Origin of the sequence: Agrobacterium sp. SOY23, assembly GCF_027212525.1 — a bacterium.
In the GTDB taxonomy this organism is placed as follows: Bacteria; Pseudomonadota; Alphaproteobacteria; order Rhizobiales; family Rhizobiaceae; genus Agrobacterium; species Agrobacterium tumefaciens_I.
Map to the genome: position 1 here is coordinate 1 of NZ_JAPWDT010000008.1, position 115,343 is coordinate 115,343.

Here is a 115,343-nt window from a genome sequence, read left to right on the forward strand (position 1 = left end):
CGACTGTAATTAAAAGGTAATTTGAGATTTATCGTATAAATTAACGGCTTTTAACGATTTCAGGCTCGCGGGCCGCAAGCTATGATGGGCTTCCCCTATATAGGGTTTGTATTTGGCCCTAACAGGCCAGCGGCCCCATGCGGAAATCAATCGGAAGATGGGCTGAAACGGGCGACCAGCGCATGCGCATTTCCCGGATAGGTAAAACGCACATAGGTGACCGCGCCTGAATTGCTCCAGGTGCGACGCTCCACGACAAGACAGGCCTGCCTGTCCGAAATAGCGAGCAGGCGCGCGATCTCCTTGGATGGCGTTTCGGCGCTGATCCGGTGTTCGGCGGTACTCCATGGCACATGGCCAAGCAGCCAGGGGCCGGGTGCGATTTCGCTGAAGTCGGTTTCAGCCGCTTCCGGCACGGCGGCCAGATTGATGAGGCGCTGTTCGACACAAAATTCGCGCGCGCCCGCGAAATGGATGCAGATGATTTCGAGCAGGTCTGTGCCGGCGGAAACGTCGAGCCTTTCACGATCCCCGCTTTTGGCGCTGCGTCTCGTGCCTTCCAGGACTTTGAAACCATAGTCGAGACCGAGCGATTCAACCTCGGCCCCGATGTCATGAATCTGAAGAACGGCGGACTGGATCTGCGGCTGGCGAACGAAACTGCCGGATTTCTTGCGGCGTTCGATCAAACCGGCCTTGGCGAGCTGACCCATGACCTTGTTCACGGTCATGCGCGAACAATGATATTGATCGGCAAGGTCCACCTCGAAAGGCAGCCGATGACCCGGCGGCCATTCTCCCGAAACGATCCGGCCCTCGATGTCGCTGAGGATTCGCTGGTGCAGCGTCTGCCCGGCCGATGCTTTCGTCACGTCCGAAATGCCTTTCCCCACTGGCTTTTTTCCGTTGCTGCCGAGGCCATATCAGCTATCGAGGAGTTCGGCCATGACCTTGTTAAAGCGACCGGATATTTCACGGCGATGGATATGCTGGCCGGCCTGCACCAGTTTTTTGCCGCGTACCCAGACGGAATCGACCGCGATGCCACCGGCAAATATCCACTGATCGAGAATCTGGGAAGTTGGAAGATAGGAAACGGCGGACACATCGAGAGCAACAAAATCGGCGCTTTTTCCCTTTTCCACGCCATTTGGCGATGCCAAAGCCCTGCCACCACCTTCGAGCGCCTGCAGGAAGAGTTTTTCACCCGTGGAGCAACCGGCATCGGCGATGACGTTGCGCGCCCGAAGCGAGAGGCGCTGCGAATATTCAAGCGTCCGCAACTCTTCCGGTACGGAAATCAGGATATTGGAGTCGGATCCAACACCGTAATGGCCGCCTTCGGCGAGAAAGACCGGGGCCGGGAAGATGCCGTCACCAAGGTTGGCCTCGGTGATCGGGCAGAGACCGGCAATGGCACCCCTTTGCGCCATACGTCTCGTTTCGGTTTCCGTCATATGCGTCGCGTGAATAAGGCACCAGCGGCCATCGACTGACGCATTGTCCAGCAGCCATTCCACCGGCCTGGCGCCGGAAAAGGCGAGCGAATCGTCCACTTCCTTCGTCTGTTCCGCCACATGAATATGGATCGGCCCACCCTTTGCCAGCGGTTCGATGGCCGCCAGCTCGTCGCCGGTCACGGCGCGCAGGCTGTGCGGCGCGATGCCAAGCATGGCGCCCGGCAGGCTGTCCACCACGGCTTGGGCGCCCTGCATCAGCTTTCCGTAACTGTCGAGCGAATGGATAAAGCGTCTCTGCCCGTCGATCGGCGCCTGACCGCCAAAACCGGAATGGGCGTAAAAGACCGGCAGCAATGTGAGACCGATACCCGTTTGCGAAGCGGCCGCGCCGATACGCTCGGCCATTTCTGCGATATTGCCGTAGTGCGAACCGTCCCTGTCATTATGCAGGTAGTGGAATTCGCCGACCCGGCCGAAACCCGCCTCGAGCATTTCCATATAAAGCTGGGCGGCGACCGCCTCGACATGGTCCGGTGTCATGGAGAGCGCGAATTTATACATGACCGTGCGCCAGCTCCAGAAACTGTCGTCACCGGGGCCGCGAATTTCGGCAAGCCCGGCCATGGCGCGCTGAAAGGCGTGACTGTGGAGGTTGGGCATGGCCGGAACGATGACGGCGTGGCGCTCATCCTGGGGCTGCGGAGAAACGCCGGTTTCGACGGATGAAATAACGCCGTCCTCGCAGATGATGCGAACATCTTTCGCCCATCCACCAGCCAGAAGCGCCGCGCCCGCGTGAATTGCCGTCATGCCACCTTCTCCTTTGGTTCTTTCCGGCAAGGCCATTTCAAACCCGAAATTGCAGCTTGCCAAGCCGATTATTATGTATATACATTTAACTCACAAAGGAAAGGCGAAAAGCAAATGCCAGGGAACAATTCTACGAAGGGAACGGCGATGGGGAACGCCACGGCTTTGTGGCGCAACGCCCGGCTGGCGACTTTCAATCCTGCCATTGCCGGCATCGGCGCTGTCGAAAATGCCGTTATTGCCGTGCGTAACGGCCGCATTGCCTTTGCCGGCCCGGAAAGCGATCTGCCCGCCGAGCTCTCGACAGCCGATGAGACGACCGATTGCGGCGGCCGCTGGATCACACCCGCCCTGATCGACTGCCACACCCATCTTGTCTTTGGCGGCAATCGCGCCATGGAATTCGAGATGCGGCTGAATGGCGCCACCTATGAAGAGATCGCCAAAGCGGGCGGCGGCATCGTTTCTTCGGTGCGCGACACGCGCGCGCTTTCGGAAGAGGCATTGGTCGCGCAGGCGCTGCCGCGTCTCGACACGCTTCTTTCCGAAGGCGTTTCCACCATTGAAATCAAATCCGGTTACGGTCTCGACATCAAAACCGAGCTGAAAATGCTGCGTGTCGCCCGCAGGCTTGAGACGCTGCGCCCGGTGCGCATCGTCACCAGCTACCTCGCCGCACACGCGACACCCGCAGACTATAAGGGCCGTAACGCCGATTACATTACTGAAGTCGTTCTGCCCGGGCTGGAAGAGGCCCATGCGGAAGGACTGGCGGATGCGGTGGATGGTTTTTGCGAAGGCATCGCCTTTTCCGTCGCGGAAATCGACCGGGTTTTCGCGGCAGCGAAGCAGCGGGGGCTCCCCGTCAAACTGCATGCCGAGCAGCTTTCCAATCTCGGCGGTGCCGAGCTTGCGGCATCCTACAACGCACTTTCGGCCGATCATCTGGAATATCTCGACGAGGCCGGTGCGAAGGCGCTGGCAAAAGCGGGAACGGTGGCCGTGCTTCTGCCCGGTGCCTTCTATGCGCTCAGGGAAAAGCAGCTGCCACCGATGCAGGCGCTGCGTGATGCCGGAGCCGAGGTTGCGCTCGCAACGGATTGCAACCCCGGCACCTCGCCGCTCACCTCATTGCTGCTGACCATGAATATGGGCGCCACGCTTTTCCGCATGACCGTGGAAGAGTGCCTGACGGCGACGACGCGCAATTCGGCAAAGGCGCTCGGTCTGCTTGCGGAAACCGGCACACTGGAGGCCGGAAAATCCGCCGATTTTGCCATCTGGGATATCGAGCGCCCGGCCGAGCTCGTCTATCGCATCGGTTTTAACCCGCTCCATGCCCGTATTTTCAAGGGACAGAAGGTTTCCCCATGACCATGAAAACCATCACGCTTCATCCAGGCGCCGTGACGCTTGCCGATCTTGCCGCGATCTACTGGGAAAACGGTTCGGCAAAGCTCGACCACTCCTTCGATGCCGGCATTAAAAAAGCGGCTGCCCGCATCGCCGAAATCGCCGCCGGCAATGCGCCGGTCTATGGCATCAATACCGGTTTCGGAAAGCTTGCTTCCATCAAGATCGACGCCGCCGATGTGGCGACGCTGCAGCGCAATCTCATCCTGTCGCATTGCTGCGGGGTCGGCGCACCGCTTCCTGAAAATATCGTGCGGCTGATCATGGCGCTGAAGCTGGTTTCGCTCGGCCGCGGCGCGTCCGGTGTAAGGCTGGAACTGGTTCGGCTGATCGAAGGCATGCTGGAAAAGGGCGTCATCCCCGTCATTCCCGAAAAGGGTTCGGTCGGCGCATCCGGCGACCTCGCGCCGCTTGCCCATATGGCCGCCGTTATGATGGGCGAAGGCGAGGCCTTTTATGAGGGCGTGCTTCTTTCAGCCGGCGAGGCACTCGCTAAAGCCGGGCTGACCCCGGTGGTTCTTGCGGCAAAAGAAGGGCTGGCGCTGATCAACGGCACACAGACTTCTACGGCGCTGGCGCTGGCCGGTCTTTTCCGCGCCCATCGCGCCGCACAGGCAGCTTTGATTACCGGCGCGCTTTCCACCGATGCCGCCATGGGCTCATCCGCGCCTTTCCATCCCGATATTCACAGCCTGCGTGGTCACAAAGGCCAGATCGACGCCGGTGCAGCTTTGCGCCGGCTGCTCGAAGGTTCGGAAATCCGCGTCAGCCATATCGAAGGCGACGAGCGGGTGCAGGATCCCTATTGCATTCGCTGCCAGCCGCAGGTCGACGGCGCCTGCCTCGATCTTCTGCGGCAGGTGGCCCGCACACTGGAAATCGAAGCGAATGCGGTGACCGACAATCCGCTGGTACTATCGGACAATTCGGTCGTTTCCGGCGGCAACTTCCACGCCGAACCGGTGGCCTTTGCCGCCGACCAGACGGCGCTTGCCATTTGCGAAATCGGTGCGATCGCCCAACGCCGCGTGGCGCTGCTGGTCGATCCGGCGCTTTCTTATGGTCTGCCCGCCTTTCTTTCCAAGAAGCCCGGACTGAATTCCGGCCTGATGATCGCCGAAGTCACCTCCGCTGCGCTGATGAGCGAGAACAAGCAGATGGCGCATCCGGCCTCGGTCGATTCGACACCGACTTCGGCCAATCAGGAAGACCATGTCTCCATGGCCTGCCATGGTGCGCGGCGCCTGTTGCCGATGACCGACAATCTCTTTGCCATTCTGGGCATCGAGGCGCTTTCCGCCGTTCAGGGTGTGGAACTGCGCGGGCCGCTGAAAACCAGCCCCGAGCTGCAAAAGGCGATTGACGTGTTGCGTGCGGCGATCCCTTCGCTGGAAGAAGACCGCTATATGGCGCCGGATTTGAAAGCGGCGGCAGAGCTGATCGCCTCCGGCGCGCTGGTCTCAACCATTTCGGGCGGCATTCTGCCGAAGCTGGAGGTTTGAGATGATGGACGTTTTATCCTCCTCCAACGCCGTTTGTGCAATGGGGTTACCCCCGACAGAAAGGGCTGATCGATGACCACCCCTTTTTCTCTTCACCAGGGCACCTCGCCCATCATCCTCGGCCTGCCTCACACCGGTACGGATGTGCCGGTGGAAATTTGGGATCGCCTGAATGACAACGGCAAAATTCTCGCCGATACGGATTGGCATATCCATGAGCTTTATGCCGGGCTTCTCGACAACGCCACGACCGTGCGGGCCACCTTCCACCGCTACGTGATCGATGCCAACCGCGATCCGGCCGGCGTGAGCCTTTATCCGGGCCAGAACACGACCGGCCTTATCCCGGAAACGGATTTCGACGGAAAGGCCATCTGGAAAGAGGGAGCGGAGCCGAACGAAGCCGACATCGCCTATCGCCTTGAAAACTTCCACGCGCCCTATCATGCAGCGCTTGCGGCGGAAATCGAACGGGTGAAATCCATTCATGGCATCGCCATTCTTTATGATTGCCATTCGATCCGCTCGCATATCCCCTTCCTGTTCGAGGGAAAGCTGCCAGATTTCAACATCGGCACGGATATGGGCAAGACCTGCGATCCGGCGATCGAGACAATCGCCGTCGAGGTGACCGCAGCAGCAAAGGGCTATGACAGCATTCTGAACGGCCGCTTCAAAGGCGGCTGGACGACGCGCCATTACGGAAAACCGGAAATCGGCGTGCATGCCATTCAGATGGAGCTGGCGCAATCCACCCATCTTCAAAACGAGCACCCGCCTTTTGCCTATGACACGGGCAAAGCCGAACGGCTTCGCACCCATCTCAAGACCATTCTCACGCGCATGGAAAAATTTGCGCTCGACACGAAATGATAAGGGGAAAGCACATGAACAATCCACGCCACAATATTCGCGACGTCCGCGCACCGCAGGGCACTGAACTCAATGCCAAAAGCTGGATGACGGAAGCGCCGCTGCGCATGCTGATGAACAATCTCGATCCTGACGTCGCCGAGCGCCCACATGAGCTGGTGGTTTATGGCGGCATCGGCCGCGCCGCCCGCACCTGGGACGATTTCGACCGTATCGTCGCGACGCTGAAGGACCTGAACGAGGACGAAACCCTCATCGTACAGTCCGGCAAGCCGGTCGGCGTGTTCCGCACCCACAAGGATGCACCACGCGTGCTGATCGCCAACTCCAATCTGGTGCCGCATTGGGCGAACTGGGATCATTTCAACGAGCTGGATAAGAAGGGCCTTGCGATGTACGGCCAGATGACGGCCGGTTCGTGGATTTACATCGGCACGCAGGGCATTGTGCAGGGCACCTATGAAACCTTCGTCGAGGCCGGCCGCCAGCATTATGACGGCAACCTGAAGGGCAAATGGATCCTGACCGGCGGCCTTGGCGGCATGGGCGGTGCGCAGCCGCTGGCCGCCGTCATGGCTGGCGCCTGCTGCCTTGCCGTCGAATGTGATGAAACGCGCGTCGATTTCCGCTTGCGCACCCGTTATGTCGATGCGAAGGCGCATACGCTGGATGAGGCGCTGGCGCTGATCGACCAGTGGACCAAGGCAGGCGAGGCGAAATCCGTCGGCCTGATCGGCAATGCCGCGGAAATCTTCCCGGAACTCGTCCGTCGCGGCGTCCGCCCCGATATCGTCACTGACCAGACCTCGGCACACGATCCCGTGCATGGCTATCTTCCCGCCGGCTGGACCGTTGCCGAATGGCGCGCCAAGCAGGAAAGCGACCCGAAGGCCGTTGCCGCTGCCGCCCGCGCCTCGATGAAGGTGCATGTCCAGGCCATGGTCGATTTCTGGAACGCCGGCGTTCCGACGCTCGATTACGGCAACAATATTCGCCAGGTCGCCAAGGATGAGGGACTGGAAAACGCCTTCGCCTTCCCGGGCTTCGTGCCGGCCTATATCCGCCCGCTCTTTTGCCGCGGCATAGGCCCCTTCCGCTGGGCTGCCCTTTCCGGTGATCCGGAAGACATCTACAAGACCGATGCCAAGGTGAAAGAACTGCTGCCCGACAACAAACACCTGCATAACTGGCTGGATATGGCGCGCGAGCGCATCGCATTTCAGGGTCTGCCGGCGCGCATCTGCTGGGTTGGGCTTGGTGACCGCCATCGCCTCGGGCTTGCCTTCAACGAAATGGTCAAGAACGGTGAATTGAAGGCGCCGATCGTTATCGGCCGCGACCATCTCGACAGCGGCTCCGTCGCCTCGCCCAACCGCGAGACCGAAGCCATGAAGGACGGCTCGGATGCCGTTTCCGACTGGCCGCTTCTCAATGCGCTGCTCAACACCGCATCCGGCGCGACCTGGGTTTCGCTGCATCACGGCGGCGGCGTCGGGATGGGTTTCTCGCAGCATTCCGGCATGGTCATCTGCGCCGATGGCACGGATGATGCCGCTCGCCGCCTGGAACGGGTGCTGTGGAATGATCCGGCAACCGGCGTCATGCGCCATGCCGATGCCGGTTACGACATCGCCGTGGAATGCGCCAGGGAGCAGGGCCTGCGCCTGCCCGGCATTCTCGGCAATTGATCCGCCCACGGCCGGAAATGGAATACCATTTCCGGCCGGTCCTTCTTAGAGATGGAAACCATGACCCTGCTGCGCGCAAGCGACTACAAGCGAATGCCCTGGAAAAATGGTGGCGGCGAAACAGTGGAAATCGCCATTTTTCCGCCCGGCTCTTCCGTGGAGGACTTCGACTGGCGCATCAGCATGGCGGCGGTTGCGAATGATGGGCCGTTTTCGATCTTTCCCGGCATAGACCGCACTCTGTCGATTCTTCAGGGAAACGGCATGGCGCTGGCAATTGCGGCTGGCGATCCGCTGCTGCTGACAATGGAGAGCTCGCCCCTGCCCTTTCCGGCCGATGTTCCCGTGAACGCGACCTTACCGGATGGCCCGATTACCGATCTGAACGTCATGACCCGGCGCGCAACCTTTCGTCATGTGGTGGAAAGGCATTCCGGACCATTTTCAGGCGAAGCAGCCGGGAACATCACACTTGTTCTCGCGCTGGAACCTCTGACGGTCTCCACCGGTGACAGCAAGAACCGTCTGGAGAAACTCGATGGCCTGCTGATCGAAGGCGGTTTGTCGTTCGTCATCGAAGCGGATCAGAGCGAAAGCGCGTTTTTTCTGATCACGCTCGAGCATATCTGAAGTCTTTCCAGAACATGCGTTGCGGTTCCGCCTAGACAAGGCGCAAACTGCTGACGCCTCAATCCAGACCCAGCGGATCAGCCACGCGCGGCCAGAGTTCAAGGCTCGCCTTGCGATAGGGCGTTTTCGCCGGATCGGTCGGATAGGACGTCGGAGCCGCTATATAAACGATTTCGGAGGCGACCGGCGCAAAGCCGGCGTGGAAATGGTTGGTCGATTTGACCAGCAGCACATTCTTCTTCGCGAAATCGATGCCGAGATTGGAAAAGATATCCGGCTCATAAGTCTGCGTTCGGCTGGTGATGAGGATAATATCGATCTCCGTGCCGAGCGGCCGGACGACAGCGGCGCGGCCAAGCGTTACGCGGCTATTGCGGAAACTCTGCCAGCCGGCCTCGGCCGTGCGCATCACCCTTATGTGGAAATCGAGCGGCTCCCCGCCCTCGGGGCTGGATTTGCCTCCGATGCGCAGATCGATCTCGGCCCCCTCGCCTGCGGCGTGACAGAAAGACACTGCAATCGGATCCCAGATCGTCGCGACGGCAAAATTGTCCATGCCGCGCTCCACCATGCGCCGCAGAATATGAGTGGCGTCGCCGGCAACACCGCCGCCGGGATTATCCCATATGTCCGATACGACGACCGGCTTCTCCGGGTTGTTGCTGCGAAGGTTGAGAACGAGGTCGAGGCCCGATTCCGTATCCAGCATCGGCATCGCGGTCAGCTTGCGCATGGCATAAAGCTCGTGGCCGAGTTTTTCGGCCAGCGCATCACCCTTTGCCTTGTCATTGTCGGTGACGACAACGATCCGGGTCCCCATATCCGGTACGTCGCCGGCCATGAAGCCGTGAATGACGGAAATCGACAGGACACCGTCCTTGCCCTCCATCGCCTTCAATCGGTCGACATAAGAACGCATCGGTTCGCGGCTGGTCGGGTAGATGGTGATCATGCGGCAATCGAAAGTGGAGATGACCGGACTGATCTCCCCCCGAAGCGTACGCAGCGCCATTTCCACGACATGCTCGCCGCGTTCCTCAAAATCCGTATGCGGAAATTCCAGAAATGTTGCCATGATATCGAGATTTTTGACCCGAAGCGCCGTCAGATGGCTGTGCGGATCAAACTCCGCCGCGACCAGCACATCCGGTCCGACCAGAGCCCGGACACGGGACAGGAAATCCCCTTCAGGGTCGTCATAACCCTGTGCCACCATGGCGCCATGCAAGCCAAACACCACGGCATCGACCGGCAGGGCCGCAGCAAGCTCGGCAAGAATGGTATCCCGCAACGTTTCATAGGTCTGGCGCTGGATGAGACCCGCCGGTTCCGCCCAGCAGGAGGTACCTTCGATCACCGTAAACCCTTCCGCCTTGCCGCGACGGCGCAAAATCGGCACGGGTGACGAGCAAAGCGTCGGCGTTTCCGGATGCTCCCCCGGTCCGGCATAAAAAGCCGCGCGAAATGCATCCATATCCGTCGGGACGGGTGAAAACGTATTGGTTTCCGTGGCGAGCGACGCCGTGAAGATGCGCATGTCTTTCGATTCTCGTTGCCGGTATCTGCATTCCCGCAGCTTCCGATTCAAAATTTACTTAGCCGGGTAATTTTACCAGACCGTTCCCCGCGCCGCGACCTCTTCAACCCGCGTTACAACGCCGTTTCGATGAAACACCATCCGGTCGAAAAGATTGCTGACGACGCAGGTGTGGTTCGGCACGACCTGGAGCACATCACCGATTTCAGGCCGACCCCCGGTGCAGCCGGATAGATCGACAACCGCATGCTCTTCAGAAAGCGAGATGATTTTTGCGCCCTCGTAACCCTCGATCAGCCCATAATCACTGAAACCCAGAAGATCTGAGGTCAGGGCCTTGGAACCGCAATCCAGTACCGCCCGATCGGCGGTCGGCCTTGATACGACCGTGGCGAGAACATGCATTGCGAGATCGCCAGCGCTGCAATGCCCGGCGCGCAGCATCGAACGGTCATTATAGACATAGGTGCCGGCCCGATGTTCGGTGGCGGAAGGAACGAGATGGGCGGAATAAAAATCCGGTGAGCCGCCGCTGGATCGAACCGGGCAATCTACTCCCCTTGCCGCAAGCAACGCCATGGTCTCACGAATGAAGTTTTCCACCGTCTCGGCGCCGCCCGGTGCCGGATAGGTCAAAATGCCCTTGAATGTCAGGCCCGGTGCCGCAACGATCTGTTCCGCAAGCGCCAGTGCCGCTTCCGGCGTCTGCACACCACAGCGCTTGCCGCCCGTATCGCATTCAACGAGCACGGCCAGCGGTCTTTCCACATCGAATGTATCGGCAAGGCCGGCAATCGTCACGGCGCTGTCGGCCACGACACTCAGCCTGCCGATGCGTGTATTCAGCACCTTCAACCGCGAAAGCTTTACCGCACCGAGAATATTATAGGTGATCAGGATATCATCGAACCCGGCATCCGCGAAAACCTCTGCCTCACTGACCTTCTGGCAATTGATGCCGATCGCGCCCACCTGAAGCTGCTGTTTGGCAACGGCGGGTATCTTGTGTGTCTTGATATGCGGCCGGAACGCCTTGCCATGCGCATCCAGATAGGATTGCGCCCTGAGGATATTGGCGGCGAGCCTGTCCTCATCAATGACGGGCATGGGCGTCGAAATCGCGTTGAGGGCTGTGCCCGCATCAGGCCAGGGATAGCTCATGATCTACTCGCAAAATTGCAAAATCGGAGGCTTAAGCCAGCGGCTTATAGGCGATAACGTCCATTTCCACCTTGGCATCCACCATCAGCGGCGATTGCACGGTCGAGCGCGCCGGCGGATGATCGATGAAATGTTTCTGGAAAACGGCGTTAAAGCTTGAGAAATCCCGCGCATCATCCAGCCAGACATTGACCTTGACCACATCGGCAAGCGTACAATCGGCAAGCGCCAGAACATCCCTGATATTGGCGACGACCTGCTCCGTCTGCGCGACGATGCCGCCAGTCACGACCTCACCGTCGACGGTCGGCACCTGACCGGACACGTAAACGAAATCGCCAGCCCGCACGGCCTTGGCAAAGGGCCGACGCTGTCCGCCCGCCTGATTATCGGCCGTCTCGTATCTTACCAGTTTCTGTTTTTCCACGCGCCCTCGCAAATTATTTTCATAATCTCAGAATATTTCAGCTTTTGTAGCCGATTTTATGGCGCATTTCCATAAGTCATGTAAATTATTTAGCGCACCGCAATCGTGCGCGCATGTCGTACCGTTGGGCCTCATTCTCATTTACAGGCATGAAATACGCGGTTCGCTTACGGAAGCGGGCTCTATCTCAATAGGAATACCGCCCTTCTACAGCGCGCGCCAACCTGCGCAATACCTTCACGCACGGTTCTCCAGCTCGTGACCGGCATGTCGCAAGCTTCCACACACAAGCGCGAAAAGTTTGCCGCGGCTAACATGGCGCGAGATCTTTACCGCCCGCCCGCGACAAGAGGCTATATGTTTCAGCTGGCCCTTTCAGCCCATCAGCCCCGCGCGGAAACCCGATCGATTGTCGAAACGACCTTGTCGGTGACGATCTGCGCAATCTTCTGCGCCTGCACGCGAATATCCGGAACAGCGGTTATTTCCCAGAACCGGCCCGCCGTCAGCGCACCGGCGGCAAACAGACCGAGCCAACGTTTCCCGTCTGTCCGCAACAAACGGGACTCATCATCCACCTCGACCCCCAGCCCGAAGGGATCGAGCACAAGAACCCCGTCATCCCGCATGGTTTCAAGAAGGCGCGAGTGGCCGATACCGGCCCGCTCCATGCCCGTGCAGTTGATGACCCAATCCACCTGCAGCTCCTTCAGCACCTGCGTGTGCCTGCGGCGATAACGCACCGCAATCCCCTCCTCCTGTTCCTCAATCGCGCGAAGGTAACCCGCATGGATCTCCAGAACGCCATCCGAGAGCAATTTCGCGAAAGCATCGGAAACTTCAGGCGCGATGCGGTGCCGGTGAATATTCCACCATGGCAGGGCATGCCGAAGGAAACGGCTGCGTTGCGCCGGTGTAAGGCTCTGCCAAAGCGTTTGCGTTCTTGGCCGCAAACCATCCATCACGGCGCGCCACGGCGTTCCCTCTCCCACCTGCCTGCGCAGGGTCTGCAATATCCGGCTGATTTCCAGCGCACCCTGCGGCAAGTTCGGCTCCGCGGGAGGCGATGGCGGACTGACATGTGGGTGCGGTACTAATCCACGACGGGACAGGACATGGATCGGCCCCTGATGCCCCTTCCCCCGTAGCGTCAAAACCTGATCGATCATCGTCAGGCCTGAACCCAGAATGCAGATGCGATCACCCGCTTTCACTTTGGACAGCCATCCCGGCTGCCAGCAATGGCTGACGATACGGTGTGTCTCACCTTCGTCCTTCGCAACAGTTTGCACCGGCAAACTGGCCGAGCCGACGCCGAGACATAAAATCACATTCTTCGCATGTAGCTGCTCGTCATTTTCCAGGACAAAAGAAAAGCCACCGACACCGTCCGGCCGACAGGCGGAAGCCTTGGCCCGGATGAAATCCACCCTTGCGCGCTGCTCCCTGCTTCTCAGCAGGTTTGCCAGTCTGTCTCGAAGATAGAGGCCATAGTCCCCGCGCGAAGCGAAGGCCAGCGGGTCTCTCGTGATACCGTTCTCTATCAGCCAGTCGACAAAGTCTTGGGGCCGATCGGGAAAGACGCTCATTCTTCCCGCTGGCACATTCAGCCGGTGATAGGGCAACTCCGTACGATAAGCAGTGCCACGACCGAAATCCGATTCATCACCAACGATGGCAATCGACGCCTCCGCCGGCAATGAGGATAAAAGATGAGCGGCCGTACAGATGGCCGAGAAACCCGACCCGACAAGAGCGACATCATAGGACATTCATTCCTCCAACCTGCGACAGTTTAGACAAGCGAGCGGCGGGCGCCCAACTGAACAATACCCTAGTCAACAAGTAGAGATTAAACGCCCGCCAATGTCTACCCCACACTTTCCGCCATTATGATTCATTGTATGGGGCACAGATCGAGCCAAAAGTTAGCCGCGGCAAACTTCAGTGGCAGGCGCTAGCCACCCGGAAACAATCCAGCCGTTGCTCCATTATTGACGTCGAGAAAGAAAAGTTAGCCGCGGCTAACCGTCAAACCGTCAAACCGTCACAAAAACCAAATGTGATTCTTCCACAATGCCTTAGCGGCACTTTCGCACCTGAGAAAAAAGCCTATTGCGCCAAAAAGAGAATCGGCGCTTATATCTCAGTTGCGGAAAAAACCGCCTTTTTCGAAAAAAACCGCTACTGCAATTTCGAGCGAAAGAAGACCGATGACACAGAGTGCCGATTTAAGACGTGCCGCAGGAGCACCGGACCTGACCAGTCTTATACAACAGCATTCGGCTGCGTTGTCAGCCCAATTGCAGGCTCATAATGCAAATACATTTTCACCGCATACCGAAAAGAGCATGCGCCATTTTTCGCCGGCCGAAACCGCACGGTTGATCGGCATTGGCGAGGCCTATCTGCGCCAGATCGCCGCCGAGCGTCCCGAGCTTGACGCAGCGCAGGCTTCCGGCCGCCGTTCCTATTCGGTTGAGGATATGGACGAGATCAGAAAACTGCTTGATCAGGGTGCACGCGGCACCCGCCGTTATCTGCCGCATCGCCGGGACGGCGAAGAGTTGCAGGTCATCGCGGTCATGAATTTCAAGGGCGGTTCGGGGAAAACCACGACCTCGGCGCATCTGGCACAATATCTGGCACTGCGCGGTTATCGCGTGCTTGCCATCGATCTCGATCCGCAGGCCAGTCTCTCCGCCCTCTTCGGCCATCAGCCGGAGATCGATGTCGGCCCGAACGAAACACTTTACGGCGCGATCCGCTACGACGATGAGCGCCGCCCGATCGCCGAGATCGTTCGCGGTACCTATATTCCCAATCTCCATATCGTTCCTGGCAACCTGGAACTGATGGAGTTCGAACATGATACGCCCCGCGCGCTGATGCGCCGCGCTCCCGGTGATACGCTGTTTTTTGCCCGCATCGGCCAGGCCATCGCCCAGGCGCAGAACTTCTACGATGTCGTCGTCATCGATTGCCCGCCGCAGCTCGGTTATCTGACGCTTTCAGCGCTGACGGCCGCCACATCGGTTCTCGTCACCGTTCACCCGCAGATGCTGGACGTCATGTCCATGAACCAGTTTCTTGCCATGACCGGCGATCTTCTCGCGGAAATCGGCAGGGCCGGTGCGCGTTCGGATTATAACTGGATGCGTTACCTGATCACCCGCTTTGAGCCGAGCGACGGGCCACAGAACCAGATGGTCGCTTTCCTTCGCTCTATCTTCGGGGAAAACGTCCTCATCCACCCCATGCTGAAAAGCACGGCGGTTTCGGATGCGGGACTGACCAACCAGACACTTTTCGAAGTCGAAAGAACCCAGTTCACCCGGTCTACCTATGACCGCGCGCTGGAAGCCATGAACAATGTAAACGCTGAAATCGAAGGACTGATTAAAAAAGCGTGGGGTAGGGCAGCATGAGCAGAAAACAGATCTTCGCCAATCTTGGCACCCCGGCCGCAGATAGCAATGACACCGCAGCCGAGCGGTCGCGTCCGCGCATCAGGCCCATTCTCGGCTCTCCTGAGCTCGTGACGGATGTTCTGAATTCACCGGTCGGCATGATCGGCCAGTCGCTCAACGAAGTCTCCGAACGCGCCAAGCGGGCGGAAGAGATCGAAAAGCAGCTTGCGGAAGGCCTGACGATCGTTTCGCTCAGCCCTGCGGATATCGATCCATCCTTCATACCGGATCGCATGCCGGCTTCTGAAGAGGCCGATGCGGGTCTGGTGGAAGCCATTCGCGAGCAGGGTCAGCAGGTTCCCATTCTGGTTCGCCCGCATCCCGATTTCCCCGGCCGTTATCAGGTCGCCTTCGGCCATCGCCGTCTGCGTGCGGTTTCGAGCCTCAGTATTCCGGTCAAGGCGGTCGTTCGCGATCTGAGTGACGAACAGCTGGTCGTCGCCCAGGGTCAGGAAAACAACGAGCGCCGCGATCTCACCTATATCGAAAAGGCGCGCTTCGCCCAGAAACTGCAGATGCGGTTCCCGCGCGACACAATCATGGCTGCCATGTCGCTGCACAAGGGCGATCTTTCCAACATGCTGTCGGTTGTCGGCCGCATTCCGGAGGATCTCGTCGATCTCATCGGCCCGGCGCCAAGTGTCGGCCGCCGCAACTGGATGGACCTTGCCGACCAGCTTTCCTCATCACAGGTCAAGGAAGCGGCCCGCGCCTATGTAAAGGATGCGTCCGTTGCTGCTCTGCCATCGGAAGAACGGTTCAAGTCGCTGCTCGATTTTCTGAAGCCCAAGGCACAGGCCAAAAAAATGGGCGTCTGGTCTTCGGAAACCGGCGGCCGGCTTGCAAAGGTGGTCGAGAGTGACCGCAAGCTGGATATCTCGATCGACAAGAACGAAGCCCCGGAATTTGCCGAATTCGTTCTCGAACATCTTCAGACGCTGTTTGCCGAATACCGGTCCAAACAGTGAGTTTTAACGCGAACGACTAACAGGAGACGCATCACAAAAGAAAAAAGCCCCCGAACGTTGCCGCGCGGAAGCCTTTCTTTGATTTAAGCACCCGAAGAATCTCATTTCCGCGAATCATAGTCAAGAGTCTTGGCATCGAATTTTTCGGTGAGCGATTTTCTTTTGCCTTGTGAAAGGTGAAAGACATGGACAGCACATGTGTAACGACGCCCTTTGGGCGGCGAGCGATGTCGTTTGGCGTCCTCGCAACTCAGTTTGCCGCGCAGAAAACCAGGAAGGTTGAAGCGGTCGACAAATGGAAACTCTATCGTTCGGTCTGTGAAGCCCGGCCTCTGCTCGGTGTGACCGATCGTTCCCTTGCGGTTTTGAACGCGCTTTTGAGTTTTTATCCAAAGAACGAACTTTCCAGCGAAGCCGGCCTGGTCGTGTTTCCATCAAACACGCAATTGTCGCTGCGTGCACATGGCATGGCCGAGCAGACATTGCGCCGGCATCTTTCGGCGCTTGTCGAAGCCGGTCTCATCATTCGCAAGGATAGCCCGAACGGAAAACGCTACGCCCGCAAACACAGGGGAGGGGAGATCAGTGAAGCCTATGGTTTTTCGCTGGCGCCGCTTCTTGCCCGCAAAGCGGAAATCGAGGAACTGGCCGAGCGTATCATTCGTGAACGGCTCGATCTTCAGCGGCTTCGTGAAAGCATCAGCCTTTGCCGCCGCGATATCCAGAAACTCTGCGAAATGATTGCCGCGCGTGGTGATGTCGAAATCTTCGAAGGGTTTCAGACCCGCTATAATGCCATTGCACGCTCTCTCGGCCGCAATTCGAAGCCTGCGGAACTCAAGGAAATCGCCGGTTTTCTGGCATCCTTGCGTGCGGAGGTAACCAACTATCTGGAAAATATTGAAAAATCGGAAAAATCGGGCGGCAATGACTGCCAAAATGAGCGCCTCATAAAGAATTCAGAATCCGAATCCATATCTGAACGGCCAGATTTGCGTGAGGCGGTTACGGTTGCACCTGCCAGCACCGCCATCGTCCAGCCAGCATATGCGGCTCCCGTCACCGCAAAAGCTGAACCACCATCGCCAAAGGCTGTTCTTCATAAGCAATTTTTTGTTCCTGATATTGTTTTGGTTTTGAAGGCTTGCCCGGATATCTCGCTCTATGCGCCCGGTGGAGCCATCACTGGCTGGCGTGATCTCGAAGTCGCGACCTCGGTGATCAAAACCATGTTCAACATCAGCCAGTCGGCCTATCAGGAGGCACTTACCACCTTCGGCCGGCAGGGAACGGCGGCCATTCTTGCCTGCCTGTTGCAAAAGGCGGACCAGATAAGCTCGCTCGGCGGATATCTGCGTAATCTGACGCGCAAGGCCCAGGACGGTAGTTTCGAGGTGCAGACCATGCTTCTGGCGCAGCTGCGCGGGCGTCAGGACAAGATGGAGGTGAACATGACGAGCTGAGTTCGTGAGGGCCTGTAAAACGTCCCGGCTTGCGGAAAAACCAGTCCGAAGTTACATTAACGCCGTTTCCACAGGTACCAGAGATTCGCTTGCAGGCTGCTGACATCAAGGGTCCAGCCAGGGGCTTCCTATGGTTAATGCAAAGTAATGAAAGTTAATTGCGATTTAGCTTTCGTTTGCGTTTTTCCCTGATTGGTTTCAATCGCTTGAGTCTGCGTGATTTTTGCCGGGAACTGCGCCGGCAGGGGTAGAATGAGACGGGTTTCCGTATCAATCTCACTTCGGAATTCGCGCATGACGCCGGTTGAAACATGAACCTGCTACCTCCGATGCCGTGATTTGGTTGTCGGAAGTAACCCTTCAGTATGAAGGCAATCCATTCCCCCACCGGAATGCGCGGTGGTTGAACCTTCTGCAGGGTTCCGCGTTTGCCTCGATTGTTTCAAGGGATCGTCGCTGATGATTTTTCCAGATGATGTGGAACTGGCTATCGCTCTCTACATGGCGGACCATGCCTTGCCCCGTCATGGGGCCATTGAAAAACTCGTGAAAGCAGAGCTTGAAAAGACAGGCCATCTGCCCGGCGGTGAAGGACGGCCACCCGAAATTGTCGATGGGCGGCCAAGCGCCGATTATGTGCAATATCGTTCCTATCTTGAAGGAGACAGCTGAAAGGGTGGCGGAACCAGAGCCGCCGCAGGCTGTACTCACTTCACAGCACCACATTACGGATGTTTATGTGGTCTGGTCGGGCCGCGTTCTTATCCCGACAGTGTACCGGCGCTGAAAAGAGCGGTGGCCAATGCCTGAGCCGGATCAGGCTTGAACCAGATTGCGGGCCCTATTGTTCCAGAGCTGCAGGCTGCGGGCATAAGCTTCCTCAAAGGGCAGGGCCATATCCTTGACCAGCATCAGCGCGATGGCGGCCGTGGAAATGATGATGGTTTCCGCCCGCTCGTCCCTGGCCGCCCCCGTCCAAACTGCCCGCCAATATTCGAAGGTGGTGAACATGGTCGGCATTTCGGCGGGCGGGGTTTCGCGGGCGGGAATGAGCAATTCGACATCCCTGCCTTTTGAAAGGCAGAAAATCCGGGTGGCGCGGAACGGTGTGAACTGCGCAAAATCCCGGGTATTGCCGAGAATGGCAAGGTTCTCCACCGAAAGCAGCCGCGCGGTATCGCGGTGGAGTTCCTGATAGGAGGGGCGGGCCACACCGATCATGGTGCTTCTGGCACGAAGCGGATTGAGGAGATGGACGACCGTGTTGAGCGGCAGGCGCATTTCCAGAATACCATGCAGGCCAAGCAGGCTCTGGAATTGCAGAGACAGGCCGCCGATCGGCAGATAGGCGATGCGCTGCGAGGACGTAGCCTCCCTCGCCTCGGAAAGAGAATGGCAAAGGGGAATGCCGCAGGCCTGTGCAGCGAGTTCCAGCTTGCCGCCATTGTCCCCCTGGCCGACATGGCCGTGCAACAGGACGTTATATCCCGCCATGGAAACCAGACGGGCGGAATGCAGGAACCACGGCGCATCGCGATGTTTCGGCGACATATAGGCCGGCCAGTCGAGATCGACGGATGCGGGCGGCTGCCGGTCCCTGTCGATATGCTGCCACATGGCTTCGATGAAGCCCGCAAGTTCCGCCGCGGTCACGCCGCGATAATGCATGGTAGCGAGCAGTGCGCCGACCTGTATGGGGTCGGCTTCGCCGTCGAGAATGATCGACAGCGCATCCATTGCCTCTTCCTGGGCAAGCGGGCGGCTGTTGCCTATGCCCATCGCCGAGGTCGCAATATATTTTGCGAGCCGGTGTAGCGGATCGGCATTGTGGCCGATGCGCGCGAGCCGGTCGGCAATGTGCTCCGGTGTCGGCTGGCCTTCCAGAAGAACGCTGGGACGAAGCGAAAGCGGTGGCGCCTTCATCAGCACCGGCTGTTCCCACCCGCTTTTATCCGGTGCCGCAGGCCCTTCCGGTTTCTCCTGCGAATACTCGATCAGATTTTCCGCTTCCGCGGCCAGCGAGCGGATACGCAGCCGCATGTTTTCGGCAAAGGGGGTGGGGCGCAGGCCCTGGCCGGTGCGCAGGAAAAGCTGGTCGCCATATTTTTCCCGGAGTTGCTGCAATATCCGGCTCATGGAAGATGTCGGCAGTCCCATACCGGCCGCAGCCCGGCTGACGCTGCCTTCCCGTAACAACGCATCGAAAGCGACAAGTAATTTCAGCTGTCCAAGCCTGTCGGGTTTTACCGTGGAGGCTGGTTCTTCTTTTCTCTTGCCGGTTGTCATCTTGCGATTTTTTACTCCGCCGCTTTATCCGGGGAGCCCTTTTTGCAATTTCTGGAATTTAGAACTGTTCGAAAACAAACGCATTGCGCCCGCATCCCCTCCTAAATAAGTGGGGTCTAATTCTCAAGTTAAATGCGGGGGCATAACATGGAATTGAAGTACCGCAGCCAGAACAGGACTGCGACAATAATAAAAGCCGGTGTTTCGGCCGCAATGGCGGGCACTGCTTTGGGTTTTGCTCTGCCGGCTTTTGCGCAGCAGGCATCCAACGGAACCACGGTTCTTCAGCAGATTGTTGTTACCGCATCCGGCTTCGAGCAGAATGTGAAAGATGCACCGGCCAGCATCACGGTCGTGACGCGGGAGGATCTGGAAAAGGGGTCCTATCGCGATCTGACCGATGCCTTGCGGGAAGTGCAGGGTGTGTCCGTCACCGGCATCGCCAATGAAAAGGATGTTTTCATTCGTGGCCTGCCCGGCGCTTACACGTTGATCCTCGTCGACGGCAAAAGGCAGAGTACGCGCGACGCCCGCACCAATGGCAATTCCGGCTTCGAACAGAGTTTCGTGCCGCCGGTCTCGGCAATCGAGCGCATTGAAGTGGTGCGCGGGCCGATGTCCTCGCTTTATGGTTCGGATGCCATGGGTGGCGTCATCAACATCATCACCCGCAAGGTCGGCGATGTCTGGTCCGGCACCGTCACTACCGAGGGCACGGTTCAGCAACATTCTAGGTTCGGCAATAGCGGCCAGGTTTCCTGGTATGCCAACGGGCCTATCCTGAAGGATCAGCTTGGCCTGCAGGTCTGGGGCAGGGGCTTCACGCGCGGCGAGGACGGCATTCTGAACGGCACCACGGGCGCCAAGGAATATGATTTCAACGGCCGCCTGACGTTTACGCCGAATGAAGACCACGACATCTATCTGGAAGGCGGCAAGACCCGCCTGCGCCGCGACGCCGAACCCGGCGAGACGCTGGCGGCGACGGATGCCAACAGCACCTACAACACCAATACACGCGATCACTGGTCGCTTTCGCATACCGGCCGCTGGGGACCGACCACGTCGGAATTCTCGTTCCAGCAGGAATGGGCGGAGCGTACCAATTTCACCAGAAACACCCGTACTGGCAGGGTTACGGAAAATCCGCGCTCGCCGGAGGTCCGCAACACCGTCCTCGATGGCAAGTTCACCACGCCGTTCGAACTATTCGGCAACCACACGCTGGTGACCGGCGGGCAATATTTCGAGGCGCGGCTGACGGACCAGAATCCGGGCCGCCGCACAGGCCGTGACGAAACCTTCTCCGCAACGCAATGGGCGCTTTTCCTCGAGGATGAATGGCGCATCGTTGATAATTTTGCGCTGACGGGCGGTCTTCGTCTCGATAATCACGAGAAATATGGCAATCATTTCAGCCCGCGGCTTTATGGCGTCTGGAGTGCCACTGAAGAGCTGACCATCAAGGGTGGCGTTTCCACCGGTTTCCGCGCTCCCGAAATCCGCCAGATCGCGCCGGGTTACGCCTATACGACGGGCGGCGGCGGTTGCAGCTATGGCCCTAGCGGCACCTGCGGCGTGATCATTGGTGACCCGAATCTCGAAGCGGAAAAGAGCACGAGCTATGAAGTGGCCGCTCTTTGGGACAATGGCGACGTTGCTCTCGGCGCCACCTATTTCTACACCGATTTCAAGGACAAGATTTCCAACGCGCTGGTGCTCAACCCGGATGGGACGCCGGCCCGCTGGAGCGAGGACCGCAACTATCGTCTCTGGTATAATTACAACATCGACGATGCGGTCATTCAGGGCGTGGAACTGACGGCGACCTGGTATGCGACGCCGGAACTGACGCTGCGCGGTAACTACACCTATACGCATTCCGAACAGAAGACCGGCGATTATGAAGGTTTCCCGCTGGCGCGGACACCTGAACATATGGCCAATCTGCGCGGTGACTGGGTAACTCCGATCGATGGGCTGGAAGCATGGGCTTCGCTGAATTACCACGGATCGGAAATCAATGCCGGCCCGCGCATCGGCACCAACGGTACGCCGGTGACGATCAACGGCAAGGCCGGACGGAAATACGACGCCTACACCACGCTGGATATCGGCGCGAAATATGCGGTCGCTGAAAATGTCGACCTCAATGCAGCCGTCTATAATGTCTTCGACAAGGATGTCGGCACCGACGACTTCAACACCGTCATGGAAGGCCGCCGTTTCTGGATCAGCATGACGGCGAAGTTCTGACTGCGCCATCCTCGCCGAATTTCAGGGGCGCCCACCGGGCGCCTCTTTTTTTGACCATTCGCCTATTGACCTCAACTATAGTTGAGGAATTATACCGGCTGCTCTTCAACGCGTTTTCGCATTTCCCGCGCGGAAATCGTTCCGGAAGCAGGAGCCAGAATGGAAAATACCATATTCAAACACAGCCTCTCGGTGGGCGATGTCGCGCGCCGCAGTGGTATTGCCGTTTCCACCATCCATTTTTATGAGGCGAAGGGGCTGATCGAAGGCTGGCGCACCGCCGGCAACCAGCGTCGTTATCACCGCGCTGTCCTGCGGCGCATCGCCATCATTCGCATTGCGCAGCGCGCCGGCATCCAGCTCAGCATCATCAGGGACGCGATGGCGGATCTGCCGCAGGACCGGGTGGCGACGACGGCGGACTGGCGCAGGTTCTCACAGTCCTGGCGGGAAATGCTGCAGACTCGCATCAACAATCTGGTGATGTTGCGGGACCAGCTGACCGGCTGCATCGGTTGCGGTTGCCTGTCGCTGGATGATTGTCCGCTGCGCAATCCGAACGATGTTCTGGCCGATGACGGCGCCGGTCCGCGCCGCCTCGTCTCCGCAGAATGATCGCCCATCCGTGCTGAGACGGACGCCTCTTATTCGGAATCGGCGGGAACCCAGACGCTGACGCTGCCGCCATTTGTGGGGAATGTGCCTTTGCCGCTTTCATCAAGCGTTATCTGTTCTTCCCGGTGACCGAGAAAATCGCGCCAGACCGATCCCGCACGCTCCGGGCCGAGGTCGGCCTGCTTTTCGCCCGGTTCGCCGTTCGACATCACCACCACGCAGCCCGCCGCATCGGCAGTGCCGTGGCGGATAAAGGCGACGCAGCTGGCATCGTCGAACATATCCGTCTGGGGACCGTTGGCAAAGCGGCTGCGGGCCTCGATGAGCTTCGGCAGGCATTCGATAGCGGGCATATCGATCTTATACTCGTTGCCGTCATTGCCGGTGTCGGTGTAACCAGTGCCGAACAGATCGGGATAAAAGACGCAGGGAACGCCCTCTTCGCGCAGCAGGATGATCGCGTAGGCGAGGGGTTTGAACCAGGGTTCCACCGGCGCTTCGAGCGATTGCAGCGGCTGCGTGTCGTGATTATCGACCAGCGTGACGGCATGGTCGGGAACGGCAGAGACGAGCGAGCCATCGAAGATGCTGCGCATATCGAAATCGCCGCCCTGTTTCGAAGCATCGTGGAAACTGTGGTGAAGGGCGACGTCGAAAAGCATCAGCTGCTTGTCGACCAGCTCCAGATAGCTTTTCAGCGCCTCCAGATCGGGGTGCCAATATTCCGCCACGACGAAAAGATCGGGATCGACCGTCTCGCGCATATGGCCCACCCAATCGCGGAAGAACCATGCCGGAATGTGTTTGGCGGCGTCGAGACGGAAGCCGTCCACCTGCACCTGCTCTGAGAGCCAACGGCCCCAATATTTAAGTTCTTCGTAGACTGCCCGGTTTCTGAACTCGACGTCCGCGCCCATCAGATAATCGAAATTGCCGTTTTCCTCATCGACTTCTTCATTCCATTCGCCGTCGCCATATTCGTTGACGAGGCGGAATATGCCGTCTTCGGTCGGCTCCTCGATGTGGTCGACGCCGCTAAAGCACTTGAGGTCCCAGATGAATTTGGAATGTTTGCCGTTGCGGCCGGGAAAGGTGAAGCGCGTATAGGCGAGCGCTGCAAAATCCTCGTCGTCGATATCGGTGCGGTCTTCGGGATTGACGCGGCGAACCCGGACCTTTTCCTTCTCGTCGGCACCCATCTTGTGATTGAGAACCACGTCGTGAATGACACGGATGCCATTCTCTTTCAGCGTCTTGCCGGCATGTTCAAGAGCGCCACGATCACCGTATTTGGTCGCGACCGTGCTCTTCTGGTCAAATTCGCCGAGGTCGAAGAGATCGTAGGTGTCGTAACCCACCGAATAACCGCCGGCGGCACCCTTGTATGCCGGCGGTAGCCAGACGTCGGTGACGCCCATTTTGGCAAGGCTTTCGGCCTTTTCGGCCACCTCGCTCCATAATTTCCCTCCGTCCGGATAATACCAGTGGAAGAATTGAAGCAAGGTGCGTCCGGCCATATTTCCCTCACGATGGTTAGCAGGTCGCGCCATAAACGGACCGGCGGCGAAAGGGTTCCGCCGCCGGTGCTGTGCGATCTGCGATTGTGAGGCCGGCGCGCCGGCTGTATTAGCCGGCTATATCGATAAGGGATGCTCCCGCCTGCAGGTAATCGCCTTCCTTGACGATCAGGCGGACCTTGCCGGCCCTGGTGGCGACAATCTGCGTTTCCATCTTCATGGCTTCCATGACCGCCAGAAGATCACCTTCGGAAACCGTGTCACCGTCCTTCACCTTGAAAGATTGCAGTGTGCCGGAAACGGGGGCGGTGATTTCGCCTTCCTTTTTCTCGACCGCAGCACCGGAAGCGGATGCATTGCCGCCGCTGACGCTGCCGAGGCTGGAGAGCAGAATGCTGGGCAGGCCAACCGAAACACGCTTGCCGTCGATCTCGAGATAGGTCCGGGTGATCGACGGATCATCGGCCGGTGCCGGGCGCTCCATGGCGTCGGGCATGGCGGCGAAATCGGTCTCGATCCAGCGGGTGTGAACCTTGAAACCCTCCGTTCCGATGAAATCATCCGTCTCGATCGCGGCGCGGTGGAATGGCAGAACGGTGGCTATGCCCTCGATGCGGAATTCCTTGAGCGCACGGCGGGCACGGCGCAGAACCTGATCGCGGTCAACACCTGTCACGATGAGCTTCGCCATCAGTGAATCGAAGACACCAGGCACGCTGGAGCCGCTGACGACGCCGCTATCCATGCGAATGCCGGGGCCGGAAGGTGCATCGAAAACCGAGATCGAACCGGGCGTCGGCAGAAAGCCGCGGCCCGGATCTTCGGCATTGATACGGAATTCCATCGAATGGCCACGCGGTTGCGGCGTTTCAAGCACACGAAGCTTGTGGCCTTCGGCAATGCGGAACTGCTCGATGACGAGATCGATGCCGGTGGTTTCTTCGGTAACGGGATGTTCCACCTGCAGGCGGGTATTGACTTCGAGGAAGGAAATCGTGCCATCGACACCGAGCAGGAATTCGACGGTGCCGGCGCCGGAATAACTGGCTGCGGCGCAGATCGCCTTGGCAGCCGCATGGATTTTCTGGCGCTGTTCATCCGACAGGAACGGGGCGGGCGCCTCTTCGATCAGCTTCTGGTTCCGGCGCTGCAGTGAGCAGTCGCGGGTGCCGAGGACCAATACATTGCCGTGCTTGTCAGCGAGAACCTGCGCCTCGATATGACGCGGCCGGTCGAGGAAGCGTTCCAGAAAACACTCGCCGCGTCCGAAGGCAGCCGTTGCCTCGCGCACGGCGGATTCATAGAGATCGGCGATCTCCTCCATCTTCCACGCGACTTTCAGGCCGCGGCCACCGCCGCCATGGGCCGCCTTGATGGCGACGGGCAAGCCGTGTTGTTCGGCAAAGGCGGTGACTTCGGCGGCGGAAGAGACGGGGCCATCGCTGCCGGCGACCAGTGGCGCGCCAACACCGGTGGCGATGCGCCGTGCCTCGACCTTGTCGCCCAGTGCCTCGATGACTTGAGGATCGGGGCCGATCCAGATCAGTCCGGCATCAAGAACAGCCTGGGCAAATTCGGCGCGTTCGGACAGGAAGCCATAACCGGGATGCACGGCATCCGCGCCGGCGCGTTTGGCAATCGCGATCAGCTTGGTGATATCGAGATAGGTCTCGGCGGGCCGCACGCCCTCCAGCGCATAGGCCTCATCCGCCAGCCGGACGAAAAGCGCGTCCTGATCGGGGTCGGCATAAACGGCGACCGATTGCAGGCCGTAATCGCGACAGGCGCGGATGATGCGCACCGCGATCTCGCCGCGATTGGCAATCAGCACTTTTTTCATCGCTTTTCTCCTCGGAATTCTGTGTTTTGGGCCGCGATTTCGGCAAAGGGGCCGATCGGGCGGAATTTGATTTTGGCGTTGACGGGGATCTGCCCGGCAAGATCGAGATGATATTCCGCCACCGCGCCGATGACGGGATAACCGCCGGTCAGCGGGTGATCGGCGAGGAAAAGAACCGGCTGACCGCTATGGGGAATCTGGATCGCCCCTGTCGCGGTGCCTTCGCTCGGCAATTCGGCGCTGTCCTTGCGTTCCACCGGCACGTCGCCGGCAAGGCGAATGCCGACGCGGTTCGATTGAGGGGTGACCTGCCAGAGCTGGCCGGTCAGTGTCTCGATACCCTTTTGCGTAAACCAGTCGGCGCGGGGCCCTAGTACGACATCGAGCGTCACGACTTCGCCGGTTGCCGGTGGTTCAAAGGCCGGAATCTCGCCGATCGATACGCTGGAAAGACCAGACTTTTCGTTCTTAAGCGGCAGGATGGCACCGGTACCCACCGGCTCTGGGCCGACGACAGCCAGCGTATCCGTCGCAAAACTGCCGAGCACCGGCTCGACATCGAAGCCACCACGGACGGCAAGATAACAGCGCATGCCCTTGGGCGGCTGGCCGAAAGTGACCTCGTCACCGGCCTCAAGAGAGACCGGGCCATGGGTTTTGGCGGCGAAGCTGCGTTCCGCCGTCTTGATCGTGACGGGGCAGGGGGCGCCGGTTATGCCGATGACGGCGCGGCTCGTACTTTTAAAGGAAAAGCCGCCGAGCGTCAGTTCAAGGCACGGCGTATTGACCGGATTGCCGACGATGCGGTTTGCGGCATTGAACGCACCGCGATCCAGCGCGCCGGAGGCGGAAACACCCTGGCCGGTCTGTCCGAAACGGCCGAGATCCTGAAAGATGGCGGGCATGGGTGCGGCAAGCACCTCGAAATGCGGGCTGTCCTTTTTCGGTTCTTTCCTGTCCGGTGCCGGGGCAGGGATTTCGACCGTTCTGCCGGCCTTGTCCATGTCGAAGAAACGCACCCGGTAACCCGGCTGGAACAGCGCGCCGGGATCACGATCTATATCCCACATCTTGACCGGCGTGGTGCCGATGATCTGCCAGCCGCCGGGGCTGTTTTGTGGATAGACGCCGCTGAAAGCACCGGCCAGCGCCACGGAACCGGCGGGAATGCGGGTGCGCGGGCTTTGCCGGCGCGGCACATGCAGGGTCGGGTCACCGCCGACCAGATAACCGAAACCGGGGGCGAAACCGCAGAAGGCGACGGTGAATTCGCTTTCGGTATGGCGGCGGATGACCTCTTCGACGCTCATGCCGGTCAGTTCGGCGACGTCGGCGAGGTCCTCGCCGTCATAATGGACGGGGATTTCAACGAGATTGTCCGAAGGCGCAATTTTTGCCGAAAGATTGCGGCTTGCGAGCTGCGTGGCCAGCATCTCCGCGCCGATCTTTTCGGGGCGGAAACGGATCATCAGGGTGCGGGCAGCCGGCACGGTTTCTTCGATGCCTTCGACCGGGTCACTCTGAAGCGAGGCGAAAAGCGCCAGCGTTTCATCGAGATCGGCGAGTTCGACAAGAATGGTGGTGAGGCTGACGGGGAGAAAACGCATCATATCCTCACGCGTGATAGGCGGAATCGGGAATATCGGTGATGAACATGTGGCCCGGCGCATGGGTGATGGCAAAGGGCACACCCGACGCCATCACGGCGGCCTGCGGGGTCACGCCGCAGGCCCAGAAGACCGGAACTTCACCCGGCTCGATCCGCACCGCATCACCGAAATCAGGCTTGGCAAGGTCGGAAATACCGATTTCCTCCGGCGCACCGACATGCACGGGCGCACCGTGCACGGCCGGAAAACGCCCGGAAATCGTGGCCGCATCGGCGACGCGCGATGCCGGGATCGGCCGCATGGAAACGACCATGTTGCCCTTCAGCCGTCCGGCCGGGCGGCAGGGTCGGTTCGTCAGATACATCGGCACATTGCTCTTGTCGGTCATGTGGCGGATTTCGATACCCGCTTCCACCATCGGCGTCTCGAAGGTGAAGCTGCAGCCGATGAGGAAAGCGACGAGATCGTCGCGCTCCGCCCAGGCGGCCGTCGCATCCGCGGTTTCTTCGGCAAGCTTGCCGTCGCGCCAGATGCGATAGAGCGGCAGGTCGGTTCTCAGATCGGCACCGGGCGCCAGAAGCGTGGTGGGCGAACCGGGATCGGAGACGTCAAGCACCGGGCAGGGTTTGGGATTGCGCTGGGCATAAAGCAGGAAATCGAAGGCCCAGTCACGCGGCAGCACAATCATGTTCGCCTGCGTGAAGCCGGGTGCGATGCCTGATGTGGGGGCGACAAGGCCGTCGCGATAGGTGGCACGCGCCTTGCGCGCGGCCTCGGCGTCCGTGTGGTTGAGATAGGATGTTGGTATCGTCATCGGCTATCCTTTCAGCGATCGGAAGCGAAGGAGCGGATTGCGATACCATCAGCTTCGAAACGGCGGCGGATTTCCTGGGCGATGGCGACCGCGCCGGGGCTGTCTCCATGCACGCAGATGGATTGCGCCTCGATTTTTATGATGCTGCCATCGATCGCCTCCAGCGTACCTTCGCGGGCAAGCTGCACCATGCGGTCGGCGATTTTCGCCGCATCATGCAGCACGGCACCGGCTTCGCGGCGGGAGACGAGCTGGCCCTGAGGCGTATAGGCGCGATCCGCGAAAGCCTCGGCAACGACGGCAAGGCCCGCCTTGCGGGCAAGATCGAGAATGGGCGCGTTGGCAAGGCCCATCAGCACCAGTGAAGGATCGATGGCCTTGATGCCGTCGATCACGGCCTGCCCCTGTTTCGCATCATTGGCGATGCGATTGTAAAGCGCGCCATGTGGCTTCACGTAACGCACCGTGGTGCCGGCAGCTGCGGCGACACCTTTCAGCGCGCCGATCTGGTAAATGACGTCTGCAATCAGCTCTTCCGAGGTTGCGTCCAGATCGCGACGGCCGAAGCCGACGCGGTCCGGATAGGAGACATGGGCGCCGACAACCACGCCTTTTTCGGCAGCGGCCTTGACGGTGCGGTAGATGCCGGCCGGGTCACCGGCGTGAAATCCGCAGGCGATGTTGGCGCTGGAGACGATGGCGAGCATCGCCTCGTCATCGCCCATGCGCCACGCGCCGTAGCTTTCGCCAAGATCGCTGTTGAGATCGATAGCGGCCATGTTTGCCTCCCTTTGATTTTATCAGTAGCCGAGCAGGGCAAAGATCGCGCCCGCCGACTTATAGGCCATATACCAGGTGAGTGCGCAGGTCAGCACGCCAAGCACCAGCAGCCAGCGCGGGTAATGATACCCGTGCATCAGATCAGCGCGTTTCCAGGCGGCATACATGAAGATCGAAAGGCCGATTGGCAGAACGAGACCGTTGAGGCCGCCGACGAAGACGAGCATGGCTGCAGGCGGTGTGGTGATGATGATATAGGCGATCAGCGAGATGGCGATGAAGCCAACCGTTGCCAGATTGCGCTGGCGCTCCGTTATGTCAGGCTTGAAAGCGGTCAGGAACGACACGGAGGTATAGGCCGCACCGATGATGCTTGTCATGGCCGAGGCGAGGAAAACCGCGCCGAAGAGGCGGAAGCCGATATCGCCGGCAGCGGCATGGAAGGCCTGGCCTGCGGGGTTTGCTGCCTTGCCCGAGAGATCGATGACCACGCCGCTGGCGACGACACCGAGGATGGCGAGGAACAGGATGTAGCGCAGCACGCCGGTGATGGCGATGCCGCTCAGCGCCGCGCGATTGACCGCGTTGATATTTTCAACGCCCACCATGCCCTTGTCCAGCAGGCGATGCGCGCCGGCATAGGTGATGTAACCGCCCACCGTGCCGCCGACGATGGTGGTGATGGTGACGAAATCGATGGTATCAGGCAGGAAGGTCTGACGGAAGGCTTCCGCCACCGGCGGGCCGGAGACATATGCCGCATAAAGGATCAGCGCCAGTTTGACGAAGGCAGCCACAAAAACCACGCGGTCCATGGCGATGCCCGCCCGGCGCGACAGGAAGATGCCGATGGCCGCCAGCGCGCCGATGGCGCCGCCGATCTTCGGATCGAGATCGATCATGGCGTTGAAGCCGAGGCCGGCGCCGCCGATATTGCCGATGTTGAAGAACAGGCCGCCGATGATCACGAGGATGGCAAGCAGGTAACCCGAGCCCGGAATGGCGGCATTGGCAATCGCCGGCGCCCGCATGCGGGTGATGGTGACGATGCGCCAGATATTGGCTTGCACGACGAAGTCGATCAGGATGGAAATGATGATAGCGAATGCGAATGCGGCGCCCAGTTTCACCGTGAAATTCGCAGTCTGGGTGATGAAGCCCGGCCCGACGGCCGACATCGACATCAGGAACATTGCCGAAAGCAAGGCATAACGCTGATTCTTCGCCTTGCGCGCAACCTCGTTCGGGTCGGCGGGCGTGGGCATTTTCTGCTCCATGGATTTTCTCCGCTCCAATCGCAATCCGCCCCTCGCGGATGCTTTATGCGGTCGAGTTTGTCCTGTTCCGTGAAATTGTCAACATTGTTCAACAATAAATAATAATCGTTCTCTCATTTTGTCTATTTGTTGGACGGTATGCGCATGAATTCATCACGTTTTTTTCGTGCTTTGCTAATGCTTTGTGCTATGGGCAGATCATGCCGTGTCCGAACATGCCTGTCACGGAATTCCCGATGCTGCATTGCTCTTAAGAAAGGAGCGCCATGACGGAAACGATAGAGGGTCTGCCGCTTGCGGATCGATTGGCCAAGGGTATCCGCACCCTGCTGATCTCCGGCGAGCTGGCGCCGGGGCAGCGCCTTTCAGAGGCAGCCTTCAGCGAACGTTTCGACGTCTCCCGTAATTCGCTGCGCGAAGCCTTCCGGCTTTTGACCAAGGATGGCCTGTTGCGCCACGAGGCCAATCGCGGCGTGTTCGTCGCCGTGCCCACCATGTCTTCGGTCATCGATATCTACCGTGTGCGGCGCATGGTGGAATGCGGCGCGCTGCGTCAGGCCTGGCACAAGCACCTCGCCATAAAGGCGATGCGTGCAGCCGTCGAGGATGCCAAGGTCAAGCGCGAGGTTGCCGATTGGCTGGGTGTGGGCAGCGCCAACATGAAATTTCATGCGGCGGTGGTCGATCTCCTCGACAGCGCCCGGCTCAGCGATTTTTACGAGCGCATCGCCGCCGAACTCAGGCTTTGTTTCGGCCTCTTGAAAGATCCCGAACAGCTTCATTCCCCCTTTGTCGACATGAACAGCAAGATCCTGTCGCTGATGGAGGAAGGCAAGGCGCAGGAAGCGGGCGACGAGATGGAAATCTATCTCAATCTTTCCGAGCGCACTGTCCTGAAGGCGCTTGAGCGCGCTGTCGAACACGCATCCTGAGATGACGGGCGGCAGGTGGGAAAACCTCCCTTGCCGCTCCGCTCCATTTTTGCCCGCTCAGGCGATTGCCAAGTTTGCTGCGCTGCGTCATCAATGCTGACATGACGCTTCGCGACCTGACCATTCTTGTCATAGACGAAAACGCGATCCGCGCCTCCATCATCGAGGAGGGATTGCGCGAGGCCGGCTATCAGCGCGTCACCGTCATCCATGAAGTGAACGGGGTGGCGCGCACCATCGAGACGCTGCAGCCCGACGTCATTTTCATCGATCTCGAAAATCCCAACCGTGACATGATGGAGCATCTGTTCCAGCTGACCCGCACGGTCGGCCGCCCCATCGCCATGTTCGTCGATCGTTCCGATACCGCCTCCATCGAGGCTGCCGTCGAGGCGGGGGTATCCGCTTATGTGGTCGACGGGCTGAAGAAGGAGCGGGTGAAACCCATTCTCGATATGGCGGTCAGCCGCTTTAATGCCTTCAGCCGCCTGCAGCGGGAACTTGCCGATGCCAAATCGGCGCTGGAGGAACGCAAGGTCATCGAGCGGGCCAAGGGCATCTTGATGAAGATGCGCGGCCTTTCCGAAGAGGAAGCCTTTGCGCTTCTGCGGCAGACGGCGATGAACGAGAAAAAGAAGATTTCCGAGATCGCGCAAAGCGTGGTCACCGCGGCCGGTCTGTTGATGTGACGAACCCGCCGGTCGGACAGTGTGGAGTGTAGGATATGGCGGCACCGGAAAAAACGGCTGGATCGGGAAGCGCGGCAACGTCGGCCCTCGGCGCACCCACGCTGGTGGGTAGCGACCGACAGAAAATCCTGCGCGCCGGTTTTATCCCGCTCGTCGATGCATCCGTTTTGATTGCCGCCGCCGAATTTGGTTTTGCCGAACGCGAAGGACTGGTGCTCGATCTCGTCAAGGATGTTTCCTGGGCGAATGTGCGCGACCGGCTGGCCTTCCGGCAATTCGATATCGCCCATATGCTGTCGCCCATGCCGGTCGCCTCCATGCTTGGGCTCGGCTCCAATCCGTCGCCGACGATCACGCCCTTTTCGCTTGGACGCGGCGGCAACGCGATTACGCTTTCGACCCGTCTCTTTGCCCGCATGAAGGCCTTGACCGGGCTTTCCGAGGTGGCGGGAGCGCTCGAAAATGCCAAGGCCTTGAAGCGGGTGCTCGATGATATGCGGGCGCGTGGCGAACCGCCGCCGACGCTTGGTATGACCTATCCGTTTTCCTCGCATAATTACGAATTCCGTTATTGGCTTGCTGCCGGCGGCATTCATCCAGATCATGACGTCAAGCTGGTGGTGGTGCCGCCGCCCTTGACCTCGGATGCGCTCGCTGCGGGGGCCATCGATGGTTTCTGTGTCGGTGCGCCGTGGAACATCGTCGCCGCCGAGCGTGGCGTTGGCCGGATTGTGGCGGCCAAGCAGGATTTGTGGCCTTCCGCACCGGAAAAGGTCATCGGCATGCGACCCGAATGGGCGGAAAGTCAGCAGGAAACGGTCGGCCGGCTGCTGACAGCGCTCGACGCCGCCGCCCGCTGGTGCGACCTGGCGGACAACCACGATGCGTTGAGCCGGGCGTTGGCCGACCCTAGTTATATCGGCGCGCCGGAAAGCATCATCCGTCATGTGCTTGCCGGTGAATTCAGCATCGACAGTCAGGGCAACCGACGGGTGATCGACAAATATTTCACCTTCCATGGTGACCATGCCAATTATCCCCGGCAAAGTCAGGCATTGTGGATTTACAGCCAGATGATCCGCTGGGGGCAGGCAGAACTGTCTCAGGCGGGCGCAGATGCCGCTCTTTCCGCCTATCGCCCGGATATTTATCGGGCGGCATTGGGCGACGGGAAAGCGCCTGACGATGCCGATATCCGCATCGAAGGGCAGGAAGGGGGAGACCGTTTCGTGGATGGTATGGTCTTCAACCCTGCTGACATCGAGGGCTATGTGAACGGCTTTTCCGTGCGCACATCCGCGCCGGTTTCTCCTGCTTCGGGAGAGGCATGATTGGCTTCCCGCTTCGCAGGCTGCGCAAATTTCAAGCGTGAATTTTTCCAGTTTGCACAAACAGAAGACAAAAAAATCGCTGATTAAAATTTAATCACGTATTTTGTTTTCGCAAATTACCATCTATTTTCAATATCTTATAATTTATTTTTTAAACTGGCACGGCTCTTGCTTCTTCCTGTTTGCACCGGTCAACGGCGATCGGAGCAAGCAGGGCGCGGCATAGGCGCCTTCAGAAGACACAGACGTCGCAAGGTTTTGCTGCCCGGAACACCTCCCGTTCCGCCGGTGCAAACACCGAGCGGCGTTTTTTTATTTTCAGGTTTTTTCGCAAGCGAAAACGTCACCCGCAGAGGTGGCCCAATAAGGGGAACATGCGAATGAAAAAGATATTCTCCGGCACTGTCAGCCGCCGCACGATACTGAAGACGACAGCCACCGCAGCCCTTGTCAGCGCCGTGCGCACGGCCTTTCCATCCGGTGCTTTTGCGGCCACTGCAGAGCCTGAAGTGAAGGGCGCTAAACTCGGCTTCATTGCGCTCACCGATGCCGCGCCGCTCATCATCGCGGCCGAGAAGGGACTTTTCGCCAAGCACGGCATGCCTGACGTCGAGGTTCTGAAACAGGCCTCCTGGGGTGCGACGCGCGACAATCTGGTACTCGGCGGTGCATCGAACGGCATCGATGGCGCGCATATCCTGACGCCGATGCCCTATCTCATGCATACCGGCAAGGTGACCCAGAACAATGTGCCGGTGCCGATGACAATCCTCGCCCGCCTCAATCTCGACAGCCAGGGCATTTCCGTCGCCAAGGAATATGCAGAGACCGGCGTCCAGCTCGATGCTTCCAGGCTGAAGGCGGCTTTCGAGAAGAAGAAGGCCGAAGGCAAGGAAATCAAGGCTGCCATGACCTTCCCCGGCGGCACGCATGATCTGTGGATCCGTTATTGGCTCGCCGCCGGTGGCATCGATCCCGACAAGGATGTTTCCACCATCGTCGTTCCGCCGCCGCAGATGGTCGCCAACATGAAGGTCGGCAATATGGACGTCTTCTGTGTCGGCGAGCCGTGGAACGAGCAGCTCGTCAATCAGGGCATCGGTTTTACCGCCTGTACCACCGGCGAACTCTGGAAGGGCCATCCGGAAAAGGCGCTCGGCATGCGCGCCGACTGGGTGGAAAAGAACCCCAACGCCACCAAGGCGCTGCTGATGGCCGTCATGGAAGCGCAGCAATGGTGCGACGAGATGGCGAACAAGGAGGAGATGTCCACCATTCTCGGCAAACGCCAATGGTTCAACGTGCCGCCGAAGGATGTTCTTGGCCGCCTCAAGGGCAATATCAATTACGGCAACGGCCGCGTGCTGGAAAATACCGGCCTGCAGATGAAGTTCTGGCAGGACCACGCTTCCTATCCTTTCCGTAGTCACGACAGCTGGTTCATCACCGAAAACATCCGCTGGGGTAAATTTGCCTCTGACACCGATGTGAAGGCGCTGGTGGAGAAGGTGAACCGCGAGGATATCTGGCGCGCGGCGGCCAAGGATCTCGGTGTTGCCGATCTTCCCGCCTCCACCTCGCGCGGCAAGGAAACCTTCTTCGACGGCAAGGTCTTCGACCCTGAAAACCCGTCGGCTTATCTCGAAAGCCTGTCCATCAAGGCGGCCTCCTGAGGAGGAGACCCGGGGGTCGCCCTTCATCCGCCAGCGCCTGCCGGTCAACGGCCGAAACTGAAGACCGGATGAGGGGCGAGCCCCAGACCGCAACCGAAATCAAGAGGAAATGCCCATGTCCGCATTGGCCCGAAAATTCAAGGAAGAGCCGCAGCAGCCGGTGGCGCAGAAGGCAAACGTCGTGGCGCTTGCACCGAAACCCGCATCGCGGATCGACCTGCGTAAATGGGGCGTCGCTGCCGCGCGCAATGTCATCCCGCCATTGGTTGTCCTCGCCATCCTGCTCGGTATCTGGCAGTTGCTCTGTTCCGCCACCGGCGCATCCCTGCCGCCGCCGAGCCAGGTTTTCGAGGAAAGCTACGATCTCATCGTATCGCCGTTTTTCCATAATGGTTCGCAGGATATCGGGCTTGGTCTGCGTGTGCTGGTGTCGCTCGAACGGGTGGCTTACGGTTTCGGCCTCGCTGCCATCGCCGGCATCGTGCTCGGCGCGGTGATCGGCCAGTCGGTCTGGGCGATGCGCGGTCTCGATCCGATCTTCCAGGTGCTGCGCACCGTGCCGCCGCTCGCCTGGCTGCCGCTTTCGCTGGCCGCATTTCAGGACAGCAACCCTTCCGCCATTTTCGTGATCTTCATCACCTCCATCTGGCCGGTCATCATCAATACAGCGGTCGGTGTGCGCAACATTCCGCAGGATTACCGCAACGTGGCGAAGGTGCTGCGGCTCAACCAGCTCGAATTCTTCTTCAAGATCATGCTGCCATCGGCAGCACCCTACATCTTCACCGGTCTGCGCATCGGTGTCGGCCTTTCCTGGCTCGCAATCGTCGCAGCGGAAATGCTGACCGGTGGCGTCGGCATCGGCTTCTTCATCTGGGATGCGTGGAACTCCTCGCGCCTGCCCGACATCATCGTGGCACTCGCCTACATCGGCGTCGTCGGCTTCATGCTCGACAAGCTGGTGGCGGCGCTTGGCAAGGTCATCACCCGCGGCGCTGCGGCCAACTGAGAGGGCGACCATCATGAACGCTTATCTGAAGCTCGATCATATCGACAAATATTTCGACAAGGGCGGTTCGCGCGCTGAGGTGCTGAAAGGCATCAACCTCACCATCGAAAAAGGCGAATTCGTCTCCGTCATCGGCCATTCCGGCTGTGGCAAGTCCACCATGCTTAACCTCATCGCCGGTTTGACGAAGGTTTCGGCAGGTGCCGTGCTTCTCGAAAACCGCGAGGTCAACGAGCCGGGTCCGGAGCGCGCCGTCGTGTTCCAGAACCACAGCCTGCTGCCGTGGCTTTCGGTCTATGAAAACGTCAATCTCGCCGTCGACAAGGTGTTTCGCAACACCAAGACCCGGACTGAGCGGCACGACTGGGTCATGCGCAATCTCGACCTCGTGCAGATGGCCCATGCGAAGGACAAGAAGCCGTCCGAAATTTCCGGCGGCATGAAGCAGCGTGTCGGCATTGCCCGGGCGCTCGCAATGGAGCCGAAAATCCTGCTGCTGGATGAGCCTTTCGGTGCGCTCGACGCCCTGACCCGCGCCCATCTTCAGGATGCCGTGATGGAAATTCACGCCCGGCTCGGCAACACCATGGTCATGATCACCCATGATGTCGACGAGGCGGTGCTGCTCTCGGACCGCATCGTGATGATGACCAACGGCCCCGCCGCCCATATCGGCGAAGTGCTTGATGTGTCGCTGGCCCGCCCGCGCAACCGTATCGAGCTCGCATCCGACAAGACCTACCTCAAATGCCGCGAGGCCGTGCTGAAGTTCCTTTACGAACGTCACCGCTTCGTCGAAGCTGCGGAGTAACGACCATGACGCAAAAACTCGTCATCATCGGTAATGGCATGGCGCCAGGGCGCATGCTGGAAAACCTGTTCGAGACCGCCCCCGGCCTTTACGACGTCACCATTTTTAATGCCGAGCCGCGCGTCAATTACGACCGCATCATGCTCTCGCCGGTGCTCTCCGGCGAAAAGAGCTATGAGGATATCGTCATCCATAATGACGAATGGTACGCGACCAATAATGTGACCCTGCACAAGGGCGCGAAGGTCACCGGCATCGACCGGGACAAAAAGACCGTCACCAGCGAGAACGGCATCACGGTTTCCTACGACAAACTGGTGATCGCCACCGGCTCCTTGCCCTTCATCATCCCCGTTCCCGGCCATCAATTGTCTGGCGTACTCGCCTATCGCGATCTCGACGACGTCACGACGATGCTCGAAATCGCCGAGGGGAAAGGCCGCGCCATCGTCATCGGCGCCGGTCTTCTTGGGCTGGAAGCGGCCTATGGCCTCAAGCGTCAGGGCATGGATGTCACCGTCATCCACCTGATGCCGACGATCATGGAGCGTCAGCTCGATCCGGCAGCGGCCTATCTCCTGGAAAAGGCGCTGAACGAGCGTGGCATCGACATCATCACCAAGGCCAACACCAAATGCATCCTCGGTGAAGATAAGGTCGAAGGCATAGAGCTGGAAGACGGCCGCGTTATCAGGGGCGATATGGTGGTGATGGCGGTCGGCATCCGTCCCGCCTCCGGTCTCGCAAAGGAAGCCGGCATCGCCGTCAATCGTGGCATCGTCGTGGATGACGGCATGATGACGTCCGACGCTTCGATTTACGCGCTCGGCGAATGCGCCGAGCATCGTGGCATGTGTTACGGGCTGGTCGCGCCGCTTTATGAATCGGCCCGCGTGCTCGCCGACCGGCTTTGCGGCGGTTCGGCCGAATATCACGGCTCCGTCACCAATACGAAGCTGAAGGTCACCGGCATCAACCTTTTTTCCGCCGGTGATTTCGCGGAGGGTGACGACCGCGAGGAAATCGTGCTGCGCGACGCTACCGCCGGTGTCTACAAGCGCCTGATCCTCAAGGAAAATCGTATCATCGGCGCGGTGCTTTACGGTGAGACGGCGGACGGATCGTGGTTCTTCGATCTGATGAAGAAATCGACCGATATTTCCGCCATGCGCGAAACCCTGATCTTCGGCCAGGCCTATCAGGGAGGGTCACCGCTGGACCCTATGGCGGCCGTTGCAGCCTTGCCGGATGATGCGGAAATCTGCGGCTGCAACGGCGTTTGCAAGGGTAAGATCACCTCGGTTATCACCTCCAAGGGGCTGACCTCGTTGGATGATGTGCGCGCCCACACCAAGGCTTCCGCCTCCTGCGGCAATTGCACCGGCCTTGTCGAGCAGCTGATGACGCTGACGCTCGGCGACAGCTACAACCCCGCCGCCGTGCAGCCCATGTGCAAATGCACCGATCTCGGCCATGACGATGTGCGCCGTCTCATCAAGGCCAAGGGCTTGAAAACCATTCCCGCGGTGATGCAGGAACTGGAATGGAAGACCTCCTGCGGCTGCGCCAAGTGCCGGCCGGCGCTCAATTATTACCTCGTCTGCGATTTCCCCGACGAATATGCCGACGATTACCAGTCGCGTTACATCAATGAGCGCGTCCACGCCAATATCCAGAAGGACGGCACCTATTCCGTCGTGCCGCGCATGTGGGGCGGGGTCACCTCCTCCTCCGAACTTCGGGCAATTGCGGATGTGGTCGACAAGTTCGATATCCCGATGGTGAAGGTGACCGGCGGCCAGCGCATCGATCTTCTCGGTATCGAAAAAGAGGATCTGCCCGCCGTCTGGGCGGATCTCGGCAAGGCCGGTTTCATCTCCGGGCAGGCCTATGCCAAGGGGTTGCGCACGGTAAAGACCTGTGTCGGCCAGCAATGGTGCCGCTTCGGCACGCAGGATTCCACCGGCCTCGGCATCCGCATCGAAAAATTCATGTGGGGCTCATGGACGCCCGCCAAGCTGAAGCTTGCCGTTTCCGGCTGTCCACGCAACTGCGCGGAGGCCACCTGCAAGGATATCGGTGTCATCTGCGTCGATTCCGGTTTCGAGATCCATTTCGCCGGTGCCGCCGGTCTCGATATCAAGGGCACGGAAGTTCTGGGTCTTGTCCATACCGAGGACGAGGCGCTGGAGCATATCGTGGCGCTGACCCAGATGTATCGTGAACAGGCGCGGTATCTTGAGCGCATCTACAAATGGGCCAAGCGCATCGGTTACGACGAAGTCCGCCGCCAGATCATGGACGATGCCGAAAAGCGCAAGGCCTATTTCGACCGCTTCGTCTTCAGCCAGAAATTCGCGCAGGTCGATCCCTGGTCGGAACGTGTCTCCGGCCACGACAAGCATGAATTCAGGCCTATGGCGGCAATCGGTTTCAATCAGGCAGCGGAGTGAGAACGATGGACAGCAACTGGATCGATATTGGCGACATTTCCGATATTCCGCTGCGCGGAGCGCGTTGCGTGAAGACGCCGATGGGCAAGATCGCCGTGTTCCGCACGGCGGAAAATCAGGTCTTCGCCATCGAGGACCATTGCCCGCATAAGGGTGGGCCTCTGAGCCAGGGCATCGTGCATGGGGCTTCGGTGACGTGTCCGCTGCATAATTGGGTCATTTCGCTGGAGACCGGCAAGGCGCTGGGGGCAGACGAGGGCGAGGTGCGGACCATTCCGGTGCGCAATCTGGATGGACGGCTTTCCATCGCGCTTGAAACTTTGATGATTGCGGCGGAGTGAATTGCGATGGCGGCGATGGCGAAGATACCCCCCTCTGTCCTGCCGGACATCTCCCCCACAAGGGGGGAGATCTATTGCCGAACAAACTTCGCTCTACAATTTGCGTCGCCGACCATAGAGATGAGGCGGAAAGGCCGCAGCCTGTCGATCTCCCCCCTTGTGGGGGAGATGTCCGGTAGGACAGAGGGGGGTGCAAGCCGCAGACTGAGAGGGCAAGCCCATGCCCGCTGAAACAAAAACCACCTGTCCCTACTGCGGCGTAGGCTGCGGGGTTATCGCTACCGTTAACGATAATGGCGTCGTTTCCGTCAGGGGCGATCAAGACCACCCCGCCAATTTTGGCCGCCTGTGTTCCAAAGGTTCGGCTCTGGCGGAAACCATCGATCTCGACGGTCGCCTCCTCCACCCGGAAATCGCCGGCCGGCGGGTGGCATGGGATGAAGCGCTCGATCTCGTCGCTTCCCGGTTTTCCAAGGCAATTGCCGAACACGGCCCGGATTCAGTCGCCTTTTACGTCTCCGGCCAATTGCTGACGGAAGATTATTATCTGGCGAACAAGCTGATGAAGGGTTTCATCGGCTCGGCCAATATAGATACCAATTCAAGGCTCTGCATGTCGTCCTCCGTCGCCGGCCACCGCCGCGCCTTCGGGGCGGATACGGTGCCGGGAACTTATGAGGATATGGAGCTTGCCGATCTGGTGATCCTCACCGGTTCCAACCTCGCATGGTGTCACCCCGTTCTCTATCAACGTCTTGCCGCAGCCAAGGCCGCGCGGCCGGAGATGAAGGTGGTCGTCATCGATCCGCGCCGGACGATGAGCGCTGATATTGCCGATATGCACCTTGCTATCCGCCCGGATGGAGATGTGGCGCTGTTTACCGGCCTGCTGGCACATCTCTCGGGCGGTAGTGCGATAGACCGCGCTTATGTCGAAAGCCACACGGCCGGTTTTGAAACCGCGATGTGGGCCGCAAGCGAGCACAGCCTGCCGGAGATCGCCGAGGCGACCGGCCTGACGCTTGCGGAGCTTATCTCCTTTTACGAATTGTTCGAGCGCACGCAAAAGACCGTCACCTGCTACAGCCAGGGCGTCAATCAGTCTGAAAGCGGCACCGACAAGGTCAACGCCATCATCAATTGCCATCTCGCCACTGGCCGCATTGGCCGGCCGGGCATGGGGCCGTTTTCATTGACCGGTCAGCCGAACGCCATGGGCGGACGCGAGGTCGGCGGGCTGGCGAACATGCTGGCCGCCCATATGGCCATCGAAAGTGCTGAAGATCGCAACCGCGTGCAGCGCTTCTGGGCCTCACCTGCCATCGCGCAGAAACCCGGCCTCAAGGCGGTGGATATGTTCCGGGCGGTGGCCGATGGCAGTATCAAGGCGCTGTGGATCATGGCCACAAACCCGGTCGTATCCATGCCGGATGCCGGTGCCGTCGAGGCGGCGATCAAGGCCTGTCCTTTCGTCGTTGTGTCCGATGTCACGGCCGATACGGATACCGCCCGCCACGCCCATGTTCTTCTGCCCGCACTCGGCTGGGGCGAAAAGGACGGCACCGTCACCAATTCCGAGCGGCGCATTTCCCGCCAGCGCGGCTTTCTCGATGCGCCCGGCGAAGCGAAGGCCGACTGGTGGCAGATGGCGGAAGTGGGCCGGCGCATGGGTTTCGACGCTGCCTTCACTTTTGGTCAGGCATCGGAGATTTTTGCAGAGCATGCGGCTCTTTCCGGTTTCGAGAATGCAGGGAGCCGCGATTTCGATATCAGCGGCATCGATGGGAATTCCTACGATGGGATGGCACCCTTCCAATGGCCGAAAGTCGGCCCCGGCGAGGCTGAAGTGACCCGCTTTTTCGCGGATGGTCGGTTTTACCATGCCGATGGCAAGGCCCGCTTCATCGCCACCGCCTTGCCGAAGACAGGCAGGACATCGGCAGACTATCCGCTGACGCTGAATACCGGCCGCATTCGCGATCAATGGCATACCATGACCCGCACCGGCAAAAGCGCCCGCCTCACCGCCCATATCGCCGAGCCTTTCGCCGAGCTTCATCCGCGCGACGCGCAGGCACTGGGCATAAAAAGTGCTGATCTGGTGGAGCTGGAAAGCCCGCATGGCAAGGTGCTGCTGCGGGCGCTGGTAAGCGAAAGGCAGGCGCGCGGCTCGGTCTTCGCGCCGATGCACTGGAACGATCAGTTTGCCTCGAAAGCGCGGATCGATGTGGTGGTCGCGCCGGTAACGGACCCGCATTCCGGTCAGCCCGCTTCGAAAAACGTGGCGGTGAAGGCAAGGCGTTTCGAAGCGAATGCCTATGGTTTTGCCATTTGCCGCAGCCAGCCCAACGCACCGGATTGTGCCTATTGGGCCATGGCCAAAGCGGATGGCGGCTATCGCATGGAGCTTGCTTTCGAGAGCGAGCCCCAGGACTGGACGCTCTGGGCGCGGCAGGTTTTCGGCATCGATGTCCGCATCGAACCGCTTGGTTACAACGACCGGCAGACGGGTGACCTGCGCCTCGCCTTCTTCGATGGTGAGACACTGCTTGCGGCATTGTTTATCGCCAAAGAGCCGGTCGCCGTTGCCCGCAGCTGGGCGATATCGCAGTTGAACGAGCGCCACGAGGATTTGCGCATGCGTTTTGCGCTGGTCGCCGGCCGTCCCGGTGCCGGCCGTGCCGATCCGGGCGCAACTGTCTGCTCCTGCTTTAATGTCGGGGTGAACCAGATCACCGCCGCCATCCGTGATGGTTGTCACAGTGTCGAAGCCATCGGCAAGGCGTTGAACGCCGGAACCAATTGCGGCTCCTGCCGCGCCGAAATCAGGGGGATCATCGATGGATGCCTTAAAACCGCAGCGGAATGAACCGGCCCGCATGGAAAGACTGGCCAAGCTGCCGGTCTTCTGGGGGCTCGAGGGCAAGCGTGTGGTTCTGGCGGGCGGATCGGAAGGCGCCGCCTGGAAGGCGGAACTTCTGCTGGCCTGCGGGGCGGAGGTGCATGTCTATTGCAGCAAAGGCGATTTGTCGGAGACTTTTGCGGCTCTTGTCGCAAGAAACTCATGCCTGAACATCCATGACCAGCCTTGGCATCCGGGCATATTCGAAAATGCCGAACTTGCGCTGGCGGATTGCGAAACGGATGTGGAGGCTGAAGCCTTTTATTCCGCCGCACGGGGGGCCGGTGTGCCCGTTAATGTCATAGACAAGCCGGAATTCTGCCAGTTCCAGTTCGGCTCCATCGTCAATCGCTCGCCGGTGGTGGTGTCGATCTCCACCGATGGCGCCGCCCCCATCTTGGCGCAGGCCATCCGCCGGCGCATCGAGACGTTGTTACCGCTGTCGCTGAAAGATTGGGGCGCGCTTGCCCAGACAATCCGCGAGCGCGCCAATCGACGTCTCGCGCCCGGACCGGCGCGGCGGTCTTTCTGGGAAAAATTCGTCGATCGCGCCTTTACCGAAAGGCTGGATGAGGACACCGAAGAGCGGCTGCTTGCGGATATCGCAACGCAGGCCGGGCGGAGGGAGCCGGCTGGCGGAAGGGTGACGCTGGTGGGCGCCGGACCGGGGGATGCCGAACTGCTGACGCTGAAGGCGGTGCGCGCCCTGCAGGCGGCGGACGTCATCCTGTTCGACGATCTCGTCTCGGCAGAGGTGCTGGAACTGGCGCGGCGGGAAGCCAAGCGCATGCTGGTCGGCAAACGCGGCGGCCGGGAAAGCTGCAAACAGGAAGACATCAACGATATGATGATCCGTCTCGCCAAGGCCGGCAAACGGGTGGTGCGGTTGAAATCCGGCGATCCGATGATCTTCGGTCGCGCCGGCGAGGAGATTGCGGCGCTGGAGGCCGAAAACATCCCGGTCGAGATCGTGCCCGGCATCACTGCCGCAAGCGCCATGGCCTCGCGCCTTGGTGTTTCCCTGACACATCGAGATCATGCCCAGTCGGTTCGCTTCGTCACCGGCCACTCCCGGCAGGGAAAGCTGCCGGAGAATATCGACTGGAAATCGCTTTCCAACCCCTCGATAACCACCGTCTTTTATATGGGCGGGCGAACCGCAGCCGGGATTCAATCCTCCCTGCTTGCTCATGGCATGCCTGCCTCAACGCCCGTTGCGATCATGATTTCCGTCAGCCGTTTAAATGAACGGCGCTGGTGCGGTTCGCTCGAGCAATTGGCTGCAGCGATTGAGAGGCTGGGCGTGAACGAGCCTGTGCTGATCGGCATCGGTGATGCGTTTGGTGTCGCATCCCCGGCAGTTTCGGGCCTTGGTACTGAGGGGTCGGTTGCGGCACCAGTTCAAAGAGCCGGCTAATAAGTTTACCAGGTGGTACGGGCGTGTCTTTCGCGCGTGCCCGCAAGTTGGTTGTTTTTGCCGCCACAAGACCCTCCCTTGACATTGGTTTTTCGTTCGCTCTTCAATAAAACGAAAAATTTGAAAGAGGAGGGAGGGTGAAATGCTGCTCACACCGCGTCAGGATGAAATCGTTGCGCTGGCGAAAGCGAACGGGCGGGTGCTCGTCGATGAGCTGGCGGCGCGGTTTTCCGTCACCCCCCAGACGATCCGCAAGGACCTCAACGATCTTTGCGATACGCGGGTGCTGACGCGCATCCATGGCGGCGCGCTTTTCCCGAGCGGCAATGAAAACGTCAAATACGAGGCGCGCCGGGCGATTGCTTCTGTCGAGAAACAGGCAATCGGGGCCGCTGCCGCTGCTCTCATCCCCAACAACTCGTCGCTTTTCATCAATATCGGCACGACGACCGAAGCGGTGGGCGAAGCGCTGGCGGACCATCACGAATTGATGGTGATCACCAATAATATAAACGTCGCCAACAGGTTAAGGGTATTTCCGGGCATAGAGGTGGTGATTGCCGGCGGCGTGGTCCGGGGCTCCGATGGTGGTATCGTCGGCGAGGCGGCGGTGGATTTCATCCGCCAGTTCAAGGTCGATTTCGCCGTCATCGGCGTTTCGGCGATCGATGAGGACGGGGCTCTGCTGGACTTCGACTTCCGGGAGGTCAAGGTGGCGCAGGCGATCATCTCCAATGCCCGCCATGTCATTCTGGTGTCGGATTCGCTGAAATTCGAACGCACCGCGCCGGTACGCATAGGCCATCTTTCGCAGGTTCACACCTTCATTACCGATCATTGTCCGGTTGATTCCATCCGCAGCATCTGTGCCGATCATGATGTCCGGTTGATCGAAACAGAGGCCCGCGACGCCTGATTCACGGGGCGTCGGAATTTCGTTTGACATTCGTTTTGTCTTCGAATTAGATGGTCATGCTTTCAATATATCGATGAGGAGAGCATCGATGAAAGCACGGGAGGGTGCATGTCTGACGAGGCAATTCACGATATTTTCGTGATCGGCGGCGGTATCAATGGCTGCGGCATTGCGCGCGACGCCGTCGGCAGAGGCTATTCCGTCGCACTTGCGGAAATGAACGATTTTGCCTCCGGCACCTCATCCGCCGCCACCAAGCTCATCCATGGCGGTTTGCGTTATCTCGAACATTATGAATTCCGCCTCGTGCGTGAAGCCCTGATGGAACGCGAGGTCCTGTGGGCCATGGCGCCGCACATCATCTGGCCGATGCGCTTCGTGCTGCCGTTCCAGAAGGGGGGCGTGCGTCCGGCCTGGCTCGTGCGGCTCGGGCTTTTCCTTTACGATCACCTCGGCGGCCGCAAGCTTCTGCCGGCCACCCGCTCGCTCGACCTGCGCCGTGATCCTGCCGGAAAGCCGTTGAAGCCGATTTTTGCCCGCGCCTTCGAATATTCCGACGGCTGGGTGGACGATGCCCGTCTGGTGGTGCTGAACGCCCGCGATGCCGCCAATCGCGGTGCCCTGATCCTTAACCGCACACAGGTTGTTTCCGCACGGCGCGAAGGCGGCTTCTGGTGGGTCGAAACGAAAAATGCGGACGGCGAAAGCAGGACCCACCGGGCGCGTATGCTGGTGAATGCTGCAGGCCCATGGGTCGACAAGGTTCTGTCTTCGACCTTCGGCAAGAACAATGTCCACAATGTCCGCCTCGTGCAGGGCAGCCACATCATCGTTCGCAAGAAATTTTCCGATCCGCGCGCCTATTTTTTTCAGAATCCGGACGGCCGCATCATCTTCGCCATCCCCTATGAACAGGACTTTACCCTGATCGGCACGACGGATCGCGACTATACCGGTGACCCCCGGGCTGTTAAGATCAGCGATGAGGAAATCAGCTATCTCTGCAGCGCGGCGAGCGAATATTTTTCCGAACCGGTGAAGCCGGCCGATATCGTCTGGACCTATTCCGGCGTGCGGCCGCTTTTTGATGACGGCGCTTCGAAGGCACAGGAGGCGACCCGCGATTATGTGCTGAAAACAGAAGGGGCGGAGGGCGAGGCGCCGCTTCTCAATATTTTCGGCGGCAAGCTCACCACCTATCGGCGGCTTGCCGAACATGCTCTTGAAAAAATCGGCGATGCATTGGGTAAAAAGGGCGCGCCCTGGACGGCGGGTTCACATCTGCCAGGCGGGAATTTCGGTGCCGAGGCCTATGGCGCGGAGGTTACCGCCTTGCGGTCGCGTTATCCCTTTCTCGACGAGCGTCATGCCAAGCGGCTTGTCCGCTGCTATGGCACGGATGCGGCGGCGATGATCGGCAATGCGGCAGATGTGGCAGCGCTGGGCCGGCATTTCGGCGGCACGCTTTATGAGGCTGAGGTTCGCTGGCTGATGGCGCGGGAATGGGCGCTGACGGCGGAAGATATTCTGTGGCGCCGCACCAAACAGGGGCTTTTCCTGACCTCTGAAGAGGTGCGCGGGCTGGAAAGCTATATCGAAGACATTGCAGGTGAACGCTTGAAGGCAATCTGACGATCCGATCGAAAAGCGGAGGAGGCTTTGGATCACCATGCTTGAATTGCGAAACGTCTCGAAGATGGTGGGTGGTGAATATCATATTCATCCGACCGATCTGACGTTGCAGCGCGGAAGTCTGAACGTCCTGCTTGGACCGACGCTTTCGGGCAAGACGACGCTGATGCGGCTGATGGCCGGGCTGGACAAGCCGAGCGGCGGCTCGATCATCTTTAATGGTGAGGATGTGACCGGCTGGCCGGTGCAGAAGCGCAACGTCGCCATGGTCTACCAGCAGTTCATCAATTACCCGGCGCTGAGCGTTTATGAGAATATCGCTTCGCCGATGCGGGTTGCCGGCAAGGATCAGTCGACCATCGACCGGGAGGTGAGGAAGGCCGCCGAGCTTCTGAGGCTGACGCCCTATCTCGACCGCACGCCTCTCAATCTTTCTGGCGGCCAGCAGCAGCGCACGGCGCTTGCCCGCGCCATTGTCAAGAACGCCAATCTGGTGCTGCTCGATGAGCCGCTCGCCAATCTCGATTACAAGCTGCGCGAGGAATTGCGCGAGGAGCTGCCGCGCATCTTCGCAGAGTCCGGCGCGATCTTCGTTTATGCTACGACGGAACCTTCCGAAGCGCTGCTTCTGGGCGGCAATACGGCGACCCTCAACGAGGGAAGGGTGACGCAGTTCAGCCGCACGATCGAGGTCTATCGGCAGCCGGTGGATATTGTGACTGCGGAAATCTTTGCCGATCCGCCGCTCAACACCATCGAGGTCATCAAGACGGGTAACGCCTTCACGCGCGCCGATAAGGCTGTGGTTGCGGTGCCGGCGCATCTTGCCGCCGTGCCGGATGGACCTTTGACCATTGCCTTCCAGCCGCATCATCTTTTCCCGCATGCGAAGGGCGAGGCACGGCAATCCATCCGCGCGCGGACGCTGATTTCGGAAATCGCGGGATCGGAGAGCTTCGTGCATGTGGAATTTTTCGGCCGGCGCTGGGTGATGCTGGCGCATGGTATCCACGACATTGAACCGGACAGGGATATCGAGCTGTTTCTCGATACAAAACACCTGATGGCCTTTGACGCGAATGGTCGCGCCATCGGCGAAGCGGCCTGAGGGGAGATCGGTCATGGCACGTATCACGCTCGATCATATCCGCCACGCCTATAATGCCAAGGCGCAGGCTGCCGGCGATTATGCGCTGAAAGAAGTGCATCACGAATGGGAGGATGGCGGGGCCTATGCGCTGCTCGGGCCTTCGGGCTGCGGCAAGACCACGCTGCTCAACATCATTTCCGGCCTGCTGCGCCCCTCCGAAGGCCGCATCGCCTTCGACGGAACCGACGTGACCGATTTCGCCACCGAGGACCGAAATATCGCTCAGGTGTTCCAGTTCCCGGTCGTCTATGACACGATGACGGTCTATGACAATCTCGCCTTTCCGTTGCGCAACCGGCATGTACCGGAAGCGGAGGTCGACCGACGGGTCCGGGAAATCCTTGAGATGACCGATCTCTCCGGCATGGCCAAACGCCATGCTCGCGGGCTGACGGCAGACCAGAAGCAGAAGATTTCGCTGGCGCGCGGTCTGGTGCGCTCGGACGTCAACGCCATTCTTTTTGACGAACCGCTGACGGTCATCGATCCGCATATGAAATGGGTGCTGCGCTCGCAGCTGAAGCGCCTGCACCGCCAGTCCGGTTTCACCATGGTCTATGTCACGCATGACCAGACCGAGGCGCTGACCTTCGCCGACAAGGTGGTGGTCATGTATGACGGGCAGATCGTTCAGATCGGCACGCCCGCCGAGCTTTTCGAGCGTCCGGGACATACATTCGTCGGTTATTTCATCGGCTCGCCGGGCATGAATGTATTGCCCGCCAGCATCGAGGGGACGACGGCTGTGGTCGGCGGTCTTGGTGTACCGCTTGCCGGTGCGCCAAAGGTTGACGCGGCGCAACGCATCGAGATCGGCATCCGTCCGGAATTCGTCCGGCTGGAGCGCGGCGGCATGCCGATCAGCATCGACAAGGTCGAGGATATCGGCCGACAGAAGATCGTCCGTGCCCGGTTTGCCGGCCAGAAGCTGGCAATCGTTGTCGCTGAAGACGAGGAAATTCCGGCGGAAGCGGGTGTGCGCTTCGACCCTGCTGCGATCGGCGTCTTCGCTGATTCCTGGCGTGTGAAGATGGGAGCCTGACCATGGAAAAAAGCTGGAACAACAAGGCGTGGTTCATGGTGCTGCCGGTGCTGGTGCTGGTCGCCTTCTCCGCCGTCATTCCGCTGATGACCGTCGTGAATTATTCGGTGCAGGATACCTTCGGCAACAACCAGTTCTTCTGGGCAGGAACGCAATGGTTCGAGGAAATTCTGGCATCGGACCGTTTCTGGGATGCGCTTGGGCGCAATCTCCTGTTCTCCGGTATCATCCTGGCGATTGAAATTCCGCTCGGCATCTTCATTGCGCTCAAGATGCCGAAATCCGGCATCGGCGTGCCGATCTGCCTCGTTACCATGGCGCTGCCGCTTTTGGTGCCGTGGAACGTCGTCGGTACAATCTGGCAGGTCTTCGGCCGCAGCGATATCGGGCTGCTCGGCTATTATGCCAATCAGCTCGGGCTGGACTACAACTATGTCAACGATCCGGTCGATGCATGGATCACGGTCGTCATCATGGATGTATGGCACTGGACGAGCCTTGTGGTCCTCCTGTGTTACGCCAGCCTCGTCTCCATACCTGATGCCTATTATCAGGCGGCACGGATCGACGGCGCGTCGCGTTTTGCGGTGTTCCGGTTCATCCAGCTGCCGAAGATGAAGCGTGTTCTGCTGATCGCCTTCCTGCTGCGTTTCATGGACAGTTTCATGATCTATACCGAGCCCTTCGTCGTCACCGGCGGCGGTCCGGGTAACTCGACCACTTTCCTGTCCATCGATCTCGTGAAGATGGCGCTCGGCCAGTTCGACCTCGGGCCGGCGGCGGCCATGTCGCTGATCTACTTCCTCATTATCCTGCTGTTGTCCTGGGTGTTCTACACCGTGATGACCAGCCACGACGCGGAGACCTGAGACATGAGTGCCTCCAATGTCACCACAGGTGTGGAACGCAACGGCATCGGCAATTCGCCGGTGAGAGCGGCAGCCACAGGGCGTTCCGGCCTCGCCGTCAATGCGCGGCGTCGCCACCATGGGCCGTCGCGTTTTTCCTGGCTGGTGCCGACGATCTATATTCTGCTGCTGCTGGTGCCGATCTACTGGCTCGTTAATATGAGCTTCAAGACGAACACGGAAATCGTGTCTTCCATGACGCTTTATCCACACCAGCCGACGCTGCAGAACTACAGGACGATCTTCACAGATTCGTCCTGGTATTCGGGCTACATCAATTCGATCATCTACGTTGTCATGAACATGGTGATCTCGGTGGCCGTGGCGCTGCCGGCGGCCTATGCCTTCTCGCGTTACCGGTTCCTGGGCGACAAGCACCTGTTCTTCTGGCTTTTGACCAACCGCATGGCGCCGCCCGCCGTTTTCGCGCTGCCGTTCTTCCAGCTTTATTCGGCCTTCGGGCTGATCGACACGCAAATCGCCGTGGCACTCGCACATTGCCTCTTCAACGTGCCACTCGCGGTATGGATTCTCGAGGGCTTCATGTCCGGCGTGCCGAAGGAAATCGACGAGACCGCCTATATTGACGGCTATTCCTTCCCGAAATTCTTCGTGAAGATTTTCATGCCGCTCATTGCTTCCGGCATCGGTGTCGCCTGCTTCTTCAGCTTCATGTTCTCGTGGGTCGAGCTTCTGATCGCCCGCACGCTGACGACGACGGACGCCAAGCCGATTGCCGCGACGATGACGCGTACCGTCTCCGCCGCCGGCATGGACTGGGGCCTGCTTGCCGCTGCCGGCGTACTGACGCTCATTCCGGGCGCGCTGGTGATCTGGTTCGTGCGTAATTACATCGCCAAGGGCTTTGCGCTGGGGAGGGTTTGACCATGACGAAGATGCCCGATTTTACCTGGATGGCATGGACCTGGCAGACGGCTGCGTTCTTCGCCGCCATTGCCCTGCTGCTCGTCGGCATGTGGTTCTGGGAATATCTTTCGCCCGGCGGCAATCCCCGCTTCGGCCTTTTGCGCTTCGAGACAACGCGCGGTGACAGGCTGTTCATCTCGCTGCTTGGCAGCGCCTTCATTCATCTCGCATGGCTCGGGCTGGTTGGCCCGAACCTGTGGTGGGCTCTTGCTCTATCCTTGGTCTACGCCATCGGCGTTTTCCGTTTTGTCTAGAGCAGAAAAGAAAGGTGCGGCGGAGGAAAACCGCACCCGGGAGACTTCATGCAATCGCAACCCTTGGGAGGATTGATATGCGACGGCATCTGATGACGACGACGGCAGCCATGCTGCTGGCAATGACGGGTTCCGCTTTCGCCGGAATGGAGGAAGCAAAGCAGTTTCTGGACAAGGAAATCGGCGACATGTCGTCGCTTTCGCGTGGCGATCAGGAAAAGGAGCTGCAATGGTTTGTCGATGCCGCGAAACCTTTCGCGGGCATGGAAATCAAGGTCGTTTCCGAATCGCTCACGACCCATGAATATGAATCCAAGGTTCTGGCTCCGGCCTTCACCGCCATTACCGGCATCAAGGTCACGCACGACCTGATCCAGGAAGGTGACGTCGTCGAAAAAATCCAGACCCAGATGCAGACCGGCCAGAACCTTTATGACGGCTGGGTCAATGACAGCGACCTCATCGGCACCCATTGGCGCTACCAGCAGGTGCGCAACCTGACGGACTTCATGGCCAATGAAGGCAAGGACGTCACCAATCCCGGCCTCGACCTCAAGGACTTCATCGGCAGCGCCTTTACGACGGCCCCGGACAAGAAGCTCTACCAGCTTCCCGACCAGCAATTCGCGAACCTTTACTGGTTCCGTTACGACTGGTTCAACAACGAAAAGAACAAGGCCGATTTCAAGGCCAAATATGGTTATGACCTCGGCGTGCCGGTCAACTGGTCGGCCTATGAGGATATTGCTGAATTCTTCACCGGCCGTGATGTCGACGGGAAGAAGGTCTTCGGCCACATGGATTACGGCAAGAAGGATCCGTCGCTCGGCTGGCGCTTCACCGATGCCTGGCTTTCCATGGCCGGCAACGGTGACAAGGGCCTGCCGAACGGCTTGCCTGTCGATGAATGGGGCATCAAGGTCAACGACAAGTCGCAGCCGGTCGGCTCCTGCGTGGCGCGCGGCGGTGATACCAACGGTCCGGCTTCGGTCTATTCCATCGAGAAATATCTTGAATGGCTGAAGAAATATGCGCCGCCGGAAGCGCAGGGCATGACCTTCTCCGAATCCGGTCCGGTGCCGGCGCAGGGCAATATCGCCCAGCAGATCTTCTGGTACACGGCGTTTACCGCTGATATGGCCAAGCCCGGCCTGCCGGTCGTGAACGAGGACGGTTCGCCGAAATGGCGCGTCGCACCTTCGCCGCATGGCGTCTACTGGAAGGACGGCATGAAGCTCGGTTATCAGGATGTGGGTTCGTGGACGCTGATGAAATCCACGCCCGACGACCGCGCCAAGGCCGCCTGGCTCTATGCGCAGTTCGTGACCTCCAAGACCGTGGATGTGAAGAAGAGCCATGTGGGTCTGACCTTCATTCGTGACACCACCATCCACCACAAGAGCTTTACCGACCGTGCATCCAAGCTCGGTGGTCTGATCGAGTTCTATCGCTCGCCGGCCCGTGTGCAGTGGTCGCCGACCGGCACCAACGTTCCGGATTATCCGAAGCTGGCGCAGCTGTGGTGGCAGGCAATCGGCGATGCTTCGTCGGGTGCGAAGACCGCGCAGGCGGCGATGGACTCTCTCTGCGCCGAGCAGGAAAAGGTCATGAGCCGTCTGGAACGCGCTGGTGTGCAGGGCGATATTGGCCCGAAGCTGGCGGAAGAACATGATATCGAATACTGGAACAAGGACGCCGTTTCGAAGGGCAATCTGGCGCCGCAGCTGAAGATCGCCAACGAAAAGGAAAAGCCGGTCACCGTCAATTACGACGAACTGGTCAAAAGCTGGCAGAAATAATTCTGCATGAAATCTTAAACCGGGGCGGCTTTGCCGCCCCGTCATTGTGTTTGAAAGGGAGTGACATGATGGGCGGTTATATTCTGGCGATCGATCAGGGAACGACATCGACCCGGTCGATGGTCTTTGATCGCGACATGCGGGTCATCGGTGTCGGACAGCGAGAATTTCCGCAACATTTCCCGGCCTCCGGCTGGGTCGAACACGATGCCGAGGATATCTGGAAAAGCGTGCTTGAAACGATCCGGCTGGCGCTTGCCGATGCCGGTATCGCCGCGTCCGATATTGCGGCCATCGGCATCACCAACCAGCGCGAAACGACCGTGCTCTGGGACCGCAACACCGGCGAGGCCGTGCATCGTGCCGTAGTCTGGCAGGATCGGCGTGCCGCACCCATCTGCGAAGATCTGAAACGCCGCGGACTGGAGCCGCTTTTTTCCAAAAAGACCGGGCTGCTGCTCGACCCCTATTTTTCCGGCACCAAGCTGAAATGGCTTCTCGACAGCGTCAGTGGCCTTCGCGAAAAAGCCGTGAAGGGAGAAATCTGCTTCGGCACGGTCGACAGTTTCCTGATCTACCGTCTCACCGGCGGCCGACGCCATGTGACCGACGCCACCAATGCCTCGCGCACGCTGATCTACAATATCGAAGACAACGCCTGGGATGACGAACTGCTGTCGATCCTCGACATTCCGCGCGCGATGCTGCCGGAGGTGCTTGATTGCGCCGCCGATTTTGGCGTCACGGACAAATCGCTGCTGGGCGCGGAAATTCCGATCCTTGGCGTCGCCGGCGACCAGCAGGCGGCGGTGATCGGCAATGCCTGCTTCGAGCCGGGCATGATGAAATCCACCTATGGCACGGGCTGCTTCGCGCTCCTTAATACCGGCACAGACCGGGTAGCATCCACCAACCGGTTGCTGACAACGATTGCCTATCGTCTCGATGGCGTGACGACCTATGCGCTTGAAGGTTCGATCTTCATTGCCGGTGCCGCCGTGCAATGGCTGCGTGATGAGCTTGGTTTCATCTCGGTTGCGTCTGAAGTCAGCGCGCTTGCCGAAAAGGCCGATCCCAATCAGCGTGTTTATCTGGTGCCGGCCTTTACCGGTCTTGGCGCGCCCTATTGGGATGCCGAGGCGCGCGGCGCGATTTTCGGCTTAACGCGCGGCACCGGTCCCGCGGAATTTGCGCGCGCGGCGCTGGAAAGCGTTGCCTACCAGACCTTTGACCTTCTGGATGCCATGCGCAAGGACTGGGCGGGTGACAATGGCAAAACGGTGCTGAGGGTCGATGGCGGCATGGTCGCCTCCGACTGGACCATGCAGCGGCTGGCGGATATTCTTGCGGCACCCGTGGACCGGCCAGTCTTTCTTGAAACGACCATTCTCGGTGCGGCCTGGCTTGCGGCTTCCCGCGCGGGCATCTGGCCGGACCGTAAGGCCTTTGCCGACCATTGGCGGCGTGACCGCCGATTCAGTCCCGATATGGAGGATAGCGAGCGGAAAAACGCCATTGCCGGCTGGCGCGACAGCGTCGGCCGCTGCCTTTCGAAACGGGAAAACTAGAGCATTTCCAGCAAAAGTGCGTCGCGGTTTTATGTTCGGGTAACACGCAGGGAAATCTATACGAAGCTGCCGGGTGCGATGCTCTTGCTCGACACAAGGTCGGAAAGGGCGCGCACCAGCTTCGCATCCGCGCCCTTGCTCGGCTGGAGCACGAATTCCACATCTTCCAGAGCTGGCAGCAAGCCGGGTGCAATTTCCTTGAGGCCGGCCGGCGCCATGCTGCGGGGCTGCACCAGAATGCCCATGCCCGCTCTTGCAGCGGCAGTAAGTCCACTCAGGCTGCCGCAGGTGCAGACGATCCGCCAGGACAGGCCGGCTCGGTCCAATGCTTCCTGCGCTGCCTTTCTGGTAATGCTCGGCGGCGGAAAGGCGATCAGCGGCAGGGCATCCGGCTGGGCGAGCATGCGCTCCGGGTCGCGCGCCAGCCAGACGAGCGGTTCGCGGTAGAGGAAATGCCCGAGCTTGTCGCCGAGACGGCGTTTGGCCAGCACCACATCCAGCTCACCATTGTCCTGCATCTGGTAAAGCACGCCGCTCAGCGAAACCGTCAGCTCCAGATCCACCAGCGGATAAAGCCGGATGAACTCCTCCAGAATGGCCGTCAGGCGGCTGGCCACGAAATCCTCTGAAACACCAAGCCTCAATCGCCCGCGCAGGCGGGTTTCGCTAAACAGCGATGAGACCTTGCTGTCGATATCAAGCATGTTGCGGGCGTAACCGAGCAGCGCCTCCCCTTCGCCAGTCAGCTTCACTTGATGGGTGCTGCGCGCAATCAGACGGCGACCAAGCGCGGCCTCAAGCCTTTGGATATGCTGGCTGACAGTGGATTGGCCAATGCCCAGCCGCTCGGCAGCGAGCGTGAAACTGCCGGTTTGCTGAAGCATGACGAAGCTGGCAAGATGTTGAAGGTTCAGCATTATCTCAAATCATGATAACTGTTAATCTTTGCATCGGAAATCATGATGAGCGATAGTGACGCGCGTTTCAAGCAAAACCGATGCCGGAAAGACCTCCCATGACCCGCTTTTTGCCCGACCGTTTCACCATGATGCTGGTGGCCACCGTGATTTTGGCTTCCATCCTGCCAATCAGCGGCGAGCCGGCGGAATATTTCGGGCTTGCGACAAAACTCGCGATCGCTTTGCTGTTCTTCCTGCACGGTGCGCGGCTTTCGCGGGATGTGGTGATTGCGGGCATTCTGCACTGGCGCCTGCATCTGGCGATCCTGCTTGTCACCTTCGGCCTTTTCCCGCTTCTCGGCGTGGCGTTGGGCTTCATTCCCGAAAGCATCCTGCCGGCCCCGCTTTATATGGGCGTGTTGTTTCTCTCCGTGCTGCCATCCACCGTGCAGTCCTCCATCGCCTTCACCTCCATGGCGGGCGGGAACGTGCCGGCGGCGATCTGTTCGGCCTCGGCTTCGAATATTTTCGGCATGTTCCTGACACCGCTGCTGGTCGGCTTTCTGTTCACGGTGGGCGGCCATGGCGGCGGATTTTCGCTGGATGCCTTCCTGCAAATCTTCCTGCAGCTGCTTTTGCCCTTCATCGTTGGTCAGGTGCTGCAGCCGTGGATCGGCGAGTGGATCCGGGCGCGCAAGAAACTGCTCTCCCCCGTCGATCGCGGTTCGATCCTGATGGTTGTTTACCTGGCGTTTTCCGATGCCGTTATCGAGGGTATCTGGCACACGTTTTCTCTCCGGGATATCGGCGTGGTCATCATCATCAACATCCTGCTTCTGGCGCTGGTTCTGTGCGTAACGATGTTCGGCAGCCGTCTGCTCGGTTTCGACAAGGCGGATGAAATCACCATCACTTTCTGTGGTTCGAAGAAGAGCCTTGCCAGCGGCGTGCCCATGGCGGGTGCGATCTTCGCCGGCCAGAGCATTGGTGCAATCGTTCTGCCGATCATGCTCTTCCATCAGATTCAGCTGATGGTCTGTGCGGTGCTGGCCCAGCGTTATGCCCGCAAGGCGCATGAAAAGGCCGCGATCGCGCAAACGACGGCTGCGGAAGGTGTGACGGCATCCGCTCGCTGACGGGATTTCCACAAACAAAAACGGCCCCGTGAAGGGGCCGTTCGTTTTACATGTCAGAAAAGCTTAGTTGACCTGGGCCGGCGAAATCTGGGCTTCGATCGTCTTCGGCGCATCGGCGCTGTCGGACGAGATCGCGATGCGGCGCGGCTTCATGGCTTCCGGAATATTGCGGACGAGGTCGATATGGAGCAGGCCGTTCTTCAGGGAAGCGGTCTGGACTTCGACATGGTCGGCAAGCTGGAAGCGGCGTTCGAAAGCGCGCGTGGCGATGCCGCGATAGAGAAACTCGCCTTCAGTGGCCTTTTCATCTGCGGACTTCTCGGCCTTCACCGTCAGTGCATTGGCGCGGGATTCGATGCTGAGTTCGGTTTCATCGAAACCGGCGACCGCCATGGTGATGCGATAGGTGTTTTCACCGGTCCGCTCAATATTATAGGGCGGATAGGACTGTGCCTGTTCGGGCTGGCCGAGGCCGTCGAGCATCGAAAAAAGACGGTCGAAGCCGACGGTGGAACGATAGAGGGGGGAAAAATCAACGTGACGCATGGTGTCCTCCTTAAGAAGCGACTGTTTGCGGTTAAGTCCGGCGTCCCGTTCTGGCGACGGCCGGACATTGGGCGCGGTCCCGTTCTGGCGACCGCATGAAGGAGATGGGAATGGTCCGGCATCGCGTCAAGGGGTGGGCGCGACATGAACCATGGCTGAACATCCGGTTCCGGCATCGTTCAGTTTGAGAGCCATAAAACTTCGGTCATCGGAGACATTCTCCGTGGACAGAAGCAATAACGTCCCTTCTTCTTCTGTCTTACTGGCCGGAACCGCGACTGCTTTAACCGACGGTTCCGGCAATTTTTTCTTTGACCTTCCCGCGCCGCCGACCTATCCCGAAAGGGCAGAAAAGCCGGAAAAGACCGATGATCGAAGCCACATTGCGCGCCAGTGAAGACAACCCGGTTCCCGACAACCATACTGTCGGATATTTTACCGGCCATGGCGGCAAGCAGCTTCGATATGCGATCTTTCGTTCCAGCCGCCACATTGCCCGCGGAACGGTGGTGTTGCTGCATGGCAGGAACGAATGCATCGAAAAATATTTCGAGACCGTCACCGATCTGACAGCCATGGGCTTCTGGGTCGCAACCTTCGACATGCGCGGGCAGGGCGGCTCCGAAAGGCTCCTGAAAAAACCGGGCGTCGGGCATGTGCGGCGCTTTTCAGACTATCAGCGCGATATAAGCCTTTTTCTCGAACAGGTGGTGCTGCCGGATACGCGGCTACCTTTCTTCATGATTGCCCATTCCACCGGCGCGCTCGCGGCACTTGCCGCCGCATCCGGCCTGTCGAACCGGATTGACCGTCTGGCGCTGTGTTCGCCATTCATCGAGCTGGATAACCAGCAATCCGTTCCCGCGCCCGTCATCCGGGTGGTTGCGACGGCCTTGAGCCTTGTCGGTCTGGGAAGGATTCAACTCGGCAAGGATCAGCGTGAGCGGGATTTCGATGGCAACCCGCTGACCTCGGATGCAAGGCGTTTTGCCCGAAATCTCTCACTGCACAGGCAGTTTCCGGAACTGTTTATCGGCGCCCCCACAGCGCGGTGGGTCCATGAAGCGCTGAAGACCATGGGGCGGGTGACTCGTCAGGATCACCTGACGAACATAAATATTCCCACCCTCATTCTGGCGCCGATGCTGGATACGATCACGCCTTACAAGGCGCAGGAAGAGCTATCGCGCAATTTCCGGGCGGCGCAGCTTCTTCCCATCACCGGTGCGCGCCACGAATTGCTGCATGAGCGTGACGTTTTCCGCAAACAGGCACTGGCGGCCATCGACGCGTTTTTCGCGCCGGAGTGATGGCCGCTTGAGCCAAGCGCCTAGAGTTTTGAGAGAATGGCAAGCGCCTGTTCGTGCACGGCCTTGGAGCCGGCGGCCAGAATGCGGCCGCCATCTTCCGGACGTCCACCATCCCAGGTGGTGATGATGCCGCCGGCCTGCTCGATCACGGGAATAAGCGCGCCGACATCATAGGGCTTCAGGCCGGATTCGATCACCAGATCGACATGTCCGGCCGCAAGCAGGCAATAGGCGTAACAATCCACGCCGTAACGGAAAAGGCGAGCCTGGCCCTGCACCTTTTCGTACAAGGGTCTTTCTTCCGCGGTGAAGATATGCGGGCTTGTGGTGAAGAGCACCGCATCCGATAGAGACGCGCAATCACGCGTGTGGATCTTCTTTTCGCCGTCGGGTCCGAAATACCACGCCGCTTCGCCATCGGCGAAATAACGCTCTTTCGTGAAGGGCTGGTCCATGATGCCCATCGTGGCGCGCCCGGCTGACTGGAAGCCGATCAGTGTGCCCCAGACCGGTACGCCGGAAATGAAGGCGCGGGTGCCGTCGATCGGGTCGATGACCCAGATATGATCGCGGTCGAGACCGACATTGCCATGTTCTTCGCCAAGAATGCCGTGCTGCGGAAAACGGTCTTCGATGAGCGCGCGAATCGCGGTTTCCGCCGCCTGATCGCCTTCCGTCACCGGATCGTAGCCACCATCCTGCTTGTTGGTGACGGCAATGCCCGTGCGGAAGCGGGGAAGCGTCTCGGCGCTGGCGGCATCGGCAAGTTTGAAGAAGAAATCCCGATCGGGCAGCAGCATGCGAAACCTCATTGCCTGAATGGTGGCCTAAACTCTGTGGCGCAATGCATAAACCGGAATCACGCCCGCCGTCCACTCATACGGATGCCGGAGCCGGCGTTTCCATATTTTTGGGCATAAGCATAAAAAATAGGCAAAAAATAAAGTGATTGACAATTGTGCAGTGGCTGCGTAAATTCACCCTACAGTCTTTGACTGTAAATACCCTCCTTGGGTGTTTCCTCCCTAGACTTGACCGCGCCAAGGCGCGGTTTTTTTTGCCCGGACACGGGCGGGCGATGCGGGATAACGAGCTGGAATACCGGTAATTCGGGGTGCTATTCGGCGGCGAGCGATGTTTCGATCGCGTATTCCGAAACGAAGGCGCCGAGCTGGCGCATGAAAATTTCCAGCGATGCCTGAATGGCGGGAAAATCGGCTTTTTTCAGAAGCGTCTTTTCATCCACATAAAGCGCCCGGTTGACCTCGATCTGCAGTGCGTGGAGGGATCGGATCGGCCGCCCGTAATGTTCGGTGATGAAGCCGCCGGCATAGGGTTTGTTGCAGACTGCGACGAAACCCAGCTCCTCGAGAAAATGCAGGGCGGCGCGGGAGACTTCCTGGGATGCGCTGGTGCCGTAACGGTCGCCGATGATCACGTCCGGTCTCAGATTCGAGCCGGCGACGCGGATATTGCCCGGCATGGAATGGCAGTCGATCAGCACGGCCATGCCGAAATGCGCATGGGTGCGTGAAAGCAGTCGGCGCAGGCAGGCGTGATAGGGTTTGTAGATCGTTTCGATCCGCGAGAGCGCTTCGTCCACCGGCAGGCGATGGGCATAGATATCCATATTTTCGGCGACGATGCGTGGCACGGTTCCGAGGCCGCCGGCGACCCGCATGGAGCCGATATTGGCGTAAGGCGGCAACGTGCCCTCGAACATGCGCGGATCGAGCTCATAAGGCTCGCGATTGACGTCGAGATAGGCGCGCGGAAAATTCGCTTTCAGAAGCGGGGCGCCGATCTCGGGCGCCACAGCGAACAGTTCATCGACGAAGTGATCTTCGGAACGGCGGATTTCATGCGAATCGAGCCGCGCCGATTCCAAGAAGGAGATGGGATAACAACGGCCGCTATGGGGTGAATTATAGACAAATGGCAGGGTTTGAACGGCAGGTTCCGTTACTTCAAACAGCTCATATTCACCCGTGACCCAGTCCATTCCGTGCCATTTACCATGTCGCAAACTATCAGGATGTTCATGTTGCCAGTTACGGTGCGGCAAGTCCATACTATCGCCCAAGCAGCGCTATACCGATTCACGCGTTCACAGGATATTTACCGTGAAAATCCTATAATCGGGCTAGGGTATTCCAAACATTGAGCAGTTACGGTCACTTATGATGAATCAGAAAATTCTTCTCGCTGAAGACGACAACGATATGCGCCGCTTTCTCGTCAAGGCGCTGGAAAAAGCCGGTTACAAGGTTTCTTCCTTCGACAACGGCGCAAGCGCCTATGACCGGCTTCGCGAAGAGCCTTTTTCGCTGCTGCTGACCGATATCGTCATGCCCGAAATGGATGGCATCGAGCTTGCGCGTCGCGCCACCGAACTCGACCCCGACCTGAAAGTGATGTTCATCACCGGCTTTGCGGCCGTTGCACTGAACGCCGATTCGAAGGCTCCGAAGGACGCCAAGGTGCTTTCCAAGCCGTTCCATCTGCGTGATCTCGTGGATGAGGTCAACAAACTCCTTGTGGCGTAGGGCCTCTCAAAAAACCTTCACAAAACCGAAAAAAAGCAGTTGACGCATGAACCGGTTTTGTGGTCTATCCGCCGCCACGGAGGGCGTGTAGCTCAGCGGGAGAGCACTACGTTGACATCGTAGGGGTCACAGGTTCAATCCCTGTCACGCCCACCATCCGAATTTATGAAAAGGGTTTCTGAGCAATCAGAAACCCTTTTTGCGTTTCTGGCTCAGCCATGGTCCAGCCCTTCTTATCCGTGAGCAAACCTATAGCCGATGCGGCACTCACTATTCACGCTGGCCACATGGTCGCTGGTGATCGGCTTTTTCGCTTAATGCTCTTTTGCAATAAATTTCACAATACAAAATAAAATTCAAAGCCGTTGACGTGCCCGGTTTTTCCCGCTATCTCAGTGGTCATGCAATAAATTACGCATAGTAAAATTTATTGCGGACTAAGTCATTGTCCTTGGGAGGGGAATATGTTGGCTTTTCTGAAATCGACCGCTGCCGCGGGTGTTTTGACCGTGGCGATGACCGCTGGTGCCGCTTCGCCGGCCACCGCTGCAAGCAAATTCGCGTGCGAGCCGGGTGAGACCTATGTGATGAACGTCATGGTTTCCAGCCACCCTTATTGGGTGCCGGTCTTCGAGGGGTTCAAGCAGGCCGCCAAGGCGCTTGGCTGCGAGGCCGTCTTCACCGGTACGCCGGAATATGACATCACCAAGCAGATCGCGTCCTTCGAGCAGGAGCTGGTGAAGAAGCCGAAAGGCATCCTGCTGCACCCGATGCAGGCGGATCCCTTTATCGAACCCATCAACAAGGCAATTGCGTCCGGTATTTCCGTGACGACCTTCGCAGCGGATTCCCCGAAGTCGAAGCGCACCGCCTATATCACTTCGGACAATGTTGCCGAGGCGAAATTTGCGGCCGATGAAATCGTCAAGAAGCTCGGTGAAAAGGGTGAATATGCGGTTCTGGAAAATCCGGGCCAGAGCAATCACGATCTGCGCGTCACCGCCCTCATCGACTATATGGGGCGTACCTATCCTCAGATGAAGCTGGTTGGCAGGCAGGCCACAAACCAGGACGCCAATGTCGCCTATCAGGCGGTCGGCGCTCTCCTGCAGGCAAACCCCAATCTGGGCGCGCTCTGGATTCCGGAAGCTGGTTCTGCCGAAGGTGCGACGACTGCGGTTCTGGAAGCGAAAAAGAAAGTGCTCATCCTGCACGCGGATATCACGCCGGCGACGCTGGAACACATCAAGCAGGGCAATATCTACATGTCCATCAATCCTAATCAGGGGGTTCAGGGTTTCATGGGTTTCATGAACACGTTTCTGGGCGCCCATTCGGACCTGATCGATCCATTCAACGACTATAAGGTTTCCGGCTTCAATCCGATGCAGGTACCTTCGATGGACAATGGTTTCGCTGTCATCACCAAGGCGAATGCCGCTTCCTTCGATCTCAATGAGTATATGAAAGGACGCTGACGCGTCGCTCTTAAAAAACCGGCGAGGTTTTTTTGCCTCGCCGGTCACAAGGGAAGCAGGTTCGGGAGGGCGTTATGGGTGAGGTCATCCTCAGCATGACGAATATTCACAAGGCGTTCGGGCCCGTGCGCGCATTGCGTAGTGCCGCACTTGAACTGCGGCGCGGCGAAATCCACGCGCTCGCTGGTGAAAACGGTGCGGGCAAGTCGACGCTGATGCATATTATCGACGGCATTCTGCAGCCGGATGGCGGGGAAATCCTGCTGGATGGCAAACCGGTCCGCATATCTTCGCCCAATGCGGCGAACAGGCTGGGCATCGGTTTCGTGCATCAGGAGATCGCGCTCTGCCCGGAGATTTCGGTCGCCGAAAATATGTACATGTCGGAGACCGGCCAGAGCCGCTCCTGGTTCATGAATTATAGCGATCTGGAAAAACGGGCCGCAACGGTGCTGCGGGAGATCGGCGATATCGATCCCGCCCGCCGGGCGGGCGACCTGTCGATTTCGCAGCAGCAGATCGTCGAGATCGCCAAGGCGCTGACGCTCGATTGCCGTATCCTGATCCTCGACGAGCCGACGGCGGCGCTGACCGAGACCGAGGCACAGACGCTTTTCAGGATCATGCACCGGCTGGCGGCGCGTGGCATTGCCATCATCTATATCTCCCACCGCATGGCGGAGATTTTCGAACATTGCGACCGCATCACGGTCATGCGCGACGGCTGCCATATCAGGACGGAGAATATTGCCGACATCTCCCCGGAAGAGGTCGTCAACAGCATGGTGGGGCGTGTTCTCGACAAGCTCTACCCACCGAAACTGGCGGATGATGAAAAATCGGACGAGGTCATTCTTTCGGTTCGGGGATTGAACGAAGGAAAGCGTGTTTTCGACGTCGATTTCGACCTGCGTCGTGGCGAAATCTTAGGGTTTGCTGGGCTTATCGGTGCCGGCCGCAGCGAGATTGCGCGGGCTGTCTGCTGGCTGGAGGGAAAACCGAAAGGCGAGGTCGCGCTGCGCGGCCGGCCGCTGAAGCTCAAGGATTATCGCGACAGCATCCGCGAGGGGATCGTTTATCTCTCCGAGGACCGCAAGGGCGACGGATTGTTCCTCAACATGTCCATCGCTTCCAATGTCTCGGCGCTCGATATCGGCAGGATATCGAACGGCATCGGCTTTATCGAGCGGCGCAAGGAGATGAAGCGTGCCGATGAGCTGGGGCGCCGGCTGAAACTGCGGGCGAACAGCGTCGGTGACGCCGTCTCGACCTTGAGCGGCGGCAACCAGCAGAAGGTGGCGCTGGCCAAGATGCTGTCGGTGGAACCGGAAGTCATCTTTCTGGATGAGCCGACCCGCGGGGTGGATGTGGGCGCCAAGGCGGAAATCCACCGCCAGATCCGGGAACTGGCGCGGGAAGGGGTTGGCGTGGTCGTCATCTCCTCGGAGCTGCCGGAACTTATCGGCGTCAGCGATCGTGTACTCGTCGTGCGCGAGGGGCGCATCACCGGCGAGGTCGCGGGAGACGACATGACGGAGGAAAAGATCATGCAGCTCGCATCGATCAATATCATGCAGAATGCGGCGGAAGCCTGAGGGAGCGGGAAAATGGCAACATCGGAAACACCTTCAAGCCTTGCCGAGGCGGCGGTTCGCCGCACGGCCTGGTGGGAGCCGGCGATCAAGGCGCGCGAAACCGGGCTGATCGTCATCATTCTCGCGCTTTTTGCAGTGATGTCCTTCATATCGCCTTACTTTCTGACGGTGGACAATCTGCGGGCCATGGCCATGGTCTTCGCTATCGAAAGCATCGTCGTGGTGGGCATGACGATCCTGCTGATCTCTGGTGGTATCGATCTTTCCGTGGGTTCCGTTACAGCACTTGCGATGGTGGCGGCCGGCTGGCTGTTCCTCAATGGTATCGATCCCTGGGTCGCGGCGGGTCTTGCAATCTGCCTCACGACATTGGTCGGCATGGTCATGGGATTTCTGACTACGGTGGTTGGTCTGCATCATTTCATCGTGTCACTCGGCGTCATGGTCATTGCGCGCGGTGTCTGCCTGCTGGCAACTGGCGGGCGGCCGCTCGGGCTTTACTCTCTGCCGCCGGAATTCAAGTTCATCGGCCAGGGCGCGCTTGGCGGCATTCCGCTGGTGCTCATCATCTTCGCGGTTGTCGTCGTTGTCTTCGACCTGCTGCTGCGGCGCACGACCGCCTTCCGCAAGGTGTTTTATACCGGCAGCAATCCCAAGGCGGCCGCCTATTCCGGCATTCGTGTCGGTCGGGTGGTGTTTGCCACCACCACGCTTTGCTCGATGCTGTGCGGCATTGCCGGTGTCATCTACATGGCCCGCTTCGGTTCCGCCCAGCCGAGCTTCGGCGTCGGCATGGAGCTTAATGTCATCGCCGCGGCGGTCATCGGCGGCGCGAGCCTTTCCGGTGGCTCGGGCACCATTCTGGGTGCAATCCTCGGCGCGATCCTTTTGTCCGTCGTTTCCAGCTCGCTTGCCTTGCTCAACGTGTCTGTCTACTGGCAGGACATCATCAGGGGAAGCATATTGCTGGCAGCGGTCCTGTTCGACCACTATCTGGTCAGGCGCCGCCGGTGAGCGCCCTTCGCTCGCCCGAGGGTAACTGGAGAAAGACGATCATGCTGGATATCAAGGACGACTTCGATCAACAGAGGCAGATGTATTCCGTCCTGGTGCTGCATTTCATCGAGGGGGTGAAGCAGTCGGAGATCGCCGAGCGGCTCAATCTTTCCCATACCAAGGTGAACCGTATGATCGCGGCGGGCCGCAAGGCGGGCATGGTGAAGATCACCATCGCCAGTCCCTATCAGCGGCTGGTGGATCTCGAAAACGAGATCAGTCGCCGTTATGGCCTCACGCAGTCGGTGGTGACGCCAACGGTCTCCGACAATCCGGAAACCGTGCTGCAGATGGTCGGGCGGGTGGCGGCCAACCATTTGCTGGAGACAATCCGGGATGGCGACGTGATTGCGATTACCGGCGGCAAGGCGGTCAGCGCCGTCGTTGATAATCTGGAGGCGGAGCGGCGTTTCGATGTGCGGGTGGTGCCGCTGACCGGCGGTGTGCAGGGCAAGCATTATACGGACGTCAATCATCTCGCCACGCAGCTTGCGGAAAAGCTCGGTGGCAGCGCCTCGCTCCTGCATGCGCCGCTGTTTGCCGAGGATGAGGAACAGCGCGATCTTTTGATGAATGTCGCGTCGATCCGCGAAGTTTTCGATCTGGCGCGGCAGGCGCAGGTGGCACTGGTCGGCATCGGTTCCGTGGAGGCTCCGGGCTCCGGTTATTACGATCTCCTGCCGGATGCGGCACGTGGCGGACAGGCGCTGATGGATGTGGGCATTGCCGGCGAATTCCTTGCCCATCTCACCATGTCGGACGGGCAACTGGCGCGGATTGATCTCAACTCACGCGTGGTGGCGCTGGACCCCCGGCAGCTTGCCCGGTGCCCGAACATCATCGGCGTGGCGGCTGGCGCGATCAAGGCCGGACCGGTGGCGGCCACGCTTGCCGGCCGTTATCTAACCTCGCTCGTCGTGGATGAGGCGATTGCCGGTTATTTATTGAATCAAGGGGAAGGGGAAACGTCGTGACGGAGAACGCAATATTGACCCGGACGATCGGCGGCAGCGGCATCAGCGCATCCGCCGTGGGGTTGGGCACCTGGGCCATCGGCGGCTGGATGTGGGGCGGCACGGATGAGCGGCAATCCATCGCCGCCATAGAGGCCTCTATCGATGCCGGCATTTCCCTGATCGATACCGCCCCGGCCTATGGCATGGGGCTTGCGGAAACCATCGTTGGCAAGGCGATTGCCGGCCGGCGCGACAAGGTGGTGCTGGTCACCAAATGTGGTCTCGTCTGGCATGTCAACGAGGGTGCCTATTTCTTCCATCAGGATGGTAAGCCCGTTCACCGTTATCTCGGCGCTGCTTCGATCCGTTACGAGGTCGAAGAAAGCCTGAAGCGGCTCGGAACCGACTATATCGACCATTACGTCACCCATTGGCAGGACGCCACGACGCCGGTTGCCGAGACGGTCGAGGCTTTGGTTCGGCTGAAGGAGGAGGGGAAGATCCGCTCTATCGGCGCAAGCAACGTCTCGCCGGGCGATCTGGAGGCTTATATTGCCACCGGTGCGCTGGATGCCATTCAGGAAGAATATTCCATGGTGAAGCGTGATATCGAGACGACGCTTCTGCCGCTTTGCCGGAAGAATTCTGTCTCCGTCCTCAGCTATTCGTCGCTGGCACTCGGCCTCCTGTCGGGCAAGGTCGGGCCTGAGCGCGTGTTTGCGGAGGACGATCAGCGCCACGGTAATCCGCGTTTCAGCCAGGCGAACCGTCAGAAGATCGCGCGGTTGATGGCGGTGCTGGAGCCGGTGGCGGCCACGCATGGGGCTTCGGTCGCACAGGTGGTGATTGCCTGGACGATTGCCCAGCCGGGCATAACATTCTCGCTATGCGGCGCGCGCGATCCGGCGCAGGCGGTGGAAAACGCCGCTGCCGCCCGCCTGCGACTTACAGCGGGTGAGCTGGCCCTCATCAGCGCTGGCGTCACCGAGCATCTCGTCGGGCTCGATAGCTGAAACATGTAGGTGAGGCGGGGCTTTTGGCGAACAGCACATAATTTTCGCCTCCCGTCTCTCCCATCGCTTTAAACGATCAACACCATTGGGACGCTGGTCATTAGCCAGCGAACGGTATTCCTATGCCCAGTTTTCGCGAGGACGCTCTCCGCCGCATCCGGCAAGACGGTGATTTCGACGCCGTCGTCATCGGTGGCGGTATCAACGGCATCGCAGCCTATCGCGATTTGGCCCTGCAGGGGTTGCGGGTGCTCCTGGTCGAACGCAATGATTTTTCCTCCGGCTGCAGCGCAGCACCCTCGCGCATGATTCATGGCGGCCTGCGTTATCTTGAAAATGGCGAATTCGGCCTCGTGGCGGAATCCTTGCGCGAGCGCGATGCTCTTTTGACGCTCGCGCCGCATATGGTGCAGCCGCTGCCGACGACGATCCCGATTTTTTCGATGTTCAGCGGCCTATTCAATGCGGCCGCGACATTTTTCGGCTCCGGCGGCAAACCCGCAAGCCGGGGAGCGCTCGCCATCAAGGCGGGCCTTACCCTCTATGACTTCGTCACCCGCAAGAACCGCATCCTGCCTCGCCATGAGTTTCGCGGCGCCGGCAAGACGCTGAAGCGTTGGCCGGGTCTGACGCCTGACATCCGATATTCGGCCACCTACTACGATGCATGGATAAGCCAGCCGGAGCGGCTTGCACTGGAACTGCTGATCGATACCTCGGCAGATGCGCCGCAAAGCATCGCGCTCAACTATGCGGAGCTTATCCGCAACGGCAACGAATATCATCTCCGGGCAGAGGAAACGGATGAAATGCTGCCCATCCGGCCGCGCATCATCGTCAACGCCACGGGGGCATGGATCGACGAGACGATCAGCACGCTTTCCGCCGCCCCGGCCGCGGAGAAGCAGAAACCGACCGTTTCCGGCACCAAGGGGTCACATCTCATCATCGCCAATGATGCGCTCCTCAAGGCGCTGAACGGCCACATGATCTTCTTTGAAAATGCCGACAATCGCGTCTGCATCCTCTTTCCTTATCTCGGTCGGGTTCTTGCAGGGTCAACCGATATCAAGGTGGACCGCCCCGAACGGGTGCGATGCGAGCCGGAGGAGCGGGACTATATTCTCGAAGCGGTTGCCCAGGTGTTTCCGGACATTACCGTCGATCCCTCGGACATTGTCTTCAGTTTCAGCGGCATACGCCCGCTGCCGCGCAGCGATGCCGCTTTTACCGGTAGAATTTCCCGTAGCCATTTTATCCACCGTGTCGCCGGCGATCCGCCACAGCTTTGCATGATCGGCGGCAAGTGGACGACCTTCAGGGCTTTCGGCGAACAGGTGAGCGATGAGGTTCTGGCCTTTCTAGGGCGCAAGCGGCTGACCGGCACGATGAACCGCCCTATTGGTGGCGGCAGGAACTTCCCCACGGGTGCAGGGCGCCTGCCCGCTTTGCTGTCGGAGCAGTTTTTTATCGACCGGCGCCGGGCGGAACATCTCGCCCTGGCCTATGGCTCCCGTGCCTTCGAATTGATGGGCTTTTGCCGGGGACGAGCGGATGACGCGCCGCTTTCGGAAAAATCGTCGATAACGGCCGCGGAAGTCCTCTGGCTGATCCGCTCAGAACATGTGCGGCACCTGACGGACCTCATTCTGCGGCGCACGACACTCGCCATCACCGGCCTCATCGATGCCGGTCTGATCGACGCCATCCTCGATGTTGCCGCGCGCGAACTGGGCTGGTCATCCACCCGGGCCGCAGTGGAGCGGCAGCGGCTCATTGAGGAGCTGGAGACTTTTTACGGGGTCACCCCGGTAATGCTTCAACACAGATGCAAGGAGAATGCATGATGATGCGGATTTCGAAAAAGGCGCGCATGAACCGGCTGTTCCGCAATGGCGGTTGCCTTGATGTGGCCATCGATCACGGGGTTTGCAACGAGCCGAGCTTCCTCGTCGGGCTGGAGGATATGGCGCAGACGGTCGAGAAGCTGGTGGAAGCGCGTCCCGATGCGATCCAGATGACCTATGGGCAGGCGGATCTGCTGCAGCAGAGACCGGAGCGCGACAAGCCGGCCCTCGTCATGCGCATCGATATGGGCAATCCCTATAATTCCACCCGTCACAGAACCATGTGGTCGCAGCTTCAGAATTATCATGACCCGATCATCGGTGCGCTGGAGATGGATGCGGCCTGCGTCGTCGTCAATCTGTTCATGCTGCCGGATGAGCCGGAACTGTTCCGCCAATGCGTCGAGAATATCAGCCGGGTGCGGGCCGATTGCCACCGTTTCGGCATGCCGCTGATGATCGAGCCGCTGGTGATGCTGCCCAATGACGTGCGCGGCGGGTACCAGGTGGATGGCGATGCCGAGAAGATCGTCACGCTGGTACGCCTTGCCTCGGAAATGGGAGCCGATATCATCAAGGCCGATCCGACCAGCAACCCGCAGGATTTCCACAGGGTGATCGAGGCGGCGCGTTGCCCGGTGCTGGTGCGGGGCGGGGGACGTGAGGATTTGCGCAATGTGCTGGCAAAATCGGCGGCCTTGATGGCGGAGGGCGCGAACGGGATGGTCTATGGCCGCAACATCTATCAGCATGACAATCCCAAGGCCGTGGTCGCGGCCTTGATGGCCATCATCCATCAGGGTGCGAGCGGCGAAGAGGCATGGGACATCTATAATCGTGGCTGAGAAAAATCATATATTGGGTCTCGATGTCGGCAACACGGTCATCAAGGCGGTGCTGTTCGACACGGCGGGCCGGCAGATCGCCCAGCACGCCATCGACGGACATTCGACATTCCCGCAGCCCGGCTACGTCGAGCGCGATCTTGAGGAATTGTGGCGGAACGGCTGTGAGGCGATCTGCCAGCTTCTGGTTAAATCGGCGGTCGATCCCCGCAGCATCGCGGCGGTGGGCTGTGCCGGCCATGGCAATGGCCTCTACCTTCTGGATAAAGAACAGCAACCGCTCCTCGGCATCCAGTCGCTCGACAGCCGCGCCGCCGATGTGGCGGCCGAGCTCGACCGGAAAAGCGGAAGCTTGCTGCAGGCCCGTTGCCTGCAGCGGCCGTGGCCAGCGCAGACGCCCACCCTTCTGGCCTGGGTGAAACGACATGCACCCGATCTCTATGCGCAGACCGGCACGGTGCTGTTCTGCAAGGACTTCGTCAATTTCCGCCTGACGGGCTGCCTTGCCAACGATATTTCCGATCTCAGCGGTGCGGGGTTGCTGGCCCTGCCGGAAGCGCGGCTCGACCGCGAACTCCTGTCACTTTACGGCCTTGAGGATGCCTTGGCGTTCTTCCCCCGCCTCGTGGAATCGGCCGATATTGTCGGCCAGGTGACGCGGGAGGCTGCCGGCCTGACCGGGCTTTCCGAAGGCACGCCCGTCATTGGCGGTTTCTTCGATGTCGTTTCCAGTGCCATGGGTTCGGGCGTCATCAATGCCGGGGAGGCATCCATCATCGCTGGCACCTGGAGCATCAATCAGGTCTTTGCGGACAGGCCGGTCATCAGTCCGGATGTCTTCATGGTCACGACCTTTGGCCGTGACCGCTATGTCAACATCGAATCCAGCGCCACTTCCGCCGCCAATCTCGAATGGTACGTGCATCGTGTTCGTGCGGATCATGGCGAACATGCCTTCGAGCGCTGCAACGAGTTGGTCGGCTCCGTCAAGCCGCGTGCCGACGATCCGTTTTTTCACCCCTTCATCTTCGGCTCGCGGCTGGGAGCAGAATTCCGCGGCGGCTTTTACGGCCTTGCCGGCTGGCATGGCGAAGGCCATATGGTGCGGGCCCTGTTTGAAGGGGTGTGTTTCGAGCATCGCCGCCATATCGGCGTCCTGCGGGATGCGGGGCTGCCGGTCGAAAGTGCGGTCATGTCCGGTGGTGGTTCCCGCAGCCAGCATTGGCCACAGATCATGGCGGATGTTCTGGAAATCCCCCTTCGCGTTGCCGAAGCCCGCGAGACGGGCGCGCTCGGTGCGGCGATCGGTGCAGCCGTGGCGACGGGGCTCTATCCGGGCTATGAGGAGGCCGTCGCGGCGATGACGCGCGTGGCGAATGCCTACCGGCCGGACGCCGCGCAGGTCTCGCACTACAGGCGGCGTTACGGCCTCTACGCGCAATTGACCGAGCAACTGCGCGGGTTCTGGAGTGCTTTGCGCTTGCCGTGAGAATGCAGGGCTTCAGCGGTGGCGATCGCGTGTACCGTATCGCTCCGCAAGAACCCTCACTCACCAATGCTGAAGCGCCGTCCGGATTAAAAGATCATTCGGGCCGTGGCCGGACGAAGCGTTGTTCCAGAACCTCGCTTCCCCATTGGCTACCCGGATACTCCTCCGTGCATGCAAAACCATGGGCTTCGTAAAGATGCCGTGCGGCCAAAAGACCGTTGAATGTCCAAAGATGGGTTTCGGCAAAACCCTTTTCATCGGCAAAGGCCAGTGCGGTCGCCAGCAGCCCGCGTCCGACACCACCGCCGCGCACGCCATCATCGACGATGAACCAGCGCAGATGGGCGACATTCGCTCCGAGATCCTCGCCATCGATGGCAATGGAGCCGATGATCTCTTCGCCGCGCATTGCGACCCAGATTGCGTTTTGCGGGTTTTCAAGCCGATTGCAAAAGGAGGCGAGGCCTTCGGCGACGACGGATTCGAAACGTTGCCCGAAACCGGATGTCCGGGCGTAATAAAGCGCATGCATCTGCGTGATGCGGGCGATGAGGCCGGGCCTGTACCCTTCAACGATCTCTATGCCGGTAGCAGCGGCCTTGACCCGGTTGCCCAACGCGTCCGCGTAAAGACGAAGCCCTTCGAGGATCGTCTGGGCATCCGCTGACGAAAGCTGCGTCAGGGCGCCCGACACCTGCCGGTTCGCGAAGCCGTGAATGGCGCCGACCCGCTCCCGCCCCTGTTCCGTGAGGCGCAGCCGCTTGATGCGGCTATCCTTTTCATCCGTTTCTTCGAGAATATCATCCGAGACGACGAGTTTGCGGAGCATGCGGCTGATGCTTGATTTTTCAAGCCGCAGCAATTTTCCCAGGTCCCGCGCCGTGATGCCGGGGCGTGCCTCGATTTCGATCAGGGCATGCACGGCTGAAGGCGGCAAATCGGTGCCGGCAAAATCTCCCCCCATGAAACCGAGTTCGCGCACAAGCCGGCGTGAGGTGGAGCGTATGTCATTTATGGGAAAGGGTTGCTGGTACACGTTCAATCCATTATGGTTGCATGATGCAACCATAATCACATTTCATCTGACTTGCCAAGATTGCGGCTGCGTAAAATACTGGCGTTCTCCGCGAAAGCGGGCAATCCGCCCTTCGGGACACTTAAATTGCGATTATCGGAAAGATGATGTTCTCTGAGATCGCGCTTCGCGATAGTTGATTATCCGGCTATGGAGAAGGCATGCCTGACACGCCACGATTTTTCCGCTACGCCGTTTTGGCCGCAATGTTTCCTGTCGCATTCATGGGCCTGGTGGGAACGCCGAATGAATATCGTGCTGTCGGCATCGAGGCCGTCGATTGCGACGGGCCCACGTCCGTCCTGATTGCAGCCGTACCGGCACTTGCGGTCTACGCAATTATCGGCTGGATGTTTCTCTCCGGCGTCAGGCGCCATCGTTCACTGATTTCCGCGGGTTTTTGCGGATTGGTGTGCCTCGCGCTCGTCTGGAACATCGGCGCTGCGCTTCAGGAACATTGGCAAAATGCGGCGGACACGGCATGCGGCTCCAGCGCTCGATTGTGACCGCGTCGCGCCCTGAACGCGCCTTCGTATCCGTCCCTCAGCGGAACCTGAGATTTTGCCGAGTGAGCTGATCAACGGTAGTACAGCCCATCAGCTTCATGCCGCGCTCAATTTCGATACGCATCAATTCGAGTGCCCTTTCAACTCCGGGCTGCCCGGCAGCGGCGAGCGGGAAAAGGTAATAGCGGCCAAGCCCCACGGCTTTTGCCCCCAGAGACAGCGCTTTCAGAACATGGGTGCCGCGCTGGACGCCGCCATCCATCATCACGTCGATCCGGTCGCCGACCGCATCGACGATTTCAGCCAGCTGGTCGAAGGCGCTGCGGGAACCATCGAGCTGGCGTCCGCCGTGATTGGAGAGCACGATGCCGCTGCAGCCGATCTCGACCGCACGCCGGGCGTCGTCCACCGACATGATCCCCTTCAGGCAGAAAGGGCCGCCCCATTCGCGCACCATCTGCGCCACGTCGTCCCAGTTCATGGAGGGGTCGAGCATATCGGTGAAATAGCGGCTGATCGAGAGAGCGCCACCATCCATTTTGATGTGGTCGTCGAGCTGCGGCAGGCTGAAGCGCTCATGCGTCAGGTAATTGATGCCCCAGGCCGGTTTGATGGCGAATTGCGCAATTCCCGAAAGATTGAGCTTGAAGGGAATGGCAAAGCCGGTGCGCTTGTCGCGCTCGCGGTTTCCGCCCGTGATGCTGTCGACGGTCAGCATCATCGTCTCAACGCCGGCGGTCTTGGCACGTGCCATCATATCGCGGTTGAGGCCACGATCCTTGTGGAAATAGAACTGATAGACCTGTGGGCCGCCGCTGATCCGGCGCGCTTCCTCGAGGCTGGTGGTGCCGAGCGAGGAGACGCCGAACATCGTGCCGTATTTCCCCGCTGCTGCCGCGACCGCGCGCTCGCCCTGATGGTGGAAGAGGCGTTGCAGCGCCGTCGGGGAACAATAGACCGGCATCGACAGCTTTTGCCCCATGACGGTGACCGACATGTCCACATCCGCCACGCCCCGCAGTACATCGGGAACGAGATCGCAATTTTCGAAGGCGGCCGTGTTTCGCCGATATGTCACCTCGTCATCGGCCGCGCCGTCTATGTAATTGAAGATCGGGCCGGGGAGACGCTGTTTGGCCATGCGGCGAAAATCGTGGAAATTATAGCAGTCTTTAAGTTGCATCTGTTGCTCGACCGGTCCGGTTTGAACGCTTTCAAAAGATTGTCGGAAACCTATACCGGGGATTTGGGCCGGGCAATCATGCTGCCGACGATTTTCGCAGGTTCAAAGCGATGAATGCTCCGGAAAGGAATGGCAGGAACTGTTCTGCACCGAGGCGTTTGGCCGAAAGCCACCGGCTAGGCAGAGCCAGCAAGCTGCTCCCTCGACACGGCATAAAGGGCTTTGCCCGTATCAAAAAAACTTTCGATATTGCCGATCGTCGTGTCGGCAATGTTTTTGAGGGCTTCCTGCGTGAAGAAACCCTGATGGCCGGTCACCAGAACATTGGGGAAGGTCAGCAGTCGCGCGAAGACATCGTCGCGCAGCACGTCATTGGAAAGGTCCTCGAAAAAGAGATCGGCTTCCTCTTCATAGACATCGATGCCGAGGCTGCCGATCGTGCCGTCTTTCAAACCAGCAATCGCAGCCCGCGTGTCGATGATGGCGCCGCGGCTGGTATTGATAAGCATCACGCCTTTCTTGAGAAGGGGCAGAGTTTCCCTGCGGATCAGGTGCCGGGTCTCCGGCGTGAGCGGGCACATCAGCGCGAGAACATCCGATGTCCGGAACAGCTCCTCGCGCGTGACGTAACTCATGCCCAGCGCCTCGCAATCGGGATTTGGTCGAAGATCGTGGCCGATGAGGCGGCAGCCGAAGCCAGCGGCAATACGTGCGAAAATCGCGCCGATCTTGCCCGTGCCAACGATACCGACCGTCTTGCCATGGAGATCGAAACCCAGCAGGCCGTCAAGGGCGAAGTTTCCTTCGCGGACGCGGTTATAGGCGCGGTGGATCTTGCGGTTGAGCGACAGGATGAGCGCCATGGTGTGTTCGGCGACCGCATAGGGCGAATAGGCCGGCACCCTCGCAACGGTGAGGCCAAACGTTTCGGCGGCGGCGAGATCAACCTGATTGAAACCGGCGCAGCGCAAGGCAACGAGCCGCACGCCCATTTCCGCAAGCTTTTCGAGCACCGGCCGCGACAGGTCGTCATTGACGAAGGCGCAGATCGCCGCCGCCCCGTCTGCCAGCGCCACAGTTTCCGATGACAGGCGCGCTTCGCAATATTGCATCGACATGCCGGGGCTTGCCGCCCCGTCAAGGAACTGCCTGTCATAGGGCTTGGCGCTGTAGACCACGATCCGCATCTGTTTCTCCAGTCTCCAAACGAAAGCTGCCGTTACAGGGCGATGTGTCCGGCGGGTGCCTCAGCTGCGAAGGCCAGGCGCTTCCTGCCCGGTGCTTTCGACATATTCGGTATATCCGCCGCCATATTGTTGAATACCATCCGGCGTCAGCTCCAGCACCCGGTTGGAAAGGGCGGCCAGGAAGTGGCGGTCGTGCGAAACGAACAGCATCGTGCCTTCATAGTCCGACAGGGCCTTGATCAGCATTTCCTTGGTGTCGAGGTCGAGATGGTTCGTCGGTTCGTCCAGCACCAGGAAATTCGGCGGATCGAACAGCATGGCCGCCATGACGAGACGGGCTTTCTCTCCGCCGGAAAGAACGCGGCAGCGTTTTTCCACATCGTCGCCGGAAAAGCCGAAACAGCCGGCAAGGGCGCGCAGCGGCGCCTGGCCCGCCTTTGGAAAGCGTTCCTCCAGCCATTCCAGAATGGTGCTGTCGCCATCCAGGACATCCATGGCGTGCTGGGCGAAATAGCCGAGCTTGACGCTGGCGCCGAGGGTGACATTACCGGAATCCGGCTCGGCCGTGCCGGTCACCAGTTTCAGCAGGGTCGATTTGCCGGCGCCGTTGACGCCCATGATGCACCAGCGCTCCTTGCGCCGCACCATGAAGTCGAGCTCGCCATAGATGGTGCGGCTGCCATAGGCCTTGTTCACCTTCTTCAGCGCAACGACATCCTCACCCGACCGGGGAGCGGGGGCGAATTCGAAAGCCACCGTCTGGCGCCGTTTCGGCGGCTCGACGCGGTCGATCTTTTCGAGTTTCTTGACGCGGCTCTGTACCTGCGAGGCGTGCGAGGCACGCGCCTTGAAGCGTTCGATGAACTTGATTTCCTTGGCGAGCATGGCCTGCTGGCGCTCGAACTGCGCCTGCTGCTGCTTTTCGTTCTGTGCCCGCTGCTGTTCGTAAAAGCCGTAATCGCCGGAATAGGTCGTGAGGTTGCCGGCATCGATCTCGATGATCTTGGTGACGATACGGTTCATGAATTCGCGGTCATGCGAGGTCATGAGCAGCGCGCCGTCATAGTTCTTCAGGAAGTCTTCGAGCCAGATCAGGCTTTCGAGATCGAGATGGTTCGACGGTTCGTCGAGCAGCATCACATCCGGACGCATGAGGAGAATGCGGGCAAGCGCCACGCGCATCTTCCAGCCACCGGAGAGTTTTGAAACATCGCCGTCCATCATTTCCTGGCTGAAGCTCAGCCCGTCCAGCACCTCACGGGCGCGGCCTTCCAGTGCGTAGCCATCCAGTTCTTCGTACCGCGCCTGCACTTCGCCGTAACGCTCGATGATGGTGTCCATCTCGTCCATCCGGTCGGGATCGGACATGGCGGCTTCCAATTCGCGAAGTTCTGCTGCCACTTCGCTGACCGGGCCCGCGCCCTCCATGACTTCCGCCACGGCGGAGCGGCCGGACATTTCACCGACATCTTGATCGAAATAACCGACCGTCATACCCTTTTCGACGACGACCTGCCCTTCATCCGGTTGGTCTTCGCCGGTGATCATGCGGAACAGGGTGGTCTTGCCGGCGCCGTTCGGGCCGACAAGGCCGATCTTCTCGCCGCGATTGAGCGCGGCGGAGGCCTCGATATAGAGAATGCGGTGGCTGTTCGACTTGCTGATATTTTCGATGCGGATCATGACAGGGCCTATGAATGGGAGCGGCCCTCCTATGCCACGGGCCGCCGCCGCTGTCACCTGTCGTGCTTGTCCTGTCAGCCATGCAGGGAAAACACGCGCTCATAGCCCGTCGAAGGTTTCGGCGCTCGCCGTCAGTTGGTGAGCGTGGCTATGCTGCCGGCGGCCTTGCGGGCGATTTCGCCAAAGGCTGTCACGATCTGCTCCATATTTTCCGGCGCGTAATAATTATCGGCGCTCGAGGCGCAATATTGCAGCAGCGACTTGCCCTTGTCCGGCGCCATGAAGGCGACGCTGAAAATCTTGATCCCGTCCTTTTTGGCGGTCTCGCAGGTGGTACGCACGGCCTGGTCGATGCTGAAATTCCACGCGGCGCTGTTTCCCGTCATTTCGCCATCGGTCATGAGGACGATATAGCGCTCGAAGGATTCATTGCCCTGATCTTTATGGTATTTCGCTTCGTCGGGGTTCGCTTTTTTAAGGGCGTTGTAAGCGGCATTGAGGCTGCTGCGGGCATCCGTGCCACCGGAGGGAAATTCCGGGATCTGTTTGTCGACATAGCTGACAACGCCACTGGTACCCCAGCCGATGGGCTGAGCGTTATAGCTCTCGTGTGTATAGACCGAGGCGCCCGTGCGAACGAGTTCTGAACCACCGCTGGCGGTATAGGTCGGATCAGCCTTGTTCAACGTCGCGACAAGAAAACCAACGGCGGTCTTCAGCGATGTGGCCTTGTTGACATAGCAGGGGGAAGTCTTGGCCAGATTGGGATATTTAACCCAATTATCAGCCGTATAGTTCTGGCACGACGTTTTTTTGGTATCAACCGTATCCGTCTTGAAGGACATCGATCCCGAGCGGTCGAGCGCGAGATACATGGAGATCGGTGCGCCCTTGTTGACGGTGCTTCTTGCGGTGCCGGTCACCGAGAGGTCGAGTGTTGTCACCCCTATGAAGCCGAGCAGCGGATTGAGCTGTATCTGGCGCTTGATCGTCGTCTCGACGGTATAGGTCTTGCCGCGCGCATTTTCCGTTGCTGAGATGATGGTTGGAGAGTTTTGGTCCAGTTCCTTTTTCTCTTGCTCGGTCAGGGTCTTTTCCATCTGGGCCGCAATGAAGGCCTTGGCGATTTCCTTGAGCTGTTCGTCGCTCAGTTCGCCCTTTTTTAGACGAGCCTCGGTGGCCGCTGCAAGAGCTGCAGAATCCGCCGTATTCTGCATGTCCGCTTTCGCCTGCATGACATTCGCAAGCTCCAGGCCGGCACCGGCGACACCCAGCAGAACCGGTAGCAGGATGGCCGTCATCATGCCGAAATTGCCGCTCGTATCGGCAAGAAAACGGCGCTTGAGTTTGTGAGGTGCGGAAGCGGTCATGACGGGCTCACCGATTGGAAATATTAGATTGAGCGCAGGAGACCCGCAAACGATGTAAAATCCGCTAACACGATGGGTTAAATTTTACGCATCGTTCAATTTGGCGCAGTTTTGAAGTATTTTCCAAGAATTGTTTTGTGTGATGCCCGCAATAATACACATCGTATCGTTATTGGACGGGGATGACGTCGACGGCCTGTTTTATCTGCTGGTTGCCATAGCTTTTCAAAACGCCGATCACCGGGGCGACATCGGAATAGTCCCGGCCATAACCGACGACGATATGGTCGCTTCCGGCCACGATGTTATTGGTAGGGTCGAGTTCCAGATAGCCGGTTGCCTCGCCGCACCAGATGCGGACCCAGGCATGCATGGCATCAGCACCTTCCAGCCGCTCCTTGCCTGGCGGAGGAATGGTGCGCAGGAAACCGCTGACATAACCGGCGGGAATGCCGAGGCTGCGCAGCGCCATGATCATGATATGCGAAAAATCCTGGCATACGCCGCGCTTCAGCTTGAAGGCTTCCGACGGTGTCGTATCCACTGTCGTTGCCTCGCCATCATAGGTGAAATCCCCATGGATGCGTTTGCACGTCGCCAGTGCGATTTCGCGAATGGTCATTCCCGGCTTCAGCAAGTCCCGGGCATAGGCCGAAATTGCAGCGTCCGTGCCTATTCTGGGGCTGGTGCCGATGAAATGGTGCGGCGACTGGAAATCGAGCGACCAGACTTCGGCTAGTTCCTGCGGCAGGCGCGAAAGCTCGGGCGAAAAATCGGCCGTCAGCGCCGGTGCCTCCACCATCACGCGGGCCTGCATGCGGATATCGAGCTTCTCATGCGGGGCCCGCAGATGCACCGAGGTAGCCGATTGATGGAAAAAATCCTCGAAACCGACACGTTCTTCCGGCGCGGGTGAAACATCGATGGAACCGGCAACAAGCCGCTGCCGGCCGGGGATGGAGAGCGGCAGAACGCGGATGATGTGGCGCGCGCCGTGGGCCGGCGTGTCGTAGGTGTAACCCATATGCAGGGAAAGATCGTAAAGCATAGGATTATCCGAGATAGGTCCGGGCCAGAACATCGGAGAGATGTTCCATGTCGGTTTCGAGCTGACGATAGATCGCGCCGTTCATGTTTTCCGGCGTCATCACGGCGAGCCCGGAATGCAGACGCATCGCCTCGCGATAGAAGGGAGACATCTGGCCGTTGACGAAGGCATTTGGAAGCTGCTCCACCTCGGTGCGGATTTCGTTCAGCTGAAACAGGATCGAGCGTGGATTGAGCGGATCGAGTGCAAGAAGATCAGTCACGGTCAGACCCGCCGTATTGACGTTGTAGCGGCGGCGATGGGTCATGACGCTGTCGCCGATTTCAAGCAGCATGTCATAGGAACCATCAGGCGCATCCGGTCCGGTCATATGGCCGAGAAGCCGCGTCATATGCAGGCCGCGTTCGAGATAACGGCCGATCGACAGGAAACGCCAGCCGGTGAAGCGGTACATGTTTTCATGGACGAGACCGGCAAAGCCCGCGAGCTTGCGCAAGAGGATCGTCATGGCATGGGTGGCGTCATCACCCGGGGCCACCTTGGCGTGGAAACGGCGGGCGGTCTTGGCAAGATCGTTCAGCGCCAGCCAGCCATCCGGAGAAAAGCGGTCGCGAATGTTGCTGGCGGAATAAAGTGCGCTGTTGATGTTGTTGAGCAGGCTTTCCGGCACGGCATCGTTCATCTCCACGTCGAGCGCTTCGAGATACCGCGTCACATGGGCAAGCAGTGGCTGGCGCGGATCGGCGGATTCGGCGTAACGTCCGTGCCAGGCGCGCAGGATGCGCAACGCGCCTTCCGAACGTTCGATATAACGCCCGAGCCAGAAGAGATTATCCGCTGCGCGGCTCGGCAGGCTGCCCGGCATATTGCGGATAAAGCTCTCTTCCGCCGGCAGAAGCGTGGTGCGTTCCACAGGTTTGTCGCTGACGATCCAGACATCCGCCGCGCTGCCACCCGATTGCATGGCGATTGCGGAGACATCGTCGCCGCTGCCGATGCGGGCAAAGCCGCCCGGCATGATCTGCCAACCATCCTGGGTACGGGCGGCAAAGACACGCAGGCTCATCGGGCGCGGCACGAGCTTGTTGTCGATATAGGCCGGGGTGGTTGAAAGCTTCACCACTTCCTGGCCCACCAGCCTGTGACCGTCGGAGGCAAGCCAGTCGCTGATCGATTCCTTTGCCGTCTCGCGCAGCGAGGAGCCGAGCACGGATTGGCCGTTGTCATCAAAGAAAGGCAGCCGCGAATAGGCTGGGCCGATGACCATGCCTTCAATATTTCCGGCAACGTGGCGGCGCTCGGATTCCTGTCCGCACCACCAGGTGGCGATCGACGGCAGCTTCAGTTCTTCACCAAGAAGGTGGTGACAGATGCGTGGCATGAAGGCGAGCAGGGCCCGCGTTTCGAGAATGCCGCTGCCGAGCGCGTTGACGATGGTAAGCGCCTCATTGCGCAACGCTTGCACCATGCCGGGCGTGCCGATGTGGGAGTGCTGGTTGAGTTCCAGCGGATCCGAATAGGAGGCGTCGAGACGCCGCCACAGCACGCCGATCGGCTTCAGCCCGGCCACGGTCCTGACCATGACGCGACCGTTGACGACGGTCAGGTCCTCGCCTTCCAGCAGCATGAAACCGAGATAACGGGCGATATAGGCGTGTTCGAAATAGGTCTCGTTGGCGGGACCGGGCGTCAGCACGGCGATCCGGTCGTCGGGATGTTTCCGGTGCGCCTGCAGCGCGTCGCGGAAAGCGCCGAAGAACGAAGCGAGCCGGTGGACGTGGCTCTCGGCATAGATATCGGAAAGGGCGCGGGTAGTCGCGACCCGGTTTTCGAGCGCGAAACCTGCGCCGGAAGGCGCCTGTGTGCGGTCGGCCAGCACCCACCAGTTGCCGTCCGGGCCACGGCCGATCTCGAAGGAGCAGAAATGCAGATAATGGCCGCTTGCCGGTTTCACGCCGACCATGGGCCTCAGATATTCCGGATTGGAGGCGATCAGCGCCGGCGGCACGTAACCTTCCTTCACCAGCCGGTTCTCGCCGTAAAAATCGGCGACCATGGCTTCCAGAAGATTGGCGCGCTGTTTCAGCCCCTCCGAAAGAACCGCCCATTCCCTGTCGTCGATCAGCACCGGAATATGGGAGATCGGCCAGTTTCTTTCGCTGCTGCCCTTGCCATAGTCGCGGTAGAAGACGCCGGCATCGCGCAGGTAACGGTCGGTGCGGGCAAAACGCTCATGCAGCTCCCGCTCCGACATGCGTGACAGGGCGTCCAGCAGGGTCTTCCAGACCGGCCTCACCTTGCCGTTGGTATCGAGCATTTCGTCGGCAACGCCCGGCAGGGGGGAATATTCAAGCCCGCGCGGTTGCGCGCTCGTTTCCGTCTTGCGTTCCGTTGCCGGGGCTTTGGACAATTTACACTCCGTAAGGCCGGCGCAGATCAAGCGTCAGCGGAAATTCTGGCGACACGGTTTCCGCCGCAAGCGGATATTGCCCTGCCGTATGTCCCCATGGTTCGAAACGGGCGAGGCGGCGTGCCTCGGCCTCATTGCCGTTGACGGGAAACGTCTCGTAATTGCGTCCGCCCGGATGAGCAACATGGTAGATGCATCCGCCGATCGATCGCCTCGACCATGTATCATAAATGTCAAAGGTCAAGGGTGAATTGACGGGAAGGACGGGATGCAGGCCGGAAGCGGGCTGCCACGCCTTGAAGCGCACGCCGGCCACCGCGACGCTGCGGTTTTCCGTTGGCGTCAGCGGCACGGCGCGGCCGTTGCAGGCCACGGTGTAACGGGCCGGATTGGAAGTCTCCAGCCGCACCTGCAGGCGCTCGACGGAGCTGTCGACATAACGCACGGTGCCGCCGATGGCGCCCTGCTCGCCCATCACATGCCAGGGTTCCAGCGCCTGGCGCAGTTCCAGTTTCGCACCCTCATATTCCACCTCTCCGAAGAAGGGGAAACGGAATTCCTGCTGGGCGGTGAACCATTCCGGTTTCACGTCGAAGCCGTTTTCCCGGAGATCGGCAAGCACATCCATGAAATCCGCCCAAATATAATGCGGCAGCATGAAACGGTCCGCGAGCGCGGTTCCCCAGCGCACGAATTTGCCGGCGGCCGGATTTTTCCAGAAGCGGGCAATCAGCGCGCGCACCAGCAATTGCTGCGCGAGCGACATGCGGGCATTCGGCGGCATCTCAAAGCCACGGAATTCCACCAGCCCGAGGCGGCCGGTCGGTCCATCAGGGGAGAAAAGCTTGTCGATGCAGATTTCGGCGCGGTGAGTATTGCCCGTCACATCCGTCAGCAGGTTGCGGAACAGCCGGTCGACGAGCCATGGCAAAGGCGGAACGCCCCCGCCGGGAGCGGGCACCTGGGCAAGCGCGATTTCCAGCTCGTAGAGACTGTCGTGGCGGGCTTCATCGATGCGCGGTGCCTGGCTGGTCGGGCCGATGAACAGGCCGGAGAACAGATAGGAGAGCGATGGATGCCGCTGCCAGTGTAGAACGAGGCTTTTCAGAAGATCGGGTCGCCGCAGGAAAGGGCTGTCATTGGGGCTTGCCCCACCCACCACCACATGGTTGCCGCCGCCGGTGCCGGTATGGCGGCCGTCGATCATGAATTTGTCGGCACCGAGACGCGACTGGCGCGCCTCCTCATAGACTGCCGTGGTGATATCGACGCAATCCTTCCAGCTGGAGGCGGGGTGGATGTTGACCTCGATGACACCGGGATCGGGCGCGACACGGATGACATTGATGCGCTCATCATGCGGCGGCGCATAACCCTCGATATGGACCGGAAGTCCAAGCTCGGTGGCGGCCGCTTCCGCCGCGGCGATCAGTTCAAGATAATCCTCGATACGCTCCACCGGCGGCATGAAGACACAAAGCCTTCCATCACGCGGTTCCACCGACAGGGCGGTGCGCACCGCGCCGCCGATTTCGCCGAGCGTCTGCTCGATGCGCTCCTGCCCGGCCCCTTCGCTTGCGTGGAAGGAGGCTTCGGGCATGGCACGGCCCGTAGGCGTCAACACATCGGGAAGAGGTCCCCTCGGGATCGAGGGGTCGGCCTCGTGAATATAGGGATAGGCGGATGGCGGCACATGGGGCAGGGTGCCGAGCGGCAGGCGATAACCCACGGGGCTGTCACCCGGAACGAGAAAAATCTTGCCGCGCCGCGTCTTCCATTTTTCGCTGATCCAGCGTTTGCCGGCGGCGCGCGCATTCCACGCCTGTACCGGCAGGATGTAGCCGGTGGGCGTCGTCAAACCGCGCTCGAAGACGCGGGCGATGCGGTTGCGCTCTTCCGGGTCCTTCAGCTTCGAATTTGACGGATCGACATTGTCAGGCAGGCTGCCTTCCTTGACGATCCACTCGGCCGGATCCTCATAGGCCGGCAGCACCAGCTCCGTATCTATGCCGAGTTGGGTGGCGATGCCGCCCAAGAGCTTCTGCGCATCCTCGGCCTTCACACCGGTGTTGGCACCTTCCTCGGCGATCAGCGCGGGGTTTTGCCAGATCGGCAGGCCGTCCTTTCGCCAGTAGAGTGAGAAGGTCCAGCGCGGCAGGCTTTCGCCCGGATACCATTTGCCCTGCCCGTAATGCAGAAAACCGCCGGGGGCGAAACGTTCGCGCAGGCGGCGGATCAACGTGTCCGCCTTTTCACGTTTCGTTGGCCCCACCGCGCCGGTGTTCCACTCATCGGATTCGAAATCGTCGATGGAAACAAAGGTCGGTTCGCCGCCCATGGTCAGGCGGACGTCATTGGCGTTCAGAACTCCGTCAACCGTTTCGCCGAGCGCGTTGAGATCCTCCCAGCTTTCATCCGAAAAGGGTTTGGTGATGCGCGGTGTCTCGGCAACGCGCCGGACCTGCATGTCGAAGGCGAATTCCGTATTGGCATGGCCGAAATAACCGCCGGAAATCGGGGCGGCATTGCGATAATGCGGTGTCGCCGCCAGCGGAATATGGCTTTCACCCGTCAAGAGCCCGGAGGTCGGGTCGAGGCCGATCCAGCCGGCACCGGGCATGTAGACCTCGGCCCAGGCGTGCAGATCGGTGAAATCCACCTCGGTGCCGGAGGGGCCATCAAGCGCCTTGAGGTCGGGTGTCAGCTGAATGAGGTATCCCGACACGAAACGGGCAGCAAGGCCGAGATGTCTCAGCACCTGCACCAGCAGCCAGCTGGTGTCGCGGCAGGAGCCCTTGCCGGAAGCGAGCGTCTCCTCCGGCGTCTGGACGCCCGGCTCCATGCGGATGACGTAACCGATCTCCTGTTGCAGGCGGGCATTGAGGCCAACGACCATATCCACCGTCGGCTGCTCCGGGGTCCGGTCGACGGTGGCCATGAAGGCGGCGAGCAACGGGCCAGTCGGCTCCGGCTTCATGTAGATGGAAAGATCGTCACGCAATTCCTGCGGATAATCGAAGGGCCACTTGGTCGCCTCTTCCTCCACGAAGAAATCGAATGGATTATAAACCGTCATATCGGCGACAAGATCGACCTCGATCTTGAACTCCGTCGCTGGCTCGGGAAAAACGAAGCGGGCGAGGTAATTGCCGTAAGGGTCCTGCTGAAGGTTCACGAAGTGATTGGAGGGCGAAACCTTGAGCGAATGGCTGATGACGCGGGTTCTGGAGTGCGAGGCGGGCTTTAATCTGATGATTTGTGGTCCAAGGCGAACCGGATTGTCATATTTATAATGCGTCAGATGATAGATGCTCGCTTTGATCGCCATTAATCTGCCTTGCCCGGTTTTTCCGGTTTATGCGGTTATCCGCCCCTCTGAAATTATCGGGATTTTGTGCAATGCAGGAAAAGAAAGCAAGGATCATTTCCGGGGGTAACTGCATTGTTGGTTGAGGCCGTGATGTCTGCCCGCTGGAAGAATGGCCTGGGGCTTTTTAATCATCGCCGCTCAGATTTCGCCGGGATTGTGGACAAGGTTCAACGGCGTGTTATTGCTTGGCATCGCAAGGCGCAGATTCGCGACCCGCTTTCTTTGCCGATTGACGTTTCGGAATGGAATGAATGGCAACAACGGTGACCGACGACCAGCGCAAGAGCGCGGCGAACCTTTCGGGTTTCGATCTCGATTTTCCGGCGCAGCTGCGGATGATGGGGCGTGCCTTCTGGACGTCGCCGGTGCGCAACCGGCTGATCATGCTGTCGATAGCACTGCTCACGGTCATCTTGCTCACCGCCTATGGGCAGATCAGGCTCAATGAATGGAATGCGCCGTTTTACAACGCGCTGGAGCGGCGCGATCTTGATGCCTTCATTCATCAGCTCGAAGTTTTCGCGATCATCGCCGGGCTGCTGCTTCTCCTCAACGTCATCCAGACATGGCTCAACCAGATGACGGCGCTGAACATGCGCGAGGGTCTTGCCAAGGACATGGTCGATCAATGGCTGAAACCGGGGCGCGCCGCCCGTCTTGCCGGTTTTGGCACGATTGCGATCAATCCGGATCAGCGCCTGCATGACGATGTCCGCAATCTTGCCGAAAGCAGCACGGCGCTTTCGATCGGCCTCGTCAATGCGACGATCCTGCTCGTCAGCTTCATCGGTGTCCTCTGGTCGCTCTCGGCGGGTTTTGCCATCACCATCAGCGGCGATACCTATGCGATCCCCGGCTATATGGTCTGGGCGGCGATCCTTTATGCCGGGTCCGCCTCGCTGCTCAGCAATCTCGTCGGTTACCGGCTGGTGGGGCTGAATGCCGAGCGTTATTCCAAAGAGGCGGAACTGCGCTTTTCCCTGATGCGGGCCAGCGAAAACCTTGCCGCCATTGCCCTTGCACGCGGTGAAAAGAACGAAAGGCGGCGGATCGGCATCGATATTGATGCGGTGCTCGGTGTCATCCGCGGGCTTGCCATGGCGCTGACGCATCTGACATGGGTATCGGCGGGTTATGGCTGGCTGGCGGTGGTGGCGCCGATCCTGATTGCCGCGCCGGTCTATTTTTCCGGCAACCTCACCTTCGGCGGGCTTATGATGGCTGTCGGCGCTTTTAACCAGGTCAATACGGCGCTGCGCTGGTATATCGACAATTTCGGCCCTATTGCCAGCTGGAAGGCGACCTTGCAGCGCGTTTCGGTGTTCCGCAACGCCCTTATCCAGATGGACAGCGTGGAGCAGCACGGCCTCACGATTGATCTGCAGCGCAGTGCGGAGAATGAAAAAATCCGCCTGCAATCGGTCACCATCTGCCGTGATGCGGGCGGGCAGGACATGGAGCGCGGCTTCCGGTTGCGCGAGGCCGATATCGAGATCGGGCCGGGCGAGCGGCTGATGATCAATGGCGAGCAGGGGGTGAATCGGCGGCTGTTATTTGCTGCCATGGCCGGGCTTTGGCCCTGGGGACAGGGCAGGATCGAGATGCCCGAACAATCCGACACACTCTTCATTGCCCAGCACGGTTATCTGCCGGCGGGTTCGCTGCGTGAGATCCTGGCCTATCCGCGTGCGCCCCAGCGGTTTACCGATGCGGACTACCTCTCGGCGCTCAACGCATGCGGGCTCGGCGAAATGGTTTCCCGTCTGGATGAAAACATCCGCTGGGACAAGAAGCTGGATTCGGATGAGCAGGCCAGCATCCGCGTTGCCAATGCCCTGCTGCTGAAGCCGAAATTCGTCGTTGTCGACGATTTGCTGGAAGGTCTGGAAAAACAGACACAGGATACGCTGGCGGAGGTTCTGAACGGGATAGACGGTGCGGCGATCGTTTATATCGGCCGGTCGGAGACATTCCTGTCGGTTCTTACCCCGGCTGTGGCCCATCTGGACCACGCTTCACAGAAGTAAATATCGTCAGGCGTGGCCGGCCTGATCGCTTTGGCTCAAAGCCGTAAATGCCATTTGTCCGAGCCGAGCCGTTGCTGCTTGGCAATGCTTATGGTGGTGTCCGGCTCCACCTGCGAACGGAGCGCCAGCGTGCCGGTCGCCAGGCTGATGGCGACGATGCTGGCGACCGCCAGTACGATACGGTCGTAGCGCTGCTGTATCGTGTTGTTTCCACTCCAGTCATAGGCCATTCGCACGCCCTCGCGTTTTCTGGAATCGTGCCCCATCATGGTTAACCGAAGCTTACGATTGGCCTGTGATTCCTTGCTGTTTTGGAAGGGCTGCCGCGACAAATCGGCTATTGGCTGATGGGGCGCGGTTGTTTTAAGTCCGGCAGCGGGAGGTTTGTGAAAGGAATTCGAGACATGGACCAGCAACCGCCCGCCGATATGGAACTGACGCTCAGAACGCTTGCCATGCCCGCCGACGCCAATCCGGCGGGCGATATTTTCGGCGGCTGGGTCATGTCGCAGATGGACCTTGCGGCTTTCGTCCGCGCCAATGATGTGGCCGGCGGCCGCACCGTCACCGTGGCGGTCCATGAAATCGTCTTCAAGAAGCCGGTCAAGATCGGCGATACGCTCTGCGTCTACACGCGGATCGAAAAGATCGGCCGCACCTCCGTCACGCTCAAGATCGAGGCCTGGACCCGCAGGCACTATCAGGATTCGCGCGAAAAGGTCACGGAGGCCGTCTTCATCATGGTCGCCGTGGATGAGAATGGCGAGCCACGCCCGGTGCGCAAGGAGGTGCGCAAGGAAGCGTAAGGCCAGCGCCTTTTCAAAGCAAATTCCGAAGCGCCTGCTGGAAGAGCATAGGCGCTTTGGCCTTCTCGTCATTCGACAATCGTCCGCCCAATACTTTAGAAATATCCAATTTATTTATCAATTTTTGCGATCAAGATGTGGAATAGGACGGGGATCAGGCTTTGACCATTCCAGGTGTTGTTATTATCGGCGGCGCTCACGGCACGCTTGCCCTTGCCCGCAGCCTCGGTGTCCTGAATGTGCCGGTCTACTACCTTACCCATGATTCACCGTTGCCGGGCTGGTCGCGCTTCGTGCGGGAAACAATCCGCTGGGCCGGTCCGCATGATGATGGGGCGATGGCGTTTCTGCGGCAAATGGCTGAAAAACCAGGCCTGAAGGGCTGCCTGCTGGTGCCATCGGGCGATGGTGAGGTTCAGCTTGTTTCGCAGCATCGCGAGGAGCTTTCGGCGCTTTACAAAATCATTCTGCCGGAATGGACGAACCTGCAATGGCTGTGTGAAAAACCGCTGCTCTACAAACGTGCGGCCGAACTCGGCGTCAGCATTCCCCGAACCTATGCGCTGACATCGGCTGCCGATGTCGATGGGCTGGATGTGATGTTTCCCGTCATTCTCAAGCCGAATATGGGGGGCGGCAACACTTCGATCGCCCGGGCGAAAGTTATCCGCGCCGATGACCGAGAAGGGCTGAAAGCCGCTTTCGCCGATGCCAGTGGAGAGATCGGCCCCGACAATGTCGTCGTGCAGGAACTCATTCCGGGTGGAGGAGAAAGCCAGTTTTCCTATGCGGCCCTGTGGCTGGACGGGGAACCCGTTGCCGAATTCACCGCGCGGCGCGCCCGGCAATATCCCGTTGATTTCGGTTATACCAGCACGCGTGTCGAGGTCGTCGACAATCGGCAAGCGGTCGAAGCGGCCCGGAAAATATTGAAATCGGCAGGTCACAGCGGGCTGGTCGAAGTGGAATTCAAATTCGACGGCAGGGATGGGTCGCTGAAACTTCTCGATGTCAATCCGCGCCCGTGGTCGTGGTTCGGCCTCTGTTCGGCTGCCGGCATCGATCTTGGCGGGCTTTTATGGCAGGTGGCCAATGGCATGCCCACCGGGCAGGCGGTCACTGCGCGGCAGGGCACTTCCTGGTCCTATCTCATCCGCGATACCGTTGCCGCCTTCACATTGGTACGGAGGGGACAGGCGAGACTTGGCGATTATCTTGCCTCCCTCGGCAAGATCCGCAGCTGGGCCGCTTTTGCACCGAACGATCCCCTGCCGGGCCTGATCGATCTGCCGCTGACCGCCTTGCGGGTGCTGAGAAAACGTATTCTTCCCGGCCTGGCGTCGGGGCAATCGGCAAGGGCCATGTTGCCGCCGGTCAAACGCCTGGTGAAATATGGGGCCATAAGGGCGGGGCTGGAGGTGAGTTCTCTTCCGGCTGTCCGCTCGGCATTTCCATCCCTTGCCGGACGGGGTGTGATTTTCACGCTTCACCATGTGCGTCCGGGGCAGCCGGTTTCGGCTTTTGCGCCCAATGTGCAATTGTCCGTCACGCCACAATTTCTGGAAGAGGCCATTGAGGCCGCGCTCGAATCCGGTCTCGTGCCCGTTCATCTGCATGATCTGCCGGCTCTGCTTGCCGACAGCGGCGAAGGCCGGTCGTTCTGTGCCTTCACGCTTGATGACGGTTATCGCAACAATGCTGAACATGCTGCGCCGATCTTCCGTAAATACGCGGTTCCCTACACGATTTTCGTCACGCCAGGTTTTGTTGAGCGTAGCCGCAGCCTGTGGTGGGAAACCGCGGCGGCGCTGACGCAGAAAGCCGCATCGTTCGAATTTGATTTTGGGGCAGGGCCGGAGCAGGTGGAATGTGCCACGCCATCACAGAAGCTGGAGGCATTCGCCCGGCTTGAAAACTTCGTCCAGGAATCCGCGGAAGATGACGCGGTGGAAAGGATCGATCGCGTCGCAAGGCAGCATGGCCTCGACCCCATCGCGATGGTGGACGAATTGGTCATGGATGCGGCCGAACTCAGGACGCTGTCGGACGATCCGCTCGTGCATTTTGGCGCGCATACCATGACACATGTGAACATGCGCAAGATCGATGCGGTGCGCCTCGCCCATGAGATCGAGGAATCGACGTGCCGGGTGGAAGTTTATGTGGGCCAGCGGCCGCAATCCTTCTCTTATCCCTATGGCTGGGTCCGGGCCGTGGGAGAGCGCGAAGCAAAAGCGGTATCGGATGCGGGCTTCTCCGTGGCGGTCACCACGCAGGCCGGTGTTCTCGGCCCTCACAGCCTCGAAAAGCCGGCCCAGCTGCCGCGCGTTTCGTTGAACGGACGCTTTCAGAAAAAGCGCTTCGTCAAGGCGCTCATCTCGGGCCTGCCTTTCCGGTTCATCTAGCGGCTATATCTGCTTTCCTTCTTTCGCCCGCTCCGCGGCAATGCGGAGGCCGTCGGCCTTTTGCATGAACATGACAATTTTTGTTATTCACATCCTTTTATCTATTGATTATAAATAAATTTATCGAGGTAAAACATTACAACTTTTTTGAAGGCTCTGCCCGTGCTGCTGATTTTCGCCGATGATCTGACCGGTGCTCTTGATGCCGCCGCCCCTTTCGCCGGGCGCGGGTTGGCAACCGAGGTTGCGATCGGGCTTGATGGTGTTCGCGAAGCGCTTGTGGATGCGCCCGCGATCCTTAGCGTCAACCTCGGCTGCCGCGATGGAAAAGCGGAGGAGGCCCACCGCCGCACGCGGGACCTGATGGCGCTGGTTCCGGCCGGTACGATGTTTTTCAAGAAGATCGATTCCCGGTTGAAGGGACATATTGCGGCGGAAATGGACGCGATTTCCTATCGGCAGGCACTGGTCGCCCCCGCCATTCCCGATTTCGGACGTATCGTCACCGGCGGCGCCGTCTCCGGCTTCGGTGTCGAAACCGCCATTCCGGTTGCTGCAAAACTCGGCGGGCATGCCGCGCGCTGTACGATACCGGATACGGGCTCGCAAGGTGATATTCGCGAAGCCCTCATCGCCGCGCAGGCAGAGGGGGTCGATCTTCTGGTGGGTGCGCGCGGGCTTGCCGAAGCGCTGGCCGAGACGATGGCGGCCGAGCGCGCTCCGCAGGCGGCGACCATTCCACCCGGCAAGGGTGTTTTTGTCATCGGCTCGCGTGATCCGATCACGGTCGGGCAGATCGACGTTCTCAGGAGTGACGGGAATGTCTCGATCATCGAGGCGCCCAATGGTGTGGTGCCACATCAAGCCAGCGATGATTCTGATCTGACACTGGTTCAGGCAACACAGGGTGCGGACGATCTCTCGCCGCTTGCGGTTTCCGATCATCTGGCAGAAGGCGTTGTGCCGCATTTCACCGTCGGGGCGAAAAGACTGCTCCTGTCGGGCGGGGCGACTGCCGAAGCCGTGCTGCGGGCCATGGGCATTTCGCGTTTGCGACTTGCCGGCGAATGCCTGCCGGGCCTGGGGGTTGGCTGGGCTGGTGACCAATGCATCATTGCGAAGTCCGGCGGTTTTGGGCAAGCTGACACGTTGAAACGGATTGCGAAAATGATGCTTGGCGAAAACGACGCTGGAGAGAGCTGACCAGATGGGGCTGATGAAAGAAACGGCGCGCAAGGCACTTCCGGACATTATTTTCGAGAGAATGCACCGGGCGATCAAATCCGGGGCCTATAAGCCGGATGAGCGGCTGCCGACCGAACATGAACTCGCCATGGAATTCGAAGTCTCGCGCCCGGTCGTGCGCGAGGCGCTGCGGCGCCTGCGCGAGCAGGGGTTCATCTATTCCCGCAGGGGTTCCGGCAGCTATGTCAGGGCGTTTGGCCTGCGCGAGCCGCTCGGTTTCGGCCAGCTGGAAAATGTCGCGGATCTTCTGAACTGTTATGAATTCAGGTTGACGCTGGAGCCGGCCGCTGCCGCTGCGGCGGCATTGCGGCACGATGCCGAAAGGCTGGCGGCGATCAGGAAGGCGCTTGAACTGATGCGGGACGCCACCAATCGCCAGTCCCACCGCGAGGATGCCGACTACCAGTTTCACCTCGCAATCGCGCGGGCGGCCAGGAACAGTTATTTCTCCACCGCCATGGAAGCGCTGAAGGACCATATTGCAGTTGGGATGAAGTTCCACGGTATGTCGGTAAAGCGGGAGGCATCCGGCCTGACGCGTGTTTTCGCCGAACATGAGGCCATTGCAAAGGCGATCGCCGATGGTGATGCGGAAGCGGCCCGCCAGTTGATGCTCCAGCACCTGACGGGCTCGCGTGACCGCCTGTTCGAATCGTCCCATGCGGATTAAGGCTGCGCCCAGGGCCGGTGCGCCTAGCCACGCACGGGCTTTCTCCTCAGAAGGCGTGGCGGTAGATGCCGAGCACGTCCTCAAGGCTCATATCCACCGGGTTATTGTCCATCAGCCGGCGGATGGCATGTGCGTCCTCGGCATAACGGGGCAGATCGCCCTCCGTCGCCCCATGCCGCGCGAGTGACATTTCAATGCCGAGCCCGGCGCAGAAATCCGTCGCCGCCTTGCGGAGATCGTCCTGCGAGAGATGATCGCGAAGGCCGAGCGCGCCGGCCACTTCCGCTGTCTTCGCCGAAACGGCAGGCTGGTTGAAGGCCAGAACATGCGGAAAGACGATGGCATTGGCCAGCCCGTGCGGCAGGTTGAGAAGTGTGCCGAGCGGATAGGCGATGGCGTGGCCGGCGGCCGTATTGACCGGGCCGAGGCAGATGCCGCCGTAATAGGAGGCGAGCATCATGCCTTCCCGCGCTTGCGTATCCGCGCCATCGCGAACGGCGCGCGCCAGATATTTGCCGACCAGCGCAAAGCCCATGCGGGCAAAACCGTCGATCATCGGATGGGCCTTGCGATTGGTGAAAGCCTCCACGCAATGGGCCATGGCATCCACACCCGTCGCCGCGGTCACGGCCGGTGGTACGGAATAGGTGAGCTCCGGATCGAGAACGGCGAAATCCGCAATCAGATAAGGGCTTTCTACCGCGATCTTGCTGCCCTTGACGGGGTCGGTGATGAGCGAGCGGATACCCGCCTCTGACCCGGTGCCGGCGGTGGTGGCGATTTGCACGAGCCGCGTATCGCGCCCGGCAACCCTGTTCGGCCCGGCGACGTCTTCAAGCCTCTGGCCGGAATTCCACAGCGCCGCGACAAGCTTTGCCACATCCATGACGGAACCGCCGCCGAGGCCGACGATGAGATCGGGTTTGGCCGCGTGCGCGGCAGCAAGCGCTGCATCGAGTGTCGCGGTATCCGGCTCGCCGGGAATGGCGTCGAATACGGTGAAGGGACCCTGCAATTGCAGCCGGTCGACAAATTTAGCCGTCAAAGGCGTGGCGATCACCAGGGTCGAGGTGTTTTTGCCGGCGAAGGCCCCTACCTGCGCAATCGTGCCCGCACCGACGGCGAGCCTGCGCGGCTGGTGGATGAGAATGGGAGCTGTGGACATGGTGCTCATCCCTTCCGGGCCTTGCTCGACACGAGCTTGCGCGCATAGGCGATGGCCGCATTCATGTTGCCGTGATTGGCGATGCCTTTGCCGGCAATGTCAAAGGCGGTGCCGTGATCGACGGAGGTGCGGTCTATCGGCAGATCGACGGAGACGTTGACGGCGGTATCGAAGGCGACAAGCTTGATCGGGATATGGCCCTGATCGTGATATTGCGCGACAACGAGATCGAAAGCGCCCGAGTAGGCCCGGTGAAACACGGTATCGGCGGAAATCGGCCCCTGCACCTCGATGCCTTCGGCGCGGGCGGCTGCAACCGCCGGTGCGATCTGATCGTCATCTTCCGTGCCGAACAGGCCGTTTTCGCCGCAATGCGGATTGATGCCGGCAACGGCGATCCGCGGCCGCTCGTAACCGATGCGCTTCAGATGGGCATTGCCGGCGCGGATGGTCGCCAGCACCCGCTCCGTCGTCGCCCGGCGAATGGCGTCCTGCAGGGAAACATGGGTCGATACGTGGATCACCTTCAGTCGCTCGGAAGCGAGCAGCATATAGGCGGCGGATGAGCCGGTTAGGCTGCGCAGCATGCCGGTGTGACCATCATAATGGTGGCCTGCCAGATTAAGCGCTTCCTTGTTGATCGGCGCGGTGACGATGCAGCCGATTGTTCCGGCTTCGGCATCGCGCACGGCTTTTTCGATGAAACGGAAGGCGGCGTCGCCAGCCACCGGCGACAGCGTGCCCCATGGGAGCGGCGCGCCCTCCACCGGCAGGTCGACCACATGGGAGGTGAGATCGATATCAACACCGAGCGCCTCCCGTGCTGCTTCCAGCGTGGGGAGGTTTCCGTAAATCCGGGTTGCGGCGCGATCGGCAGCGGACATGTCCGCCAGCGCCCGAACGGTGATCTCGGGGCCGACGCCGCACGGGTCGCCCATGGTGATGCCAATGATGTTGCTCATCTTTTTCTCCCGTCCGTGGCGTCGGCCCAGCCGGGCGCCAGCCGGACATATTTGATTGCGCGGCGATGATAGGTGTAGCTTGCGTGCAGCGTACCGTCCGGCGCTTCCAGAAGCCATGGATAGGACATTTCCAGATTGCGGCCATCCGTCGAATCGTTTGACAGGCAGGTGCCCGGCCCATCCTCGATCAGTATCCGGGTGGGGAAGCTCAACCCATCATCATTGGAAAGGCAGACGGAGACCGGAGCGCGCGGCACGCCCCAGATCGGCACGCATCCGCCGCTCGGATCGGCATCCGGCCTGTCGTCCTCTTCGCCCAGCTCGTCATAGAGCGAAGCGCGCCGGTCGCTGGATTCCTGTGCATTGACGGGATTGCAGATCATTGCCAGCCGGCCGTCAGCGAGCCTGATGACGGCAATGGACGAATTGTTGTTGGGCACGTCGGTCGGCTGCGGTTTCGACCAGGAGCGGCCGCCATCAGCACTTTCCGTGCGATAGACGAAATCGGCCTGGCGACGGCGAAAGAAGGCGGCGTAGCGCTCCTCCTCTGCCGCGACCGGGCTCATATGCACGCAGCCGGTCGAGTCAGGTAGATCCTGCAATGTCCATGTCGCGCCGTTGTCGGTGGATATGCCGAGCGCGGCGGTGTCGTGGCTGCCGTTCCATTTCTGGCCGGGACGCTGGATGCAGCGGAAGATCGGCAGGAGCCAGGCACCGTCATCGCGGATGCGAAGCGGCGCGCGGATGAAGCAGCCCTTCGGAAGATCAAGGAAGCGCCCTTCCTCGGATGTGAGTTTTTCCGCTTCCGCCGCGTCGCGGTGAATGCGCGCCATGCGGATGCGGCATTCATCCTGATTGCCTGAAGGCTGGGAGGTATGAAACAGCCATAACCCGCCATCCGGCGCAGTGAAGAGCACCGGGTTCTGTTCTGAATGGGCGGGGTCGTGGCTGAGGCGCTGCGGGGCTCCCCAGCGGGTAGCGTCAGGCGTCAACGCGGATGCGAAAATCGAAATATCCGACTTGCCTTCCAGCGTGCCGCCGAACCAGGCGCAGAGCAGCGTGCCATCATCGAGAAGGTGCAGGAAGCTCGCATGGTTCTGGATCATCGGTGACGGAAGGAAGGCTTCCTGCCGGTTTTCCGACACGGCGTGCATGGCTCCGGTCATGGCGTGAGCGATGTCATCAGGGGTCATCGTGGTCTCCTCTTGCCCTGATGAAAATGACATATTTGAAAAGTTGTCAAGTTTATTTGATATAAAAGGAGCGTCGTTTGTTTTTGATTTATGAACTTAAATATTTGTTTTTAAATGATAAAAGTATGTGATTTGCTGCGAATAAAAATTGCTTTCGAAAAATAAATTGACAAAAAATGTGATAACGCCGATGCTCTGTTCACGGGTGGAGGAGACAGTCATCCGCACGCCATGCTCCTCGATGCAGGAGATGGGGCTTTTCAGAATACCCCTTGCGGTGCGCCGCCATGTTGCTGAATTTCTGATCTGGGAGGAGAACGGAATGAAGAAGTCATTGATTGCGAGCGCCCTTGTTCTGGGTTCGCTCAGCGCCACGGTTTCGCCGGTGCTTGCGGCATCGGGGCCGATCAAGATCGTGCTGGCGGAAGAGGCGGACCTGCTGGAACCCTGCATGGCCACGCGTTCCAATATTGGCCGCATCATCATGGAAAATGTCAGCGAGACGCTGACCGAGCTTGATGTACGCGGCAAGAACGGCGTGCAGCCGCGCCTTGCCGAAAAATGGGAACAGAACTCGGATGGCAGCTGGCGTTTCCATCTGCGCCAGGGCGTGAAGTTTTCCGACGGTACGGGTTTTGACGCCAAGGATGTGAAGCACAGCTTCGAGCGCATCATGAGCGACAAGAATGCCTGCGAATCCCGCCGCTATTTCGGCGGCATGACGGTGACGCCGACGGTTGTCGACGACCACACGATCGATTTCAAGACGGATCCGGCCCAGCCCATCCTGCCGCTCCTGATGTCGCTCGTCACGATCGTTCCGGAAGAAACCAAGATGGAATTTATCCGCGAGCCTGTCGGCACCGGGCCTTACAAGCTGACCAACTGGACGCCCGGGCAGCAGATCGTACTGACCGCGCGTGATGATTATTGGGGCAAGAAGCCTGAGGTAACGGAAGCGACCTACCTCTTCCGCGCCGATCCCTCGGTACGTGCTGCCATGGTGCAGACCGGTGAAGCCGATCTTTCGCCCTCCATTTCCCAGCTCGACGCAACAAATTCGAAGACTGATTTTTCCTATCTCGACAGTGAAACGGTCTATATGCGCCTCGATCACAATATCGCGCCGCTGAACGATGTGCGGGTGCGCCGCGCGCTCAATCTTGCCATCGACCGGCAGGCCTTCCTCGGCACACTGGTACCTGAAGGTGCGGTGCTGGCGACGGCGCTGGTTCCGCCGACCACGCTTGGCTGGAACCCCGACGTCAAGGTCTTCCCTTACGATCCTGATGCTGCAAAAAAACTGCTCGAGGAAGCCAAGGCTGCCGGCGTGAAGGTGGATACGCCGATCACCATCATCGCGCGTACGGCGAACTTCCCCAATGTCACCGAGATCATGGAAGCGATCCAGCAGCAGCTGCAGGAAGTCGGCTTCAAGATCGACCTGAAATTCGTGGAAGTGGCCGAACACGAGAGCTATTATTCCAAGCCTTTCAAGGAAGGGCGCGGACCGCAGATCGTCGCCGCCATGCACGACAATTCCAAGGGCGACCCGTCCTTCACCATGTTCTTCAAATACGCCACCAAGGGCACACAGTCCGGCTTCTCTGACCCGAAGGTGGATGACCTGATCGAACGTGCTTCCGCGGCCGTCGGCGACGAGCGCGCCAAGCTGTGGTCCGAACTCATCGCCTACCTGCATGATGACGTGGTGGCGGACGTGCTGCTGTTCCACATGGTCGGTTTCTCCCGCGTCTCTGAACGGCTGGATTTCAAGCCCACCATCGCCACCAACTCGATGCTGCAGCTTTCGGAAATCGGCATCAAGTAAGCCGGTATCTTATGAGCCAAAGAGCGGCGGCGGAGCTCAAGCTTCGCCGCCCTCGTTGAAAAACCGGAGGCAACCATGCTGAGCTTCATCCGAAAACGTTCCGTTGCGAGCCTGATCTCCCTGATCGGCCTCATCGTGATGGTTTTCTTCCTCTCCCGCCTGACGGGGGACCCGGCCGCGCTGTTTCTGCCGGTTGAGGCTTCGGAGGAGTTGAAGCAGCAGTTTCGGGCGCTGCACGGCCTGAATGATCCGCTGATGGTGCAGTTCCTGCGTTATGCGGGCGATGTGATGACAGGGGATCTGGGAGAATCGCTCAGAAAGGCCCGTCCGGCGCTGGATGTCGTGCTGGAAGCTTTCGTGTGGACGCTCTGGCTCGCGGTCATCACCATGTCGCTGGTCACCACGGCGGCCATCGTTGTCGGCTCGCTTGCAGCTTTCCGGTCCGGCGGCTTCTTCGACCGCATGGCGTCGACAATTTCCCTCATCGGTGCCTCGGTTCCGGATTTCTGGCTTGCCATCGTGGCGATCGTGGTCTTTTCCGTCAATCTCGCCTGGCTGCCCACATCAGGCACTGGCTCGGTGCTGCACTGGATCCTGCCGATTTCAGTACTCTTCGTGCGTCCCTTCGGTATCATCGTGCAGGTGGTGCGCGGTTCGATGATCGGCGCCTTGTCTTCCGCTTACGTCAAGACGGCACGCGCCAAGGGCGTAAAATCTGGGCCGATCATCTTCATCCATGCTTTGCGCAACGCCATGCTGCCGGTCATCACCGTCATCGGAGATCAGGCGGCAAGCCTTCTCAACGGTGCAGTCATCGTCGAAACCATCTTCGGTTTTCCCGGTGTCGGCAAGCTGATGATCGATTCCATCCTCCAGCGGGATTTCAACGTCGTGCTGGCCGCCATTCTCGTCACCGCGCTGGCCATCTTCCTGATGAACCTTCTGATCGATATCGCCTATGCGCTGCTCGATCCGCGTATCCGGCACTGAGGAGGTCATACAGCCATGAGCCTTTTGAACGCCGACACCCAGATCATCGACGAGCCCTCCTTCGCAACACGCATGCTGCGTATGTTATGGGCGGACAAATTCGCGCTCTGCGCTGCGATCTTCCTCGTTATTGTCGTCGTCCTCGCTTTTGTCGGTCCGGCCTGGCTGGGTGATCTCGCGACGAAACAGAACCTGCGCGGGCGTAACCTCGCGCCCTTCGACTGGCAGCGCGAATGGTATTTCTGGTTGGGAGCGGATGCGCTCGGCCGTTCGCTTCTGGCGCGCATCGTCGCCGCCACGCAAAATACGCTGATGATCGCCGCCGGTGCCGTGCTTCTCTCCGCCGTCACCGGCACCGTGCTTGGGCTGATCGCCGGTTTTTCCTCCAATCGCGTCGGCCAGATCATCATGCGGCTGGCGGATGTGATCATGTCGTTTCCGTCGCTGCTGATCGCGGTCATCGTGCTTTATCTGCTCGGTTCCTCTATCCTTAACCTCATGCTGGTGCTCGCCATCACCCGCATTCCCGTTTACATCCGCACCACGAGGGCGGAGGTGCTGGAGGTGCGCGAACGCATGTTCGTGCAGGCGGCGCGCGTCATGGGCGCATCCGGCAAGCGCATCCTGTTTCGCCACATCCTGCCCGTGGTGCTGCCGACGCTGACGACGCTTGCGACGCTCGATTTCGCCTATGTGATGCTGGCGGAGAGTGCACTGTCCTTCCTCGGTATCGGCATTCAGCCGCCGGAAATCACCTGGGGCCTGATGATTTCCCAGGGGCGGCAATATCTCACCAATGCCTGGTGGCTGTCCTTCTGGCCGGGGCTTGCCATCATTCTCACCACCCTGTCGCTCAACCTGCTGTCCAACTGGCTGCGCATCGCGCTTGACCCCGTGCAGCGCTGGCGGTTGGAAATGAAGGGCCGCAAAAATGGCTGATCATCTTCTCGACGTGCGAAATCTCTCCGTGGAATTCCACACCGCAAGCGGTGTCGTCCACGCGGTGAAGGACGTTTCCTACCATATCGACCGCGGTGAAACGCTGGCGATCCTCGGCGAAAGCGGTTCGGGCAAGTCGGTGTCCTCCTCGGCCATCATGAACCTCATCGACATGCCGCCCGGTCGCATCAGCGGCGGTCAGATATTGCTCGACGGCAAGGACCTGCTGACGATGCCCGCCGAGGCGCGCCGCGAGATCAATGGCCGGCGCATCGCCATGATCTTTCAGGATCCGCTCAGCCACCTCAACCCGGTCTATACTGTCGGCTGGCAGATCCGCGAGGCGATGACCACCCACGGCATGGGCAAGGCGGAAGCTGAAGCGGAGGCGAGGCGGCTTATCACCCGTGTCGGCATTCCCGATCCTGACCGGGCGCTCTTGAAATATCCGCATGAATTTTCGGGTGGCCAGCGCCAGCGTGTCATGATCGCCATGGCGCTTGCATTGCGGCCCGATCTGTTGATCGCTGATGAGCCTACCACCGCGCTTGACGTGACGGTGCAGGCGGAAGTGCTTTCGCTGCTCAAGGAATTGCAGCGCGAAACTGGCATGGCTGTGCTCATCATCACCCACGATCTCGGTGTTGTCGCCGAAATCGCCGACCGGGTGGTGGTGATGGAAAAGGGCGTGCTGGTGGAAGCCGGCACGGTTCGCGAGGTTTATCGCAATCCGCAGCATCCCTATACCCGCAAGCTTATCAATGCCGCTCCGGGCAAGGGCGACATGCATCAGCCGGACGCGAAGGGCGAACCGCTGCTCAGCGTGCGCGATGTGCGCAAGCGTTACGGCGCATTCGAAGCACTGAAGGGTGTTTCCTTCGACCTGATGGCAGGCGAGACCATTGCCGTCGTCGGCGAAAGCGGTTCCGGCAAATCGACGCTGGCGCGCATTCTACTGCGGCTCGACGAGCCGGATGCGGGCAGCGCCGTATGGAAGGGGCGGGACCTGTTCAAGCTGTCGCCGGCGGAATTGTTCGCGCTGAGGCGTGATCTTCAGATGGTGTTCCAGGACCCCACCCAGTCGCTTAACCCCCGCATGACGGTGTTCCAGCTCATCTCCGAAGCCTGGGTCATCCATCCCGATATATTGCCGAAAGCGAAATGGCGCGAACGGGTCGGCGAATTGCTGCAGCAGGTTGGCCTTTCGCCGGAGCACATGCGCCGTTATCCGCACCAGTTTTCCGGCGGCCAGCGGCAGAGGATCGCGATTGCCCGTGCGCTTGCGTTGGAGCCGAAGCTCATCATCTGCGACGAGGCGGTCTCGGCGCTCGATGTTTCGGTTCAGGCGCAGGTCATCACACTCCTGGACAGGCTGCGCCGCGACATGGGCCTCTCCTTCATCTTCATCGCCCATGACCTTCCTGTCGTGCGGGATTTTGCCGATCATGTCATGGTCATGCAGCGGGGAGAGGTCGTGGAGTTCGGCACGGTGCGGCAGGTGTTCGAAGCCCCGCGCGAGGCCTATACCCACGCGCTGCTTGCCGCCAGCCTCGATCCGGATCCCGATATGCAATCCCGGCATCATCATGCGGCCGGCCACGCCATTGAAAATTCAAGCGGAGTTCTTCCATGAGCAAACAAGCTTTCGTCGCGCTCGTCACCTGTTTCAACGAGGACGAAACCATCAATTACGAGGCGACCCGCGCGCAGGTGCGCCGCCAGGTGGCGGCTGGCAACAACATCATGTGCGCCGGCACAAACGGCGATTTCACCGCGCTGACGCACGAGGAGAAAATCCGGCTGACCGAAGAGGTGGTGGACGAGGTGGCCGGCCGCGCCAGGGTGATCGTCAATGCCGGCATGCCGGCCACGTTCGAAACCCTGCAACTCGCCAAAGCCTTTGACCGTATAGGCGTCGACGGCATCGCCGTCATCACGCCTTTCTTCATCGCCTGCACGCAGGATGGCTTGATCCGCCATTTCTCGGCGGTGGCCGATGCCGTTGAAACGCCGGTCTATCTCTATGATATTCCCGCCCGCACCCAGAACCACATCGAACCGGAAACGGCGCGCAAGCTCGCATCCCATGGCAATATCGCCGGCATCAAGGATTCCGGCGGCGCGCAGCAGACGCTCGAAGCCTATCTTCAGGTGGCGAAGGACATGCCCGGTTTCGAGGTCTATTCCGGGCCGGATCACCTTGTGCTCTGGTCCTTGCAGAACGGCGCTGCGGGCTGCATCTCCGGCCTCGGCAACGCCCTGCCGGATGTGCTTGCCGGCATTCTCAACGCTTTCAACGCCGGCGACATCGCCGAAGCTGAACGCCAACAGGCGATCTATGCCGATTTCCGCACCGATCTCTACGCCCTCGGTTTCGCACCCGCCATGGTCAAGCGCTCACTTTACCTCCAGGACCCCTCCGTCGGCGCCAGCCGCCAGCCGGCCCTTCTGCCGGATCAGGAACAGGATGCAAAAATTCTGGAAATCCTGCGGCGCTATCGACGGCTGTGATCCCGGTGCAGAATGTGACCAGCACGGGAAAGACCGATGCGCGCCACGTCAAAATAACCGGTTGAAACAGCAAAACTCGGAAGCGCTTCCATGGTCCCGCATATGACGAATAATTTGTGACACAAACACGAAATTCCCCTTGTCAGCCTGACCATTGATGTTTAAGAGGAGCGCGCAACGCAAGCGTTCGCGCATGCGGAGAGGTGGCAGAGTGGTCGAATGCACCGCACTCGAAATGCGGCATACCTGCAAGGGTATCGTGGGTTCGAATCCCACCCTCTCCGCCAAGCTCTGATCACTCTCCGCCAGCTACCTGTAAAGCCTTGGATCTCCTCGTAAAATATCTGCTCGCCAGCGGCCCTTGAAGAGTGAAAATCATGCGGGTATCGCGCCCGGTACACCTTTCGGTACATGTCCAGGCACCTCCAATGTGTTCGTTGAAGTTGGCGCGCGAATTTCTCGTCAACAATCAACAATAGTAATACTTAATTCAGAAATTTCGTAAAGGTTGCAAAGGCAGGCCTCACTGTATCGTTGGGGCGAAAATGTCACTCAGATTTGCGACTGCTTTTGGTGGAGCAACTGTCTGGCGACTGGCGTCCGATGACCGAGCGCAATCATCTGCAATGTTTCTCTGTCTCCAGCCAAGTGCCTTTCCGGCAGCTTGACGAAGTTTGCCATGAGGTCTGAAATGTCGCTCCTGAAAAACACCAAAATCCAAACGAAAGTCGTGGCCGTTATCGCGCTAACAAGCCTGGCTTCGCTGCTCGGCCTGACCTATGTCAGCCTGCAATACAAGAATACGGACAGCAACTACAGTAACTTCATCGCAAATGACGCGCTCGCGGCAGTGTTGAATGCCAGGACAAGTGGCAATCTCAACGCGCTGGGAATGCAGATGCTCCGCGCCAGCCTGACAGATCCAAAGGGCAGTGATTTCGAAGCGGCCGTCAAGACGTTTAGAGCCGACAGGAAACAGCTTGAAGAGCGGCAGAACACGATCGTTCAATTGGTTCCCGCGCGCGCGGATGCTGCGCGTGATATATTGAAGGGTGTCGCTGAAGTAGAAGAAATCGGCAATAAGGTCATCAGTCTGGTCCAGGCTGGTCAACAAGCTCAGGCTCAGCAAATGGCTCTGGATCTCCTGAAAAAACTGGGAGAAGTGTCACCGAAGATCAGCGCCGGTAACGAGCAACTGATAGCGTCGATGAACCAAGGTCGTGAGCGCCTGACGCAGCTCACCAACTCCACGATTGTTATCGGTATAGCTGGATTGATCCTTGTATCTCTAGTCTTGATTGGATTTGGCCTGTTCATCTCCTCGCGGGGTATCACGACGCCCGTTGCGCGCCTTCGGGAACGAATGACGTCGCTGGCAGGCGGCGAGACGGGTGCTGAGGTCGACGGAGCGGATCGCAGGGACGAAATCGGCCAGATGGCTAAAGCCGTCGCGGTATTCCGCGACAATGCCCTGGAGCGCATCCGACTGGAGCGGGAGGTTGAAGTCAATCGCAGCCTGTCGGAGCGAGAGCGGGTTGAGCGCGAACAACAGCGTGCCAAAGATGCTGGCGATATCGAATTCGCATCTAACCATGTTGCCGCAGGCCTCGCAGCCCTTGCCGATGGCAATGTTTCCTATCGCATCACTGACGTGTTTGTCGGCCAGATGGATCACGTTCGGCAGGACTTCAACAGGTCGGCGGAGAAGCTCGAAACCGCGCTGACACAGGTGGCCGAGAATGCCCGTGCTATCGAAAGTGGCTCGAACGAAATCCGATCTGCGGCCGACGATCTTGCCAGACGTACCGAGCAACAGGCCGCCGCCGTCGAGGAGACTGCCGCCGCACTCGAAGAAATCACCACCACTGTTAGAGATTCAACCAGGCGTGCGCAGGAAGCCGGTCAATTTGTCAGCCGAGCCAAAGTCGGTGCGGAACAATCTGGTGAGGTCGTACGGCGCGCTGTCATCGCCATGGGGCAGATTGAAAAGTCCTCCAGCGAGATCAGCAACATCATCGGCGTGATTGATGAGATCGCCTTCCAGACCAATCTGTTGGCCCTGAATGCGGGTGTCGAAGCCGCCCGCGCGGGCGATGCCGGAAAGGGTTTTGCTGTCGTCGCCCAGGAAGTACGTGAGCTTGCCCAGCGTTCTGCCAGTGCCGCCAAAGAGATCAAAACACTAATCAATGCATCCAACGGCCAGGTACAGGAGGGTGTCCAGCTTGTTGATGAGACAGGCCGCGCGCTTGAGACTATCGTTTCGGAGGTGCAGGAGATCAATCGACACGTCAGTGCAATTGTCGATGCCGCACAGGAACAGTCTTCAGGTCTTCAACAAATCAACACCGCCATTAACGAAATGGATCAGAACACGCAGAAAAACGCGGCCATGGTCGAGGAGACAACCGCTGCGACCCACAGCCTGTCGCGCGAGGTAGTTTCGCTCAACGAGCTCCTGAGACTTTTCAAACTCTCGGGACCAACACATGTGCGAGCTGCCGTTCACCCTTCGGCAGCAGTTGAGAAAGCGGTTGCCTCACCGGCAAGGGCTATCGTCCGCAAGGTCGCCAGCGCTTTTGCGGGGAATGCCGCCCTCAAGCAGGACAACTGGGAGGAGTTCTGATGAATGAACAGTATAGCGCTGCGGGCGGGGTTTGGAGGCCGTCGCCCTCCCGCCTGGCCAGCACTCTCCGTTCGACCAGATCGCGAGGGGCCGGGTAGATCACGATCGTTGAAACAACCCGCCATGCAAATAGAGCGCCAGTGCCATGCAAAGTAATCCTGAAATCGCCACAGTCGAAACCGCCGGCAAGACCGCTCTGCACAAGCTGCTCATGGCTGGCATCGATCAAGGACATGTGTGGCCGGCCTTTCAACCGATCGTGGATATTCGATCTGGCAACGTCGCTGGCTTTGAAATCCTGGCCCGCTGGGGCGAACCGAGTACCGCTGAAACAAGCCCCATGACCTTCATCCCGCGTCTGGAGCAATATGGCCTGATAGATATCCTTTCGGACGCCCTTATAAGCCGTGCCTGCCGCGAGGCCATCGGCTGGCCAGGCCAATTCTCACTCGCCTTCAATATCTCGCCGCTTCAACTCACAAACGAGGATTTTCCGCACCGTCTTTCCGAAATCATCGCTACCACTGGTTTCCCGATGAATCGGGTAGAGCTGGAAGTCACCGAAGGGTCGTTGCTCTCCGACGATGATCAGGCTTATAGAACCCTGCATAAACTGAACGCCCTCGGCGTAAAGATCGGCATTGATGATTTCGGGACTGGCTATTCCAGCCTTGCCCGCCTGGAATCCTTCCCCTTTCATAAGCTGAAGATCGACAAACGTTTCGTGAGTACTCTCGACGTCGAACCGAGCAAGCGCCGTATCGCGGCGGCAGTGATCGGCCTTGGCCAAAGCCTGGGCATGACCGTTGTTGCCGAAGGAGTCGAAACTGCGGACGAAGAATCCATCTTGCGCAATCTCGGTTGCGATCTTGCGCAGGGATGGCTTTACAGCAAGGGCTTGCCGGCTCACCAAGCACTCTGCAAGCTCAATCGCCGGGGTGTCGTCAACGCAAGCGGCCGATCCTTAGATATCTCGCCGTTCCAGCAATTCCACCAACTTGCCAGCCTCTATGAGCAAGCACCGGTCGGGCTGTGTTTCCTGGACATGGACTTTAGGCACGTCCGCGTCAATGATCGCTTTGGCAGCATACTGGGTCTGACCGGCGTGGAAATTGAAGGCAAGACGATCTATGACCTCTTGGAAGGTGAAGTGCTGGAATCAGTCATCACGGTGTTGATGGAAGCAGCGGCAACAGGGGAGCCCGTCATTCGGGAATATGTTGTCGGAACCCGCGACATTCAAGTCATTAATACCAGGGTTCTCGACCTCGGCGGCAAGGAGATCGGCTATTCGATAGTCTCGATCGACGTTACCGAAGAAAATCGGCTCAAGGCAAACCTTATCTAGTCTGAATCGTCCAAGGCCGGCCTTAAACGACAAGGCGAACCACACCGGGTTTGCCGGAGGCCATTTGGTTTAAGTCATGCAGCCATGGCTGGTGCGTTCAGAATGACGTCATGCTACGCTTCTGTGCTTCTGTGCTTCGGTTCCGGCTGACGGTATGTTTTCGGTGGGCTCCAGGAGGCGTCGGTGGCTGAACAGTCGCCCTGTTCCAAAGTGGCGAATTGCATCGCTTCGAAGTTCCTCCACGGCCCGCGCCAATGGATGACCGGGTCTTAGGGAGACCGTTGGCCGAAACGCCATAGGTTCCCCGGGCATCACGTCGTCCGATGCCGCCGTTTCGGCTATCCGGGCAAGCTGCAACATGAATGGTGTCGAATGCCGTCGATATGGATCTCGGGACTTCGTGAGCCTTCTCCAATTGAGGCCCGGAAGGACGAACCTTAGCCGCCGGGCGGATACCCAGCGGCCGCGTTGCTGTTCATTGGCGGCTAGCTGTGTGTGATCTTGGTACCCAGCACGTTCAGGCATTCGCGCATGAATGCGGCAAGCCCGGTCCAGCCCTTGGCCGAAACCAGGTTCCCGTCGACATGGGCTTCGGTGGGCTTCACGTCGATATAGATGCCACCGACGGCCGTCACCTCAGGCTCACAGGCGCCGAGACCCGCGACCTTCCGGCCCTTGAGCACGCCCGGCACGGCCATCAGGATCTGCACGCCATGGCAGATGGTGAAGATCGGTTTTCCGGTCTCGTGAAAATGGCGAACCATGGCCTGAATGCGCTTGTCGGTGCGGATATATTCCGGACCGCGACCGCCGGCGGCATAGACCGCATCATAATCCTCGACCCGGACTTCGGAAAACGTCTTGTTGATATCGGCATAATGGCCGAGTTTTTCCGTATAGGTCTGGTCGCCCTCGAAATCGTGCAGCGAGGTCTTGATGCGGTCACCGGCCTTCTTGTCAGGGCAGATGACGTGGACTGTATGGCCCACTGCTTCCATCCCCTGCTGAAACACGAAGATTTCATATTCCTCGGTGAACTCGCCTGTCAGCATGAGGATTTTCTTGCCACTCATGTCATGTCTCCTGTTGTCATTGATTTTGGGTGGTGCCCGGAGCCGGCCGGGCACCGTTTCGGATCAGAATGGGGAATTGGGGAAATAGAACTGATCGGCATTTTCCGGCGTGATCAGCGGCGCTCCGAGCAGGAACGAACCCCGCACCGGCGCCTGTCCGTTGAACTGCGCGGCCGTCATATATATTGCCGACTTGATCATCGATGGCGGGTAAGGTGTCGAGATCGGCGTGCGCACGTTCTTCTCCTTCACCATCTCGATGACCTGCTTCATGCCGTTGCCGCCGAGAGCATATTTGATGTCCTTGCGTCCGGCATTGTCGACAGCCTCGAGAACGCCGAGCAGCATGTCGTCGTCATTGGCCCAGACGGCATCGATCTTCGGATATTTCGCCAGATAATCCTGCATCAGCTTGAAGGCTTCGTCCTGGTTCCAGTTGGCATACTGGATGTCGAGGGTCTTGATATTGCTCTTGTTGACGACGTCAGAGAAGCCCTTGATGCGCTCGTCGTCGATGACAGTCGGGATACCGCGCAACACGACGATCTGGCCCTCGCCACCCAGCTTGTCCACGAGCCAGTGGGCCGTGTTGGCGCCGACCGCGATGTTGTCGCCGGCGACATAAAGATCCTGCACGCTCGGATCGGTCAGACCACGGTCAACGACCGAAATGAAGGTGCCCTTCTGCTTGATCTGCTCTACCGGGCCGGTCAGTTCCTCGGACGTGAAGGGCAGGATGACGAGCGCATCAAGTTTGCGGCTTGCCGAAAGATCCTCAAGCGCCGAGACCTGCGCGGTGGCCGAAGCCGCCGTCGACAGCACCACGTCGATGTTCGGGAAGGCGGCCTCGATTTCCTTTTCGGCCTGTTCGGCATGATAGACGACTCCCCCCGTCCATCCATGCGTCGCGGCGGGGATCGACACGGCGATCGTCACCTTCTTGTCTTCGGCCTGAGCACCGCCAAGAGGCAGGACAAGGGCCAATGCGGCAGTTGATAACAACAGTCCGGCTTTCTGGATAATAGACTTCATTTTCTCCTCCTTTTGAAGTCAGTGCTGTTTTCAGCGGTTGGCAGTAAAGCGGTGCGCCAGCATGGCGATGATGATGATCGCACCCTGTACGGCGGCGACGAGGTATTCCGAGACCATGTCCGAGAGGACCATGACGTTGGCGATGACCTCGAGAATGAGCGCGCCGGCCACCGTGCCGCCGATGCGCCCACGCCCGCCGCGAAGAAGGGTGCCGCCGATCACGACGGCGGTGATGACCTGCAGTTCCCACAGCTGTCCGGTCGTCGGCGTCGCTGCACCCAGGCGCGGCACGTAACAGATCGCCGCAATCGCCACGCAGACACCTTGAATGACGTAGGCGCCGGTGCGCACGGCCGCGACGTTGACGCCGGAAAAGCGCGCGACCTCGACATTGGAGCCGGCCGATGTCAGGCGGCGGCCATATTTGGTTTTGTAAAGCAGGAACGCGCCGATCATGACGACGACGAAGGTAATGAGCACCGGATAGGGAATGCCGAAAATGCTGCCGAAATAGACCGGCCGATAGGCATCGCGCAGACCACGGTCGATGGGCAGCGAACCGCCATTCGTCATGAAGGTGATGAAGGCGCGGAAAATCCCCATTGTGCCGAGCGTCACGATGAAGGGCTCGATGCGTCCCACCGTCACGATCAGGCCATTGAACAGTCCGCAGAGCGCACCGACCATCAGCGCCACGCCCGCTCCCATCGGGATGGCCCAGCCGCCGAAAGACGGGGCGAGATGGTTCATTACCATGATCATGATGCCGGTCACGAAGGCCATCATGGAGCCGACCGACAGGTCGAGACCGCCTGACGAGATCACGAAGGTCGCTCCGACGGCGATGATGGCGACGAAGGCGCTGCGTGTGATGACGTTGATCAGGTTGGCCGACGCCACGAAATTGGAGTTCACCAGCGCGCCGATGAGGACGATCACGGCGAGCGCGATGAAGGGTGCCAGATCCGCCCAGCGGATGCGGTTGCCCTCGTCAACGGGTATGATTGTCGTTGTTGCTGTCGCTGCGGTCATGTTCGTCCTCCCCGACGACGTCGCGTCCACCGACCGTGGCGGCGTAGACGACATTTTCCTCATTGATTTCAGCGCCGAAAAGTTCGGCGACGATCCTGCCGGCCCGCATCACGAGAACGCGGTCGGCGAGCCCCACCAGCTCCGACATTTCCGACGAGATGACGATGCAGGCCTTGCCTCCCCGCACCATCGCGTCGATGAATTCGTAGATCTGGCTCTTGTTGCCGATGTCGATGCCGCGCGTCGGTTCGTCGATGATCACCACCGAAGGGTCGGTAAGCATGACCTTGGCGAGCAGCAGTTTCTGCTGGTTGCCTCCCGAAAGTTTTCCAGCTTCCAGCCGCAGCGACCGGACGCGGATATCGTAGTCCGCCACGGCATCCGCGAGGCGGGAAAGCTCGCGCCGCTTGTCGAGAACCGCGCGCGGATTGACGGTATCCAGTGCCTGAAGCGTCAGGTTGGGGCCAAGCTTCTCCTCCAGAAGCAGGCCCTTTCCCTTTCGATCCTCAGTCAGGTAGACAAGGCCAGCCTCCATCATCGTTCGGACCGAGCGGTGTTTGATCTCCTTGCCGTTGAGGATGACGTTGCCTGCCCGTGACGGACGAAGGCCCATCAGCCCTTCGATCAGTTCGGTACGCCCGGCCCCAATCATGCCGCCGATGCCGAGCACCTCCCCGGGACGGACGCTGAAGCTCGCGGTTTCTGCGCCGTGGTCGACCGCCAGATCCGTGACCGAGAGAATGGGCGCGCCTTCCGCAGGCGGGCGTTTGTGGGGATAAAGCATCTCCAGTTCCCGCCCGACCATGAGTTCGGCCATTTCACGCTGGCTGAGGCCGGCGGCCGGCCAGGTGCCGATCATGCAGCCGTCCCGCAGGACGGTGATGCGGTCGGCAAGCGCCTGCACCTCATCCAGACGATGGGAGATATAAAGAACCGCCACACCGTGATCGCGCAGCCTCCTGACGATATCGAGCAGCGCCGTGACCTCGTCATTGGCCAGAACCGCCGTCGGCTCGTCCAGAATGACGACCTTGCGGTCGTCGAGAAGTGCACGTGCAATCTGCACAAGCTGGCGCTGGGCAAGCGGCAATTCACTGACACGGTCACGCGGGCGCGCCGTCGAGCCGACCCTTGCCAGCAGCTCGGCCGTGCGGCGGTTCATCGCCCGGTCATCGACCATCGGGCCACGGCCGACTTCACGTCCAAGAAACAGGTTTTCCGCAACCGTAAGGTCCGCGGCGAGCAGGATTTCCTGATGCACCAGCACGATGCCGGCGTTTTCCGCTTCCACTGCGTTGCGAAACTCTACCGGCTGGCCATCCATGAACAGCCGGCCTTCCGTCGGCGCGACGTGACCGGACAACAGCTTCATCAGCGTTGACTTGCCGGCGCCGTTTTCGCCGATGATGGCGTGAACCTCTCCGGCGCGGACATCGAGCGTCAGGTCCGACAGGACGGTGATCGGGCCATAGGCTTTACAAAGCCCATCGGCCCGAAGGGTTGCGACCGCCGGACTTTCCGGCGACGCCAGGGGGTGGGGCGACAGGACCGCGTTCATTCGAAAGCCGAAAGCAACCGGTCGCGCGAACGTTCGATATGGATGCGCATGGCATCGACCGCCGCCTGCGGATCACCAGACCGAAATGCCGCAAGCAAATTCTCGTGCTCCTCGAGAGCCTCCTGCGTCACGCGTGTATGAAACATCAGCCGGAAGATGTGCAGATGGACATGCTGGTTCGACAGTGTACTGCGGATCACATCGTTTCCGGCAATCTTGAGAATCTTGTCGTGGAATTGTGCGTCCGCACGGGCAAAGCGCGAATACCGCGTGTTGCGGTCAACCGGTGCCTCGCCATTGCCCATATCCGCTGCGGAATTTTCAAGCTGCCGCAACGCCTCGGGGGTCATGTTGAGAGTTGCGAGCCTTGCGGCTTCCGGCTCGACCAGAAGACGGAAGGCATAAAGATCCTCGAACTGCTTTTTCGTCCACTGCGGCGCCGCGCTGTAACCGACCAGATGCTCCTTGCGCACAAGCCCTTCACGCTCGAGACGGCTCAAGGCTTCGCGGATCGGCGTTTGGGAGACGCCGATTTCGCGGGCCAGCACATCGATCGGAATACGCGCGCCGGGCGCGATCTCCAGGGACATCAGCCGATGGTAGATGTTGTCGTAAACGCCATCGACCACGCTGCTCGGGCGAATGCTTGCCGCTTTCGCCTCCCGTTCCGCCGTAAATGCCACTTTCACTCTCCAATTGCTTCTTGACACGTCGGCATTTGTTACAAATAAGATATCGTATGTCAAATACAATATCGTATATGATCTGATATAGGATTTTAAGATGAAGCTGCAACCGGAACGGCTCCGGCGTCTGGCGACGGCCCTGCTCGAAGGGCGGCGCGTCCCGCCCGACAGTGCTTGCCTCCAGGCTGATCTGCTTATCGAGGCCGAACTGCGCGGGCTGCCTTCGCATGGCCTGCAACGGCTGCCGCTCATTCTTTCCCGGCTGGACAAGGGAATTGCAGACGCCCGGGCACACGGGACCGCGACATGGCACAGGAAATCTTTTCTCAGCGTTGACGGCGACCGTGGCCTCGGACCCGTGGTGGTGATGCACACGATGCAGACCATGCGAAGCGTGTTGGGCGAAACGGGAATCGCTGTCGCTGCCATCCGCAACGCCAATCACATCGGTATGCTGGCCTATTATGCGGAGGCCGCCGCAAGGGACGGCCTGATCGGCGTCGTCATGTCGACCAGTGAGGCGCTCGTGCATCCCTTCGGCGGGACGCAGGCAATGCTCGGCACCAATCCCATCGCAATCGGCATACCCGCTGGTGACCGGCCTTTCGTGCTCGATCTCGCTACCAGTGTCGTTTCCATGGGCAAGATCAACAATCACGCAATGCGCGGAGTGCCGATCCCGTCTGGCTGGGCCATGGACGCTGAAGGCCACCCGACCACCGACCCTCGGGCGGCCAAGACCGGGGCGATAGCGCCTTTCGGTGGTGCGAAAGGTTACGGCCTCGGCCTCGCGATCGAACTTCTGGTCGCGGCGCTCGCCGGTTCCGATCTCGCGCCCGACGTTCATGGAACGCTTGACGATACCTATCCGGCCAACAAGGGCGATCTTCTCATTCTTATCGATACGGCAGCGGGAGATGGCAGCGTCCGGTCGCTTGCGACCTATCTCGACCGTCTGCGCCTGTCCCGCCCGGCCGATCCCGCCAGTCCGGTCGCAATCCCGGGGGACGGCGCGCGTCAGCGCCGCGCCGAGACGCAATGCGCGGGAATAGAGCTGCCGCAGCCGCTTTTAGATCAGCTTATGGCGCTCGAGGCCGCCTGAATTATCGGAGGAGACACGGAATGAACCTTTTCGGCACATTGAGGGCGCCGCGCGAACTGCTTTTCGGCGCCGGGCAGCGGCATGCCCTCGGCAGCATCGCCGTGAGGCTCGGTAAGCGGGCGCTGATCGTCACGGATACACGCCTCGCGACGGATGACGATTTCCTCCTGCTTGTGCGGCAGCTTGAAGATGCCGGTCTTGCAATCCTGGTCGACAGCTCCACCCTTCCGGACGTTCCCGTCGATTCCGCCGCAAGCAGCGCCGCGCGTGCCCGCAGCTTTGCACCCGATCTCGTTATCGGCATCGGCGGCGGGTCATGCCTGGACATGGCAAAATGCCTGGCTCTGCTTCTCACCCATGGCGGCAGGCCGCAGGACTATTATGGCGAGCACACCGTGCCGGGGGCTGTGATGCCGTTGATCGCCATTCCCACCACCGCCGGCACAGGCTCGGAGGTGACACCCGTCGCCGTGCTTTCCGATGTCGAGCGCAGCCTGAAGGTCGGTATTTCGAGCCCCCATCTGATCCCGACCGTCTCCATCTGCGACCCGGAACTCACCCTGTCCTGTCCGCCGGGACTGACGGCAATTGCCGGTGCCGACGCGCTGACACATGCGATCGAGGCCTTCACGGCGATCCGGCGCGACCCCTTTCCGGGCATCGCGCAGCAGCGCGTTTTCGTCGGCAAGAACGAAATGTCGGATCACTTCGCGCTCAGTGCCATAACATTGTTGTGGCAGGGCCTTGAAGCCGCCTGCCGGAATGGCGCTGATCAGACAGCGCGTGAAAAGGTGATGCTGGGCGCGACGCTTGCGGGGCTTGCCTTCGGCGTGGCGGGAACCGCCGCTGCCCACGCCATCCAGTATCCTGTCGGGGCGCTTACCCATACAGCCCACGGCCTCGGCGTCGCCTGCCTCATGCCCTATGTCATGACCTGGAACGCGCCGGTCATCCGAACCGAGCTTGCGAGGATAGCGCAGGCCGCCGGTCTCGACGGGCCGGATGATGTCATTCCCGAACTCCTGTCGCTGTTTGCGCGGATCGGCATTCCGTCGACGCTCTGCGAGCTCGGTCTTGAGGAGAGCCGGATCGGCTGGGTGGCGGAACAAAGTATCGGCATCACCCGTCTGATACAGAACAATCCACGGCCCCTGAACCCGCAAGAAATGCACACCCTCGTCGCCGCCGCCTATAATGGCGACCGGTCACGCCTGAACTGAATCAACAAGGATCTCCGCCATGACGTTCCACACCAAGATCACCGGTTATGCCGATCCCGCCCTTCACGCCGAGGGCCTTTATATCGGGGGCAAATGGCACAAGGGCGGCGGAATAGCCGTGATGGATCCATCGACGGGCAACAGGCTCGCTGAAGTGGCTGATGCCTCCGTCGAAGACGCCATGCGCGCCGTTGATGCGGCGGAGGCGGCGGCCACCGCATGGCGTGCCACCCCGGCCCGGCAGCGCTCGGAAATCCTGCGCCGCTGGTTCCAGCTGATGACGCAGCACGCCGAGGAACTCGCCACGCTCATTGCGCTGGAAAACGGCAAGGCGCTGCCCGATGCACGCGGCGAAGTGGCCTATGCCGCCGAATTTTTCCGCTGGTATGCGGAAGAGGCAACGCGCATTCCAGGCGAATTCCGGCACACTCCTTCCGGTTCGCACCACATCCTCGTCGACCACGAGCCGATTGGGATCGCCGTCCTGATTACGCCATGGAATTTTCCAGCCGCCATGGCGACCCGCAAGATCGGCCCGGCACTTGCGGCAGGCTGCACGGTGATTCTGAAACCCGCCTCCGAGACGCCGTTGACGGCCTATGCCATGGCCCGGCTTGGCGAGGAGGCAGGTGTGCCGGCCGGCGTCGTCAACGTGCTGACCACCAGCAATCCGAGCGGGGTGACGAATGCCATGCTCGCCGATCCGCGTGTGCGTAAACTCTCCTTCACCGGCTCGACCGGTGTCGGTCGCACGCTTCTCGCTGAAGCCGCCAAGTCGGTGGTCAGTTGTTCGATGGAACTTGGCGGCAACGCACCTTTCCTCGTTTTCGACGATGCCGATCTGGAAGCCGCTCTTGACGGTGCGATGATTGCCAAGATGCGCAATGCCGGCGAGGCCTGCACTGCGGCCAACCGCTTCTATGTTCAGGCGGGCATACATGACGCCTTCGTCGCCGGTCTCACGGCGCGCATGGCGGCGCTGAAGATCGGTCCGGGTTATGATCCGGCCACGCAATGTGGCCCAATGATTACCACCAACGCCGTGCGCAAGATCGACAGGCTCGTGACTGGCGCGATCGCATTGGGCGCGCGCGCGACGACCGGCGGCAAACCGCTTGCGGAAAACGGCTATTTCTATCCGCCGACCGTGCTCGAAAACGTTCCGACCGATGCCGCAATCGCGCGCGAGGAAATCTTCGGCCCCGTCGCGCCGGTCTACAAATTCGAGAGCGAGGATGATGCCGTCCGGCTGGCGAACAATACCGAATATGGTCTTGCCGCCTATATCTACAGTCGTGACCTGAAACGTGCTTTGGCGGTGGGCAAGCGCCTGGAAACCGGCATGCTTGGTATCAACAGGGGCCTGATGTCCGATCCGGCCGCACCCTTTGGCGGTGTCAAGCAGAGCGGCCTTGGCCGGGAAGGCGGCGTTACCGGCATACTGGAATTCATGGAGGCAAAGTATTACGCAGTGGATTATTGATCGTGCAGGAACAGACGATGACGCCACAGGACCTCTACCGGATTCGTGACTTCGTACCTGACTTTGACGCAATTGCGGCCGAATTCGCGGCGCGCAGCCGGGAGCTTTCGGCCAGGGCGGAGGTGCGGGCCGACATACGATATGGTCCCGGCAGCCGGGAGGTTATTGACATCATCCTGCCGGAGCGGCCGAGCGCCAAAGCACCTCTGCACGTCTTTGTCCACGGCGGGTACTGGCGTTCGGGCGAAAAGGAAAACTATCGCTTTGTGGCAGCGCCCATTCTTGCTGCCGGCGGCGTTGCGGCGCTGATCGAATACGACCTCATGCCCGGCGCGCGGCTCCAGGTGCTGGTCGATCAGGTGCGACGGGGTGTTTCCTGGCTGCAGCGGCACGCCGGCGATTTCGGCGCCGATCCCCGACGCCTCACCGTCAGCGGCCATTCCGCGGGTGCGCATCTCGCCTCGTTCCTGGCGGCGAGAGGCCCGAGGGAGGTAGAAACGGCACCGTTGCCGGCCTTGCAGGGTCTTCTCCTGCTCAGCGGCATCTACGACCTCTCGGGAATACCCGACAGTTTCCTGCGCGACGAGGCGAGGATGACGCCTGCGGAGGCGGAGGCATGGTCGCCGTTGTCTGCGATCCCAGTCGAATGCCCGATGCGGCTCATCGCATTCGGGGCCGATGAAACATCACCCTTCCTCGATCAGGCCGCCAGCCTTCACACGATGCTGCGGGACCAAAGCCAG

At 59.8% G+C, this 115,343-nt stretch carries 94 protein-coding genes, 2 tRNA genes and 1 pseudogene (1 of these 97 running past the window's edge); 62 read left to right on the forward strand and 35 right to left on the reverse strand.

Annotated elements, in window-relative coordinates:
* Positions 1-146: 146 nt before the first annotated feature.
* Together hutC and O3S81_RS20945 are read right to left on the reverse strand one after the other, a co-directional pair.
* Positions 147-872: a histidine utilization repressor gene (gene hutC, locus O3S81_RS20940; protein ID WP_269346340.1), complete on the reverse strand. Its 726-nt coding sequence runs from the start codon at positions 870-872 to the stop codon at positions 147-149.
* A gap of 51 nt (positions 873-923) precedes the next feature.
* Positions 924-2,270, reverse strand: coding sequence for a formimidoylglutamate deiminase (locus tag O3S81_RS20945; protein WP_269346342.1), 1,347 nt, complete (start codon positions 2,268-2,270; stop codon positions 924-926).
* A gap of 147 nt (positions 2,271-2,417) precedes the next feature.
* On the opposite strand from O3S81_RS20945, the gene hutI reads away from it, so the two are divergent.
* The 5 genes from hutI (at position 2,418) to O3S81_RS20970 (ending at position 8,376) form a co-directional block, all read left to right on the forward strand.
* A complete protein-coding gene (hutI, locus tag O3S81_RS20950; protein ID WP_331284200.1) occupies positions 2,418-3,644 on the forward strand; it encodes an imidazolonepropionase in 1,227 nt (408 codons plus the stop codon).
* Entirely contained in the window at positions 3,641-5,185 is a 1,545-nt protein-coding gene (hutH, locus tag O3S81_RS20955) for a histidine ammonia-lyase (RefSeq protein WP_269346345.1), read from the forward strand. Before hutI ends, hutH begins: the two co-directional genes overlap by 4 nt.
* A gap of 72 nt (positions 5,186-5,257) precedes the next feature.
* Positions 5,258-6,058: an N-formylglutamate deformylase gene (gene hutG / locus O3S81_RS20960; protein ID WP_269346347.1), complete on the forward strand. Its 801-nt coding sequence runs from the start codon at positions 5,258-5,260 to the stop codon at positions 6,056-6,058.
* Between the two features lie 14 nt (positions 6,059-6,072).
* Positions 6,073-7,746 carry a urocanate hydratase gene (gene hutU / locus O3S81_RS20965; RefSeq protein WP_269346349.1) on the forward strand — a complete coding sequence of 558 codons (1,674 nt, stop codon included), beginning with the start codon at positions 6,073-6,075 and terminating at the stop codon, positions 7,744-7,746.
* A 60-nt stretch (positions 7,747-7,806) separates the two neighbouring features.
* Positions 7,807-8,376: a HutD/Ves family protein gene (locus O3S81_RS20970; RefSeq protein WP_269346351.1), complete on the forward strand. Its 570-nt coding sequence runs from the start codon at positions 7,807-7,809 to the stop codon at positions 8,374-8,376.
* Between the two features lie 58 nt (positions 8,377-8,434).
* Here O3S81_RS20970 and O3S81_RS20975 read toward each other — a convergent pair whose 3' ends face one another.
* From O3S81_RS20975 to O3S81_RS20990, 4 genes are all read right to left on the reverse strand, one after another.
* A complete protein-coding gene (locus tag O3S81_RS20975) occupies positions 8,435-9,913 on the reverse strand; it encodes a M81 family metallopeptidase (protein ID WP_269346353.1) in 1,479 nt (492 codons plus the stop codon).
* Positions 9,914-9,985: 72 nt separating this feature from the next.
* Entirely contained in the window at positions 9,986-11,074 is a 1,089-nt protein-coding gene (locus O3S81_RS20980) for a D-TA family PLP-dependent enzyme (RefSeq protein WP_269346355.1), read from the reverse strand.
* 31 nt (positions 11,075-11,105) lie between these two features.
* Entirely contained in the window at positions 11,106-11,501 is a 396-nt protein-coding gene (locus O3S81_RS20985; protein ID WP_269346357.1) for a RidA family protein, read from the reverse strand.
* Positions 11,502-11,884: 383 nt separating this feature from the next.
* The gene (locus O3S81_RS20990) at positions 11,885-13,273 is read right to left on the reverse strand and encodes an FAD/NAD(P)-binding protein (protein ID WP_269346359.1); all 1,389 of its coding nucleotides are present in this window, start codon (positions 13,271-13,273) and stop codon (positions 11,885-11,887) included.
* Positions 13,274-13,714: 441 nt separating this feature from the next.
* Between O3S81_RS20990 and repA the strand changes: the two genes are divergently transcribed.
* The 4 genes from repA (at position 13,715) to O3S81_RS21010 (ending at position 18,074) form a co-directional block, all read left to right on the forward strand.
* The gene (gene repA / locus O3S81_RS20995) at positions 13,715-14,929 is read left to right on the forward strand and encodes a plasmid partitioning protein RepA (protein WP_269346360.1); all 1,215 of its coding nucleotides are present in this window, start codon (positions 13,715-13,717) and stop codon (positions 14,927-14,929) included.
* Positions 14,926-15,939 (forward strand): plasmid partitioning protein RepB, encoded by a 1,014-nt coding sequence (gene repB / locus O3S81_RS21000; RefSeq protein WP_269346361.1) that lies wholly within the window; start codon positions 14,926-14,928, stop codon positions 15,937-15,939. The genes repA and repB overlap by 4 nt, the downstream gene beginning before the upstream one ends.
* Before the next feature lie 185 nt (positions 15,940-16,124).
* Positions 16,125-17,402: a plasmid replication protein RepC gene (gene repC, locus O3S81_RS21005; protein WP_269346362.1), complete on the forward strand. Its 1,278-nt coding sequence runs from the start codon at positions 16,125-16,127 to the stop codon at positions 17,400-17,402.
* A gap of 459 nt (positions 17,403-17,861) precedes the next feature.
* The gene (locus tag O3S81_RS21010; protein ID WP_269346363.1) at positions 17,862-18,074 is read left to right on the forward strand and encodes a hypothetical protein; all 213 of its coding nucleotides are present in this window, start codon (positions 17,862-17,864) and stop codon (positions 18,072-18,074) included.
* 144 nt (positions 18,075-18,218) lie between these two features.
* Here O3S81_RS21010 and O3S81_RS21015 read toward each other — a convergent pair whose 3' ends face one another.
* Positions 18,219-19,688, reverse strand: coding sequence for a glycosyl transferase family protein (locus O3S81_RS21015; protein WP_269346364.1), 1,470 nt, complete (start codon positions 19,686-19,688; stop codon positions 18,219-18,221).
* A 147-nt stretch (positions 19,689-19,835) separates the two neighbouring features.
* Here O3S81_RS21015 and O3S81_RS21020 point away from each other — a divergent pair, with 147 nt between their 5' ends.
* Together O3S81_RS21020 and soxR are read left to right on the forward strand one after the other, a co-directional pair.
* Positions 19,836-21,944: a TonB-dependent receptor plug domain-containing protein gene (locus O3S81_RS21020; RefSeq protein WP_269346365.1), complete on the forward strand. Its 2,109-nt coding sequence runs from the start codon at positions 19,836-19,838 to the stop codon at positions 21,942-21,944.
* Positions 21,945-22,103: 159 nt separating this feature from the next.
* Entirely contained in the window at positions 22,104-22,559 is a 456-nt protein-coding gene (gene soxR, locus O3S81_RS21025; protein WP_080828920.1) for a redox-sensitive transcriptional activator SoxR, read from the forward strand.
* Positions 22,560-22,588: 29 nt separating this feature from the next.
* Here the strand turns inward: soxR and amyA are convergent, their stop codons facing one another.
* The 6 genes from amyA to O3S81_RS21055 form a co-directional block, all read right to left on the reverse strand.
* On the reverse strand, positions 22,589-24,076 hold the full coding sequence (gene amyA / locus O3S81_RS21030) for an alpha-amylase (protein WP_269346366.1): 1,488 nt from the start codon (positions 24,074-24,076) through the stop codon (positions 22,589-22,591).
* 109 nt (positions 24,077-24,185) lie between these two features.
* Entirely contained in the window at positions 24,186-25,916 is a 1,731-nt protein-coding gene (locus O3S81_RS21035) for an acetyl/propionyl/methylcrotonyl-CoA carboxylase subunit alpha (protein WP_269346367.1), read from the reverse strand.
* On the reverse strand, positions 25,913-27,523 hold the full coding sequence (locus tag O3S81_RS21040) for a 5-oxoprolinase/urea amidolyase family protein (protein WP_269346368.1): 1,611 nt from the start codon (positions 27,521-27,523) through the stop codon (positions 25,913-25,915). Before O3S81_RS21040 ends, O3S81_RS21035 begins: the two co-directional genes overlap by 4 nt.
* Positions 27,524-27,530: 7 nt before the next feature.
* The gene (locus O3S81_RS21045) at positions 27,531-28,340 is read right to left on the reverse strand and encodes a putative hydro-lyase (RefSeq protein ID WP_269346369.1); all 810 of its coding nucleotides are present in this window, start codon (positions 28,338-28,340) and stop codon (positions 27,531-27,533) included.
* An 11-nt stretch (positions 28,341-28,351) separates the two neighbouring features.
* Complete coding sequence (locus tag O3S81_RS21050) at positions 28,352-29,119, reverse strand: LamB/YcsF family protein (RefSeq protein ID WP_269346370.1); 768 nt, start codon at positions 29,117-29,119, stop codon at positions 28,352-28,354.
* 21 nt (positions 29,120-29,140) lie between these two features.
* Positions 29,141-30,397 carry an NRAMP family divalent metal transporter gene (locus tag O3S81_RS21055; RefSeq protein WP_269346371.1) on the reverse strand — a complete coding sequence of 419 codons (1,257 nt, stop codon included), beginning with the start codon at positions 30,395-30,397 and terminating at the stop codon, positions 29,141-29,143.
* A gap of 266 nt (positions 30,398-30,663) precedes the next feature.
* Between O3S81_RS21055 and O3S81_RS21060 the strand changes: the two genes are divergently transcribed.
* The 19 genes from O3S81_RS21060 to glpK all read left to right on the forward strand — a co-directional run bounded on the left by O3S81_RS21060 (position 30,664) and on the right by glpK (position 54,151).
* Complete coding sequence (locus O3S81_RS21060) at positions 30,664-31,329, forward strand: GntR family transcriptional regulator (RefSeq protein ID WP_269346372.1); 666 nt, start codon at positions 30,664-30,666, stop codon at positions 31,327-31,329.
* Between the two features lie 101 nt (positions 31,330-31,430).
* Complete coding sequence (locus O3S81_RS21065; protein ID WP_006699921.1) at positions 31,431-32,018, forward strand: ANTAR domain-containing response regulator; 588 nt, start codon at positions 31,431-31,433, stop codon at positions 32,016-32,018.
* A gap of 35 nt (positions 32,019-32,053) precedes the next feature.
* Complete coding sequence (locus tag O3S81_RS21070) at positions 32,054-33,349, forward strand: CmpA/NrtA family ABC transporter substrate-binding protein (protein ID WP_269346373.1); 1,296 nt, start codon at positions 32,054-32,056, stop codon at positions 33,347-33,349.
* Positions 33,350-33,729: 380 nt separating this feature from the next.
* Positions 33,730-35,022, forward strand: coding sequence for a CmpA/NrtA family ABC transporter substrate-binding protein (locus O3S81_RS21075; protein ID WP_269346374.1), 1,293 nt, complete (start codon positions 33,730-33,732; stop codon positions 35,020-35,022).
* Between the two features lie 115 nt (positions 35,023-35,137).
* Positions 35,138-36,031, forward strand: coding sequence for a nitrate ABC transporter permease (gene ntrB, locus O3S81_RS21080; protein WP_269346375.1), 894 nt, complete (start codon positions 35,138-35,140; stop codon positions 36,029-36,031).
* A 13-nt stretch (positions 36,032-36,044) separates the two neighbouring features.
* Positions 36,045-36,842, forward strand: a complete 798-nt coding sequence (locus O3S81_RS21085; RefSeq protein WP_269346376.1) for an ABC transporter ATP-binding protein — start codon at positions 36,045-36,047, stop codon at positions 36,840-36,842.
* A 5-nt stretch (positions 36,843-36,847) separates the two neighbouring features.
* On the forward strand, positions 36,848-39,295 hold the full coding sequence (gene nirB, locus O3S81_RS21090) for a nitrite reductase large subunit NirB (RefSeq protein WP_269346377.1): 2,448 nt from the start codon (positions 36,848-36,850) through the stop codon (positions 39,293-39,295).
* 5 nt (positions 39,296-39,300) lie between these two features.
* Positions 39,301-39,636: a nitrite reductase small subunit NirD gene (gene nirD, locus O3S81_RS21095; protein ID WP_003519747.1), complete on the forward strand. Its 336-nt coding sequence runs from the start codon at positions 39,301-39,303 to the stop codon at positions 39,634-39,636.
* A gap of 220 nt (positions 39,637-39,856) precedes the next feature.
* The gene (locus O3S81_RS21100; protein ID WP_269346378.1) at positions 39,857-42,505 is read left to right on the forward strand and encodes a nitrate reductase; all 2,649 of its coding nucleotides are present in this window, start codon (positions 39,857-39,859) and stop codon (positions 42,503-42,505) included.
* Positions 42,477-43,955, forward strand: a complete 1,479-nt coding sequence (gene cysG, locus O3S81_RS21105; protein WP_269346380.1) for a siroheme synthase CysG — start codon at positions 42,477-42,479, stop codon at positions 43,953-43,955. The genes O3S81_RS21100 and cysG overlap by 29 nt, the downstream gene beginning before the upstream one ends.
* Before the next feature lie 142 nt (positions 43,956-44,097).
* Positions 44,098-44,871 (forward strand): DeoR/GlpR family DNA-binding transcription regulator, encoded by a 774-nt coding sequence (locus O3S81_RS21110; RefSeq protein WP_010973411.1) that lies wholly within the window; start codon positions 44,098-44,100, stop codon positions 44,869-44,871.
* Between the two features lie 108 nt (positions 44,872-44,979).
* Positions 44,980-46,503: a glycerol-3-phosphate dehydrogenase gene (locus O3S81_RS21115; RefSeq protein ID WP_269346383.1), complete on the forward strand. Its 1,524-nt coding sequence runs from the start codon at positions 44,980-44,982 to the stop codon at positions 46,501-46,503.
* Positions 46,504-46,540: 37 nt separating this feature from the next.
* A complete protein-coding gene (locus O3S81_RS21120) occupies positions 46,541-47,611 on the forward strand; it encodes an ABC transporter ATP-binding protein (protein ID WP_269346385.1) in 1,071 nt (356 codons plus the stop codon).
* Between the two features lie 13 nt (positions 47,612-47,624).
* The gene (locus O3S81_RS21125; protein ID WP_269346387.1) at positions 47,625-48,695 is read left to right on the forward strand and encodes an ABC transporter ATP-binding protein; all 1,071 of its coding nucleotides are present in this window, start codon (positions 47,625-47,627) and stop codon (positions 48,693-48,695) included.
* 2 nt (positions 48,696-48,697) lie between these two features.
* Complete coding sequence (locus O3S81_RS21130; RefSeq protein ID WP_004437268.1) at positions 48,698-49,564, forward strand: carbohydrate ABC transporter permease; 867 nt, start codon at positions 48,698-48,700, stop codon at positions 49,562-49,564.
* A 3-nt stretch (positions 49,565-49,567) separates the two neighbouring features.
* On the forward strand, positions 49,568-50,488 hold the full coding sequence (locus O3S81_RS21135; RefSeq protein WP_269346391.1) for a carbohydrate ABC transporter permease: 921 nt from the start codon (positions 49,568-49,570) through the stop codon (positions 50,486-50,488).
* Between the two features lie 2 nt (positions 50,489-50,490).
* Positions 50,491-50,784, forward strand: coding sequence for a DUF2160 domain-containing protein (locus O3S81_RS21140; RefSeq protein WP_269346392.1), 294 nt, complete (start codon positions 50,491-50,493; stop codon positions 50,782-50,784).
* Positions 50,785-50,861: 77 nt separating this feature from the next.
* Entirely contained in the window at positions 50,862-52,583 is a 1,722-nt protein-coding gene (locus O3S81_RS21145; RefSeq protein WP_269346393.1) for an ABC transporter substrate-binding protein, read from the forward strand.
* Positions 52,584-52,651: 68 nt separating this feature from the next.
* Complete coding sequence (glpK, locus tag O3S81_RS21150) at positions 52,652-54,151, forward strand: glycerol kinase GlpK (protein ID WP_269346395.1); 1,500 nt, start codon at positions 52,652-52,654, stop codon at positions 54,149-54,151.
* Positions 54,152-54,207: 56 nt separating this feature from the next.
* On the opposite strand, the gene O3S81_RS21155 is transcribed toward glpK, so the two are convergent.
* Complete coding sequence (locus tag O3S81_RS21155; protein WP_269346396.1) at positions 54,208-55,068, reverse strand: LysR family transcriptional regulator; 861 nt, start codon at positions 55,066-55,068, stop codon at positions 54,208-54,210.
* A 98-nt stretch (positions 55,069-55,166) separates the two neighbouring features.
* Between O3S81_RS21155 and O3S81_RS21160 the strand changes: the two genes are divergently transcribed.
* Positions 55,167-56,186 (forward strand): bile acid:sodium symporter family protein, encoded by a 1,020-nt coding sequence (locus O3S81_RS21160; protein ID WP_269346398.1) that lies wholly within the window; start codon positions 55,167-55,169, stop codon positions 56,184-56,186.
* A gap of 63 nt (positions 56,187-56,249) precedes the next feature.
* Here the strand turns inward: O3S81_RS21160 and hspL are convergent, their stop codons facing one another.
* The gene (gene hspL, locus O3S81_RS21165) at positions 56,250-56,732 is read right to left on the reverse strand and encodes a heat shock protein HspL (RefSeq protein WP_269346401.1); all 483 of its coding nucleotides are present in this window, start codon (positions 56,730-56,732) and stop codon (positions 56,250-56,252) included.
* Positions 56,733-56,955: 223 nt separating this feature from the next.
* On the opposite strand from hspL, the gene O3S81_RS21170 reads away from it, so the two are divergent.
* Positions 56,956-57,129, forward strand: coding sequence for a hypothetical protein (locus O3S81_RS21170; RefSeq protein ID WP_269346402.1), 174 nt, complete (start codon positions 56,956-56,958; stop codon positions 57,127-57,129).
* Entirely contained in the window at positions 57,101-58,042 is a 942-nt protein-coding gene (locus O3S81_RS21175) for an alpha/beta fold hydrolase (protein ID WP_269346404.1), read from the forward strand. Before O3S81_RS21170 ends, O3S81_RS21175 begins: the two co-directional genes overlap by 29 nt.
* Before the next feature lie 20 nt (positions 58,043-58,062).
* Here the strand turns inward: O3S81_RS21175 and hisN are convergent, their stop codons facing one another.
* The gene (gene hisN, locus O3S81_RS21180) at positions 58,063-58,839 is read right to left on the reverse strand and encodes a histidinol-phosphatase (protein ID WP_269346771.1); all 777 of its coding nucleotides are present in this window, start codon (positions 58,837-58,839) and stop codon (positions 58,063-58,065) included.
* Positions 58,840-59,159: 320 nt separating this feature from the next.
* Positions 59,160-60,044, reverse strand: coding sequence for an N-formylglutamate amidohydrolase (locus tag O3S81_RS21185; protein ID WP_269346405.1), 885 nt, complete (start codon positions 60,042-60,044; stop codon positions 59,160-59,162).
* 181 nt (positions 60,045-60,225) lie between these two features.
* Here O3S81_RS21185 and cpdR point away from each other — a divergent pair, with 181 nt between their 5' ends.
* The 10 genes from cpdR (at position 60,226) to O3S81_RS21235 (ending at position 70,867) form a co-directional block, all read left to right on the forward strand.
* Positions 60,226-60,588: a cell cycle two-component system response regulator CpdR gene (cpdR, locus tag O3S81_RS21190; RefSeq protein WP_003497910.1), complete on the forward strand. Its 363-nt coding sequence runs from the start codon at positions 60,226-60,228 to the stop codon at positions 60,586-60,588.
* Between the two features lie 81 nt (positions 60,589-60,669).
* Positions 60,670-60,744 (forward strand) — tRNA-Val (locus O3S81_RS21195).
* A gap of 308 nt (positions 60,745-61,052) precedes the next feature.
* Positions 61,053-62,066: a substrate-binding domain-containing protein gene (locus tag O3S81_RS21200; RefSeq protein WP_269346414.1), complete on the forward strand. Its 1,014-nt coding sequence runs from the start codon at positions 61,053-61,055 to the stop codon at positions 62,064-62,066.
* 74 nt (positions 62,067-62,140) lie between these two features.
* Positions 62,141-63,661 (forward strand): sugar ABC transporter ATP-binding protein, encoded by a 1,521-nt coding sequence (locus tag O3S81_RS21205; RefSeq protein ID WP_269346416.1) that lies wholly within the window; start codon positions 62,141-62,143, stop codon positions 63,659-63,661.
* A gap of 12 nt (positions 63,662-63,673) precedes the next feature.
* Positions 63,674-64,675: an ABC transporter permease gene (locus tag O3S81_RS21210; RefSeq protein WP_269346418.1), complete on the forward strand. Its 1,002-nt coding sequence runs from the start codon at positions 63,674-63,676 to the stop codon at positions 64,673-64,675.
* A 41-nt stretch (positions 64,676-64,716) separates the two neighbouring features.
* Complete coding sequence (locus O3S81_RS21215; protein ID WP_269346772.1) at positions 64,717-65,691, forward strand: sugar-binding transcriptional regulator; 975 nt, start codon at positions 64,717-64,719, stop codon at positions 65,689-65,691.
* A complete protein-coding gene (locus O3S81_RS21220; protein ID WP_269346420.1) occupies positions 65,688-66,686 on the forward strand; it encodes an aldo/keto reductase in 999 nt (332 codons plus the stop codon). The genes O3S81_RS21215 and O3S81_RS21220 overlap by 4 nt, the downstream gene beginning before the upstream one ends.
* Before the next feature lie 122 nt (positions 66,687-66,808).
* Positions 66,809-68,533, forward strand: coding sequence for a glycerol-3-phosphate dehydrogenase/oxidase (locus tag O3S81_RS21225; RefSeq protein ID WP_269346422.1), 1,725 nt, complete (start codon positions 66,809-66,811; stop codon positions 68,531-68,533).
* A 2-nt stretch (positions 68,534-68,535) separates the two neighbouring features.
* Positions 68,536-69,378 (forward strand): class I fructose-bisphosphate aldolase, encoded by an 843-nt coding sequence (locus O3S81_RS21230; RefSeq protein ID WP_269346773.1) that lies wholly within the window; start codon positions 68,536-68,538, stop codon positions 69,376-69,378.
* Positions 69,371-70,867, forward strand: coding sequence for an FGGY-family carbohydrate kinase (locus tag O3S81_RS21235; RefSeq protein ID WP_269346424.1), 1,497 nt, complete (start codon positions 69,371-69,373; stop codon positions 70,865-70,867). Before O3S81_RS21230 ends, O3S81_RS21235 begins: the two co-directional genes overlap by 8 nt.
* A gap of 94 nt (positions 70,868-70,961) precedes the next feature.
* On the opposite strand, the gene O3S81_RS21240 is transcribed toward O3S81_RS21235, so the two are convergent.
* Entirely contained in the window at positions 70,962-71,903 is a 942-nt protein-coding gene (locus O3S81_RS21240) for a helix-turn-helix domain-containing GNAT family N-acetyltransferase (protein WP_269346426.1), read from the reverse strand.
* 200 nt (positions 71,904-72,103) lie between these two features.
* Between O3S81_RS21240 and O3S81_RS21245 the strand changes: the two genes are divergently transcribed.
* Entirely contained in the window at positions 72,104-72,448 is a 345-nt protein-coding gene (locus O3S81_RS21245) for a hypothetical protein (RefSeq protein WP_269346428.1), read from the forward strand.
* Between the two features lie 37 nt (positions 72,449-72,485).
* Here O3S81_RS21245 and O3S81_RS21250 read toward each other — a convergent pair whose 3' ends face one another.
* From O3S81_RS21250 to O3S81_RS21280, 7 genes are all read right to left on the reverse strand, one after another.
* Entirely contained in the window at positions 72,486-73,631 is a 1,146-nt protein-coding gene (locus O3S81_RS21250; RefSeq protein ID WP_269346430.1) for an alpha-hydroxy acid oxidase, read from the reverse strand.
* Between the two features lie 176 nt (positions 73,632-73,807).
* Positions 73,808-74,818 (reverse strand): 2-hydroxyacid dehydrogenase, encoded by a 1,011-nt coding sequence (locus O3S81_RS21255; protein WP_269346432.1) that lies wholly within the window; start codon positions 74,816-74,818, stop codon positions 73,808-73,810.
* Between the two features lie 60 nt (positions 74,819-74,878).
* Complete coding sequence (locus tag O3S81_RS21260) at positions 74,879-76,501, reverse strand: ABC-F family ATP-binding cassette domain-containing protein (protein WP_269346434.1); 1,623 nt, start codon at positions 76,499-76,501, stop codon at positions 74,879-74,881.
* 131 nt (positions 76,502-76,632) lie between these two features.
* Positions 76,633-77,871 (reverse strand): vWA domain-containing protein, encoded by a 1,239-nt coding sequence (locus O3S81_RS21265; RefSeq protein WP_269346435.1) that lies wholly within the window; start codon positions 77,869-77,871, stop codon positions 76,633-76,635.
* A 169-nt stretch (positions 77,872-78,040) separates the two neighbouring features.
* Complete coding sequence (locus O3S81_RS21270; RefSeq protein ID WP_269346436.1) at positions 78,041-78,919, reverse strand: transglutaminase family protein; 879 nt, start codon at positions 78,917-78,919, stop codon at positions 78,041-78,043.
* A 4-nt stretch (positions 78,920-78,923) separates the two neighbouring features.
* Complete coding sequence (locus tag O3S81_RS21275; RefSeq protein WP_269346438.1) at positions 78,924-81,329, reverse strand: circularly permuted type 2 ATP-grasp protein; 2,406 nt, start codon at positions 81,327-81,329, stop codon at positions 78,924-78,926.
* A 1-nt stretch (position 81,330) separates the two neighbouring features.
* Positions 81,331-84,657, reverse strand: a complete 3,327-nt coding sequence (locus O3S81_RS21280) for a transglutaminase family protein (protein WP_269346440.1) — start codon at positions 84,655-84,657, stop codon at positions 81,331-81,333.
* A gap of 132 nt (positions 84,658-84,789) precedes the next feature.
* Here O3S81_RS21280 and O3S81_RS21285 point away from each other — a divergent pair, with 132 nt between their 5' ends.
* Complete coding sequence (locus O3S81_RS21285) at positions 84,790-84,966, forward strand: hypothetical protein (protein ID WP_269346441.1); 177 nt, start codon at positions 84,790-84,792, stop codon at positions 84,964-84,966.
* Positions 84,951-86,726 (forward strand): ABC transporter ATP-binding protein/permease, encoded by a 1,776-nt coding sequence (locus tag O3S81_RS21290; RefSeq protein ID WP_269346442.1) that lies wholly within the window; start codon positions 84,951-84,953, stop codon positions 86,724-86,726. The genes O3S81_RS21285 and O3S81_RS21290 overlap by 16 nt, the downstream gene beginning before the upstream one ends.
* Positions 86,727-86,761: 35 nt before the next feature.
* On the opposite strand, the gene O3S81_RS21295 is transcribed toward O3S81_RS21290, so the two are convergent.
* Positions 86,762-86,995, reverse strand: coding sequence for a hypothetical protein (locus tag O3S81_RS21295; RefSeq protein WP_331284201.1), 234 nt, complete (start codon positions 86,993-86,995; stop codon positions 86,762-86,764).
* A 135-nt stretch (positions 86,996-87,130) separates the two neighbouring features.
* On the opposite strand from O3S81_RS21295, the gene O3S81_RS21300 reads away from it, so the two are divergent.
* From O3S81_RS21300 to O3S81_RS21315, 4 genes are all read left to right on the forward strand, one after another.
* On the forward strand, positions 87,131-87,532 hold the full coding sequence (locus O3S81_RS21300) for an acyl-CoA thioesterase (RefSeq protein ID WP_269346444.1): 402 nt from the start codon (positions 87,131-87,133) through the stop codon (positions 87,530-87,532).
* 161 nt (positions 87,533-87,693) lie between these two features.
* Positions 87,694-89,937: a polysaccharide deacetylase family protein gene (locus O3S81_RS21305; protein ID WP_269346446.1), complete on the forward strand. Its 2,244-nt coding sequence runs from the start codon at positions 87,694-87,696 to the stop codon at positions 89,935-89,937.
* Between the two features lie 162 nt (positions 89,938-90,099).
* Positions 90,100-91,140 (forward strand): four-carbon acid sugar kinase family protein, encoded by a 1,041-nt coding sequence (locus O3S81_RS21310; protein ID WP_269346448.1) that lies wholly within the window; start codon positions 90,100-90,102, stop codon positions 91,138-91,140.
* Positions 91,141-91,144: 4 nt separating this feature from the next.
* Entirely contained in the window at positions 91,145-91,852 is a 708-nt protein-coding gene (locus O3S81_RS21315; protein WP_174010760.1) for a FadR/GntR family transcriptional regulator, read from the forward strand.
* Positions 91,853-91,898: 46 nt separating this feature from the next.
* On the opposite strand, the gene O3S81_RS21320 is transcribed toward O3S81_RS21315, so the two are convergent.
* The 3 genes from O3S81_RS21320 to O3S81_RS21330 are packed head-to-tail and all read right to left on the reverse strand — an operon-like array spanning position 91,899 to position 95,172.
* A complete protein-coding gene (locus O3S81_RS21320; RefSeq protein ID WP_269346450.1) occupies positions 91,899-93,026 on the reverse strand; it encodes an iron-containing alcohol dehydrogenase in 1,128 nt (375 codons plus the stop codon).
* Positions 93,023-93,979 carry a 4-hydroxythreonine-4-phosphate dehydrogenase PdxA gene (gene pdxA / locus O3S81_RS21325; protein ID WP_269346451.1) on the reverse strand — a complete coding sequence of 319 codons (957 nt, stop codon included), beginning with the start codon at positions 93,977-93,979 and terminating at the stop codon, positions 93,023-93,025. Before pdxA ends, O3S81_RS21320 begins: the two co-directional genes overlap by 4 nt.
* Complete coding sequence (locus tag O3S81_RS21330; RefSeq protein WP_269346453.1) at positions 93,976-95,172, reverse strand: sialidase family protein; 1,197 nt, start codon at positions 95,170-95,172, stop codon at positions 93,976-93,978. The genes pdxA and O3S81_RS21330 overlap by 4 nt, the downstream gene beginning before the upstream one ends.
* Positions 95,173-95,494: 322 nt before the next feature.
* Here O3S81_RS21330 and O3S81_RS21335 point away from each other — a divergent pair, with 322 nt between their 5' ends.
* The 8 genes from O3S81_RS21335 (at position 95,495) to O3S81_RS21370 (ending at position 105,414) form a co-directional block, all read left to right on the forward strand.
* Positions 95,495-97,003: an ABC transporter substrate-binding protein gene (locus O3S81_RS21335; RefSeq protein WP_269346454.1), complete on the forward strand. Its 1,509-nt coding sequence runs from the start codon at positions 95,495-95,497 to the stop codon at positions 97,001-97,003.
* Between the two features lie 75 nt (positions 97,004-97,078).
* Positions 97,079-97,993 carry an ABC transporter permease gene (locus tag O3S81_RS21340; protein WP_003511517.1) on the forward strand — a complete coding sequence of 305 codons (915 nt, stop codon included), beginning with the start codon at positions 97,079-97,081 and terminating at the stop codon, positions 97,991-97,993.
* Between the two features lie 15 nt (positions 97,994-98,008).
* Positions 98,009-98,932 carry an ABC transporter permease gene (locus O3S81_RS21345; RefSeq protein WP_269346459.1) on the forward strand — a complete coding sequence of 308 codons (924 nt, stop codon included), beginning with the start codon at positions 98,009-98,011 and terminating at the stop codon, positions 98,930-98,932.
* A complete protein-coding gene (locus tag O3S81_RS21350; RefSeq protein ID WP_269346461.1) occupies positions 98,925-100,565 on the forward strand; it encodes an ABC transporter ATP-binding protein in 1,641 nt (546 codons plus the stop codon). The genes O3S81_RS21345 and O3S81_RS21350 overlap by 8 nt, the downstream gene beginning before the upstream one ends.
* Positions 100,562-101,443, forward strand: coding sequence for a dihydrodipicolinate synthase family protein (locus O3S81_RS21355; RefSeq protein WP_269346463.1), 882 nt, complete (start codon positions 100,562-100,564; stop codon positions 101,441-101,443). The genes O3S81_RS21350 and O3S81_RS21355 overlap by 4 nt, the downstream gene beginning before the upstream one ends.
* A 197-nt stretch (positions 101,444-101,640) precedes the next feature.
* A tRNA-Ser gene (locus O3S81_RS21360) sits at positions 101,641-101,730 on the forward strand.
* Positions 101,731-102,134: 404 nt separating this feature from the next.
* Positions 102,135-104,066, forward strand: coding sequence for a methyl-accepting chemotaxis protein (locus O3S81_RS21365; RefSeq protein WP_269346465.1), 1,932 nt, complete (start codon positions 102,135-102,137; stop codon positions 104,064-104,066).
* A gap of 145 nt (positions 104,067-104,211) precedes the next feature.
* A complete protein-coding gene (locus O3S81_RS21370) occupies positions 104,212-105,414 on the forward strand; it encodes a sensor domain-containing phosphodiesterase (protein WP_269346467.1) in 1,203 nt (400 codons plus the stop codon).
* A gap of 108 nt (positions 105,415-105,522) precedes the next feature.
* Here O3S81_RS21370 and O3S81_RS21375 read toward each other — a convergent pair.
* The 6 genes and pseudogenes from O3S81_RS21375 to O3S81_RS21400 all read right to left on the reverse strand — a co-directional run.
* Positions 105,523-105,677: pseudogene (locus O3S81_RS21375) on the reverse strand (IS3 family transposase); the annotation flags it as partial.
* 222 nt (positions 105,678-105,899) lie between these two features.
* A complete protein-coding gene (locus tag O3S81_RS21380; RefSeq protein ID WP_269346469.1) occupies positions 105,900-106,487 on the reverse strand; it encodes a DJ-1/PfpI family protein in 588 nt (195 codons plus the stop codon).
* 63 nt (positions 106,488-106,550) lie between these two features.
* A complete protein-coding gene (locus tag O3S81_RS21385; RefSeq protein WP_269346471.1) occupies positions 106,551-107,519 on the reverse strand; it encodes a substrate-binding domain-containing protein in 969 nt (322 codons plus the stop codon).
* Positions 107,520-107,549: 30 nt separating this feature from the next.
* A complete protein-coding gene (locus O3S81_RS21390) occupies positions 107,550-108,551 on the reverse strand; it encodes an ABC transporter permease (RefSeq protein ID WP_269346473.1) in 1,002 nt (333 codons plus the stop codon).
* Positions 108,511-110,109 (reverse strand): sugar ABC transporter ATP-binding protein, encoded by a 1,599-nt coding sequence (locus tag O3S81_RS21395; protein WP_269346474.1) that lies wholly within the window; start codon positions 110,107-110,109, stop codon positions 108,511-108,513. Before O3S81_RS21395 ends, O3S81_RS21390 begins: the two co-directional genes overlap by 41 nt.
* Positions 110,106-110,798 carry a GntR family transcriptional regulator gene (locus tag O3S81_RS21400; protein WP_269346475.1) on the reverse strand — a complete coding sequence of 231 codons (693 nt, stop codon included), beginning with the start codon at positions 110,796-110,798 and terminating at the stop codon, positions 110,106-110,108. The genes O3S81_RS21395 and O3S81_RS21400 overlap by 4 nt, the downstream gene beginning before the upstream one ends.
* Positions 110,799-110,892: 94 nt before the next feature.
* On the opposite strand from O3S81_RS21400, the gene O3S81_RS21405 reads away from it, so the two are divergent.
* The 4 genes in view from O3S81_RS21405 to O3S81_RS21420 are tightly spaced (at most 20 nt apart) and all read left to right on the forward strand, a layout consistent with a single transcriptional unit that may run on beyond the window.
* Positions 110,893-111,897: an Ldh family oxidoreductase gene (locus O3S81_RS21405; protein ID WP_269346476.1), complete on the forward strand. Its 1,005-nt coding sequence runs from the start codon at positions 110,893-110,895 to the stop codon at positions 111,895-111,897.
* Between the two features lie 20 nt (positions 111,898-111,917).
* Positions 111,918-113,117: an iron-containing alcohol dehydrogenase gene (locus O3S81_RS21410; protein ID WP_269346478.1), complete on the forward strand. Its 1,200-nt coding sequence runs from the start codon at positions 111,918-111,920 to the stop codon at positions 113,115-113,117.
* Between the two features lie 19 nt (positions 113,118-113,136).
* Complete coding sequence (locus tag O3S81_RS21415) at positions 113,137-114,600, forward strand: NAD-dependent succinate-semialdehyde dehydrogenase (RefSeq protein WP_269346480.1); 1,464 nt, start codon at positions 113,137-113,139, stop codon at positions 114,598-114,600.
* Positions 114,601-114,617: 17 nt separating this feature from the next.
* On the forward strand, positions 114,618-115,343 hold the 5' portion of the coding sequence (locus O3S81_RS21420; protein ID WP_269346482.1) for an alpha/beta hydrolase. 114 nt of this gene lie beyond the right edge of the window; only the first 726 of its 840 coding nucleotides appear in the window; its start codon is at positions 114,618-114,620; its stop codon lies off the right edge, out of view.

Bases quoted from the DNA above. Each gene is read 5' to 3' on its own strand.
- O3S81_RS20945 (WP_269346342.1), bottom strand. From the start codon at position 2,270: ATGACGGCAATTCACGCGGGCGCGGCGCTTCTGGCTGGTGGATGGGCG.
- hutI (WP_331284200.1), top strand. From the start codon at position 2,418: ATGGGGAACGCCACGGCTTTGTGGCGCAACGCCCGGCTGGCGACTTTC.
- hutH (WP_269346345.1), top strand. From the start codon at position 3,641: ATGACCATGAAAACCATCACGCTTCATCCAGGCGCCGTGACGCTTGCC.
- hutG (WP_269346347.1), top strand. From the start codon at position 5,258: ATGACCACCCCTTTTTCTCTTCACCAGGGCACCTCGCCCATCATCCTC.
- hutU (WP_269346349.1), top strand. From the start codon at position 6,073: ATGAACAATCCACGCCACAATATTCGCGACGTCCGCGCACCGCAGGGC.
- O3S81_RS20970 (WP_269346351.1), top strand. From the start codon at position 7,807: ATGACCCTGCTGCGCGCAAGCGACTACAAGCGAATGCCCTGGAAAAAT.
- O3S81_RS20975 (WP_269346353.1), bottom strand. From the start codon at position 9,913: ATGCGCATCTTCACGGCGTCGCTCGCCACGGAAACCAATACGTTTTCA.
- O3S81_RS20980 (WP_269346355.1), bottom strand. From the start codon at position 11,074: ATGAGCTATCCCTGGCCTGATGCGGGCACAGCCCTCAACGCGATTTCG.
- O3S81_RS20990 (WP_269346359.1), bottom strand. From the start codon at position 13,273: ATGTCCTATGATGTCGCTCTTGTCGGGTCGGGTTTCTCGGCCATCTGT.
- repA (WP_269346360.1), top strand. From the start codon at position 13,715: ATGACACAGAGTGCCGATTTAAGACGTGCCGCAGGAGCACCGGACCTG.
- repB (WP_269346361.1), top strand. From the start codon at position 14,926: ATGAGCAGAAAACAGATCTTCGCCAATCTTGGCACCCCGGCCGCAGAT.
- repC (WP_269346362.1), top strand. From the start codon at position 16,125: ATGGACAGCACATGTGTAACGACGCCCTTTGGGCGGCGAGCGATGTCG.
- O3S81_RS21010 (WP_269346363.1), top strand. From the start codon at position 17,862: ATGATTTTTCCAGATGATGTGGAACTGGCTATCGCTCTCTACATGGCG.
- O3S81_RS21015 (WP_269346364.1), bottom strand. From the start codon at position 19,688: ATGACAACCGGCAAGAGAAAAGAAGAACCAGCCTCCACGGTAAAACCC.
- O3S81_RS21020 (WP_269346365.1), top strand. From the start codon at position 19,836: ATGGAATTGAAGTACCGCAGCCAGAACAGGACTGCGACAATAATAAAA.
- soxR (WP_080828920.1), top strand. From the start codon at position 22,104: ATGGAAAATACCATATTCAAACACAGCCTCTCGGTGGGCGATGTCGCG.
- amyA (WP_269346366.1), bottom strand. From the start codon at position 24,076: ATGGCCGGACGCACCTTGCTTCAATTCTTCCACTGGTATTATCCGGAC.
- O3S81_RS21035 (WP_269346367.1), bottom strand. From the start codon at position 25,916: ATGAAAAAAGTGCTGATTGCCAATCGCGGCGAGATCGCGGTGCGCATC.
- O3S81_RS21040 (WP_269346368.1), bottom strand. From the start codon at position 27,523: ATGCGTTTTCTCCCCGTCAGCCTCACCACCATTCTTGTCGAACTCGCC.
- O3S81_RS21045 (WP_269346369.1), bottom strand. From the start codon at position 28,340: ATGACGATACCAACATCCTATCTCAACCACACGGACGCCGAGGCCGCG.
- O3S81_RS21050 (WP_269346370.1), bottom strand. From the start codon at position 29,119: ATGGCCGCTATCGATCTCAACAGCGATCTTGGCGAAAGCTACGGCGCG.
- O3S81_RS21055 (WP_269346371.1), bottom strand. From the start codon at position 30,397: ATGGAGCAGAAAATGCCCACGCCCGCCGACCCGAACGAGGTTGCGCGC.
- O3S81_RS21060 (WP_269346372.1), top strand. From the start codon at position 30,664: ATGACGGAAACGATAGAGGGTCTGCCGCTTGCGGATCGATTGGCCAAG.
- O3S81_RS21065 (WP_006699921.1), top strand. From the start codon at position 31,431: ATGACGCTTCGCGACCTGACCATTCTTGTCATAGACGAAAACGCGATC.
- O3S81_RS21070 (WP_269346373.1), top strand. From the start codon at position 32,054: ATGGCGGCACCGGAAAAAACGGCTGGATCGGGAAGCGCGGCAACGTCG.
- O3S81_RS21075 (WP_269346374.1), top strand. From the start codon at position 33,730: ATGAAAAAGATATTCTCCGGCACTGTCAGCCGCCGCACGATACTGAAG.
- ntrB (WP_269346375.1), top strand. From the start codon at position 35,138: ATGTCCGCATTGGCCCGAAAATTCAAGGAAGAGCCGCAGCAGCCGGTG.
- O3S81_RS21085 (WP_269346376.1), top strand. From the start codon at position 36,045: ATGAACGCTTATCTGAAGCTCGATCATATCGACAAATATTTCGACAAG.
- nirB (WP_269346377.1), top strand. From the start codon at position 36,848: ATGACGCAAAAACTCGTCATCATCGGTAATGGCATGGCGCCAGGGCGC.
- nirD (WP_003519747.1), top strand. From the start codon at position 39,301: ATGGACAGCAACTGGATCGATATTGGCGACATTTCCGATATTCCGCTG.
- O3S81_RS21100 (WP_269346378.1), top strand. From the start codon at position 39,857: ATGCCCGCTGAAACAAAAACCACCTGTCCCTACTGCGGCGTAGGCTGC.
- cysG (WP_269346380.1), top strand. From the start codon at position 42,477: ATGGATGCCTTAAAACCGCAGCGGAATGAACCGGCCCGCATGGAAAGA.
- O3S81_RS21110 (WP_010973411.1), top strand. From the start codon at position 44,098: ATGCTGCTCACACCGCGTCAGGATGAAATCGTTGCGCTGGCGAAAGCG.
- O3S81_RS21115 (WP_269346383.1), top strand. From the start codon at position 44,980: ATGTCTGACGAGGCAATTCACGATATTTTCGTGATCGGCGGCGGTATC.
- O3S81_RS21120 (WP_269346385.1), top strand. From the start codon at position 46,541: ATGCTTGAATTGCGAAACGTCTCGAAGATGGTGGGTGGTGAATATCAT.
- O3S81_RS21125 (WP_269346387.1), top strand. From the start codon at position 47,625: ATGGCACGTATCACGCTCGATCATATCCGCCACGCCTATAATGCCAAG.
- O3S81_RS21130 (WP_004437268.1), top strand. From the start codon at position 48,698: ATGGAAAAAAGCTGGAACAACAAGGCGTGGTTCATGGTGCTGCCGGTG.
- O3S81_RS21135 (WP_269346391.1), top strand. From the start codon at position 49,568: ATGAGTGCCTCCAATGTCACCACAGGTGTGGAACGCAACGGCATCGGC.
- O3S81_RS21140 (WP_269346392.1), top strand. From the start codon at position 50,491: ATGACGAAGATGCCCGATTTTACCTGGATGGCATGGACCTGGCAGACG.
- O3S81_RS21145 (WP_269346393.1), top strand. From the start codon at position 50,862: ATGCGACGGCATCTGATGACGACGACGGCAGCCATGCTGCTGGCAATG.
- glpK (WP_269346395.1), top strand. From the start codon at position 52,652: ATGGGCGGTTATATTCTGGCGATCGATCAGGGAACGACATCGACCCGG.
- O3S81_RS21155 (WP_269346396.1), bottom strand. From the start codon at position 55,068: ATGCTGAACCTTCAACATCTTGCCAGCTTCGTCATGCTTCAGCAAACC.
- O3S81_RS21160 (WP_269346398.1), top strand. From the start codon at position 55,167: ATGACCCGCTTTTTGCCCGACCGTTTCACCATGATGCTGGTGGCCACC.
- hspL (WP_269346401.1), bottom strand. From the start codon at position 56,732: ATGCGTCACGTTGATTTTTCCCCCCTCTATCGTTCCACCGTCGGCTTC.
- O3S81_RS21175 (WP_269346404.1), top strand. From the start codon at position 57,101: ATGATCGAAGCCACATTGCGCGCCAGTGAAGACAACCCGGTTCCCGAC.
- O3S81_RS21185 (WP_269346405.1), bottom strand. From the start codon at position 60,044: ATGGACTGGGTCACGGGTGAATATGAGCTGTTTGAAGTAACGGAACCT.
- cpdR (WP_003497910.1), top strand. From the start codon at position 60,226: ATGAATCAGAAAATTCTTCTCGCTGAAGACGACAACGATATGCGCCGC.
- O3S81_RS21200 (WP_269346414.1), top strand. From the start codon at position 61,053: ATGTTGGCTTTTCTGAAATCGACCGCTGCCGCGGGTGTTTTGACCGTG.
- O3S81_RS21205 (WP_269346416.1), top strand. From the start codon at position 62,141: ATGGGTGAGGTCATCCTCAGCATGACGAATATTCACAAGGCGTTCGGG.
- O3S81_RS21210 (WP_269346418.1), top strand. From the start codon at position 63,674: ATGGCAACATCGGAAACACCTTCAAGCCTTGCCGAGGCGGCGGTTCGC.
- O3S81_RS21215 (WP_269346772.1), top strand. From the start codon at position 64,717: ATGCTGGATATCAAGGACGACTTCGATCAACAGAGGCAGATGTATTCC.
- O3S81_RS21225 (WP_269346422.1), top strand. From the start codon at position 66,809: ATGCCCAGTTTTCGCGAGGACGCTCTCCGCCGCATCCGGCAAGACGGT.
- O3S81_RS21230 (WP_269346773.1), top strand. From the start codon at position 68,536: ATGCGGATTTCGAAAAAGGCGCGCATGAACCGGCTGTTCCGCAATGGC.
- O3S81_RS21245 (WP_269346428.1), top strand. From the start codon at position 72,104: ATGCCTGACACGCCACGATTTTTCCGCTACGCCGTTTTGGCCGCAATG.
- O3S81_RS21250 (WP_269346430.1), bottom strand. From the start codon at position 73,631: ATGCAACTTAAAGACTGCTATAATTTCCACGATTTTCGCCGCATGGCC.
- O3S81_RS21255 (WP_269346432.1), bottom strand. From the start codon at position 74,818: ATGCGGATCGTGGTCTACAGCGCCAAGCCCTATGACAGGCAGTTCCTT.
- O3S81_RS21260 (WP_269346434.1), bottom strand. From the start codon at position 76,501: ATGATCCGCATCGAAAATATCAGCAAGTCGAACAGCCACCGCATTCTC.
- O3S81_RS21265 (WP_269346435.1), bottom strand. From the start codon at position 77,871: ATGACCGCTTCCGCACCTCACAAACTCAAGCGCCGTTTTCTTGCCGAT.
- O3S81_RS21270 (WP_269346436.1), bottom strand. From the start codon at position 78,919: ATGCTTTACGATCTTTCCCTGCATATGGGTTACACCTACGACACGCCG.
- O3S81_RS21280 (WP_269346440.1), bottom strand. From the start codon at position 84,657: ATGGCGATCAAAGCGAGCATCTATCATCTGACGCATTATAAATATGAC.
- O3S81_RS21285 (WP_269346441.1), top strand. From the start codon at position 84,790: ATGTCTGCCCGCTGGAAGAATGGCCTGGGGCTTTTTAATCATCGCCGC.
- O3S81_RS21290 (WP_269346442.1), top strand. From the start codon at position 84,951: ATGGCAACAACGGTGACCGACGACCAGCGCAAGAGCGCGGCGAACCTT.
- O3S81_RS21295 (WP_331284201.1), bottom strand. From the start codon at position 86,995: ATGATGGGGCACGATTCCAGAAAACGCGAGGGCGTGCGAATGGCCTAT.
- O3S81_RS21300 (WP_269346444.1), top strand. From the start codon at position 87,131: ATGGACCAGCAACCGCCCGCCGATATGGAACTGACGCTCAGAACGCTT.
- O3S81_RS21315 (WP_174010760.1), top strand. From the start codon at position 91,145: ATGGGGCTGATGAAAGAAACGGCGCGCAAGGCACTTCCGGACATTATT.
- O3S81_RS21320 (WP_269346450.1), bottom strand. From the start codon at position 93,026: ATGAGCACCATGTCCACAGCTCCCATTCTCATCCACCAGCCGCGCAGG.
- pdxA (WP_269346451.1), bottom strand. From the start codon at position 93,979: ATGAGCAACATCATTGGCATCACCATGGGCGACCCGTGCGGCGTCGGC.
- O3S81_RS21330 (WP_269346453.1), bottom strand. From the start codon at position 95,172: ATGACCCCTGATGACATCGCTCACGCCATGACCGGAGCCATGCACGCC.
- O3S81_RS21335 (WP_269346454.1), top strand. From the start codon at position 95,495: ATGAAGAAGTCATTGATTGCGAGCGCCCTTGTTCTGGGTTCGCTCAGC.
- O3S81_RS21340 (WP_003511517.1), top strand. From the start codon at position 97,079: ATGCTGAGCTTCATCCGAAAACGTTCCGTTGCGAGCCTGATCTCCCTG.
- O3S81_RS21345 (WP_269346459.1), top strand. From the start codon at position 98,009: ATGAGCCTTTTGAACGCCGACACCCAGATCATCGACGAGCCCTCCTTC.
- O3S81_RS21350 (WP_269346461.1), top strand. From the start codon at position 98,925: ATGGCTGATCATCTTCTCGACGTGCGAAATCTCTCCGTGGAATTCCAC.
- O3S81_RS21355 (WP_269346463.1), top strand. From the start codon at position 100,562: ATGAGCAAACAAGCTTTCGTCGCGCTCGTCACCTGTTTCAACGAGGAC.
- O3S81_RS21365 (WP_269346465.1), top strand. From the start codon at position 102,135: ATGTCGCTCCTGAAAAACACCAAAATCCAAACGAAAGTCGTGGCCGTT.
- O3S81_RS21370 (WP_269346467.1), top strand. From the start codon at position 104,212: ATGCAAAGTAATCCTGAAATCGCCACAGTCGAAACCGCCGGCAAGACC.
- O3S81_RS21380 (WP_269346469.1), bottom strand. From the start codon at position 106,487: ATGAGTGGCAAGAAAATCCTCATGCTGACAGGCGAGTTCACCGAGGAA.
- O3S81_RS21385 (WP_269346471.1), bottom strand. From the start codon at position 107,519: ATGAAGTCTATTATCCAGAAAGCCGGACTGTTGTTATCAACTGCCGCA.
- O3S81_RS21390 (WP_269346473.1), bottom strand. From the start codon at position 108,551: ATGACCGCAGCGACAGCAACAACGACAATCATACCCGTTGACGAGGGC.
- O3S81_RS21395 (WP_269346474.1), bottom strand. From the start codon at position 110,109: ATGAACGCGGTCCTGTCGCCCCACCCCCTGGCGTCGCCGGAAAGTCCG.
- O3S81_RS21405 (WP_269346476.1), top strand. From the start codon at position 110,893: ATGAAGCTGCAACCGGAACGGCTCCGGCGTCTGGCGACGGCCCTGCTC.
- O3S81_RS21410 (WP_269346478.1), top strand. From the start codon at position 111,918: ATGAACCTTTTCGGCACATTGAGGGCGCCGCGCGAACTGCTTTTCGGC.
- O3S81_RS21415 (WP_269346480.1), top strand. From the start codon at position 113,137: ATGACGTTCCACACCAAGATCACCGGTTATGCCGATCCCGCCCTTCAC.